The organism is Kitasatospora sp. NPDC089509 (genome assembly GCF_044749365.1).
In the GTDB taxonomy this organism is placed as follows: domain Bacteria; phylum Actinomycetota; class Actinomycetes; order Streptomycetales; family Streptomycetaceae; genus Kitasatospora.
The window spans coordinates 54,964-138,174 of sequence record NZ_JBIVHS010000010.1 but is presented as its reverse complement, the minus strand read 5'-3'; the positions used below and the strand labels follow the sequence as shown (position 1 = coordinate 138,174).

Genomic DNA, 83,211 nt, shown 5'->3' with positions numbered 1-83,211 from the left:
TGCAGCGAACCTCGAAGGGCTCGTTACTGTGCGCGATACTGGGATTGAACCAGTGACCCCTACCGTGTCAAGGTAGTGCTCTCCCGCTGAGCTAATCGCGCCTGGTGAGGCGTTCCTGCAGCGGACCCCGGAAGGTCCGACGTGCGCGATACTGGGATTGAACCAGTGACCCCTACCGTGTCAAGGTAGTGCTCTCCCGCTGAGCTAATCGCGCGGGGAGGCCCCCGGCCGGAGCCGGGGGAACCTCTTGGAGGTGGAGACGGGATTTGAACCCGTGTACACGGCTTTGCAGGCCGTTGCCTCGCCTCTCGGCCACTCCACCAGGCAACACATGAAGAACGATCTTACACTGTTCTCCACCGAGCGGACGACGAGATTCGAACTCGCGACCCTCACCTTGGCAAGGTGATGCTCTACCAACTGAGCTACGTCCGCCTGTCTCCCTGGGACCTTCACCGCTTTTCCTCGGCTGCGCTCCCCGGCGACGTGTTGAACTCTAGCGGATTCCCGGGCCAGCTAAAAATCCGTTCCCGCAGCGTGCCGAGGGGATGCCCGCCGAGTGCCGTCCCGTCAGCGCTCCGACCTGCTCACCGACCACCACCTGCGGCGCTCCCGGACGATCATCCGCAGGTCACCCGGCGCACACCCGCGCGACGCCCGCGGCTGCCAGTCCGTCGGGGCGCGAGGGGCGGCGGGCCCGATCCGGTCCACGCCCCCCGACCTACACTTCAGGCACCGTCGCCCCAGCACCACCGCGCAGGAGAACCGTGTCCGGCCACCCCGACCCCCGCACCCCGCTCGCCCGCTTCGGCGGCCGCCTGGCCACCGGACTGCGCGACGTCACCTCGGACCCGGCCGCGCTCGACTCCTCCGGCTACTGGGCCGTCGCCTACGACTTCGAGGGCCGACTGACCTGCGCCCGCTTCGACGACGTCCGCCCCGCCCCCGCCCCGCCCTCCGGCGCCGGCTGGCGCGGCCCGGACGCCGGCAGCTGGCACAGCTCCCTGGACCGCGCCGCCTACACCGCAGGCGTACGCCGCATCCGCGAGCACATCGCGGCCGGCGAGGTCTACCAGGCGAACCTCTGCCGCGTGCTGTCCGCACCGCTGCCCGACCCCGACCGCAGCGACATCGACGCCCTCACCGGCCTGCTCGCCCACGGCAACCCCGCCCCCTATGCCGGCACCGTCCGGCTGCCCGAGCACGGCGTCGAGATCGCCACCGCCTCCCCCGAGCTCTATCTGCACCGCACCGGCCGCACCGTCTCCTCCGGCCCGATCAAGGGCACCGGGCGCACCGAGGACGACCTCCTGGAGAAGGACCACGCCGAGAACGTGATGATCGTCGACCTGGTCCGCAACGACCTCGGCCAGGTCTGCGGGACCGGCACCGTCACCGTCCCCGACCTCTGCGCGGTCGAGAAGCACCCCGGCCTGGTCCACCTGGTCTCCACCGTCGAGGGCACCCTGCGCGACGGTGCCGGCTGGCCCGAACTGCTCGCCGCCACCTTCCCGCCCGGCTCGGTCACCGGCGCCCCCAAGTCCAGCGCCCTGCGGATCATCGACGCCCTGGAGACCGCCCCCCGCGGCCCCTACTGCGGCGCCGTCGGCTGGGTCGACGCCGACCGCGGCGAAGGGGAACTCGCCGTCGGCATCCGCACCTTCTGGCTCGACCGGCAGGACCCGCGGGCACCCGTCCTGCGCTTCGGCACCGGCGCCGGCATCACCTGGGGCTCCGACCCCGAGCGCGAATGGGCGGAAACCGAGCTCAAGGCCGCCCGCCTGGTCGCGATAGCGTCGGGCGGCGAACCCGACCGCGACACCGACGCCGGCACCCCCACCGACGCCGGAACCGACCACCAGCCGCACCGCGCCTAGGAGTTGCCCTCGATGCACGACCGCACCACGAGCTGGGTCAACGGAACCCTCGTCGACTCCGCCGACGCCGCCGTCTCCGTCCTCGACCACGGCCTCACCACCGGCGACGGCGTCTTCGAGACCATGAAGGCCGTCGACGGCCGGGCCTTCGCGGTCACCCGCCACCTCGACCGGCTCACCCGCTCCGCCCGCGGCCTCGGCCTGCCCGACCCCGACCACGACCTGGTCCGCGAAGCCTGCGCCCGGGTCCTCGCCGCCAACCCGGCCCCGCTCGGCCGCCTGCGCGTCACCTACACCGGCGGCAACTCCCCGCTCGGCTCCGAGCGCGGCACCACCGGCCCCACCCTGGTCGTCGCCCTCGGCGCCATCAACCGCCGCCCCGACGAGACCGCCGTCGCCGTCGTCCCCTGGCGCCGCAACGAGCACAGCGCCGTCGCCGGCCTCAAGACCACCTCCTACGCCGAGAACGTCGTCGCCCTGGCCGCCGCCCACCGCGCCGGAGCCTCCGAGGCCCTGTTCGCCAACACCGCCGGCCGGCTCTGCGAGGGCACCGGCTCCAACGTCTTCGTGGTCCTCGGCGGCCGCCTGCTCACCCCCGTCCTCGCCTCCGGCTGCCTGGCCGGCATCACCCGGCGACTCGTCATCGACTGGTGCGGCGCCGAAGAGGCCGACCTCCCGCTCAGCGCCCTCCAGGACGCCGAGGAGATCTTCCTGACCTCCACCACCCGCGACGTCCAGGCCGTCACCCGCGTCGACGACCGCCGACTGCCCGGCACCGGCCCGGTCACCGCCAAGGCCATGGCCGTCTTCGCCGAACGCAGCGGTGACGACCTCGACCCCTGATCCCGGGCCCCGGAGGACGGGTGCGGAGAGCGGCGCGGGGGGCGGGCGCGGCGGGCGGCGCGGATAACCTTCCCGGCGAGGGGAAGGGACCACCACATGACCACCACGCTGCGCCCCGAGGGCCCCGAGACACCCACCGCGGCCGGCGGCCGCACCAGACGCTGGCGGATCCTCGCGAACGGCCACCAGGTCGGCGCACTGCGCACCACCTCGGCCCGGCACGGCAACCAACTCTGGGGCGAGATATCGGAGTTGGAGATCACCGAGGGCCGCGGCCGGGGACGCGGCACCTTCGGCGCGCTGGCCGCGGAGGAGGTGCTGCGGCACTGGGACTGCACCCGGGTGGACGTCGTCGTCCCCGAGACCGCCCGGATCGCCCGGGGCCTCGCCGCCACCCTCGGCTACACCGAGCGGATGCGGAACCTGAGCAAGACCCTGACCGCACCCCCGGCCCTGCCCGCCGGCCTCACCGCCCACCCGATCGGCGCCGCGGAGTTCCCGGCCTGGATCGACCGGGCGGCCCGGGAGTACGTCCACTCCCTGATGGACTCCGGCCTCACCGAGGAACAGGCCCGGGCCAAGTCGAGCCTGGACCACCGCAACGTCCTCCAGCAGGGCGCCGACACCCCCGGCGTCGCCCTGCGCCGCCTCCACAACGGGGACGGTCGGGCCACGGGTGAACCGCTCGGCTCGCTCTGGGTGAACCTCCACCTGCGCGACCTGCCGGACGGCACCCCGCTGGCCTGGGTCATGGTGATCGAGGTGTCCCCGGCCCACCGGGGCCGGGGACACGGTCGCGCCCTGATGCTGCTCGCCGAACAGGAGTGCCTGGCCGCCGGGGTGCGCGAACTCGGCCTGAACGTCTTCGCCCGCAACGAGGTCGCCCTGCGGCTCTACACCTCGCTCGGCTACCGGATCGTCAACCGCTGCTACGGCAAGCCGCTGTGAGGAATTGACGGAACGTCAGAAGGCGGCGATCAGGAGGACTTCGCCGCCTCGACGATCTCGACGATCCGCTCGCGCAGCCCGTCCTGGCTCTGCCCGCCGTCCAACCGCCGGCCGCCGATCACGTACGTCGGCGTGCCCTTGACCCCGATCGCCTTCCCCTCGGCCTGGTCGGAGTCCACGGTCAGCATGTGCCGGCCGTCGATCAGCGCGGTGTCCACCTCCTCGGCGTCCACCCCGACCTCCCGGGCGACCTCCAGCAGCAGCTGCTGGCCCCGTGCGTCCAGCTCCTCGACCCGGGCCAGCAGGGCCTCCACGAACGGCCACCCCAGCCCCTGGGCGAACGCCTCCTCGGCCGCCTCGGCCGCGGCGTAGGCGTGCTTGTGCTTCTCCAGCGGGAAGTGCCGCAGCTCCACGGGCAGCGCGTCGCCGTACTGCGCGCGCAGCGCCCTTACGTCGTCCAGGGCGGTGCGGCAGTCCGGGCACTGGAGGTCGCACCAGAACTCGAGGCGGGGGAGGGAACCATCGATCATTCCCCCAGTGTTCCACTAGTGGGTGCCCGTTCCCGCCCGGCGGTGCGCCCGACGGCGGACCGACAGGGAGGCACCGATGACCAGGACGACCGGATACGAAGGGGCGCACTCGTGCTGACCGCGGCGATCAGTTTCCTCCTCACGGCCGGCGGGGTGGCGGTGGCGGGCCTGCGGGCCTGGCGACGGCGCTTCCGCTCGGCGACCCGCTGGTTCGCGGTGGCCCTGCTGCCCGCCGGGCTCTACCTGACCGGCCTGTTCCCACTGGCGACCAAGATCGGCCGGGCGTTCGGCGACTGGGCGGCCAAGCTGGTCTTCGACCCCCGGGTGTGGACCGGCATCGCGCTGCTCGGCGTCTCCGCCGCCCTGCTGCTCGCCACCCGCTGGATGGACCGGCGCGGGGCCGTGGAAGCCACCCCGGAGCGCCCGTCCGCGGCCGGCCCGGCCCCCGAGCGCCCGGCCGTGGCCCAGGCGCCGAAGGCACCCGGAAAGCCGCAGAAGCAGACGGGCAAGCGGGATGACGGCCTCGGCGACTTCTCCGACATCGAGGAGATCCTGCGCAAGCGCGGCATCTGAACCTGCCCGCGCGCGGGGGTCAGGCGGAGGCGACGGCCTCCGCCGACCGCTGTCGCGCCCGGTAGGCGGCGACGTGCAGCCGGTTGCCACAGGTCCGGCTGTCGCAGTAGCGCCGCGAGCGGTTCCGGGAGAGGTCCACGAAGACCCGGGCGCAGTCGGGCGCCTCGCACCGGCGCAGCCGCTCCCGCTCGCCGGCCATCAGGATGAAGGCCAGCGCCATGCCCAGCTCCGCCGCGAGGTGGGGGCCGAGCGCGGCGTGCGGCGCGAAGTAGTGGATGTGCCAGTCGTGGTGGTCGTGGTTGACCAGCCGGGGCGTCGTCCCGGCGGCCGCGACGATCGCGTTGACCAGCTCGGCGGCCGCTTCGGTGGACTCCGTCCCGAACACCTCGCGCAGCCGGGTGCGCAGGTCGTGCACCTGACGCAGGTCGTCCTCGGTCAGCGAGTCGATCTCGCTGATCTCCTGGCGGACCACGAAGGCGTCCAACGCGGCGACGTCCGGCAGCCGCTCGTCGCCGCACACCTCGGGAGCGGTGTTGAGCAGATCCACGAGGATGCTCAGCGCGCACTCGGTGTCATGGGTGATCAGCACTTGGGACTCCTCGCGCAGGGGGACTCCGGTACCCCGCGTCCACGGTTACCCCAGACCATACCGGCCCTTGCGGCATAAGGGCGGCGCGTTTGTTCGAAGGCCTGTACGGATTCCGTCAGAGCGTCCCAAAGCGGGCGTCGCGGCCCCCGCCGGGCCGGGCCGTCCCCCGGGGCGCGAACCGGCACGCGACCCGGGAGCCGCGCCACGACCGCCCGAAATGACGGCGGCGCCCGGCACCGGGGCCGACCACCCGTACGGATGGCCGGCCCCGGTGCCGGGCGCCTGCGGTGCTGCGGCCCCGCTCCGGTGGGAGCGGACCCCTCACCGGCCCCGAGACCGCGTCGTGCGCGGTTGAGTCCGCTGCCGTGCCCCCGAGTAGGACGGCAGCGATGACGGCAGGGGGTGCGGCCCCGCCGACAGCGGGGCTGGACCGCCTCCGGTCGGGGTCAGCTTTCGGCGAGGATGTGCGACAGCTCCCGGTCGAGGTCGAAGTGACGGTGTTCGGTGCCGGGGGGCACCGCGGCGTCCGTCCGCTTGAGGAACGACTCAAGCGCCCGGGCCGGGGCCTCCAGCAGGGCTTCTCCTTCCGGAGAGCTCAGGGCGATGCAGACCACGCCTTGCCCGTGGCTGCGCGACGGCCACACCCGGACGTCGCCGGTACCGGTGGGTCGGTGCAGCCCCTCCGCGAGGAGATCTCGGGCGAACACCCACTCCACGGTCTCGTCGGCGCCCGTGTGGAACGTGGCGTGCACGGCGTAGGGGTCGGCGGTGTCGTAGCGCAGGCCCGCGGGGACGGGCAGTGAGGACTCGCTGGACACGATGAGGCGCAGGTGCAGCTCGCAGCTGACCGTGGTGTTCATAAGCGCCATGGCCTTTCGCTCAGTGTGCGCTCGGGGAATCGCACGTCGGCGAACGGACCATCCCACCCCCAAGACCGATGTAAACCCCTCTGTCCCGATTCGGGCGCGAGTCGTACCCCTTACGGCGCATTGCGGAATCGTCACGGAGTACCCGCCCGGGGCATTACCGGCGGTTCTTCTCCGTCGGTTTCCCGGGCGGCCCGTGGCGGGCCGGTGCGAAGCACCGGGGCGGATCGGGAACAGGGGAGCGGGTGGTGCGTCCGGGCCCGACGAGTCGTGCGCACGGACGGGGGCGGGACGGGACGGACGGCGTGGCCGGGGCGGACCGGGCCGGGCGGGCGCGGTCCCGGTGGGCCGGGCCGGGGTCGTGGGCGGGCTGGGACGGCGGGCGGGGTGGTCGGAGCACCCGCCGGGATGCGGTAATGTTTTCTCTGCACCCGGGCGATTAGCTCAGCGGGAGAGCACTTCGTTCACACCGAAGGGGTCACTGGTTCGATCCCAGTATCGCCCACCGGAATGCATTGTGATATGTGAGGCCCAGTCGATTATCGACTGGGCCTCACATGTATTTCCGGAATCCACTCGGAGGGCGGGCGCCAAATCCGGCTGAGGCCCAGTCATCTTCCGCGCGGAGCGCGAGTTCTGTGGATGTGTCGGCCGTACTCCGGAAGAACGAGTTGTACGACGGCCTCCGAATGGTGCTAGAGTTCATCTCGTTGCCCGGGCGATTAGCTCAGCGGGAGAGCACTTCGTTCACACCGAAGGGGTCACTGGTTCGATCCCAGTATCGCCCACCGGACAGCACGCAGGCCCTGACCAGGAAACCGGTCAGGGCCTGCGGCGCGTTCCGGGCCCGGCTACGCGGCCGCCTCGCAACCGTGTTCGGGCTCCAGCCGGCGACCGCAGACACACCGGGCCGGCCGCAGCGGCCAGGACAGGTCCACCCGCTCCGGCGTCCCCGACCGGTCGAACCAGGCCTGCAGCCCGCGCGCCTGCGCCGCGTGCCAGATCGCCTGCCGCAGGTGCAGCTCCGCCGCCGACAGCCCGCCCAGCGCCGCCGGGTAGCGGGCGCCTATTCGCCGGATCAGCGACAGGGCCGCCGTCGCGTCCGCCGCCGCGTCGTGCGCCCCGGCCAGGTCCACGCCGTAGTGGACGCACAGGTCGGTCAGCGTCCGGCGGCCCCGGCGGTAGCGGTCCACGTGCTTGTCCAGCACCCGCGGATCCAGCACCACCAGCCCGGCGCCGTCCAGCCCCGTGCTCAGCGCCAGCCCGTGGTGCCGGCGCAACTCCCGGTCCAGCAGCGTCAGATCGTAGGGCGCGTTCATCACCACCACCGGGCGACCGGCCCGCGCCTGGGCCGCCAGCGCGCGGGTGACCTCCGCCACCACCGCCCGGGCCGGCCGGCCGTGCGTCCGGACCTGCTCGTCGGTGATGCCGTGCACCGCCCGGGCGCCGTCCGGGATCGGCACGCCCGGATCGGCGAGCCAGGTGGTGGTCTGCGCCGGTGCGTCCGGGGCGAGTTGGACGACCAGGGCGGCGGAGACGATCCGATCGGTCTCCACGTCCACGCCGGTGGTCTCGGTGTCGAAGGAAGCGAGTGGGCCGGTGTACCAGTGCTGCTGCATGACTGCCCCTCAGGCGTGCGTTCCGCGCCCTGGTGATACCCGGTTCTGACGCCCGCTCAACCCGTTTGGCCCAGCCAGGACCGGGGATCCTGCCACTGGGCCGGTCGGCCCGGACGGGCCCGGAGCCGGGGGAGGCGCACGGGACGATGGCACTGACACAGCCGCCGCCCGACGGCGCGGCGGCCACCCTCAGAGGGAACCTCGCGGTCACCGCCTGCATGGAGACCCTGCAGGTCGGCTACCTGCACGCGGTCGCCGCCGCGGCCGGCTGCTCGCTCTCCCAACCCTTCCCGGACAACGGCATCGACTGGCAGGTCAGCCACGGCTCCCGGGAGCACGAGGTGGACGACGAGGTCACCATCAAGATCCAGCTCAAGGCGACCCAGCAGATCGCGCCCGACCCGACCGGGCCGTTCTTCAGCTTCACCCTGGACAACGACCACCTGCGCAAGCTCGCCCGCGCCCGGGTCGCCGTCCCCCGGATCCTGGTCGTGATGCTGCTGCCGCGCCGGGTCGACCAGTGGCTCCGGGCTCGCCCGGACGCCCTCGAACTGCGGTACTGCTGCTACTGGGTCAACCTGGCCGGCCACCCCGTCACCGGACAGCGGCGCACCAACGTCCGGGTGCCCACCGACAAGGTCTTCGACGACCGCGCGCTCTGCGACATCATGGCCCGGGTCGGCGCGGGCGACAGCCCGTGACCGCCCGGCCCCGGCAGCGAGGAACCACACCCATGACCCTGCCGCACGGACCGGAGGACCCGACCCGGGCCCTGCCCGATCCCGCCACCGTCGACCCCGCCGTGCTCGCCACCCTGCTCGCCCGGCACGGCTGGGTCCGGCGCGGCGGCCCCGCCGCCCGCTACGGCCGCTGGACCCCGCCGGACGGCGAACCCGGCACCAGCCTCCTGATCCCCACCGCGGACGGCTTCGACGACGCCGTCGAACTCCTCACCGACGCCGTCACCGCACTCGCCCGCTCCCGCACCCCCTCCGCCCGCGCGATCCTGCTCGCCCTCGCCGTCCCCGGCGACGAGCTGACCTGGCGCCGCGAACTGCCCGGCCCCGCCGACACCACCCCCTGGGACGACGCCGAACGGCTCCAGCGCACGGCACGCGCGATGCTCGCCGCCGGGGCCAAGGCCGGCCGGACCACGGCCGCCTACTTCGGCGCCCGGCTGGACACCCTCGCCGGGGACTTCCTGGACCGCGTCCTGCTCGTCGAGCAGGGCGTCGCCGACCAGGGCGCCGCCCTCACCGCCCACACCCCCGCCCCCGAGGGCCGCACCGCCGTCACCACCCTGGTCCGCGCCCTGGAGGCACTGCGCGAAGCGGTCGACTACCGCCGGGTCAGCGGCGGGCCCGAGGCCTTCGAGAACGCCGTCCGCTCCGGCGTCAGCCGGGAACTCGTCCAGTCCGTCGAGGACCTGGTGCGCGGCACGACCGCCGCCCGGCTCACCGTCGCCTGGTCACCCGCCGCCGGGACCCCCGGCGGCTTCGGCGACCGCCGGATCGACCTCGAGTACTCACCCGGCGACCTGCCCGCCCTCGCCGAGGCCGCCGAACTGCTGGAACGGATCGAGCCCGCCGTCGACGTCACCGTGGTCGGCGTGGTGGTCCGGCTCAAGCGCGCCGACCCGACCGGACCGGGCTCCGTCCGACTGCGGGTGCTCGGCGGCGCCGAGGTCCGCGAACTCAAGCTGCGCCTGCCCGACCCCGACTACCGGCTCGCCGCCGAGGCCCACCTCTCCGGCGTCCCGGTCCGGGTCTCCGGCCGACTGGACCGCCGCGACGGCTTCCGCCGACTGAGCCGGGCCCACGGCCTGGAGCTCTGCGGTTGGGGGGAGGGCGACCACGAGCGACTGCTCAAGGGGCTCCAGGACGGGGGAGAGAGGTCCTGAGTGCGCGGTGCGGTTGGTGCTCTCGGTACCATCGTCACGCGCAGCGCAGTGTTGCGTCCTCTGAATCCAGCACGTCAGGAGAGACCGGTGACGGACGTCCGGGTAATCATCAGCCGCGAACCCGATCGGGAAGAGCGCGTGGTGACCACGGGCACTACGGCCGCCGAGCTCTTCGCCGACGACCGCTCGATCATCGCCGCCCGCGTCGGCGGCCAGCTCAAGGACCTCGCCTACGTCCTTCAGGACGGCGAGGAGGTCGAGCCGGTCGCGATCGACAGCAAGGACGGCCTCGACATCCTGCGCCACTCCACCGCGCACGTCATGGCCCAGGCCGTGCAGCAGCTCTACCCCGAGGCCAAGCTCGGCATCGGCCCGCCGGTCAAGGACGGCTTCTACTACGACTTCGACGTCGAGAAGCCCTTCCACCCCGATGACCTCAAGGCCATCGAGAAGCGCATGCAGGAGATCATCAAGCGCGGGCAGAAGTTCTCCCGCCGCGTGGTCACCGACGAGGACGCCCGCGAGGAGCTGGCCGCCGAGCCGTACAAGCTCGAACTGATCGGCCTCAAGGGCTCCGCCGCCACGGCCGGCGAGGGCGCCGACGTCGAGGTCGGCGCCGGCGAGCTCACCATCTACGACAACCTGGACGCCAAGAGCGGCGAGCAGTGCTGGGGCGACCTCTGCCGCGGCCCGCACCTGCCCAGCACCCGCCACATCCCGGCGTTCAAGCTGATGCGCAACGCGGCCGCCTACTGGCGCGGCAGCGAGAAGAATCCGATGTTGCAGCGCATCTACGGCACCGCCTGGCCGACCAAGGACGAGCTCAAGGCCCACCTGGACTTCCTGGTCGAGGCCGAGAAGCGCGACCACCGCAAGCTCGGCAACGAGCTCGACCTCTTCTCCATCCCCGAGGAGATCGGCTCCGGCCTCGCCGTCTTCCACCCCAAGGGCGGCATCATCCGCCGGGCGATGGAGGACTACTCGCGCAAGCGGCACGAGGAAGAGGGCTACGAGTTCGTCTACACCCCGCACGCCACCAAGGGGAAGCTCTTCGAGAAGAGCGGCCACCTCGACTGGTACGCGGACGGTATGTACCCGCCCATGCAGCTCGACGAGGGCGTGGACTACTACCTCAAGCCGATGAACTGCCCGATGCACAACCTGATCTTCGACGCGCGCGGCCGCTCGTACCGTGAACTGCCGCTGCGCCTCTTCGAGTTCGGGACGGTGTACCGCTACGAGAAGTCCGGCGTGGTGCACGGCCTGACCCGGGCCCGCGGCTTCACCCAGGACGACGCCCACATCTACTGCACCCGCGAGCAGATGGCGGAGGAGCTCGACTCCACCCTGACCTTCGTGCTCAACCTCCTTCGTGACTACGGTCTGACCGACTTCTACCTGGAGCTGTCGACCAAGGACGAGGAGAAGTTCGTCGGCAGCGACGAGACCTGGGAGGAGGCCACCCGCGTCCTGGCGAGCGTGGCCGAGAAGCAGGGTCTCCCGCTGGTTCCGGACCCGGGCGGCGCGGCCTTCTACGGCCCGAAGATCTCGGTGCAGGCGAAGGACGCCATCGGCCGGACCTGGCAGATGAGCACCATCCAGCTGGACTTCAACCTGCCCGACCGCTTCGATCTTGAGTACACCGCTGCGGACGGCTCGCGCCAGCGGCCGGTCATGATCCACCGTGCGCTCTTCGGCAGTATCGAGCGGTTCTTCGCGGTGCTGCTGGAGCACTACGCCGGCGCCATGCCGCCGTGGCTCGCCCCCGTCACCGTGACCGGCATCCCGATCACCGACGAGCACGTGCCGTACCTGCTGGACGTCGCGGCCGAGCTCAAGAAGCACGGGATCCGGGTCGACGTGGACACCTCGGACGACCGGATGCAGAAGAAGATCCGCAACGCCCAGAAGACCAAGGTCCCGTTCATGCTGATCGCCGGCAACGACGACGTCGAGGCGGGCGCAGTCTCCTTCCGCTACCGCAACGGCGAGCAGAAGAACGGTGTCCCGATGGCCGAGGCCGTCCAGGAGATCGTGGACGCGGTGAAGAACCGCATCCAGGTGTGACGCGGTAGTCCGGACCACCACGTGCGGGGCAGGCTCTTCAAGAGTCTGCCCCGCGCGGCTTTGCAAGCACCATCGGGCGAATATGCTGATCAGCATGACGACTGAGCCGGAACTGCAGCGGGGTGTCGGTGAGCCGGACGGCTTCCGCCGCCTGTGGACCCCCCATCGGATGGCGTACATCCAGGGTGAGAACAAGCCCACCGGCCCGGCTCCGGACGACGGTTGTCCGTTCTGCTCGATCCCGTCGCTGAGCGACGAGGAGGGGCTGGTCATCGCCCGGGGGAGCGCCGTGTTCGCGGTGCTGAACCTGTACCCGTACAACGGCGGGCACCTGATGGTGGTCCCGTACCGGCACGTGGCCGACTACACCGACCTGGACGAGGCGGAGACGGCCGAGCTGGCGGACTTCACCAAGAAGGCGATGACCGCGCTGCGCGCGGCCTCCGGGGCGCACGGGTTCAACATCGGGATGAACCAGGGCGCGGCGGCCGGGGCCGGGATCGCGGCGCACCTGCACCAGCACGTGGTGCCGCGCTGGGGCGGGGACACCAACTTCATGCCGGTGGTCGGCCACACCAAGGTGCTGCCGCAGCTGCTGGCGGACACCCGCAAGATGCTGGCCGAGGTCTGGCCGCAGGGCTGAGCCGGTAGGAACGCGCGAAGAGGGGCCCGCCACCGGGGAGTTCGGTGACGGGCCCCTCTTCGTACGGTGCTAGTCGGCGTTGAACTCGTCGACCTTGTACGGGCGCGGGCTCTGGGCCTCGGCCTTGATGATCGAGGTGCGGGTCTTGAAGAAGCGGTCCGCGTCGAGGTCGTGCTCCTGGAGGAACTCCAGGGTGGCGGTGTGCACCGCGTTGAGCACCGGCACGGAGGCGTTGAGCGCGTTGTCGACCATGGAGCGGTTGTTCCAGGCGGTGCCGACCCAGGAGTGCCGCAGTCCGAAGGGCTCGGGCAGGCCGAGGCCGCCGCCGAGCCAGCCGAGCAGGCTGGGCATCTTGTGGAAGGGGGCGCGGACGGCCTGGCGGACCACCTCGTCGTTGTCGATCAGGGGGAGCTTGATCGTGCGCTCCTCCCAGAACTTCATCGACTTGGGGATCGACTTCTCCTTGTCCTTGGGCTTGTCGAAGAAGACGCCCTTGATCGGGCCGAGCGCGTAGCCCGCCACCGCGATGCTCAGCACATTGGCCAGCAGGGTCACCGTGACGGTGAAGGTGATGATCAACTTGCCGTCGTGGGTGATGAACTGGGTGGCCATGTAGTGCCGGGGGCCGCCGGGGAAGGTCTGCTTGTCGGCGAGGCTCTGCACGGCGAAGTCGCGCATCCGCTCGCCGTCCATGTCGGCGCCGCTGGGGCGGCTGATCTCGTCGGCGCCCTCGCTGACGTCGAAGACCGCCCACTGCTTGATGGCGACGTTGGGGATGCCGCTGTTGGCGACGTGGCTGACCCCGAGGCCCTTGAGGTGGGCGGAGATCCGGCGGACCAGGTCCCAGGGGTGGAACGCGCGGAAGTCGGCGTGGCCCTCGGCGGGGTGCAGGGTGTCGGCCAGGCGCCATTCGCCCCAGCGGCGGCCGGCGCCCAGGATGCCCTTGGGGCCGGCGTAGTGGTGGATGTTGGTCTCCTGCTCGGCGTCCAGCCGGCCGAGCTTGTCGCGCAGGTCGTTGGCCTTCTTGTCGAGGTCGTCGCGGGGGACGGCCTTGGCGACGGTGGCGGCGACGGCGCTGCCCTCGACCAGGGCCTGCCAGCTGGAGCGGAGGTCCTTGGCGGTGCGTTCGACGATCCGGCGGGCGAGGTACCAGCCGAGCACCGGGGCGAGCATGGTGATCCGCAGGTAGACGCCGAGGACGCCGGCCGCCGGGGGGAACAGCGCGAGGTAGCCGGCCAGGACGGCGACCGCGATGAGGGTGAGGGCGCCGTAGGTGTCGGCGCCGCGGGAGTTGTCCCGCTTGAGCCAGGCGCGGAGCTGGAAGGCGCCGAGCCAGATCAGGGTGCCGGGGAGGAAGAGCAGGCCGGTGACGACGGTGATGCCGCTGAGCTGCCGGTCGCGGGCGTGCCGCAGTTCCTCGGCCGCCAGGCAGTGTTCGACGACCTGGCGGGTGTCGACACCGAAGGACGGGACGAGTGGTTTGCGGTCGCCGCCGAGGGCGCGGGAGATCAGGGCCTTGCTGAAGGCCTCGCCGAGGTTGGGGCGGAAGAGCGCGAAGCGGCCCTTCTTCTCCTTGGCGTCGGCGACGTCCGTGACGAACTTGCCGATCTCGCCGTCGCGGTAGGCGGCCGAGGAGAGTGCCTGGGTGACGGCGGTCTGCGGGCCGGCGTCGGTCCGGGGTATCTGCGCACCCGGGGTCATGTCGAGTGTGGCCACGGTGGCGTCTGCTCCTCCCCTTGTCAGCGGCAGGTTACCGTGCCGTGGCACCCCTGCGCGGATGATCGTCTGAACTACCGTCACGAACCGTCACGTTCCGGCCGCGCCGGGCTTGACAGGCATGATGCCCAGCTTCGGACGGGTCGATACCCGCGCGAACCGATGCCGTGGGGGTGGAGCAGGATGGACGGTGAACACGATGAAGGGGGTTGCCATGAAGGATCCGGTGCTGGTCTTCGACGGGGACTGCGCGTTCTGCTCGTCCTGCGTGCGCTGGGGGGAGCGGTACCTGCGGCAGACCCTGGCCTCGGGGGGCTGGGAGGCGGTGCCGTTCCAGTTCGCGGAGCTGCCGGAGCTGGACGCGGTGGCGGGCGGCCGGGGCGAGGTGTCGGCGGAGCGGGCCGAGCGCGAGGTGCTCTGGGTGACGCCGGCGGGCCGGGTGTACGGGGGTGCGCAGGCGGTGGCGCGGCTGCTGATGCGCACGGGCGGCGCGTGGGCGTACCTGGGGGCGGTGCTGACCCTGCCGCCGGTGCGTCCGGTGGCGGCCGTGGTGTACCGCTGGGTGTCGCGGAACCGGCACCGGATGCCGGGGGGTACGGCGGCGTGCGCGCTGCCGAACCGCAAGCCCGTCGGGTCGGCGTAGCGGTCAGTCGCCGTAGCGGTCAGTCCGTGTAGCGGTCGGCCACGGCGGCGGGCATGGGTTCGTGGCGCAGGTAGGCGCGGGAGAACTCGGCGGTGCCGTGGGTGAGGGCGCGCAGGTCGACCGGGTAGCGGACGAGTTCGAGTTCGGGGACCTCGGCGCGCAGCAGGGTGAGGCCCTGGCCGCCGGTCTCGGTGCCGAGGACGCGGCCGCGGCGGGCGGAGAGGTCGCCGAGCACGGCGCCGAGGTACTCGTCGGGGAGCAGCACGCTGACCGCGGCGACGGGTTCGAGCAGCCGGATGACGGCGTGCTCGGCGGCGTCGCGCAGGGCGAGGGCGGCGGCGTTCTGGAAGGAGGCGTCGGAGGAGTCGACGGAGTGGGCCTTGCCGTCGGTGAGGGTGACCCGGACGTCGACGAGCGGGTGTCCGGTGGCGACGCCCTTGGCGAGTTGGGCGCGGACGCCCTTCTCGACGGAGGGGATGAAGTGCTTGGGGACGGCGCCGCCGACGACGTGTTCCTGGAACTCGAAGCCGGCGCCGGCCGGGAGGGGTTCGACCTCCAGGTCGCAGATGGCGTACTGGCCGTGGCCGCCGGACTGTTTGACGAGTCGGCCGTGGCCGGCGGCGGCGGTGCCGAAGGTCTCGCGCAGGGCGACCTTGGGTTCGACGGTGTCGACGTGGACGCCGTGGCGGGTGCGCAGTCGGTCGAGGACGACCTCGGCGTGGGCCTCGCCGGTGCACCAGAGGACGAGCTGGTGGGTGTCGGGGTTCTGTTCGAGGCGTAGGGCCGGGTCTTCGGCGGTGAGCCGGGTGAGGGCTTGGGAGAGCTTGTCGTCGTCGGCCTTGCTGTGGGCTTCGACGGCGATCGGCAGCAGGGGTTCGGGCAGTGTCCAGCCGTCGAGTTCGACGGGGTGGCCGGGGTCGTGGACGGTGTCGCCGGCCCGGGCGCTGGTGAGTTTTGCGGCGCAGACGAGGTCGCCGGCGACGGCGTGCGGGACGGGTCGCTGGAGTTTGCCGAAGGGGCTGGTGAGGCCGGTGACGCGTTCGTCGCCGTTCTGGTCGGCGGTGTGGGCGGGGCCGGTGAGGTGGATCCGGCTGTCGGGGCGCAGGGTGCCGGCGTAGAGGCGCAGCAGGCTGATCCGGCCGACGTAGGCGTCGCCGGTGACGCGGATGACCTGGGCGGCGAGCGGGGCGTCGGGGTCGCAGTCGGGGGCGGGGCGGGTGCGTTCGGTGGGGTTCGGGAAGGTGTGGGCGATCAGGTCGAGGAGTTCGGCGGCGCCGAGGCCGTTGTCGCTGGTGGGGACGGCGGGGTGGAGGGTGCAGGCGAGGACTTCGCGGCGCAGGCCGGCTTCGAGGGAGTCGGTGTCGAGGGGGTCGCCGGAGAGGTAGCGCTCCATGAGGGTGTCGTCCTGGCCGGAGATGGCTTCGACGAGGCTGTCGTGGGCGGGGCCGGTGTCGGGGAGCGGGGTGGTGTCGCCGTAGGTGTCGCCGGTGAGGAGGTCGACGCTGCCGTCGGGGCGTCCGTCGTGGAGGACGGGCAGGAAGAGCGGGCGCAGGGTGTCCGGGCCGAGGTCGAAGGCGTCGTGGCAGGCGGTGAGGATGTCGTCGAAGCCGGTGCGGGCGAGGTCGAGTTTGGCGACGGCGACGGCGCGCGGGATGCCTTCGGCGGCGCACTCGCGCCAGAGGGCGCGGGTGGGGGCGGTGACCGGGTCGGTGGCGGAGACGACGAAGACGGCGGCGTCGGCGGCGTGCAGGGCGGCGCGCAGGTCGGCGGCGAAGTCGGGGTGGCCGGGCGGGTCGATCAGGTTGATCTTGACGCCCTTCCATTCGAGCGGGAGCAGCGCGAGCTGGACGGAGCGCTGCTGCTGGTGCTCGATCTCCTCGTGGTCGGAGACGGTGGTGCCGTCGGTGACGCGGCCGGCCCGGCCGGTGGCGCCGGCGGCGAGGGCGAGGGATTCGGCGAGGGTGGTCTTGCCCACACCGCTGGAGCCGACGAGGACGACGTTGCGCAGGTCCTGCGGGCCGGTGACGGTGGGCGCCTGGCCGGCTCGTGCGGTGCTGCGGTCGGGCATCGGGGTCTCCTCCCGTGGCGCCGAGGCTGTCCTTGGCAGTCTAGGGTCGGGTCCGGTCGGGCGCTCGTGCGATTGACCGCACGTGTGTGCGGCCGGTCGGCCGGTGTGCCGTCCGGCGGTGCGTGCGACGGAGGGTGTCCCGGGCGTGGCTACGATGGGTGCTCCGGGCGGGCCCATTCGTCCGGTCGTCTGCTGCGCGTACCGCGCCAGGCGGGTACCACGGAGATCGGAGCGGCTGGGAAGGCCATGCTCAACAAATACGCGCGTGCCTTCTTCACACGTGTTCTGACCCCGTTCGCCGCGTTCCTGATCCGGCTGGGCGTGAGCCCGGACGCCGTGACGCTGATCGGTACGGCCGGTTCGGTGGCCGGTGCGCTGGTGTTCTTCCCGCGCGGGGAGTTCTTCTGGGGCACCATCACGATCACGCTGTTCATCTTCTCGGACCTGGTGGACGGGAACATGGCCCGGCAGCTGGGCCGGACCAGCAAGTGGGGGGCGTTCCTGGACTCCACGCTGGACCGGGTCGCGGATGCGGCGATCTTCGGCGGCCTGGCGATGTGGTACGCGGGCAAGGGTGACGACAACCTGCTGTGCGCGGTGGCGATCTTCTGCCTGGCCAGCGGTCTGGTGGTGTCGTACACCAAGGCGCGGGCGGAGAGCCAGGGCCTGCCGTGCGACGTGTCGGGGCTGGTGGAGCGGGCCGAGCGACTGGTGATCAGCCTGGTGGCGGCCGGGGTCGCGGGTCTGCACACGTTCGGGGTGCCGTACGTGGAGTGGCTGCTGCCGGTGGCGCTGTGGCTGGTGGCGGTGGGCAGCCTGGTGACGGTGGTCCAGCGGATGGTGACCGTGCGCCGGGAGGCGTTCGAGGCCGACCGAGCCGACCGAGCGGCGGCCGGGAGTTGACGGGGAGCGGGCTGCGGTGACGGACCGACTGGTGTACTGGGCGTACGCGTTGGGGTGGGCGGTGCTGAAGCACCTGCCGGAGCCGGTGGCGCGGTGGGTGTTCGACCGGCTGGCGGACTACGCCTGGCGGCGCCGCGGGCCGCGGGTGCTCCAGTTGGAGGCGAACCTGCGCCGGGTCCGTCCGGGGCTGCACGAGGCGGCGCTGCGGCGGCTGTCGCGGGCCGGGATGCGGTCGTACCTGCGGTACTGGCTGGAGTCCTTCCGGCTGCCGGTGTGGAGCCGGGGCAGGGTCGCCCGGGACGTGCAGATCGAGGGTGCCGAGCACCTGACGGACACGCTGGCGTCCGGCCGGGGCGTGCTGGCGGCGCTGCCGCACATGGGCAACTGGGACCTGGCGGGCACCTGGATCGCCCAGCAGGGCCACCCGTTCACCACGGTCGCCGAGCGGCTGAAGCCGGAGCGGCTGTTCGAGCGCTTCGTCGAGTTCCGGGAGGGCCAGGGCATGGAGGTCCTGGCGTTGACCGGCGGCGGGGTGAACGTGATCGGCACGCTGGCGCGGCGGCTGCGCGAGGGCCGGCTGGTCTGCCTGGTGGGGGACCGGGACCTCTCCGAGGCGGGCATCGAGGTGTCCTTCTTCGGTGAGCCGACCCGGATGCCGGCCGGGCCGGCGGCGCTGTGCCAGCGCACCGGGGCGGCGCTGCTGCCGGTGACGCTCTGGTACGACGGTCCGGTGCTGCGCGGGCGGATCCACCCCGAGGTGCCGGTGCCCGAGGAGGGCGACCGCAAGGAGCGGACCCGGGCGATGACCCAGGCGATGGCGGACGTGTGGGAGCGCGGGATCGCCGAGCACCCGCAGGACTGGCACATGCTGCAGAAGTTCTGGCTCGCCGACCTGCCGTCCCGTGAGACGGTGGGGGGTGCCTCCGCGGTGGCGCGCCCGGCCGCGGAGCCGGTGCCGGCCGCGGAGCCGGTGGCCGAGCCCGCCGCCGAGGCCCCGGGGGTCTGAGCCCCGGCCGGTACGCCCGTCCGTCTGCCCGAAGGAGCTTGAGGAACCCGTGAAGATCGGCATCGTCTGCCCGTACGACTGGGACGTCCCCGGTGGGGTGCAGTTCCACATCCGGGACCTCGCCGAGCACCTGATCGGTCTGGGGCACCAGGTGTCGGTGCTGGCGCCGGCCGAGGACGACGAGGCGCTGCCGCCGTACGTGGTCTCGGCCGGGCGGGCGGTGGCGGTGCCGTACAACGGGTCGGTGGCGCGGCTGAGCTTCGGCATCCTGTCGGCGGCCCGGGTGCGGCGGTGGCTGCGTGAGGGGCGCTTCGACATCCTGCACGTGCACGAGCCGTCCTCGCCGAGCCTGTCGATGCTGGCCGCCTGGTCGGCCACCGGGCCGATGGTGGGCACCTTCCACACCTCCAACCCGCGGTCCCGGGCGATGATCGCGGCCTCGCCGATCCTGCAGCCGGGGCTGGAGAAGATGCGGGCCCGGATCGCGGTGTCGGAGTACGCCCGGCGGACCCTGGTGGAGCACCTGGGCGGGGACGCGGTGGTGATCCCGAACGGCGTGGACGTCGGCTTCTTCGCGGAGGCCGAGCCGGACGAGCGGTGGACCGGCGGTGCGGCGGCGGGGGAGCCGGGCACGATCGGCTTCATCGGCCGGATCAACGAGCCGCGCAAGGGCCTGCCGACGCTGCTGGCGGCGCTGCCGCGGATCCTGGCGGAGCGGCCGGGGGTGCGGCTGCTGGTCGCGGGCAAGGGCGACGAGGAGGAGGCGGTGGCCGGCCTGGCGCCCGAGGTCCGCGAGCGGGTGGAGTTCCTCGGCATGGTCTCGGACCGGGAGAAGGCCCGGCTGCTGCGCAGCGTGGACCTGTACGTGGCGCCGAACACGGGCGGGGAGAGCTTCGGGATCATCCTGGTCGAGGCGATGTCGGCGGGCGCCCCGGTGCTGGCCAGCGACCTGGACGCGTTCAAGCAGGTGCTGGACGGCGGGGACGCCGGCGAGCTGTTCCCGGTGGAGGACGCGGACGCGCTGGCGCGGACGGCGCTGCGGCTGCTGGCGGACCCGGCGCGGCTGGAGGAGCTGCGCAAGGCGGCCTCGCGGCACGTGCGGCGGTTCGACTGGTCGACGGTCGGGGCGGACATCCTGGCGGTGTACGAGACGGTGACGGCCGGGGCGGCGGCGGTGGTCGAGGAGGACGAGCGCAGCGGGCGGCGCGGGCGGTTCGGTCTCGCCAGGGACTGACCGCGGGGACCGACGGGAGTGGGGTTAGGGTCGGGCCGACCGCACCACTGTGACCCATGGGGGAAACGATGCCGCAGATCTCCGTCGACTACTCGTCCGACCTGGCCGGGACCTTCGACCGCCGGGCGTTGGGCCTGGCGATCAACCGGCTGGCGGAGGAGACGATCGACGCGAAGCCGGAGTCCTGCAAGACGCTGTTCCGGCGGAGCGAGGAGCTGGTGGTCGGCAGCACCGGGGCGGAGGGCGACTCCCAGGTGTACGTCGAGTTCCAGATGTTCCCGGGCCGGACGCCGGAGGCGAAGGCGGCTTTGGGCGAGGGGGTGGTCGCGCTGCTGCGGGAGCACGTCAAGCCGCTGCCGGGGACCAGGCTGTTCACCGCGGTGAACATCGCGGACATCGACCGGGCGACCTACCACCACGGGACCGTCCGGGGCTGATGCCGGGCGCCGCCCGGGGCTGACGCCGGGCCGGGCGGCCGGTGACACCCGGTAACGTAGCGGCCCGTGACTACCTGGATCTGGGCCGGCGTGGCCGTGGTGCTGTTCGGCATGTACCTGAGTTGGACGGCCGGCCGCTTGGACCGGCTGCACGCCCGGATCGACGCCGCGCGGGCGGCGCTGGACGCGCAGCTGGTCCGTCGGGCCTCGGTGGCGATGGAGCTGGCGACGTCCTCGTTGCTGGACCCGGCGGCCTCGCTGCTCCTGCTGGACGCGGCGCACGCGGCCCGGGCGGCCGAGGACGAGCACCGCGAGGTGGCGGAGAGCCAGTTGAGTCTGGCGCTGCGGGCGGTGTTCGAGGAGCCGGAGCAGGTGGCGGCGCTGGTGGCCGAGCCGGGCGGCGAGGAGGCGGTTCGTGATCTGACGGCCGCGGTGCGCCGGGTGCCGATGGCCCGCCGGTTCCACAACGACGCGGTGCGGGCGGCGCGGGCGGTGCGGGAGCACCGGTTGGTGCGCTACTTCCGGCTGGCGGGGAAGGCGCCGTTCCCGTTGGCCTTCGAGATGGACGATGCCCCGCCGCCCGCCCTCACGCCGGAAGGGGCGCCTGCTTAGGCTGTCCCCGGATACGGCCCGTTTGTCGCATCCCTTCGTCCGGGCTGGACTTGGTGGCGCATGGTTGGGTCACCCATTCCGCCTACCATAGGGCGATAGCACTGGTTCATCTTCGAGTGAGGTCTCACGTGTCCACCACCCCCACCACCGCAGACCAGCCGCAGATCGGTACCGCCCGGGTCAAGCGCGGCATGGCCGAGCAGCTCAAGGGCGGTGTGATCATGGACGTGGTCAACGCCGAGCAGGCGAAGATCGCCGAGGACGCCGGCGCGGTGGCCGTCATGGCTCTGGAGCGGGTTCCGGCCGACATCCGCAAGGACGGCGGCGTGGCCCGCATGTCCGACCCGAACATGATCGAGGAGATCATCGAGGCGGTCTCCATCCCGGTGATGGCCAAGTCCCGCATCGGTCACTTCGTCGAGGCCCAGGTCCTGCAGTCGCTCGGGGTCGACTACATCGACGAGTCCGAGGTGCTGACCCCGGCCGACGAGGTCAACCACTCCGACAAGTGGGCCTTCACCACCCCCTTCGTCTGCGGCGCCACCAACCTGGGCGAGGCCCTGCGCCGGATCGCCGAGGGTGCGGCCATGATCCGCTCGAAGGGCGAGGCCGGCACCGGCAACGTCGTCGAGGCCGTCCGCCACCTGCGCCAGATCAAGAACGAGATCGGCCACCTGCGGGCGCTGGACCACAACGAGCTGTTCGCCGCCGCCAAGGAGCTGCGCGCCCCGTACGAGCTGGTCAAGGAGGTCGCCGAGCTCGGCAAGCTGCCGGTCGTGCTGTTCTCCGCCGGTGGCGTGGCCACCCCGGCCGACGCCGCGCTGATGCGCCAGCTGGGCGCCGAGGGCGTCTTCGTCGGCTCCGGCATCTTCAAGTCGGGCGACCCGGCCAAGCGTGCCGCCGCCATCGTGAAGGCCACCACGTTCTTCGACGACCCGAAGGTCATCGCGGACGCCTCCCGCAACCTGGGCGAGGCCATGGTCGGCATCAACTGCGACACCCTGCCCGAGACCGAGCGCTACGCCAACCGCGGCTGGTAGTCGTTCCCGCTCGTCCGTGCCGGCCCGCCGCAGCGCCTCGGTGTGCGGCGGGCCGCGCCGCGTCCTTCCGTAGTAGACGATCGATTGAGGTTGAAGACCGTGAGCACTCCAGTCATCGGTGTCCTCGCCCTGCAGGGTGACGTCCGTGAGCACCTGGTGGCGCTGGCCGAGGCCGACGCGCTCGCCCGTCCGGTGCGCCGTGCCGAGGAGCTGGCCGGGGTCGACGCGCTGGTGATCCCCGGCGGGGAGTCCACCACCATGTCCAAGCTGGCGCTGCTGTTCGGCGTGATGGACCCGGTGCGCGAGCGGGTCGCCGCCGGCATGCCGGTGTACGGCACCTGCGCGGGCATGATCATGCTGGCCGACAAGATCCTGGACGGCCGGGAGGACCAGGAGAGCGTCGGCGGCATCGACATGACGGTGCGCCGCAACGCCTTCGGCCGGCAGAACGAGTCCTTCGAGTCGGGCCTCGCCTTCAAGGGCCTGGACGACGCGCCGGTGCACGGCGTCTTCATCCGCGCCCCCTGGGTCGAGGCGGTCGGCACGGGCGTCGAGGTACTGGCCGAGCTGCCCGGCGCGGACGGCCCGGAGAGCCGGATCGTGGCCGTGCGCCAGGGCAATCTGCTGGCCACCTCGTTCCACCCGGAGCTCACTGGGGACCACCGGGTGCACGCCTACTTCGTGCGGATGGTCGAGGAGTACCTCGCCGCTCGGTAGGGCGTCGGTGGCCGTGTGCGCCTTTCCGGTGACGACACCGGTAAGATCTCTTCTGTTTCATTTCCATTGGCGACGTAAAGGAGCTGGCGATGTCCGGCCACTCTAAGTGGGCTACCACCAAGCACAAGAAGGCCGTGATCGACGCCAAGCGCGGCAAGCTCTTCGCCAAGATGATCAAGAACATCGAGGTGGCGGCGCGCACCGGCGGTCCCGACCCGGCGGGTAACCCGACCCTCTACGACGCCATCCAGAAGGCGAAGAAGAACTCGGTCCCGATCGACAACATCAACCGCGCCGTCAAGCGCGGTGGCGGTCTGGAGGCCGGCGGCGCCGACTACCAGACCATCATGTACGAGGGCTACGGCCCGAACGGTGTCGCCGTCCTGATCGAGTGCCTCACCGACAACCGCAACCGCGCGGCCTCCGACGTGCGCGTCGCGATGACCCGCAACGGCGGCTCGATGGCCGACCCGGGCTCGGTGTCGTACCTGTTCAACCGCAAGGGCGTGGTGATCGTCCCCAAGGCTGACGGCGTGGACGAGGACAAGCTGTTCGAGGTCGTCCTCGACCAGGAGCCCGAGGAGATCAACGACCTCGGCGAGTCCTTCGAGATCGTCTCCGAGGCCTCCAAGATGGTCGCCGTGCGCACCGCGCTGGTCGACGCCGGCGTCGACTACGACTCGGCCGAGGCCAACTTCCTCCCCAGCATGCAGGTCGAGCTGGACGTCGACGGCGCCCGCAAGATCTTCAAGCTGATCGACGCGCTGGAGGACAGCGACGACGTGCAGAACGTCTTCGCCAACTTCGACATCTCCGACGAGGTCGGTGCGCAGCTCGACGCCGAGTGATTCGGCTCCGGTCGACGGCGGGTGACCGCCCGTACTGCCCGGCCCGGTGGTCCCAGGACCGCCGGGCCGGTGTCGTCGGCGGGGTTGTCGGACCCGGACGGTAGCCTTCGCAGGTCGGAGGCGATCGGTGGCAACGAGGGGCGGGGAGTGACGTGCGGGTGCTGGGTGTGGACCCGGGGCTGACCAGGTGCGGGGTCGGCGTGGTCGAGGGCACGCCGGGCCGGCCGCTGCGGATGGTCGGGGTGGGCGTGGTGCGGACCTCGCCCGAGGCCGAGATCGGGCAGCGGCTGCTGGAGGTCGAGCAGGGCCTGGAGGGCTGGCTGGACGAGCACCGGCCGGACTTGGTCGCCGTCGAGCGGGTCTTCGCCCAGCACAACGTCCGTACCGTGATGGGCACCGCCCAGGCGAGCGCGGTCGCGATGCTCTGTGCCACCCGGCGCGGCATCCCCGTCACACTCCACACCCCCAGCGAGGTCAAGGCCGCCGTCACGGGCTCCGGCCGGGCGGACAAGGCCCAGGTCACGGCCATGGTGCAGCGGCTGCTGCGGCTGGACGCCCCGCCCAAGCCGGCCGACGCCGCCGATGCGCTGGCGCTGGCCATTTGCCACATCTGGCGCGGCGGGACGACCAACCGGCTGCAGGCCGCCACCCAGGCGGCGGCCCAGGCCGCCCGCAGCGCCCCGCGCAGCAAGCTCCTGCAATCCCGCTCCCACTCCTAGAAAGGCAGTCGTCGGTGATCGCCTTCGTGCAAGGACCTGTGGCGGCCATCGCCTCCGGCGTCGCGGTGGTCGAGGTCGGCGGGGTCGGCATGGCCGTCCAGTGCACCCCGAACACCCTGGCCGGGCTGCGGCTCGGCGAGCCGGCCCGGCTGGCGACCTCCCTGGTGGTCCGGGAGGACTCGCTGACCCTGTTCGGCTTCGCCGACGACGACGAGCGGGCCGTGTTCGAGATCCTCCAGGCCGCGCCGGGGGTCGGTCCCAAGCTGGCCCAGGCCATCCTCGGGGTGCACAGCCCCGACGCGCTGCGCGCCGCGGTGGCCGGCGGGGACGAGAAGGCGCTGGTCGCGGTGCCCGGCATCGGCAAGGCGAAGGCGGCCAAGCTGCTGCTGGAGTACAAGGACAAGCTGGGCGCCCCGCACGGCGCGGTGCCCGCCCAGAAGCCGATCGCCTCCGGCCCGGCGCCGTGGAGCGAGCAGCTGCACTCCGCGCTGACCGGCCTCGGCTACGCCCCGCGCGAGGCGGACGAGGCGGTCGCCGCCGTCACCCCGGAGGCGGAGGCGCAGCAGACCACGGACGTCGGCGCGCTGCTGCGGCTCGCCCTGCGCGGCCTCAACCGCACCCGCTGAGTCCACCTGACGACCTGTCCGTTTGTCGACACCGTCGAGTGAGACCGTCGACCGGCGGTCCCGACACCGGAGATTCTGGAGCCCGCGAGGATGTACGACTCGGAACCCGCCGACCGGCTGGTCACGGCCGCCGCCGACGGCGAGGACCAGGCGGTGGAGGCCGCGCTGCGCCCCAAGCTGCTGGACGAGTTCATCGGCCAGGAGCGGGTGCGGGAGCAGTTGTCCCTGGTGCTCCAGGCGGCCCGGCAGCGCGGCAGCGCGCCGGACCACGTCCTGCTGAGCGGGCCGCCCGGGCTGGGCAAGACCACCCTGTCCATGATCATCGCGGCCGAGCTCGGTGCGCCGATCCGGATCACCTCCGGCCCGGCGATCCAGCACGCGGGGGACCTCGCGGCGATCCTCTCCTCGCTCACCGAGGGTGAGGTGCTCTTCCTCGACGAGATCCACCGGATGTCCCGGCCGGCCGAGGAGATGCTCTACATGGCGATGGAGGACTTCCGGGTCGACGTGATCGTCGGCAAGGGGCCGGGCGCCACCGCCATCCCGCTGGAGCTGCCGCCCTTCACCCTGGTCGGCGCCACCACCCGGGCCGGCCTGCTGCCGCCGCCGCTGCGGGACCGCTTCGGCTTCACCGGGCACATGGAGTTCTACGCCCCGGCCGAGCTGCAGCGGGTGGTGCACCGCTCGGCCTCGCTGCTGGACGTGGAGATAGACCCGGCGGGTGCGGCCGAGATCGCCGGCCGCTCGCGGGGCACCCCGCGGATCGCCAACCGGCTGCTGCGCCGGGTCCGCGACTACGCGCAGGTCCGGCACGACGGGGTGGTCACCGTCGGGATCGCCGCCCAGGCGCTGGACGTCTACGAGGTGGACGCCCGGGGGCTGGACCGGCTGGACCGCGCGGTGCTGAACGCCCTGCTGCGGCTGTTCGGCGGCGGACCGGTCGGTTTGTCGACACTCGCGGTCGCGGTGGGGGAGGAGGCCGAGACCGTCGAGGAGGTGGCCGAGCCCTTCCTGGTCCGCGAGGGCCTGCTGGCCCGCACCCCGCGCGGTCGGATCGCCACCGCCGCGGCCTGGCAGCACCTCGGTCTGACCCCGCCGGTCCAGACCACCCGTGGCGCCGTACCGCCCCAGCCGGAGCTGTTCCGGCCGGACGGAAGTTGACCCGGCTGCACCGAACGGGTGAGAGAACGGGTGACGGGCGGCCGTCGGTTCCCGGCCCGGCCCGGCGCCCCGCCCGAGGAGGGGCCGGGGAGGAAGTCCCGGGAAACTGTGCAGGCGGAGGGTCGCCACTTTCGGCGGCAGGATGCGATGCTTGGCGTTGTCCGATCAGTTCGGGGTCGCCTAGACTCCGCCGGACCGCCCCTCTCACCCGACGGGCCGACCCATACCACACAGGCCGCCGGCCGGCGGCCCGTAAAGGACCCTGGCTGCAGTGAACCTCATCATCCTTCTCCTCCCGATCATCGCGATCGTGCTCATGTTCCGGTCGCAGAAGAAGCGCCAGCAGCAGACGCAGCAGATGCAGAGCTCGCTGGAGCCCGGGGCGGGAGTGCGCACCATCGGCGGCCTGTACGCCGAGGTGAAGGCGATCCACGACGAGACCGTCGAGCTGGAGATCGCGCCCGGCGTGTTCACCCACTTCACCAAGAGCGCCATCGCGGCCGTCCTGGACCGCCAGGAGTACGACGCGATCATCAACGGTCGCCCCGCCGACGACGAGCTGTCCGAGCCGGAGGCCGAGGACGCCGACGCCGCGCCGGTCGAGGACAAGCCGCTGACGCTCACCAAGGACAGCGCCGAGAAGGGCGATGCCAAGGGCGAGGTCGAGGGCGGGGCTCCCGCGAGCAAGTAGTACGGCCGGGCAACCCGCCCGACCGCGCGGCGCAGTGCCGCGAGCCCACAGGACCTCAGGGCCGCAGAGCCGCCATGCCCCCGTTCCGCCACGAGCCGGACGGGGGTCCGGTCGGCGAAGTGGCATGGACAGGGAGAAACGAGCAAGGTGGCAACACCCAAGTCGCGCCCGCGCGACGGCTACCCAGGGCGGGCGCTGGCCCTCATCCTGGTCGTCACCGTCGGACTGGTCGCCCTCATGTTCGGGACGGGCAACACCAAGCCCCGGCTCGGTATCGACCTCGCAGGCGGCACCAGCATCACGCTGACCGCGAAGTCGAAGGACCCCAAGGCGATCAACAAGTCCAGCATGGACATCGCCGTCGGGATCATCGAGCGCCGGGTCAACGGAATGGGTGTCTCCGAGGCGGAGGTCCAGACCCAGGGCTCGGACACGATCATCGTGAACATCCCCAAGGGCGGCGACAAGCAGAACGCGGCGGACCAGGTCGGTACCACCGCGAAGCTGTTCTTCCGTCCGGTCCTGGCCGTGGCGCCCAGCGGGTTCACCCCGCCCGCGCCCTCCGGTTCCCCGTCCGCCGCCCCGTCGGGCACCCCGAGCACCGCCCCGTCGGGCAGCCCCTCGGCCGGTGCCTCGGCCTCGGCCGGCGCGAGCTCGTCCGCGAGCCACGCCCCCACCGCCGGCGGCAGCCCGAGCGCCACCAAGCAGGGCCGCTCCGTCGGTGAGGCGCTGGCCGCCGACGCCAGCCCGAGCGCCGCCGCCACGGGCGTGTCCGCCACCCCGTCGGCCGGTGCCACCGGCTCGGCCCCGGCCGCCCCGAGCGCCCCGGCCACCCCGCCGAGCGCCGCCGACCTGAGCGCCGCGATGACCCAGGGCACCGTCCCGCCGGAGCTCCAGAAGGCCTTCGCCGACCTGGACTGCACCAAGCCCGACGTGCGCTCGGCCCAGACCGGCGCCGACGACAAGGCCATGGTCGCCTGCTCCCAGAAGCCCGGGCAGGGCGGCTACTACGAGAAGCTCGCCCTCGGCCCCGTCGCGGTGAAGGGCTCGGACGTCTCCAAGGCCCAGCCCGGCCTCGACACCCAGACCGGTGGCGGCTGGCAGGTCCAGCTGCAGTTCAACGGCGCCGGCACCGACGCCTTCACCAAGGTCACCACCATGCTGGCCAGCCAGACCTCGCCGAGCAACCAGTTCGCGATCGTGCTGGACAACCAGGTCGTCTCGCACCCGCAGGTCACCAATGTGATCCCCGGCGGCAGCGCGGTCATCACCGGCCAGTTCACCCAGCCCGAGGCGCAGGACCTGTCCAACGTGCTGAGCTACGGCGCCCTGCCGCTGGAGTTCCAGAAGGGCGACGTCACCACCGTCTCCCCGGCGCTGGGCAGCGACCAGCTGAAGGCCGGCCTGATCGCCGGTCTGATCGGCATGGTGCTGGTGGTCCTCTACTCGGTGATCTACTACCGCGGCCTGGGCCTGGTCTCGATCGCCGGTCTGCTCGTCTCGGCGGCCCTGACCTACTCGATCATGAGCCTGCTCGGCGGCGGGATCGGCTTCGCGCTGAACCTGCCGGCGGTCTGCGGTGCGATCGTCGCGATCGGCATCACCGCCGACTCCTTCATCGTGTACTTCGAGCGCATCCGCGACGAGGTCCGCGAGGGCGCCCCGCTGCGCCCGGCGGTCCAGCGCGCCTGGCCGCGCGCCCGGCGCACCATCCTGGTCTCGGACTTCGTGTCCTTCCTCTGTGCCGCCGTGCTCTACGTCGTCTCGGTCGGCAAGGTGCAGGGCTTCGCGTTCACCCTGGGTCTGACCACCGCGCTCGACGTGGTGGTGATCTTCCTCTTCACCAAGCCGATGATCACGCTGCTGGCCCGGCGGAAGTTCTTCTCCGACGGTCACCCGTGGTCCGGCCTGGACCCGAAGCGGCTGGGCGCCCGTCCGCCGCTGCGCAGCACCCGTCGTCGTAACTCCTCCTCTGCCGCCGTGAAGGAGGCCTGACACCGTGTCGCGCTTCTCCAATCTGGGTCACCGGCTCTACCAGGGCGAGGTCAGCTTCGACTTCGTCGGGCGCCGCAAGCTCTGGTACTCGATCTCCGGCGTGATCGTGCTGGTCGCGGCGATCGGCCTGGCCATGGGCCTGCACCTGGGCATCGAGTTCAAGGGCGGCTCGGTCTACACCGTCACCAAGCCGGGTCTGACGGTCTCCCAGGCCCAGGACACCGCCGACGGGATCGTCTCCTCGCACCCGCTGGTGCAGTCGACGGACAACAACAAGATCCGCATCCAGGTCAGCACCGACGAGACGAAGAGCTCGGACGACATCCGTTCCGAGCTCTCGAAGAAGCTCGACGTGCCGCTGGACACCGTCGAGGCCCAGGTGATCGGCCCCAGCTGGGGCAAGCAGATCTCCAACAAGGCGCTCACCGGTCTGGTCGTCTTCATGGTCCTGGTGACGGTCTACCTGGCGATCGCCTTCGAGTGGCGGATGGCGCTGGCCGCCCTGGTCGCGCTGATCCACGACCTCCTGATCACCATCGGGGTCTACGCCCTGGTGGGCTTCGAGGTCACCCCCGGTACGGTGATCGGCTTCCTGACCATCCTCGGGTACTCGCTCTACGACACGGTCGTCGTCTTCGACACCGTGAAGGAGAACGCCAAGGGGATCACCAAGCAGAACAAGCTCACCTACAGCGAGGCGGCCAACGCGGGCCTCAACCAGACCCTGGTGCGCTCGCTCAACACCACCGTGGTGGCGCTGCTGCCGGTCGCCGCGCTGCTGTTCATCGGTGGCGGCCTGCTGGGTGCCGGCACCCTGAACGACATCTCGCTCGCGCTGTTCATCGGTCTCGCGGCCGGTGCCTACTCCTCGATCTGCGTCGCCACCCCGCTGCTGGCGCAGCTCAAGGAGGAGCAGCCGGAGATGAAGGCGCTGCGCAAGCGGGTCCTGCAGCACCGGGCCTCGGCGGCCGCCAAGGCGGAGGCCGCGGACGCGGCGGCGACGGACGAGGGCGCGGACGAGGGCCAGCCTGCGGGTATGGTCGGTCAGCGCGACCGCGCGGCCGGCACCCCGCGTGCCAAGGGCCGTCCGTCCACCAAGCGCTGAACCGCACCCGACCCTGAGGACAGAACCGTGACCACCGCCGACACCGCACTGGCCGAGCTGCTGAACAGCCGGATCCGGGACGTCCCGGACTACCCGAAGCCGGGTGTGCTGTTCAAGGACATCGCGCCGCTGCTCGCCGACGCCGAGGCCTTCGGAGCCCTCACCCAGGCGCTGGCGGACCGGGCGAAGGAGCTCGGGGCGACCAAGGTGGTGGGCCTGGAGGCGCGCGGTTTCGTGCTGGCGGCTCCGGCGGCCTTCGCGGCCGGGCTGGGCTTCGTGCCGATCCGCAAGGCGGGCAAGCTGCCCGGCGAGGTGTTCCGGCGCTCGTACGAGCTGGAGTACGGCTCGGCGACGCTGGAGGTGCAGTGCGACGCCTTCGCGCCCGGTGAGCGGGTGCTGGTGGTGGACGACGTGCTGGCCACCGGTGGCACCATCGGTGCCTCGCTGGACCTGGTGAAGGAGGCCGGCGCCGAGCTGGTGGGCGTCGTGGTGCTGATGGAGCTGGGCTTCCTGGACGGCCGCGAGCGGCTGTCCGGGCACCTGGGCGGCGCTCCGCTGGAGACGCTGGTCACGGTCTGACGGGCATGACGGAAGGGCGGCGGTCGGATCATCCGACCGCCGCCCTTCCGTTTCCGGGCCCGGCCGGATGAACGGCGGGCCGCCCGGCTCGGTACCATGAAGATTCATCCCCTCCTGGTTGTGCCCGGACCGTACGGGCCCTCGGCAGGGGTCGGCCCCGGTGCCCCGAGGAGTGTCCTTGCCCGACGAGGTTGTGCCCACGGCCGCAGCGGCCGCCCCCGAAGACCGTCCCACGCCCTCGGGGGCCACCCCGGCACGCCCGACGCCGACCTCCTCGCGCCAGCTCGCCCCGGTCGGCCGCGGCTCCGGCACCGGCGGCGGGATGCGGGCCAGGCTGGCCCGCCTCGGCGGCCAGCGCTCCAGCGTCCTCAACCCCGTCCTGGAGCCGCTGTTCCGCTCGATCCGGGCGAACGACCCCAAGGCCGACCCGGCGCTGCTGCGCGACATCGAGCGCGCCTACGCCGTCGCCGAGAAGTGGCACCGCGGCCAGAAGCGCAAGAGCGGCGACCCGTACATCACCCACCCGCTGGCCGTCGCGACCATCCTGGCCGAGCTCGGCATGGACGCCCCGACGCTGATGGCCGGGCTGCTGCACGACACCGTCGAGGACACCGACTACGGCCTGGAGACCCTGCGCAAGGACTTCGGCGACTCGGTGGCCCTGCTGGTCGACGGCGTCACCAAGCTGGACCGGGTCAAGTTCGGCGAGGCCGCGCAGGCCGAGACCGTCCGCAAGATGGTCGTCGCGATGGCCAAGGACCCCCGGGTCCTGGTGATCAAGCTGGCCGACCGCCTGCACAACATGCGCACGATGCGCTACCTGAAGCGGGAGAAGCAGGAGAAGAAGGCCCGCGAGACGCTGGAGATCTACGCCCCGCTGGCGCACCGGCTGGGCATGAACACCATCAAGTGGGAGCTGGAGGACCTCGCCTTCGCGATCCTCTACCCCAAGATGTACGACGAGATCGTCCGGCTGGTCGCCGAGCGCGCCCCCAAGCGGGACGAGTACCTGGCGACCGTGATCGACCAGGTCCAGGCGGACCTGCGCGGCGCCCGGATCACCGCCTCCGTCACCGGCCGGCCGAAGCACTACTACTCGGTCTACCAGAAGATGATCGTCCGGGGCCGGGACTTCGCCGAGATCTACGACCTGGTGGGCATCCGGGTCCTGGTCGACACCGTCCGCGACTGCTACGCGGCACTGGGCACCATCCACGCGCGGTGGAACCCGGTACCGGGGCGGTTCAAGGACTACATCGCGATGCCCAAGTTCAACATGTACCAGTCGCTGCACACCACGGTGATCGGTCCCGGCGGCAAGCCGGTCGAACTCCAGATCCGCACCTTCGACATGCACCGGCGGGCCGAGTACGGCATCGCCGCGCACTGGAAGTACAAGCAGCGCGCGGTCGCCGGGGCCTCCAAGGTCCGCACCGACACCCCGACCCAGGTCCGCAAGGACGACAAGGCCGGCGCCGTCAACGAGATGGCCTGGCTGCGGCAGCTGCTGGACTGGCAGAAGGAGACCGCCGACCCGGGCGAGTTCCTGGAGTCGCTGCGCTTCGACCTGGCCAGCAACGAGGTCTTCGTCTTCACCCCCAAGGGTGACGTGATAGCCCTGCCGGCCGGCGCCACCCCGGTCGACTTCGCCTTCGCGGTGCACACCGAGGTCGGCTACCGGACCATAGGGGCCCGGGTCAACGGCCGCCTGGTGCCGCTGGAGTCGACCCTGGAGAACGGCGACACCGTCGAGGTGTTCACCTCCAAGGCGGAGAACGCCGGCCCGTCCCGGGACTGGCTGGGCTTCGTCAAGTCCCCGCGCGCCCGCAACAAGATCCGCGCCTGGTTCTCCAAGGAGCGCCGCGAGGAGGCGATCGAGCAGGGCAAGGAGGCGATCGTCCGGGCGATGCGCAAGCAGGGCCTGCCGATCCAGCGGATCCTGACCGGCGACTCGCTGGTCACCCTGGCCCACGAGATGCGCTACCCCGACATCTCCTCGCTCTACGCCGCCATCGGCGAGGGGCACGTCGCCGCGCAGAACATCGTCCAGAAGCTGGTCCAGGCGCTCGGCGGCGAGGAGGGCGCCACCGAGGACCTCGCCGAGACGGCCACCCCGACCCACGACAACCGCCGGGCCGTGCGCCGCCGGGCCAAGGGCGACCCGGGCGTGATCGTCAAGGGCGTCGAGGACGTCTGGGTCAAGCTGTCCCGCTGCTGCACCCCGGTGCCGGGCGACCCGATCGTCGGTTTCGTCACCCGCGGCAACGGCGTCTCGGTGCACCGCGCCGACTGCGTCAACGTGGACTCGCTGAGCCAGCAGCCCGAGCGGATCATCGACGTCGAGTGGGCGGCCACCCAGTCCTCGGTCTTCCTGGTGGCCATCCAGGTCGAGGCGCTGGACCGCTCCCGGCTGCTCTCGGACGTCACCCGGGTGCTCTCCGACCAGCACGTCAACATCCTGTCGGCGGCGGTCCAGACCTCCCGGGACCGGGTGGCGATGAGCCGCTTCACCTTCGAGATGGGCGACCCCAAGCACCTGGGCCACGTGCTCAAGGCGGTGCGCGGCGTCGAGGGCGTCTACGACGTCTACCGGGTCACCTCGGCCCGGAAGTGAGGCCCGGCGCATGAGGAAGGCCCCCGGGGAGCACCCCGGGGGCCTTCGTCGTCCAGCGGGCCGGATCAGCCGCTGAACTCCTCCTGGCTCTTGTGCGCCTGCTCCAGCAGGGTCTGCACACCGGAGAGCTCGGCCTCCAGCTTGGCGGTCCGGGAGGCGTTGCCGGCCGCCCGGGCCTTGTCCAGGTCGGCCTGGATCTTGTCGGCCTTCGCCTGGAACAGGCCCACCATGCCGGCCGCCCGGGCCTTGGCCTCCGGGTTGGAGCGCTTCCACTCGGTGTCCTCGGCCTCGCGGATGGCCCGCTCGACCGCGTTCAGCCGGCCGTCCAGCTTCGGGCGGACGTCGCGCGGCACGTGGCCGATGGCCTCCCAGCGCTCGTTGACCTCGCGCAGCGCGGCCTTGGCGGCCTTGAGGTCGGTGATCGGCAGGATCGCCTCGGCCTCGGTGGCCAGCGCCTCCTTGAGCTTCTGGTTCTCCACCTGCTCGGCGTCGCGCTCGCTGAACACCGCGGAACGGGCCTGGAAGAACACGTCCTGGGCGCCGCGGAACCGCGCCCACAGCTCGTCCTCGACGTCCCGCTGCGCCCGGCCGGCCGCCTTCCAGCGCGCCATCAGGTCGCGGTAGGCGGCGGCGGTGCTGCCCCAGTCGTCGGACGAGGACAGCGCCTCGGCCTCGGAGACCAGCGCCTCCTTGACCTGCCGGGCCTGCTCGCGCTCGGCGTCCAGGGTCGCGAAGTGCGCCTTGCGGTGCTTGGAGAAGACCGAGCGGGCGTGCGAGAAGCGGTGCCACAGCTCGTCGTCGCTCTTGCGGTCCAGCCGCGGCAGGCCCTTCCAGGTGTCCACCAGGGCGCGCAGCCGGTCGCCGGCCTCCCGCCACTGGGTGGACTCGGCGAGCTGCTCGGCCTCGGAGACCAGGGCCTCCTTGGCGGAGCGGGTCTCGTCCTGGGCCTTGGCACGGGCGGCCTTGCGCTCCTCCCGTCGGCTCTCGATCTCGCCGGAGAGCGTCTCCAGCCGCTTGGCCAGCGCGTCCAGGTCACCCACCGCGTGCCCCTCGGTCACCTGGGCGCGGAGGTGCTCCAGCGCGGTCTGGGCGTCCTTGGCGGCCAGGTCGGTGGTGCGCACCCGCTTCTCCAGCAGGCCGATCTCCACCTCGATGCCCTGGTACTTGCGCTCGAAGTAGGCGAGGGCCTCCTCGGGCGAGCCGGCCTGCCAGGAACCCACGACGCGTTCGCCGTCGGCGGTCCTGACGTACACCGTGCCCTGCTCGTCCACACGGCCCCACGGGTCGCTGCTCATAGCGCGTCCTCCACATGACGTCGCGCCCGCGCCGGGGCGGCGCGCGACCGTCGTCCACAGTTAGATGTGCGGCGGACCGATGAGTCCGCCGTCCCCGTCCGCCGTGCCTTGCTGCCGAGGGTGACGGCTAGGCGGGTCCGGGCACCCTATACAACGCCAACATAGGCGACCAGGACCGGTGCTGTCCGCATCCGGGCCGGGCGATTTCGGTCCGGGGCCGGGCGGAGGCGCTTTCCGCGCCTGCCGCCGGCGGCCCCGGGGTCGGTCAACCCTTGGACACGGTAACCGAGTTGAAGGTGACGTCGGCCATCGGGTGGCCGTCGCCGGAGCCCTCCAGGGTGCCCGCGGCGGCGATCTTCTGGACCACGTCCAGGCCGCCGGTGATCTTGCCGAACGGGGTGTAGTTCGGCGGCAGCTGGGTGTCCTTGTAGACCAGGAAGAACTGGCTGCCGTTGGTGCCCGGGCCGGAGTTGGCCATCGCCACCGTGCCGGCCGGGTAGGTCGCGCCGCTCAGGTTCTCGTCCGCGAACTTGTAGCCGGGGCTGCCCGAGCCGGTGGCGGTCGGGTCGCCGCACTGGAGCACGAAGATGCCGTCGGTGGTGAGCCGGTGGCACTTGGTGTGGTCGAAGTACTGCTCGCCGGCCAGGAAGTTGAACGAGTTCACGGTGTGCGGGGCCTTGGCCGCGTCCATCGCGACGGTGACCTTGCCGCAGTTGGTGTCCAGCGTCATGGTGTACGAGCCGTGGTCGTCGATCGACATGGCCGGCTCGGCCTTGAACTGCTTCTTGTTGGGCGAGCCCGGCGCCGGCGCCGCGCAGCCCTCGACCGGCTTGCGGGTCGGCGTCGAGGCCGGGTCGGCCTGGGTCGGCGCGGGCTGGGCGCTGGAGGCGGCCGAGGTGTTCTTGTCCTTGTCGTCGGAGCTGAACGCGCCGGTGGCGAACAGGGTTCCGCCGCCGGCCAGCACCACCACGGCGAGCGAGGCGCCCAGGATCGTGTTGCGCCGCCTGCGGGCGGACGCCGCCTCGGCGCGGCGCTCCATCTGGCGCTCGTACTTCTCGCGGGCGAGCTGCCGCCGCCGCTGTTCGCTGCTGACCACCGGCCGTGTCTCCTGAGCATGTGCGGGAAAAGTGGATGGGTTTCCGGAGCGGATCATCGCACCCATCGGCGGCCAAGTGTAGGGACCGGGCCCGTAAGGGCGCGGTGAACCTGTCAGGCGTCCGGGGCGGGCCCGGCCCCGCCACCGCGTATCTGGTTCGCAACCGGACCCGGACCGCCGGTAGGCTTCCCTTACGCCATCACTACTGGTAGCCACCGCAGCTCACCACCGCACCCGCCCGTAGCCGCACCCACCCGAAGGACTCGCGTGTTCATCGCCGGATTCCCCGCTGGAGCCTGGGGCACCAACTGCTACCTGGTCGCGCCGGCGGCGGGCGAGGAGTGCGTGATCGTCGATCCCGGGCACCAGGCCGCGCGCGGCGTCGAGGAGATGGTCCGGGAGCACCGGCTCAAGCCCGTCGCCGTGCTGCTCACCCACGGCCACATCGACCACGTCGCCTCGGTGGTCCCGGTCTGCGGCGCCCGCGGCGTCCCGGCCTGGATCCACCCCGAGGACCGGTACATGATGTCCGACCCGGAGAAGGCGCTCGGCCGCTCCCTGGGCACCCAGCTGATGGGCGAGCTCACCGTCGGCGAGCCGGACGACGTGCGCGAGCTCACCGACGGCAGCGTGCTGGAACTGGCCGGCCTGCGGCTCACCGTGGACCACGCCCCGGGCCATACCGGGGGGTCGGTGACCTTCCGGACGCCCGGTGCCGAGGACCTCCCCCCGGTGCTGTTCTCGGGCGACCTGCTGTTCGCCGGCTCCATCGGGCGCACGGACCTCCCGGGCGGGGACAGCGAGGCGATCATGAACTCGCTGGCCCGGGTGTGCCTGCCCCTCGACGACTCCACCGTGGTCCTCTCCGGCCACGGCGGTCAGACCACCATCGGCCGCGAGCGCGCCACCAACCCCTACCTCCGAGAGGCAGCGGGGGCGGCAGGCGCCCCGGCTTTCCCGCGACGAGGAATGTGACGGAAGAGAAGTTGAGCACCTTCACCGCCCCCAAGGGCACCTACGACCTGCTGCCCCCCAGCTCCGCGACCTTCCTGGCGATCCGCGAGCGCATCGCCGCGCCCGCCCGCCGGGCCGGTTACGGCTACGTCGAGACCCCGGTCTTCGAGGACGTGAAGCTGTTCTCCCGCGGAGTCGGCGAGTCCACCGACATCGTCTCCAAGGAGATGTACACCCTCACCACCAAGGGCGGCGACGACCTCGCGCTGCGCCCGGAGGGCACCGCCTCGGTGCTGCGCGCCGCGCTCCAGGCCAACCTGCACAAGCAGGGCAACCTGCCGGTCAAGCTCTGGTACTCGGGCTCGTACTACCGCTACGAGCGCGCCCAGAAGGGCCGCTACCGCCAGTTCTCCCAGGTCGGCGCGGAGGCGATCGGCGCCGAGGATCCGGCGCTGGACGCCGAGCTGATCATCCTGGCCGACGACGCCTTCCGCTCGCTGGGCCTGAGCAACTACTCGCTGCTGCTCAACAGCCTCGGCGACAAGCAGTGCCGCCCGGTCTACCGCGCCGCCCTGATCGACTTCCTCTCCGGGCTGGACCTGGACGAGGAGACCCGCCGCCGGGCGGAGATCAACCCGCTGCGGGTGCTGGACGACAAGCGCGAGTCGGTGCAGGAGCAGCTGGTCGGCGCCCCGATGCTGCGCGACTTCCTGTGCGAGGAGTGCAAGGCGTACGACGAGAAGGTGCGCGAGCTGCTCACCGCCAACGGCGTCGCCTTCGTCGACGACCCGAAGCTGGTCCGCGGCCTGGACTACTACACCCGCACCACCTTCGAGTTCGTGCACAACGGCCTCGGCGCCCAGTCCGCGATCGGCGGCGGCGGCCGCTACGACGGCCTGTCCGAGATGATCGGCGGCCCCGCGCTGCCGTCCGTCGGCTGGGCCCTCGGCGTGGACCGCACCTACCTGGCGCTGGAGGCCGAGGGCGTCACCCTCGACCTGCCGCCCGCCACCTCCGTCTACGCCGTCGCGCTCGGCGAGGAGGCCAAGAACCTGCTCTTCGCCAAGGTGGTCGAGCTGCGCCGGGCCGGCGTGGCCACCGACCTCGCCTTCGGCGTCAAGACCATCAAGAACGCCATGAAGTCCGCCGACCGGTCCGGCGCCCGCTTCGCCCTGATCGCCGGGGACCGGGACCTCGCCGAGGGCGTCGTCCAGCTCAAGGACCTGAGCACCGGCGAGCAGACCCCCGTCGCCCTCGACGCACTCGTCACCACCCTGAAGGAGAAGCAGCTGTGATCCGCACGCACGACGCGGGCACGCTCCGCCCGGAGCACGCAGGCACCACCGTCACCCTGGCCGGCTGGGTCGCCCGCCGCCGCGACCACGGCGGCGTCGCCTTCATCGACCTGCGCGACGCCTCCGGCACCGTGCAGATCGTGGTCCGCGACCTCGACTCGGTGCACGGCCTGCGCGCCGAGTACTGCGTCAAGGTCGTCGGCGACGTCCGGGTCCGCCCCGAGGGCAACGAGAACCCGGACATCCCGACCGGCGCGGTCGAGGTCGTCGTCAGCGACATCGAGGTGCTCTCCGAGGCCGCCCCGCTGCCGTTCCCGGTCGCCGAGTACGAGCCGGGCACGGTCAACGAGGAGGTCCGGCTGCGCTACCGCTACCTGGACCTGCGCCGCGAGGGCCCGGCCAAGGGCCTGCGGCTGCGCTCCAAGGTCAACAACATCATCCGCCGGGTGATGGAGGAGAACGACTTCCTCGACATCGAGACGCCGTACCTCACCCGCTCCACCCCCGAGGGCGCCCGAGACTTCCTCGTCCCGGTCCGCCTGCAGCCCGGCCACTGGTACGCCCTGCCGCAGTCGCCCCAGCTGTTCAAGCAGCTGCTGATGGTGGCCGGCATGGAGCGCTACTACCAGATCGCCCGCTGCTTCCGCGACGAGGACTTCCGCGCCGACCGGCAGCCGGAGTTCACCCAGCTGGACATCGAGGCCTCCTTCGTCGACCAGGAGGACATCCTGGCCCTCGGCGAGAAGATCGTCGGCGCGATCTGGCGCGAGGTGCACGGCTACGAGATCCCGAACCCGCTGCCGCGGATGACCTACGCGGACGCCATGGGCCGCTACGGCTCGGACAAGCCGGACGTCCGCTTCGGCCAGGAACTCACCGACCTCACCGAGTACTTCAAGGGCACCGAGTTCCGCGTGTTCCAGGCCCCGTACGTCGGTGCCGTGGTCATGCCGGGCGGCGCCTCCCAGCCGCGCAAGCAGCTGGACGCCTGGCAGGACTGGGCCAAGGCGCGCGGCGCCAAGGGCCTGGCCTACGTGCTGATCGACGCCGAGACCGGCGAGCTGCGCGGCCCGGTCGCCAAGAACCTCTCGGCGGAGCACCTGGCCGGCCTCGCCGCCGCGGCCGGCGCCAAGAACGGCGACGCGGTCTTCTTCGCGGCCGGCAAGGAGCGCCCCTCGCAGGAGCTGCTCGGCGCCGCCCGCCTGGAGATCGGCAAGCGCTGCGAGCTGATCGACGCGTCCAAGTGGGCCTTCCTCTGGGTCGTCGACTTCCCGATGTTCGAGCCGATCGAGGACGACAAGGGCCAGTTCCAGGGCTGGCACGCGGTGCACCACCCGTTCACCGCCCCCACCGCGGAGTCGCTGGACAGCTTCGACACCGACCCGGGTACGGCCCTGTCCAACGCCTACGACCTGGTCCTGAACGGCTCGGAGCTGGGCGGCGGTTCGATCCGTATCCACCAGCGGGACGTGCAGAAGCGGGCGTTCGACGCGATCGGCCTGTCCGAGGAGGAGGCGGCCTCGCAGTTCGGCTTCCTGCTGGACGCCTTCAACTACGGCCCGCCGCCGCACGGCGGGGTCGCCTTCGGCCTCGACCGGATCGTCACGCTGCTCGGCGGGTACGACACCATCCGCGACGTCATCGCCTTCCCGAAGACGTCCACCGGTGGTGACCCGCTGACCGGTGCCCCGACCCCGATCACCCCGGCGCAGCGCCGCGAGGCCGGCGTGGACGCCCAGCCGAAGGTCCGCGAGGACGCCAAGTCGGAGGCGCAGCCGAAGAGCTGACGCCGCGTCATTCCGCTAACCTGCAACGGCCCCGGACGGTCCACCCACCGTCCGGGGCCGGTCCACAACGTCGTGCGACACAGGGAGGGTTGACTCATGCAGGTCACCACGAGAGTCGAATGTCCGCAGGATGCCCCGGCCACCAGACGCGTGCACATGGCCGCGTTCCCCGGGCCCGACGAGGCGGACCTGGTGGACGCGCTGCGCCGCGATCCCGCCTGGCTGCCCGGGCTGTCGGTGGTCGCGGTGGACGACAGCGGGCTGGTCGTCGGGCACGCCCTGCTGACCCGGCTGCGGGTCGGCGGCAACGGCGGCGGTGGCGGCGGTGGCGACGCGCTGGCGCTCGCCCCGGTCGCGGTCGCGCCCGAGTGGCAGCGCCGGGGAGTCGGCGAACTCGTCGTCCGGGCCGCGCTGTCGGCCGCCGAGGAGGCGGGCGAGAAGCTGGTGGTGGTGCTCGGGGATCCGGACTACTACGGGCGGTTCGGCTTCACCCCGGCCGGGCGGCACGAGGTCACCGGCCCGTTCGAGGTGCCGGAGGCGTACTTCCAGGCGCTGCCGCTGGCGGCGTACGACGGCGGTCCGCGCGGGCTCTGCCGCTACCCGGAACCCTTCGTCGGGGTCTGATGGCCCTCCCGACCTGCGGATCCGCCGTTCTGCGCCTACGGTGAAGGGTCATCAGCAGCAGTCGGACGGAGGACCGAGGGTGACCGAGCAGCGGCGGACCGCGAAGCCGGAACGATTGGCGAGGAAGCCGTACGAGCGGGAGCTGCTGCGGCTGCAGCAGGAGCTGGTGAAGCTCCAGGAGTGGGTGCGGGTCGAGGGCGCCCGCGTGGTGGTGGTCTTCGAGGGACGGGACGCGGCCGGCAAGGGCGGCGCGATCAAGCGGGTGACGGAGTACCTGAACCCGCGCATCGCCCGGGTCGCGGCGCTGCCCACCCCGACCGAGCGGCAGAAGACCCAGTGGTACTTCCAGCGGTACGTCGAACACCTGCCGGCGGCCGGGGAGATCGTGCTGTTCGACCGCAGCTGGTACAACCGCGCCGGGGTCGAGCGGGTGATGGGCTTCTGCAGCGACGAGGAGTACTGGCAGTTCCTGCACCAGTGCCCGACCTTCGAGCAGATGCTGATCGAGGCCGGGATCCTGCTGCGCAAGTACTGGTTCTCGGTCAGCGACACCGAGCAGGAGCGGCGCTTCCGGGACCGGCTGGAGGACCCGATGAAGCGCTGGAAGCTCTCCCCGATGGACGTCGAGTCGATCGCCCACTGGGAGGACTACTCGCGGGCCAAGGACGAGATGTTCGTCTACACCGACGTCCCGCAGTCGCCCTGGCACGTGGTGGAGAGCGACGACAAGCGGCGGGCCCGGATCAACATGATCGCCCACCTGCTCTCCTCGGTGCCGTACCACGAGGTCGCCCCGCCGCGGATCCAGCTGCCGCCCCGCCCGGCCCCGCGCGGCTACCAGCGGCCCCCGCGCGACCTGCAGAAGTACGTTCCGGACCACGCCGCCGGACTCGGGTAGCCGGGGCCCGGGCGGTCCGGCACTGTCGGTGGCCTCAACTAGGCTTCCGGTGTGGACGAACCGGACCTCTTCACCGCCGCCGCCGAGGATCGCCAGGCCAGGGAGCCCGGCCGGGCCCCGCTGGCCGTACGGATGCGTCCGCGCACCCTGGACGAGGTGGCCGGGCAGCGGCAGCTGCTGAAGCCCGGCTCGCCGCTGCGCCGGCTGGTCGCGGGCTCCCGCGGCCCGGCGGCCACCAGCTCGGTGATCCTCTGGGGGCCGCCCGGCACCGGCAAGACCACCCTCGCGCACGTGATCAGCCAGGCCGTGGAGGGCCGCTTCGTCGAGCTGTCCGCGATCACCGCCGGGGTCAAGGAGGTCCGGGCGGTGATCGACGGCGCCCGCCGGGCGGTCGGCATGTCCGGCCGGGAGACGGTGCTGTTCCTGGACGAGATCCACCGCTTCTCCAAGGCCCAGCAGGACTCGCTGCTGCCGGCCGTGGAGAACCGCTGGGTCACCCTGATCGCGGCGACCACCGAGAACCCGTACTTCTCGGTGATCTCCCCGCTGCTGTCCCGCTCGCTGCTGCTCACCCTGGAGTCGCTGACCGACGAGGACATCCGCGCGCTGCTGCGCCGCGCGGTGGGCGACGAGCGCGGCCTGGAGGGCGCGCTGGAGCTGACCGCGGAGGCCGAGGACCACCTGGTGCGGCTGGCCGGCGGGGACGCCCGGCGGGCGCTCACCACGCTGGAGGCGGCGGCCGGTGCGGCGCTGGAGAAGGGGGAGCCGAGCATCTCGCTGGCCACCACCGAGACGGCCGTCAACCAGGCGGCGGTGCGCTACGACAAGGACGGCGACCAGCACTACGACGTGGCCAGCGCGCTGATCAAGTCGATCCGCGGCAGCGACGTGGACGCCACCCTGCATTACCTGGCCCGGATGATCGAGGCGGGGGAGGACCCGCGGTTCATCGCCCGGCGGCTGATGATCTCGGCCAGCGAGGACGTCGGCCTGGCCGATCCGACGGCGCTGCAGACGGCGGTGGCGGCGGCCCAGGCGGTGGCCCTGATCGGCTTCCCGGAGGCCCGGATCATCCTCTCCCAGGCGGCGATCGCGCTGGCCCTGGCGCCCAAGTCCAACTCGGCCTACCTGGCGATCGACGCGGCGCTGGCGGACGTCCGGCAGGGGCTGGCCGGGGCCGTCCCGCCGCACCTGCGGGACGCCCACTACGGCGGCGCGGGCAAGCTCGGCCACGGCCGGGGCTACCAGTACCCGCACGACCTGCCGGAGGGCATCGCCGCCCAGCAGTACGCGCCGGACCAGGTGCACGGCCGGGAGTACTACCAGCCGAACCGGCGCGGCGGCGAGGTCCGGTACGCGGACACCGTGGAGTGGACCCGCGGGCGGCTGCGCGGGGAGCGCCGGGGGGAGAAGAAGGCGGACGCGAAGGCGGACGGGAAGACGGACGGGAAGACGGAGCAGCAGCCCGCGCCGACGGCCGAGGGGCGGCCCGGGGAAAAGGGCGAGTGATCGACGGGTATACTTCGTCGGAGTGCCATGTCCCGGGACGGCGGCGGGGGAGACCCCACCGACCGGCCGCACCAGCGGGGCATCGGCGGTAGGCCTCCTCCGGGAGGCCCGCACCAGGAGCGTCGCGCACCGTTTCGGTGTCGCGGAAGGCCCGGTTCCCGGGCCCTTCGTGTGACCAGCACATCTCGTGCCCGGCTCCGGAGAGCGGCTGATCCCTTCGCGCAGGCGTCGGGGTTTTCTCCGGGTCGCGACATGCGACCTCCGTCAACACCTGGTGAAAGCCGTATTCGTAAGCAAGGAAGGTTTGGTTCATGGCGAACCAGAAGCGTCCCAAGGTCAAGATCGCGCGTGCGCTCGGCGTGCCGCTGACCCCGAAGTCCGTCAAGTACTTCGAGGCCCGCCCGTACCCGCCCGGCCAGCACGGCCGTGGTCGCAAGCAGAACTCGGACTACAAGGTCCGTCTGCTCGAGAAGCAGCGTCTGCGCGCCCAGTACGACCTGAGCGAGAAGCAGATGGCCCGCGCGTTCGACCGCGCCAAGAAGGCCGAGGGCAAGACCGGTGAGGCGCTCGTCGCCGAGCTGGAGACCCGTCTGGACTCCCTGGTCCTGCGTTCGGGCATCGCCCGCACCATCTACCAGGCCCGCCAGATGGTCGTCCACGGCCACATCGAGGTCAACGGCGGCAAGGTCAACAAGCCGTCGTACCAGATGAAGCCGGGCTTCGTGGTCACCGTCCGCGAGCGCTCCAAGGAGAAGGTCCCCTTCCAGGTCGCCCGTGAGGGTGGCTACGCGGGTGAGGGCCAGACCCCGAAGTACCTCGAGGTCAACCTGAAGGCCCTGGCCTTCCGCCTGGACCGTGCGCCGCAGCGCAAGGAGGTCCCGGTGATCTGTGACGAGCAGCTGGTCGTCGAGTACTACTCGCGCTGACCCGCGCTCGGTTCGCACTTCGCGGAACCGCAGCAGCGAGCCCCCGTCGCCTTTCGAGGCGGCGGGGGCTCGCCGTTTTCCCGGTGCGTTGCCGGTGCTTCGGCCGGTCAGAGCTGCTCGCCGGTCATCGCGGCGGCCAGCCGCAGGTGCGGGCGGGCCTCCTCGGCGCGGCCCCGGCGCTCCAGGGTGCGGCCGAGCATCAGCCGGGCGTAGTCCTCGGCCGGGTCGAGGTCGAGGATCCGGCGCAGTTCGGCCTCGGCGCGGCCGAGCTGGGCGGAGTGGAAGTAGCTGCGGGCCAGCAGCAGCCGGACCGAGAGGTTGGCCGGCTCCTCGGCCAGCACGCCTTCCAGCATGCGGGCGGCGTCGCTGTACGCCTTGGACTCGAAGTAGAAGTTCGCGAGGCGGTACTCGTCGTGGATGGCCATGGTGCTCCTTCCGGATGGATCCTTGCCTGCTCAAGCAATCGGCAAGCTTCAGCTATTCCGGACCGGCGCGGGCGTCGGTGAGGGCGGCACCGGACCGGGTCCGGGGCCCGGACCCGGGCCGTCCGGGGAGCCGCCGCCGAGCGCCCGGGAGACGGCCGCGTCCAGGTCCAGCCGGGTGCCGACCCGGTAGCAGTCGTCGTACTGCTGCTCGGTCAGCCCGGCCCGGGCCCGCTCGGCGCACTCCTGGTGCGGGCCGAAGAAGGACCGGGAGCCCAGGAAGGGGTTGCCGACCGCGCGCCAGATCCGGTGCGCGGCGCCCTGCAGCACCCGGGCCTCGCACAGGTTGCCGGGCCCGCCCAGGCCGTCCGGCTCGGTCTCCAGCAGCGCCAGCAGGTCGATCCCCAGCACGATGCCCAGCAGGTCGTGGAAGTGGTGGTTCAGCCGGACGCACTCGCGGGCCAGGGCCCGGGCCGGCTCGACCGCGCCGTCCAGGTAGTGCGAGTACGCCATCGCGTACAGCACGTAGGCGTACGCCCACTGCTCGCCGTGCTCCTCGCAGACCGTGCGGGCCTGGCCGAACCAGAGCTCGCCGCTGTCCGGGTCGCCCTGGAACAGGTAGGCGAGGCCGAGCTCGAACATGGCCATCACCACGTTGCTGTTGAGCTCGCCGATGGTCCGGTAGTGCCAGAGCGCCTCCTCGAACAGCTCGGCGGCGCGCTCCGGTTCGTCGCCGATCAGGGCGGCGCAGCCCTGGCGGTGGACGGCGTAGGCGAGCGCCCGGTCGTCGCCGGTGTCCAGGGCCTGGCGGCGGCACTCCTCCAGCGCGGGCCGGGCCGCGTCGAGGTCGCCCTGGAGGGTGGCCATGTAGCCGGTCACCCACAGGGCCTTGGCCCGGGCCTCGGTCGGTTCGCGGTCCAGGGCGAGCGCCCGGTCCAGCCAGTGCCGGCCCTCGCCGAGGTGGCCGCAGCCGACCCAGTAGAACCAGAGGGTGCCGGCCAGCAGCAGGGCGATCTGCTCCTCGCCGGGCTCGGCCAGGCAGAACTCCAGCGCGGCGCGCAGGTTGGTGTGGGCCAGCCGGGTGCGTTCGGCGGTCTCGGCCTGCCGGGGGCCGAACCACTCGACCTCGCCCCAGGTGGCGACGCCCAGGTACCAGTCCCGGTGGCGGCGCAGCAGCCGCTGCTCCTCGCCGGCGGCGCGCAGCCAGTGGCCGCCGTACTCGCGCAGGGTGTCCAGCAGCCGGAAGCGGACGCCGAAGGGGCTGTCCTCGCGCAGCGCCACGGACTTGGCGACGAGTTCGTCCAGCAGGTCGAGCACGTCCTCGGGCTCGATGCCGTCGCCGCCGCAGACGTACTCGGCGGCCTCCAGGTCGAAACTGCCGACGAAGACCGACAGGCGGGCCCAGAGTAAACGTTCCTGCACTGTGCACAGCTCATGGCTCCAGCCGATCGTCGTGCGCAGCGTCTGGTGCCTCGGCAGGGCCGTCCGGGAGCCGCCGGTGAGCAGCCGGAAGCGGTCGTCCAGCCGGGCGGTGATCTGCTCCACCGACAGCGCCCGCAGCCGCCCGGCGGCCAGCTCCACGGCCAGCGGGATGCCGTCCAGCCGACGGCAGAGCAGGCCGACCGCCTCCGCGTTCGCCTCGGTCACCGCGAAGGACGGCAGGACCGCCCGGGCCCGGTCGGCGAACAGCCGCACCGCGTCCGGCAGCACCTCCGGGCCCACCCGCTGCTGCGGCAGCGGGGCCAGCGTCAGCAGGTGCTCGCCCGAGGCCCGCAGCGCGGCGCGGCTGGTGGCCAGCACCCGCAGGCCGGGCAGGGCGCGCAGCAGCGCGTCGGCCAGTTCGGCGCAGGCCTCCACCAGGTGCTCGCAGCCGTCCAGCACCAGCAGCAGCCGCCGCCCCGCCAGGTGCTCGCCCAGCACGTCCAACGGCGGCCGGGCGGTGCCGTCGGTCAGCCGCAGGGCCTCCAGGACGGCGTGGCCGAGCAGCAGCGGGTCCTGCACCGGGGCGACGTCCACCAGCCAGGCGCCGTCCGGGAAGGCCCCGGCCGCCCGGGCCGCCGCCCGCACCGCCAGCCGACTCTTGCCCACCCCGCCGGGCCCGGTCACCGTCACCAGCCGGGCGCCGGCCAGCAGACCCGCCAGCTCGGCCAGCTCCTGCCGCCGTCCGACGAAGCCGGTCACCTCGGCCGGCAGCCGCCCCGGCTCCGGCCCGCGCGGCCACGCCGCGGGCTCTGCTCTCCACTCGCCGGCCACGCGCTGCTCCCCGTCGTTCCTGGCCCGGACCGCAGCGATCCGGGACCTGCGTCGGGCCGTACGGGCGACGGCCCGCCTGGCAGAACGAGGTGACCGGCCGGTAGGTTACGCGCGCGGTTCGCACACCCGGACGAGGTCACCGGCGGGATCCCGGTCCGGAAACCGGGCGTCGGCGCGATAGGGTTCCGTCTGGAGAGCGACAAGGCGAGGGAGCGCGCAAGGTGTCCGTGGGAGAGCTGGCCGGATTGCTCGTCGCCGTGTTCTGGGCGGTCCTGGTCACCCTGCTCGCCGTCGTGCTGGTCCGCCTCTCCAAGGTGCTGAAGGAGGCCACCGTCCTGGTCGCCGCGGTCACCGAGCAGGCCGTCCCCCTGCTGTCCGACGCGGGCGCCGCCGTGCGCAGCGCCAACGAGCAGCTGGACCGGGTGGACGAGATCACCGCCAACGTCCAGGACGCCGCCGCCAACGCCAAGGCGCTCTCCTCCACCGCGGCCGCCACCCTGGGCGGACCGCTGATGAAGGTCGCGGCCTTCAGCTACGGCGTCCGCAAGGCCGTCGCCAAGCAGCAGGGCGCGCTGCCCACCGGGCCGCTGCCGGCCGGCGAGCGCGAGGAGCTGGCCCGGCTGATCCGGGCCGAGGTGCGCGCCGCGACCGCGCCCAGGAACGGCTTCCTCTCCCGGGTCCGGCGCGCGGTGAGGAGCTGACGGCATGGCACGGATCTTCTGGATGGCGGTCGGCGCCGGCGCCGCCGTGTGGGCCATGAACAAGGCCAACGACGCGGTGCAGCGGCTCACCCCGGACAGCCTCTCCGGCACCGCCGCGCGCGGTGCGCTGCACCTGGGCGACCTGGCCAAGCAGTTCGCCCAGGACGTGCGCTCCGGCATGGCCGAGCGCGAGGAGCAGCTGAAGGACGACCTCGGGCTGCACGGCACCGCGGTGGTCGAGCCCAGGAGCACCCGCCGCGTCCTGCGTGGAGAGCCGCAGTACCGAGCTATCTCGGCGGCGCCCGGTCGCCCGGCCGCCGCCCTGCCTCCCGCCCGCACCACCTCCCAGACCATTGAAGAAACGCCCCGCCGAGCCCTGCCGCGGGGCGGAACGAACCGGAAGGACCACTAATGGAGTCGGCTGAGATCCGCCGCCGCTGGCTGCGCTTCTTCGAGGAGCGCGGCCACACCGTCGTTCCGTCGGCGTCCCTGGTCGCCGACGACCCCACCCTGCTGCTCATCAACGCCGGCATGGTGCCCTTCAAGCCCTACTTCCTGGGCGAGGTCAAGCCGCAGTTCTCGCGCGCCACCAGCGTCCAGAAGTGCGTGCGCACCCTGGACATCGAGGAGGTCGGGAAGACCACCCGGCACGGCTCCTTCTTCCAGATGTGCGGCAACTTCTCCTTCGGCGACTACTTCAAGGAAGGCGCCATCAAGTTCGCGTGGGAGCTGCTCACCAGCTCCGTCGCGGACGGCGGCTACGGCCTGGAGCCGGAGAAGCTCTGGATCACCGTCTACAAGGACGACGACGAGGCCGAGCAGATCTGGCGCGACGTCATCGGCGTGCCCGCCGAGCGCATCCAGCGCCTCGGCATGAAGGACAACTTCTGGTCGATGGGCGTGCCCGGCCCGTGCGGCCCGTGCTCGGAGATCAACTACGACCGCGGTCCCGCGTACGGCGAGGAGGGCGGCCCGGCGGTCAACGGCGAGCGCTACCTGGAGATCTGGAACCTGGTCTTCATGCAGTACGAGCGCGGCCACGGCGACGGCAAGGACGGCTTCGAGATCCTCGGCGACCTGCCGAGCAAGAACATCGACACCGGTCTGGGCCTGGAGCGCCTCGCCGCCATCCTCCAGGGCGTCGACAACCTCTTCGAGATCGACACCAGCCGGATGATCCTCGACCGCGCCGCCGAGCTCACCGGCCACACCTACGGCGCCGACCACAAGTCGGACGTCTCGCTGCGCGTGGTCACCGACCACATCCGCACCGCGCTGATGCTGGTCGGCGACGGCGTCACCCCCGGCAACGAGGGCCGCGGCTACGTGCTGCGCCGCATCCTGCGCCGCGCCATCCGCAACATGCGGCTGCTGGGCGCCACCGGGCAGGTCGCCAAGGAGCTCACCGACATCGCGATCAAGGCGATGGCCCCGCAGTACCCGGAGCTGGAGAGCGACCGCAAGCGCATCGAGACGGTCGTGGTCGCCGAGGAGGCGGCCTTCCTGCAGACCCTGAAGGCCGGCACCAGCCTGCTGGACGCCGCGGTCACCGAGACCAAGCAGTCCGGTGGCGCGGTGCTCTCCGGCGACCAGGCGTTCAAGCTGCACGACACCTACGGCTTCCCGATCGACCTCACCCTGGAGATGGCCGAGGAGCAGGGCCTCCAGGTGGACGAGGCCGGCTTCCGCCGCCTGATGCAGGAGCAGCGGGACCGCGCCAAGGCGGACGCCAGGGCCAAGAAGATGGGCCACGCCGACGTCGCCGCGTACCGCGAGGTCGCCGACAAGTCCGGCGCGAGCGTCTTCACCGGCTACAGCCTGACCGAGGGCGAGGCCACCGTGGTCGGCCTGCTGGTGGACGGCGTTCCGGCGCCGGCCGCCTCCGAGGGCGACGAGGTCGAGCTGATCCTCGACCGCACCCCGTTCTACGCCGAGGGCGGCGGCCAGCTCGCCGACCACGGCCGGATCCGGCTGGAGTCCGGTGCGGTCGTCGAGATCCGCGACGTGCAGCAGCCCGTCCCGGGCGTCATCGTGCACTCGGGCGGCGTGCTGTTCGGCGAGGTCGTGCTCGGCGCCTCGGCGTACGCCACGATCGACACCGACCGCCGCCGGGCGATCGCCCGCGCCCACTCGGCCACCCACCTGACCCACCAGGCGCTGCGCGACGCGCTCGGCCCGACGGCCGCCCAGGCCGGCTCCGAGAACGCCCCGGGTCGCTTCCGCTTCGACTTCGGCTCGCCCGCCGCCGTTCCGGGCAGCGTGCTGGTCGACGTCGAGCAGAAGATCAACGACGTGCTGGGCCGCGAGCTGGAGGTCACCGCCGAGGTCATGACGATGGACCAGGCCCGCAAGGCCGGCGCCATCGCGATGTTCGGCGAGAAGTACGGCGACGAGGTGCGGGTCGTCTCCATCGGCGACTTCTCCAAGGAGCTGTGCGGTGGCACCCACGTCGGCAACACCGCCCAGCTGGGCCTGGTGAAGCTGCTCGGCGAGGCCTCGATCGGCTCGGGCGTGCGTCGCGTGGAGGCGCTGGTCGGCGTCGACGCGTACAAGTTCCTGGCCCGCGAGCACACCGTGGTGGCCCAGCTGACCGAGCTGGTCAAGGGCCGTCCGGAGGAGCTGCCGGAGAAGATCTCGGGCATGCTCGGCAAGCTCAAGGACGCCGAGAAGGAGATCGAGCGGTTCCGCGCCGAGAAGGTGCTGGCCGCCGCGGCGGGCCTGGCCGACTCGGCCGAGGACGTGCACGGCATCGCCGTGGTCGCCGCCCAGGTCGCCGACGGCGTGGGCGCGGACGAGCTGCGCAAGCTGGTCCTGGACGTGCGGGCCCGCCTCGGCGCCCGTCCGGCCGTGGTCGCCGCGTTCACCGTGGCCAACGACCGCCCGCTGACCGTGATCGCCACCAACGAGGACGCCCGCGGCCGCGGCATCAAGGCCGGCGAGCTGGTCCGCACCGCGGCCAAGACCCTCGGCGGCGGCGGTGGCGGCAAGGACGACGTCGCCCAGGGCGGCGGCTCCAACCCGGCCGCGGTCGGAGAGGCCATCGCCGCGGTGCGCGGCCTGGTCGCGGAGCGCGCCAGCTGATGGAGCATGAGGAGAGGCCCTTCAGGCGTGGACGGCGGATCGCCGTCGACGTCGGTGACGCCCGGATCGGGGTCGCGTCCTGCGACCCCGACGGGGTGCTCGCCACGCCGGTGGAGACCGTCCCGGCCGGGGTGAAGTCGCAGGCCAGGCTCGCCGCGATCGTCGAGGAGTACGACGCGATCGAGGTGGTCGTCGGGCTGCCGCGCTCGCTCAGCGGCAAGGAGGGCCCGGCGGCGGAGAAGGTCCGGGCCTACGCGGTGCGGCTGGCCAACCGGCTCTACCCGGTGCCGGTGCGGCTGGTGGACGAGCGGATGACGACCGTCACCGCGACCCACGGGCTGCGTGCCTCGGGCGTCAAGGCGAAGAAGGGCCGCTCGGTGGTCGACCAGGCCGCCGCGGTGGTGATCCTCCAGACCGCCCTTGAGTCCGAACGGGTGAGCGGACGCCCGCCCGGTGAGAGCGTCGAGGCGGTCGGCTGATCGGCCTGATCTAACGTCCCGGAAGGGGTCCGTGCGGACGCGTCCGCACGGACCCCTTTCTCGTTCGTCCCGGGTCCGTTTCGGACCGTTCCGGAGTGCTCCGGACCGGTTCGGGCCGGTCCCGGACGATCCGCAGCGATCCGGGACCGCCGAGGGGGCCGCGCGCCATGACCGACCAGGACTTCCACCCGGGGCTCACGCCGGGGCACCTGGGTGCGCCGGTACTGGAGCCGGAGGGCCGCCCTCCGGGTGCGCCCCGGCCGCACTCCGATGCACCGGATCCGCACCGACGGCGTAACGGACTGGCCTGTGCGCTCACCGCACTCTCGCTGATCGCGGTCTTCGGCGGGATCGGGCTCACCGGCTACACCTGGTTCCAGCAGCAGCGCAAACCTCCGGCCGCCGCCGACTACAACGGGCAGGGCAACGGCAGCGTCCAGGTCTCGGTGCCGGAGGGCGCGGGCCTGTCCCAGATCGCCTCGGCGCTGGTCCGCAACGGGGTGGTGGCCAGCTCGCTCGCCTTCACCCGGGCGGCGAAGGGCAGCGCGGCCGCCGCCGGGCGGATCCAGCCCGGGACGTACACGCTGAAGCTGAAGATGTCGGCCGCCGCCGCGCTGGCCGTCCTGGTCGACCCGGCCAACGCCAACGGTCTGACCATCCCCGAGGGGTGGCGCGGCTACCAGATCTTCACCGCGATCGACAAGAAGCTGAACCTGCCGGCCGGCACCACCCAGAAGACCGCCCAGGACCAGGCCGCCGAACTCGGGCTGCCGGACTTCGCCAACGGCAGCCCGGAGGGCTACCTCTTCCCCGCGCGGTACGCCATCACCGACGGGACCACCGCGCTGGACCTGCTCAAGCAGATGGTCGAGCGGGCGGGCAAGGAGTTCAGCCGGGACGACGCCAACGTGGTCGCGCAGAACCTCGGGCAGAGCCTGTACGGGCTGGTCACCGTGGCCAGCATGGTCCAGGGCGAGGCCGACAACAACGAGGACATGGGCAAGGTGGCCCGGGTCATCTACAACCGGCTGGCCAAGGGGATGCCGCTGCAGCTGGACTCCACCATCAACTACGCGCTCGGCCGCTCGACCCTGAACACCACGGTCACCGACACCAAGCTGGACTCCCCGTACAACACCTACCTGCACCCGGGGCTGCCGCCGTCGCCGATCTCCAACCCCGGACGGCAGGCGATCATGGCCGCGCTGGACCCGACGCCGGGCGACTGGGTCTACTTCGTGACCGTGAAGCCCGGGGACACCCGGTTCACCGACAGCTTCGACGTGCAGCAGCGCAACGTGGCGGAGTTCAACGCCGTCCGGGCGGCCAAGCCGAGCGACGCGGCGTCCGGATCGGCCCCCGCCACGCCCTCGGCGGCGGCTCCGACCGCGGCCGGAACGGCGCCGTGACGGCCCCGTGTGCTGAGCGTGAGGTCGCTCACTGACCGTGCGTCCGCCCGGGCGGGGGTACGACTGCGGTACGGTAACGTCTCCTCCCAGGCGCTGCGCTAGCACGCCGGTTCGAGAATCAGCCGGGACCGCGTCGTCCCGGACGGCCGGTCCGATCCTCCGGTCGTCACCGTCGGTTAAGGGGATCAATGACCGATCTGGGTCGGGGCTACGGCCCCCAGGGCGAGCCGTGGCACCCCGGTGATCCCGGGTACGGCGGCCAGCAGCCGGTCCCCGGCCAGCAGGACGGCCAGTGGCAGCAGCAGTACTCGCAGCAGCAGGGCCAGCAGGGGCAGCAGCCCTACGGCGACGTGCAGCAGGCCCACCTCCAGCAGATGGGGGGCGCGCAGCAGCAGATGCCGCAGGGCATGCAGCCCGGCATGGCCCAGGGCATGCAGCAGGGATACCCGGAGGGGTACCAGCAGCAGGGCATGCCCCAGCAGGGTTTCGAGCAGGGCTACCAGCAGCAGCAGATGCCGCAGCAGGGTTTCGAGCAGGGGTATCCGCAACAGCAGGGGATGCCCCAGCAGGGCTACCACCAGCAGCAGATGCCGATGCAGCAGGGCATGCCCCAGCAGGGGATGCCGCACCAGGGCATGCCCCAGCAGGGGTATCCGCAGCAGCAGTTGCCGCAGCAGGGCATGCCTCAGCAGCAGATGCCGCAGCAGGTCCAGCAACCCCTTCCGCAGCAGGCGGCTCCGCAGGCTCCGCACCCCCAGGCGCCCGCGCCCGCCGGTCCCGGCCCGGACGGGATCGACTGGGAGGCCGAGGCCGCCGCACTGGAGTCCGGCGTCGACCCGGTCGGCGGGGCGCCCGAGCCCGAGGCCGAGGAGTGGGACGGTCAGCACGACGGCCTCCACGAGGACGGGCCGCACGGCGAGGACGGCTACCTCGACGAGCACGCCGAGGTGGAGGCCGTCGGCTTCCTCGGCGAGCAGGACGACTCCCGCGAGGCGAAGAAGAAGCGCAAGGAGAGCGGCAAGAAGGCGGGCCGCCGCAACGGCGGCGCCTGTCTGGTGGTCGCGGTGGTGCTGCTCGGCCTGCTCGGCGGCGCGGGCTGGTGGGGCTACGGCTTCTGGAAGTCCCACTTCGGCCCGCCGCCGGACTTCACCGGCGAGGGCACCGGCTCCGTCCAGATCGAGGTCAAGCAGGGCGCGGTCGGCGGGCAGATCGGTCTCGCGCTGAAGACCGCCGGTGTGGTGAAGAGCGTCGACGCCTTCACCAAGGCCTGTGACGCCGAGCCCAAGTGCAACACCATCCAGTACGGCTTCTACACCCTGAAGAAGGAGATGTCGGCGGCGGCCGCGGTCAAGGAGCTCCTGGACCAGGCGGGCGGCGCGGCGATCGTGGTCCCGGAGGGCAAGAACTCCTCCGAGATCTACACCATGATCGACGGCAAGCTGAAGCTGCAGAAGGGCACCACGGCGGGCGTCGCCAAGGACCAGCTCAACAACCTCGGCCTGCCGGCGTACGCGAACGGCAACATCGAGGGCTTCCTCTGGCCGACCCGCTACAACATCGCCGACGGCATGAAGCCCGAGGACCTGCTCAAGGCGATGGTGAAGAACGCCACCGACAAGTACGCGAACCTGGACGGCCAGGCCGCCTCGGTGGGGCTGAAGAACGGCTACGAGGTGCTCATCGAGGCGAGCATCCTGCAGCGCGAGGGCAACAACCCCGCGGACTTCGCCAAGATGGCCAAGACCATCCAGAACCGCCTGGCCAACGAGCCGGAGACGCACCACCGCCTCGGCATGGACACCACGCTGCAGTACTCGCTGGGCCGCAAGGACCTCAACAAGAAGGACATGGACGACGCGTCCAACAAGTACAACACCTACCTGAACCCGGGCCTGCCGCCCGGTCCGATCTCCAACCCGGGCGACGACGCGATCAACGCGGTGCTGCACCCGGCGGACGGCAAGTGGCTGTACTTCATCGCGATGTCCCCGACCGAGACGCGGTTCGCCGAGACCAGCAAGGAGCACTACGCCAACGTCAAGGAGTACTGCACCAACGCCGGGCAGGGCTTCGACGAGGCGCGTGGCCACTGCACCACCAAGTAGCCGCGGGCAATCCGCTGACGGAGAGACAGAGTTGACCAGCAAGCACCGGGCGGCCGTCCTCGGCTCGCCGATCGCCCACTCGCTCTCGCCGGACCTGCACCGGGCCGCCTTCGCGGCGCTCGGGCTGGACGGCTGGCGCTACGACCGCTTCGAGGTCGAGGAGGCCGGCCTGCCCGGCTTCCTCGCCGGGCTGGCCGAGGCCGAGTGGGCGGGGCTGTCGCTGACCATGCCGCTGAAGCGGGCGGTCATCCCGCTGCTGGACGAGGTCAGCGCGGCGGCCCGCGCGGTGGACGCGGTGAACACCGTGGTGTTCACCGCCGACGGCCGCCGCACCGGGGACAACACCGACGTCCCCGGGCTGGTCAACGCGCTGCGCGAGCGCGGCATCACCGAGGTGTCGGCCGCCGCCGTGCTGGGCGCGGGGGCCACCGCCTCCTCGGCGCTGGCCGCGCTCGCCCAGATCTGCACCGGTGAGGTGACCGTTTACGTGCGCAGCGCCGGGCGGGCCCGGGAGATGGCCGAGCTGGGCGAGCGGCTCGGCGTCGCGGTGCGGACCGCGGACTGGGAGCGCGGCGCCGAGGCGCTGGAGCGGCCGCTGACCGTCTCCACCACACCGGTCGGTGCGACCGACGCCTTCGCCGGGGCGCTGCCCGCGGTGCCGGGGGCGCTGTTCGACGTGCTGTACCACCCGTGGCCGACGGCGCTGGCCGCCGCCTGCGCCGAGCGCGGCGCGACCGTCCTCGGCGGCCTGGACCTGCTGGTCCACCAGGCGGTGCTGCAGAGCGAGGCCTTCACCGGGTGCACCCCCGGTCCGCTGGCGGCGATGCGCGTGGCGGGGGAGCGGGCGCTGGCCGGGCGCTGAGCCCGTCCGTCCCCCGGCCTGGGCGTTTCACCGACCGACCGGTTGCCGTCCGTCACGCGGACTCTGCCACCGGGTGCCTCCGGGTCATGAAAGGATTCGGACAGAAGGCACGCTCGGGCGGGCCGCGGCGGTGCCGTGGTCGGCCCGCTGATGAAGGAGCTTCGTTGGGTACGTTGCGCTGGCTGACGGCGGGGGAGTCGCACGGCCCCGCACTCGTCGCGACTCTGGAAGGCCTGCCCGCCGGTGTCCCGGTCACCACCGCGGTGGTGGCCGACGCGCTGGCGCGCCGCCGGCTCGGTTACGGCCGCGGGGCGCGGATGAAGTTCGAGCAGGACGAGGTGACCTTCCTCGGCGGCGTCCGGCACGGCCTGACCATGGGCAGCCCGGTCGCGATCATGGTGGGCAACACCGAGTGGCCGAAGTGGGAGCAGGTCATGTCGGCCGACCCGGTCGACCCCGAGGTGCTGGCGGGCCTGGCCCGCAACGAGGCGCTGACCCGCCCCCGGCCCGGCCACGCCGACCTGGCCGGCATGCAGAAGTACTCGATCGACGAGGCTCGCCCGATCCTGGAGCGCGCCAGCGCCCGGGAGACGGCCGCCCGGGTCGCGCTGGGCGCGGTCGCCCGGGCGTACCTGCGCGAGGCGGCCGGGATCGAGATCGTCAGCCACGTGGTCGAGCTGGCCGCCGCCAAGGCGCCGGCCGGCGTGGTGCCGCTGCCCTCGGACGAGGCCCGGCTGGACGCCGACCCGGTGCGCTGCCTGGACGCGGACGCCTCGAAGGCGATGGTCGCCGAGATCGACCAGGCCCACAAGGACGGCGACACCCTCGGTGGCGTGGTCGAGGTGCTGGCCTACGGCGTGCCGGTGGGCCTCGGCTCGCACGTGCACTGGGACCGCCGGCTGGACGCCCGGCTGGCCGCCGCGCTGATGGGCATCCAGGCGATCAAGGGCGTCGAGGTCGGCGACGGCTTCGAGCTGGCCCGGGTGCCGGGCTCGAAGGCGCACGACGAGATCGTCCCGACCCCCGAGGGCGTCAAGCGCACCTCCGGCCGCTCCGGCGGCACCGAGGGCGGCCTGTCCACCGGCGAGGTGCTGCGGGTGCGGGCCGCGATGAAGCCGATCGCCACCGTGCCGCGGGCGCTGCAGACCCTGGACGTGCGCACCGGTGAGCCCGCCAAGGCGCACCACCAGCGTTCGGACGTCTGCGCGGTGCCGGCCGCCGGCATCGTCGCCGAGGCGATGGTCGCGCTGGTGCTGGCGGACGCGGTGAGCGAGAAGTTCGGTGGCGACAACGTCTCGGAGACCCGGCGCAACGTGCAGGGCTACCTCGACAACCTGATCATCCGATGACCAATCCGGTCGTTGTGCTGGTCGGCCCGCCCGGCAGTGGCAAGTCCACCGTCGGGCGGGCCCTGGCCGAGCGGCTGGGCGTCGGCTTCCGGGACACCGACGCCGACATCGAGGCGCTGGCCGGCAAGCCCATCCCGGAGATCTTCATCGACGAGGGCGAGCCGCACTTCCGCGCGCTGGAGGTCCGCGCCGTGCGCGCGGCCGCCGAGGGACACGACGGAGTACTGGCGCTCGGCGGCGGCGCGGTGATGGCCGAGGCCACCCGCGCGCTGCTGCGCGAGCTGCCGGTGGTCTTCCTGGAGGTCCCGCTGGGCGACGCGGTCAAGCGGGTCGGCCTGGACGCCCCGCGCCCGCTGCTGGCCGTCAATCCGCGGGCCCGCTGGCGCGAGCTGATGGAGGCCCGCCGCCCCCTCTACCTGGAGGTGGCCACCGCCGTCGTCGACACCGCCGACCGCACCCCCGAGCAGGTCGCGGACGCCGTACTGGAAGCACTGGAGCTGAAGACCCCCCATGACTGACACCACCGTCAGGATTCACGTCGGCGGCAGCGCCGGCCACGACCCGTACGACGTGCTGATCGGGCACCAGCTGCTCGGCGAGCTGGCGCCGCTGATCGGCACCCGCGCGAAGCGGGTCGCGATCATCCACCCGGAGGCGCTGGCCGCCACCGCCGACGCCATTCGCGAGGACCTGGCCGGCGAGGGGTACGAGGCGATCGGGCTGCAGGTGCCGAACGCCGAGGAGGCGAAGAGCGCCGAGGTCGCCGCCTACTGCTGGTCGGTGCTCGGGCAGACCGGGTTCACCCGCAGTGACGTCGTGGTCGGTCTCGGCGGCGGTGCCACCACCGACCTGGCCGGCTTCGTCGCGGCCACCTGGCTGCGCGGGGTGCGCTGGATCTCGATGCCCACCACGCTGCTCGGCATGGTCGACGCAGCCGTCGGCGGCAAGACCGGCATCAACATCGCCGAGGGCAAGAACATGGTCGGCGCCTTCCACCCGCCGGTGGGCGTGCTGGCCGACCTCGGCACCCTGGAGACCGTGCCCAGGCACGACTACGTCTCCGGCCTCGCCGAGGTCATCAAGTGCGGCTTCATCGCCGACCCGGCCATCCTCGACCTGATCGAGGCCGACCCGGAGGGCGCGAAGACCCCGGCCGGCCCGCACACCGTCGAGCTGATCCGCCGGGCCATCCAGGTCAAGGCCGACGTGGTCTCCGGGGACCTCAAGGAGTCCGGCCGCCGGGAGATCCTCAACTACGGCCACACCCTGGGCCACGCCATCGAGCGCAATGAGCGCTACAAGTGGCGGCACGGCGCGGCGATCTCCATCGGCATGGTGTTCGCCGCCGAACTCGGCCGCCTGGCGGGCCGGTTGGACGACGAGACGGCCGACCGGCACCGCACCGTGCTGGCCTCGGTGGGCCTGCCGCTGAGCTACCGGGCGGACGCCTGGCCGAAGCTGCTGGACGCGATGAAGATCGACAAGAAGTCGCGCGGCGACCTGATCCGCTTCATCGTCCTGGACGGCCTCGGCAAGACCTCCGTGCTGGAGGGCCCCGACCCGTCCCTGCTGGTCGCCGCGTACGCGGAGGTCTCGGCGTGACCCGGGTGATGGTGCTCAACGGCCCCAACCTCGGTCGGCTGGGCAGCCGGGAGCCGGACGTCTACGGCGCCACCTCGTACACCGGGCTGGTCGAGCGCTGCACCGCGCTGGGCGCGGAGTTCGGCTTCGAGGTCGAGGTGCACGAGACCAACTCCGAGCAGCAGATGGTGGAGTGGCTGCACGAGGCGGCCGACGGGAAGGTGCCCGTGGTGATCAACCCGGGCGCGTTCACCCACTACTCGTACGCGATGCGGGACGCCGCGGCGCAGCGCACCGCGCCGCTGATCGAGGTGCACATCTCCAACCCGTACGCGCGGGAGACCTTCCGGCACACCTCGGTGATCGCGGCGGTGGCCTCGGGCACCATCGCGGGCTTCGGGATCGGGTCGTACGAGCTGGCGCTGCGGGCGCTGGCGGAGCAGCTCGCCGCGCGCTGACTGCTGGTCAGTGGCCCGGCGGCGGACTGTGCCCGCCGCCGGGCGGCCGTGTAGTGTCCCCGCTGAGAGGTGTCGGGAGGTGTCGTGACGCAGTACGACGGAGGCGGGCAGGTCCCGCCGCGTCCCGCCGCTCCGCCGGTGCCGCCGGGGGGCGGTGCGGGGGTGGCTCCGTCGGGGGCTCCGGTTCCGCCGTCCGCCCCGCCCGCTCCTTCGGCCCCGCCGGCCGCTCCGTCCCCGGTCCGTACGTCGGTTCCGGGCGCGGCTCCCGGCCCGGTTCCGGTCACCGCCACCGCCCCGCCGTCGGCGCCCGCGCCCGTCGCCGCTCCGGTGCCCGTACCCGCGCCGGTCGCGCCCGTGCCGGCCGGGGGCACCGGGCACTTCGTGCTGCCCGCCGGCACCCCCGTCCAGCTCCCCGCCCACCCGTCGCAGCGGCACGCGCCCGCCGGTCCGATCGCCGTGCTGCTGATCGGCCCGGCCGGGGCGGGCAAGACCACCGTGGCCCGCCACTGGGCCGAGCGCCGGGGCACCCCGACCGCGCACATCAGCCTGGACGACGTCCGCGAGTGGGTGCAGTCCGGCTTCGCCAACCCGCAGTCCGGCTGGAACAACGCCTCCGAGGCCCAGTACCGGCTGGCCCGGCGCACCTGCGGCTTCGCCTGCCGCAACTACCTGGCCAACGGCATCTCCTGCATCATCGACGACGCCGTCTTCCCGGACCGCCCGGCGATCGGCCTCGGCGGCTGGAAGCGGCACATCGGCCCCGGGATGATCCCGGTCGTGCTGCTGCCCAGCCTGGACTCGGTGCTGCGCCGCAACGCCCGCCGCAGCGGGACCCGCCGGCTCGGCGACGAGGAGGTGGCCCGCATCCACGGGCGGATGGCGGGCTGGTACAACTCCGGGCTGCCGATCATCGACAACTCCTACCTGGACGTCGCCGGTACGGCCGCCGAGCTGGACCGGGTCATCCTGGCCCGGCTGATGGGCATGCCGGTCCGCTGAACCGCCGGCCGGGTGTGTCGGCGGCGGCTGCGATGATGGAGCGGTCCCGCCAGAACCACCCGGGGAGCTGACGCCCGTGCCGGAAGGCCACATCATCCACCGCCTTGCCGGCCAGAACCGGACGGCCTTCGGCGGCCGCCCGGTGCGGGTCTCCAGCCCGCAGGGCCGCTTCGCCGACGAGGCCAAGGCGATCGACGGGCAGCTGCTCACCGGCGCCGAGGCCTTCGGCAAGCACCTCTTCCTCGGCTTCGAGGAGGGCGGCTGGGTGCACGTCCACCTCGGCCTCTACGGCGGCTTCACCTTCGGCACCGGCCCGGCGCCCGAGCCGGTCGGCCTGATCCGGCTGCGGCTGGCCAACGACGAGGGCTACGCCGACCTGCGCGGTCCCAACACCTGCGCGCTGGTCACCGACGCCGAGAAGGCCGCCGTCGCCGCCCGCCTCGGCCCCGACCCGCTGCGTGCCGACGCCGACCCGGAGGCCGCCTGGCGCCGGATATCGGGCAGCCGCACGACCGTCGCCGCGCTGCTGATGGACCAGAAGGTGCTGGCCGGGGTCGGCAACGTCTACCGCGCCGAGGTGCTGTTCCGCCACCACGTCGACCCGCACCGGGCCGGCCGCGACCTCACCCGCCGGGAGTGGGACGCGATCTGGGCCGACCTGGTCGCCCTGATGAACGAGGGCGCCGCCGTCGGCCGGATCGACACCGTCCGCCCCGAGCACACCCCCGAGGCGATGGGCCGCCCGCCCCGGGTGGACGACCACGGTGGCGAGGTGTACGTCTACCGCCGCGCCGCGATGCCCTGCCTGGTCTGCGGCACGGAGGTGCGGACGGAGGAGCACGCGGCGCGCAACCTGTTCTGGTGTCCGACCTGCCAGGCGGCCTGAGCCGGATTCAGCCCCGGGGACTGCCCGACGCCGTAGGCTGGGGGCCGGTCGGAGGGAGCGGACGGGTGGACGGCTACGAGGTGACCAACAGCGTGACGGGCACCACGGTGCACGGCAGCGTGGTCCAGGGGCGGAACGTCACGGTCCAGCTGCCGCCGAAGCACCGGACCCCGTATCAGGTCCGGCCGCCGCGCGACAGCTTCGTCAACCGGGAGCGCGAACTCGCCGCGCTCACCGCCGCCTTGGGCCGGGCCGAGCGGGGCGGTCCGGCGATCGTGGCGTTCACCGGCCTGGGCGGCGTCGGCAAGACCGAGCTGGTGGCCAAGTTCGCCAACGAGCAGGCGGGGCACTTCCCGGGCGGCGTGCTGTACGCGGACCTCAAGGCCTACCGGCACCGGTCCGCGGTGGACCTCGCCGGGGTGCTGGAGGGTTTCCTGCGCGCCCTCGGGGTCCGGCCGCCGGACGTGGAGGCGGAACGGTTCGGGGAGTTCCGGACGGTGACCGCCGAGCAGCGGTGCCTGGTGTTCCTCGACAACGTCGAGCACGCCGCCGAGGTCCGCGCGCTGTTGCCGTCGAGCGGCCTGCTGGTGGCGGCGGGCCGGCGGCGGTTGGACGCGCTGCGGATGGACGGTGCCGAGGTGCGGCAGTTGGACCGGCTGAGCGGGTCGGCCGCCGCCGCCCTGGTGCGGGGTTGGCTGAGTGCCGGGCGGGGCACCGACGACGAGGTCGCGGCCCTGGTGGAGCGCTGCGAGGGGCTGCCGATCGCCCTGAACGCGGTCGGCAGCCAGCTGTTGCGGCGGGCTCGGCTGTCGGTGGGGCAGGTGGTGGCCGAACTGTCCCACCGGGAGGGCAGGTTGGCCGTGCTGGACAACGAGGAGGGCAAGCTCCGGGAGACCTACGACCCGGTGTACGAGCGGCTCTCGCCGCCGGGGCGGGCGCTGTACCACCTGGTCGGGACGCACCCGGGCCCGTTCGTGTCGGCCGAGCTGGCGGAGGCGGTGGGCGTCGAACGGGCCGAGGACGCCCTGGACGAGCTGTGCGCCGTGCACCTCCTGGACGTGGTCGTCGACCAGGGGGCGGACGAGCGCTTCCAGGCCCATGACGTGGTGCGCACCCACGCCTACGCCTGCGCCCGTGAACTGCCCGACCGGATCGATCTGCTGGCCCGGGTGGTGGCCTACTACCGGGGTCGGGCGTCGGTGGCGGACCGGGCGATGGGGCGGCGGCTCCGGCTGCAGCAGCCGACCGGTGACGGGCTGCCCGGCTTCCCGTCCGGTGCCGCCGCGCTGGAGTGGCTGCACGCCGAACGGGCCAACCTGCGGGCGGTGGTGGAGGCGGCCGCCGAGCGGCGGTGGCACGACGAGGTGTGGTGGCTGTGCGAGTCGCTGTGGCCGCTCTACCACGGCCGGAAGCTCTACGAGGACTGGATCGCCGTCCACGAGATCGGCGTCGAGTCGGCCCGGTGGGCCAACAATCCGGATGCGGTGGTCCGGATGCACAACCAGCTCGCCCGTGCGCACCACGAGCGGGGTGAACTCCGGCTCGCCGCCGAGCAGTTGGCGCTGGCGGCGGAGCAGCTGCCGTTGGTGGCCAACCGGCAGGTGGTGGGTGTGCTGTACGAGACGGACGGCCTGTTGTGCCTGGCCGACGGCCGCCCGGCGGACGCGGTCGGGAAGTTCGCCCTGGCCCGCGAGGCCAACGCGGGCGACGACCACGGTGTGGTCGTGCAGAGCTACAACCTGGCGCAGGCGCTGATCGCCGACGGCCGTCCGGGCGAGGCGCTGACCGTCCTGGCCGAGGCCGTCGCGCTGGCGGACGCGACCGACGACCGGGACATGCTGATGAAGCTGCCACTGGTCCGGGCCCGGGCCCACCGGGCGCTGGGGCAGCTGGACCTCGCCGTCGCGGACGCCGAGGAGTGTGCCCGGCGGGCGCAGGAGCGCAGCCAGTACGCGAAGGAGGCCCAGGCGCACACCCTGCTGGTCGAGCTCGCCGAGGAGTCGGACGACCCGGAGCTCGCCGAGCGCAGCCGGGCGCGGCTGCGGGAGCTGGCGGGCTGAGGGCCAGGGGTCGAGGGCCGGCGGGCTGAGGGCCGGCGGGCTGAGGGCCGGCGGGTTGGGGGCCGGCGCCTACGGCTCGGCGAGGAAGGACACCCGGGTGCGGTGCCGGCCGGTGTGGATGGTGAGGCCGTGCTCGGGCAGGCCGGCCGGGTCGCCGCCGTCGGCGAGCCAGCAGGCGACGGCGGAGCCGAGCAGCAGCGGGTCGAGGACGGGGTCGGGGTCGCCGAAGGCCGGTTCGGCGCGGGCCTCCAACAGCAGGCCGGTGCGCAGCCGGAGCACATGGCGGGCCGGGCCGAGGGCGGCCACCGCGACGGCGAGGCCGGGCAGTTCGAGGGCGGTGTCGGCGAGCCAGTGGACGGCGGGGCGTTCGGCGTGGGCCTCGGTGCGGGCGAGGACCTCGGCGGTGTAGCGCAGTGCGTCGCCGGGGTGGTCGTCGGTGAGTGCGTGGAAGCCGCGCGGGGTGTGGTCGGCGGGGTGGAAGGGGTAGCGCTGCAGGCTGACGTCGGTGCCCTCGCTCTTGCCCTCGACGTCGTACGCGGTGGGGCCGTCGCCGCTGCCGTCGCCGCTGCCGGGGTGGGGTGCGGGCCTGGGGTAGGGCGGCAGGACGGGTTCACCGGCGGGTTCGTCGAGGCCGTCGAGGAAGGAGTAGAGCAGCGGGCGCAGCACCCGGGCGGATTCGCCGCGGTGGGCGAGCGAGCGTTCGGTGATGGCGGCGAGGTCGTCCGGGGTGTCCGTCGAGTCCGGGTCCCGGGCGAGGGCGCGTCCGACCTGGGCGGCGAGGTCGCCGTCGGGGTCGAGCACGGGTGCGGCCTGGCCGAAGGCGTAGCTGGGGGAGCGCGGGTCGAGTTCGGCGGCGCCGGTGGTGACGAGCATCGTGCGGCGGTGCAGGGCGGCGCCGTAGAAGGAGACCGAGCCGTGGTCGCCGATCATGCAGTCGGCGGCGATTAGTGCGGCCTGCCAGCCCTGGTGGGGCGGGACGAGGCGCAGGCCCATCCGTCGGGCGTCGTCGAGCAGGGCGGCCGGGTCGTGCCGGCTCCAGATGTTGGGGTGCAGCACGACGGCCACCGTGTACTCGTCGGCGGGCAGTTGGCGGACCAGCCGCTGGGGCAGGTCGGGGTGGCGGCCGAATAACGAGTGCTCGCTCCAGGTGGAGTCGACCACGACGAGGCGGCGGCCGCGGACGGCGCCGAGCGCGGCGCGGTAGCCGTCGCGGGAGCGTTCGCTGCGCAGTATCCGGTCGAAGCAGGGGTCGCCGACGACCCGGGCGACGTCCAGCGCCTCGGGGCAGGAGGCGCGCAGCCGGTCCAGCTGTTCGGGGTGGGAGAGGCCGAGGACGTCCACGAACACCCGGCCGTGGTGGGTGAGTTCGTTGCGGGAGAGGCCGGCGGCGCTGACCGTGTCGCCGGTGGACTCGGTGACCAGGCGGTTGTAGCCGGCGCCGTGCGGGAGGACGACCAGGCGGGCGTCCAGGCGGTGCATGGAGGCGTGCACGGCGCAGGCGACGGCCAGGTCGAAGCGGTGTCGGACGGCGTCCTCCCAGTCCAGCACGGTGTAGCCGGGCAGGCCGTGCAGGTACTCGTCCAGGGCGCGGTCGGCGAAGGCGGAGCCGGGGTTGACGGTGAAGTAGCGCTCGATGCCGTCCGGGGCGAGCAGGGTGAGGACGTCCAGGACCCGGGTCGCCGAGGTGAGGGTGCGGGCGACCGCCAGCACGCGGGCCTTGACCGGGCGGGTGTTCCAGCGGTCGGCGGGCCAGACGTGGGGGTGGGACGGCACATCGTGATCGTACTCATCCGGCCGTGTTCCGGCGCCGCTTCACCGGGGCGGCGGGTTTCGAGTGTCGCCCCCGGGCCCGGTGACGGTCCCTCAACCGGCAGGCCGAAGCGGGGCCTCCCCGGCCGGGGAGGCGCCGCTTCGGCCTGCGGCGTCAGTGCCGGTCGCCGTAGCGCCGGCGGAACCGCTCGACCCGGCCCGCGGTGTCGAGCACCCGGGACTGGCCGGTGTAGAAGGGGTGGCTCGCCGAGGAGATCTCGACGTCGATCACCGGGTAGGTGTTGCCGTCCTCCCACTCGATCGTGCGGTCGCTGGTGACGGTCGAGCGGGTGAGGAAGGCCAGGCCGCCGACCTTGTCGCGGAAGACGACCGGACGGTAGCTGGGGTGGATTCCGGACTTCATGGGTGGGCTCCTCCTGGTGGGCGGGTCAGCGTTCTTCGCGGAAGTCGACGTGCCGGCGGACGACCGGGTCGTACTTGCGCAGCACCACCCGGTCCGGGTCGTTGCGGCGGTTCTTGCGGGTCACGTACGTGTAGCCGGTGCCGGCGGTGGAGCGGAGCTTGATCACCGGGCGCAGTTCGCTGCGGGCCATCGGGCGTCCTCCTGGGGTGGCTCGGGTGCTGGGTCGGAACCGTACACCGAAATGGAAGTCATTTTCATCTGGTGTAACGTGAGCTCCGTCCTGCCCATTCCCGGACGCCAGGGAGCACCCATGTCCGCCCACTGCCAGCTCACCGGCCGCCGGCCCGGTTTCGGCAACGCGATCTCGCACTCGCACCGCCGCACCCCGCGCCGCTTCGACCCCAACATCCAGCGCAAGCGCTACTGGCTGCCCAGTGAGGGCCGCTACGTCCGGCTCGTGCTGAGCACCAAGGGCATCCGCACCGTCGACACGATCGGGATCGAGGCCGCCGTGGTCCGCATCCGCGCCCGGGGGGAGAAGGTCTGATGGCCAAGCAGAGCAAGATCGCCAAGAACGAGCGGCGCCGCGCCGTCGTCGCCCGCTACGCCGAGCGCCGGGCCGAGCTCAAGCGGATCATCGCCCACCCCGGTACGACCTCCGCCGACCGCGCCGCCGCCCAGGCCGAACTGGCCCGCCAGCCGCGCGACGCGAGCGCCACCAGGGTCCGCAACCGCGACGCGGTGGACGGCCGGCCGCGCGGCTACCTGCGCGCCTTCGGCCTCTCCCGGGTCAACCTCCGGGTGCACGCCCACGCCGGCCACCTGCCGGGCGTCCGCAAGGCGAGCTGGTGAGCGGCCCGGACGGGACCAGGCTCCCGGTCGTCGTGGTCGCGGGCCTGCACGCCGAGGAACGCCTGGCCGCCGTCGAGGAGTTGACGGCCGGCGCGGTGGACGCGGTGGTGCTGCGGCACGACCTGCGGGACGCCTCGCTCGGCCTGGTCCACCGTGAACTGCGGGACGCGGAAGGGGCGTTCGACACCGACTCGGTGCCACTGGTGAACGACTGCGCCTGCTGCGCCCTGCGCGAGGACCTGCTGCCCCGGCTGCTGGAGATCGCCGACGAGGGCCGGTACGGGCTCGCGGTGGTCGAACTCTGGGGCGGCAGTGACCCGCACCCCGCCGTCGAACTGATCGCCGGGGGAGAGGTGGCGGGTCGCCCCCTGGAGGAGGCGGTCGAACTCGCGGGCGTGGTCACCGCGGTCGAACCGGAGCGGCTGATCGACGAACTCTCCGTGCCCGACGACCTGGCGGAGCACGGCGAACACACCGCCGCCGGCGACCAGCGCACCCGCGCCGAGGCGCTCGCCCACCAGGTCGAGTACGCCACCACCCTCGCCGTGCCGCGGACCGCGGCGCACACGCCGGGGCTCGCACTGCTGCGCCAGCTCCACCCGACCGCCCGGGTGGTCCGGCTCGGCACCGGCGGGCTCACCCGGGCCGCCCTCGGCGGCTTCGACGTCGCCGCCGCCCGCGACCGGGTCAACCCGGCGATCGCGCTGCTCCCCCAGGAGTGCGACGAGGCCGGGGTCACCACGCTGGTCTGGGAACGCCGCCACCCGCTCCACCCGGAGCGGCTGCACCGGGCCCTGGAACTGCTCGTACCGGCGGCCCAGCGCAGCCGCGGCCGGTTCTGGCTGGCCAACCGGCCCGACCTGATGCTCGCCTGGGACGCGGCCGGGGCCAACCTCGCGGTCGAGGAGTGCGGGCCGTGGCTCACCTCGCTGCCCGACGCGGCCTGGGACCTCTACCCGCCGGCCCGCCGTGCGGCCGCCGCCCTCGACTGGCACCCGCTGCACGGCGACCGGGTGCAGCAGCTCAGCTTCACGGCGGAGGGGCTGGACGTCGACGGCATCACCGAACTGCTCGACTCCTGCCTGCTCACCGACGCCGAGCTCGCGGCCGGCGAACCCGGCTGGAAGGCCCTTCCGGACGCCTTCCAGGACCTGCTCGACCCCGTCCACCTCTGAACCCGACCCCGTCCACCTCCGAAGGAGCCCCGTGCGCAAACGAACCGCCCCGCCGAAGCCGCGCCCCAACCCGCTGCTCGCGGCCGGCATCGAGTACATCGACTACAAGGACACCGACCTGCTGCGGCGCTTCATCTCCGACCGCGGCAAGATCCGCAGCCGCCGGGTCACCCGGCTCACCGTCCAGCAGCAGCGGGGGATGGCCCGGGCGATCAAGAACGCCCGCGAGATGGCCCTCCTCCCGTACGCCTCCGGCACCACCCGATAAGGAGCCCCCGATGGCCGTGCCCAAGCGCAAGACCTCCCGCAGCAACACCCGCCACCGTCGCGCCCGGTGGAAGGCGACGGCGCCGAAGCTCGTCCCGATCACGGTCGACGGCCGGGAGGTGCTCGTCCCGAAGAACCTCGTCCCGGCCTACCGCCGCGGCCTGATCGACCCGCAGGCGCGGTAGCGGAGGGGAACAGGGGGCGGAAGGGAGTCGGGAAGGGGAGGCGGCGGACCCGTCGGGGGTGCTCGGCGGGCGGAGCGGGCCGGGGCTTCGTAGGCTCGACGCATGGCGGATGCGTACGCGGGGCGGCGGGAGCGGGTGCGGGAGCACTGCGGTGCGGTCGGGGCCGATGCGGCGCTGATCACCCGGGCGGCGAACGTGCGGTACCTGACGGGCTGCGCGCCCTGCGGGGCGACCCTGCTGCTGACCCGGGAGCGGGCGCTGCTGGCGGTGCCGGACGACCTGCCGCCGGACGACTCGGGGGAGCACCTGATCGCCGCGGACGTCACCCAGGTGCCGGTGTCGGCCGGGGCGGACACCGCGCTGGCGGCCGCGGCCGCGGCCGGGCGGCTGGGGGTGCGGGGCCTGGCGGTGGAGGAGCACGACCTGACCGTCACCCGGCACCGGGCGGTGGCGGGCCTGGCGGAGGGGGCCCGGCTGGCGGACCTCGGCCAGGCGGTGGAGCGGTTGCGGGTGGTCAAGGACGAGCACGAGATCGCCGATCTGCGGATCGCCGCCGAGATCGCCGACCAGGCGCTCGGCGAGCTGCTGGAGTCGATCCTGGTCGGCCGCACCGAGCGGCACCTGGCGATGGAGCTGGAGCGCCGGATGATCGACCACGGCGCGGACCGGGCCGCCTTCCCGGTCTCGGTCGGCACCGGCAGCCACTCCGGCCAGCCCGCCCACCAGCCGACCGACCGCCGGGTGGAGGAGGGCGACTTCCTCACCGTGGTGATGGGCGCCCAGTACCGCGGCTACCGGGTCTCGACCGCCCGGACCTTCGTGATCGGCGCCGCTCCCGCGCCCTGGCAGGTCGAGCTGCACCGGCTGGTCTTCCGCGCCCAGCGGGCGGGCCGGGAGGCGCTCGGACCAGGGGTGGAGCAGTGCGTACCCGACCGGGCCGCCCGGCAGGTCCTGGAGGCGGCCGGCCACACCGAGACCTCTCCGCACCCGGTGGGCCACGGCATCGGGTTGGAGATCAGGGAGGCGCCGCGCCTCGGTCCGTCGGACATGGGTAAACTGGACAGCCGCGTGCCGGTCACCGTCGGTCCGGGAGTCCACCTCCCGGGCAAGGGCGGGGTCCGGATCGAGGACACGCTCGTGGTACGCCCCCTCGAGGAGGGCGGGCCCGAGCTGCTCACCATCACCACCAAGGAGCTCCTCGCCCTCTGACGCCGGCCCCCCGGGGCCGTCGGCGGCAGGACGCGAACCCTTGGTTCCTTGACAGCTATATCCAGGAGTAAGTGCGCCCGTGGCTTCCACGAACGATCTCAAGAACGGCATGGTCCTCAAGCTGGAGGGCGGCAAGCTCTGGTCCGTCGTCGAGTTCCAGCACGTCAAGCCCGGCAAGGGCCCGGCCTTCGTGCGTACGAAGCTCAAGGAGGTCCTGACGGGCAAGGTCGTCGACAAGACCTTCAACGCCGGCACCAAGGTCGAGACCGCCAACGTCGACAAGCGCGGCATGCAGTTCTCGTACAAGGACGGCGAGAACTTCGTGTTCATGGACATGGACACCTACGACCAGCTCACCATCGAGCCGGCCGTGGTCGGTGACGCCGCCAACTACCTGCTGGAGGGCTTCGAGGCCCTGGTCGCCACCAACGAGGGCGCCGTCCTCTACATCGAGCTCCCGACCTCGGTCGAGCTGCTGATCTCGCACACCGAGCCGGGCGTCCAGGGCGACCGCTCCACCGGTGGCACCAAGCCGGCCACCCTGGAGACCGGTGCCGAGATCCAGGTCCCGCTCTTCGTCGTCACCGGCGAGAAGGTCAAGGTCGACACCCGCGACGGCAGCTACCTCGGCCGGGTGAAGTAAGTCCGTGTCGGCCGCACGTAGCAAGGCCCGTACCAGGGCCTTCCAGATCCTCTTCGAGGCCGACCACCGCGGGGTCGACCCGCAGCAGGTCCTCGCCGACTGGGTGGCCCGCGCTCGCGAGCCGAAGCCCGACGAGGGCACCCCGCAGGTCGGTGAGTACACCATGGAGCTGATCGAGGGGTACGTCCAGCACGCCCGTCGCATCGACGACCTGATCGAGCAGTACGCGGTGGGTTGGACCCTCGACCGGATGCCGATCGTGGACCGCAACGTCCTGCGGCTCGGTGCGTACGAGCTGATCTGGGAGGACGGCGTCCCGGACGCGGTCGTCCTGGACGAGGCCGTCGAGATCGCCAAGGAGTTCTCCACGGACGACTCCCCGGCCTTCGTCAACGGCATGCTCGCCCGCTTCCTGGAGCTGAAGCCGAGCATCCGCCGGTAACGGTCATGCCCCGCGAACGGCCGTCGGATCCGATCTCTTCCGGATCCGACGGCCGTTCCGCGTTCCGTCCGGCAGGCGTAGGGTGGGGGCCTACTCGTCAGTAACTTCCTTTGTGACGTGAAGGGCAGGCCATCCCCATGACCACCGCGACCCGCAGCGAGTTCGACCAGGGCATCGCCCTGACCAGACACCCCGACGAGGCCGGCCGCTACGACGCCGAGCTCGGCACCGGCTGGCAGATCGGCGGCGGCGTCAACGGCGGGCTGCTGCTCGCCGTGGCCGGGCACGCGCTGTCGCTGGAGCACGAGCAGCACCCGGACCCGGTGTCGATCAGCGGTTACTACCTGTCCGCCTCCACCCCCGGCCCGGCCACCGTCCGCACCGAGGTGTTGCGCGCCGGCCGCGGCCTGTCCACCGGCACCGCCTCGCTCAGCCAGGACGGCGTCGAACGGCTGCGCGTGGTGGCCAGCCACGGCGACCTGGCCGCCGCCGACGGCGAGGTGCGCACCAGCGCCACCCCGCCGCAGCTGCCCCCGCCGGACCAGTGCATCGGCGTCGAGCACGCGCCCAAGCAGCTGATCGAGCAGGCCGCCCTGCTGGAGCGCTTCGACCTGCGGCTCGACCCGGCCACCGTCGGCTGGGCGCTCGGGCAGCCCTCCGGCCAGGGCCGGATCCAGGGCTGGTTCCGGCTCCGGGACGGCCGCGAGCCCGACCCGCTGCTGCTCCTGCTGGTCGCCGACGCGCTGCCGCCGGTCACCTTCGACCTCGGCATGCCCGGCTGGGCCCCGACCGTCGAGCTGACCGTCCACCTGCGCGCCAAGCCGGCCCCGGGCTGGCTGCGGGTCGTCCACGCGACCCGCAACCTGGCCGGCGGCTACTTCGAGGAGGACGCCGAGATCTGGGACGAGGCCGGCCGTCTGGTCGCCCAGTCCCGGCAGCTCGCCCGGGTGCCGCGGGCCGACTGAGGCGACTATTACCGGTGGTTACATTCCTGTGACACGCCGTACGTGTGTGGCGCGCGGAACTGGGGAGTAACACGGTCAGCGGCGAGCTCCGCCGCTGACCGTCACCGCTCGACGGCCGCCCGCCGACGCCAGGAGCCTCCGATGACCAGCCGCAAGGGCCGCGCCCGCCGCAACTCCGACTGCACCGCGGGCGGTCTGCGCCCTGCGCTGCGGGCACCCCACCGGCAGCGGCGGGCGGAGGGGGCCGAGCAGGCCTTCGTCATCGGGGTGCTCACCAGCGCCGCGGACTTCGCGCGGGCCCGCGCCCACGGGGTCTGCGACGCCCCCGACTACGAGCACTACCTGGCCGACACCGCCGAGCTGCTGGCCGACGCGCTGGAGCGGTTCGAGACCGTCCGGGCCCGGATGTTCCACCCGCAGGACTTCGAGGAGTTCTGCCTGCTGCACGGCCTGGACCCGGCCGAGCCGGCCGCCCGCGACCGCTACCTGGTCAACCCGCCGCTGCAGACCCAGCTGCTGGCCTACCAGGGCGAGGAGCTGGCCGGGGACTTCCTGCCCCGGCTGGTCCGGGCCCGGGAGAACGGGTTGACGCTCTGCCACGCCGACCTGCTGCTCGACGGCGGCCTCTACGGCGGCGGACTGCACGGTGGCGGAGCGGACGGTGGCGGAGCGGACGGCGGCGCGGCGCCGGAGGAGACGGACGAGGAGCACGCCCGCTGGGTGCGCGCCGCCTACCAGCGGGGGAGCGAGGTGTTCCGCCGGATGCTGGTCGGCGCGGGCGCCGGGGTGTACGAGCTGCGGCTGCAGGTGGACGCGCCGGGCGGGAAGCTGACCGCGGCGGCCAGGGTGCTCCAGTGGGAGGACGGCGTGGTGCGGATCAACGACGAGGACCTGGAGCTGGTCTGCGCGGTGCTCTGCGCGGGGCTGGCGCTGGAGCTGCCCGCGGTCGCCGTGCTGCACGGTTCGCAGGGCTCGCACGGCTCGGCGGCGGCCGCCGACGGGCACTTCCGGCCGGCCGCCTGGGCCTGGTCGAGCGGCGGACCGGACTGGGCGCCGGCCGCCCGCCCGGTGCGACTGGACGGCGTCTCGGCCCAGCCGGGCTACAGCCTCGGGACGGTCTGCTGAGCGGACCGGCCCGGAACGCGCCGCGGCGCGGCCCTGGAACCCCGGGGTCGCGCCGTGACGTTTCTGCTTGGTATTGCTGGCCGGTATTGCTCGGCGCAGGTAGGCCTACCGATCGCTGGCGGCGAGCGTCAGCCCGCGTCCTCCTCGCGCACCGCGCGGCGGGCGTCGGGGTTGAGCACGCCCCACGAGATCAGCTGCTCGGTGAGGATCGACGGCGACTGGTCGTAGATGACGGCCAGCGTGCGCAGGTCGTCCTGGCGGATCGACAGCACCTTGCCGTTGTAGTCGCCGCGCTGGCTCTGGATGGTCGCCGCGTAGCGCTGCAGCGGTCCGGCCTTCTCGGACGGGACCTGGGTCAGTCTTTCCAGGTCGAGGACCAGGCGGGGCGGCGGCTCGGCCGCGCCGCCGGGGGTGCCGCCGGGCAGCAGTTCCTGCACCGGCACGCCGTAGAACTCGGCGAGCTCGGCCAGCCGCTGCACGGTGACCGCACGGTCGCCGCGCTCGTACGAGCCGACGACGACTGCCTTCCAGCGCCCCTGGGACTTCTCCTCGACACCGTGCAGGGAGAGCCCCTGCTGAGTGCGGATCGCTCGGAGCTTGCCTCCGAGCTGCTTCGCGTAGTCGCTGGACATTGATCTCCCCGGACGAGATTGCTTCGCGTTCAGTGGTGGGTCACGGGCGACTGCCGACGCCGTTACCGGTGGGTTCGACGCCTGTCTCGTAACTCACTGTGAGGTTACGTAGAGTAAGGTAGTTGCGTCAAGCCGAATGGGGCAGTCGTGCGAATAGCCCGCATCCTCGGCGCGTCCGGTGCGTGAACCCGGTGAAGCGGAATGATGGAGGTCCGTTGGCCGTCCGGCGCGCTGATAGGATGACCCGAAGCCCACGCCCGGTCGGCGGGGGCTGATTCCCAGACATCCTTTAAGGCCCGTCCAGTGAGGCGGGGAAGGAGGTCCGCTTCGGCATGACCACACACCACGAACCGACGCCGCGCGCACCGCACCAGGTGCTGGACGGCACGGACATCGCCCGGGTCGTCACCCGGATAGCGCACGAGATCGTCGAGCGCGCCAAGGGCGCGGAGGACGTCGTGCTGCTCGGCATCCACACCAGGGGCGTCCACCTCGCCCGCCGCCTGCACGGCCGGCTGGCCCAGATCACCGGGCGCGAGATCCCGCTGGGCACCCTGGACATCACCATGTACCGGGACGACCTGCGGCTGAAGCCCGCCCGGGCGCTGGAGCACACCGAGATCCCGCCCGGCGGGATCGACGGCAAGCTGGTCATCCTCGTCGACGACGTGCTGTTCTCCGGTCGCACCATCCGGGCCGCCCTCGACGCGCTGAGCGACATCGGCCGCCCGCGCGCCGTGCAGCTCGCCGTCCTGGTCGACCGCGGCCACCGTGAGCTGCCGATCCGGGCCGACTACGTGGGCAAGAACCTCCCCACCTCGCTGCGCGAGGCCGTGCAGGTCCGCCTGGCCGACACCGACGGTGTGGACGCCGTCCTGGTCGGCGACCGCGACTACACCGCCCGCAGCTCGCAGGCCCTGGCCCCCCAGCCCACCGAACCGCACCTCCCGGAGTAGCCCGCGTGAAGCGCCACCTCGTCTCCGCCGCCGATCTCAGCCGCGACGACGCGCTGCTGATCCTGGACACCGCCGAGGAGCTGGCCCAGCTCTCCGGCCGGGCCGTCAAGAAGCTGCCCACGCTGCGCGGCCGCACCGTCGTCAACCTCTTCTTCGAGGACTCCACCCGGACCAAGACCTCCTTCGAGGCCGCCGAGAAGCGACTGTCCGCGGACGTCATCAACTTCTCCGCCAAGGGCTCGTCCGTCTCCAAGGGCGAGAGCCTCAAGGACACCGCACTGACCCTCCAGGCGATGGGGGCCGACGCGGTCGTCATCCGCCACCACGCCTCGGGCGCGCCGGCCCGGCTGGCCCAGTCCGACTGGCTGCACGGCAGCGTGATCAACGCCGGTGACGGCACCCACGAGCACCCCACCCAGGCGCTGCTCGACGCCTTCACCATGCGCCGCCACCTCAACGCCGGCCTCGGGAACGACCTGGCGGGCCGCCGGGTCACCATCGTCGGCGACATCCTGCACAGCCGGGTCGCCCGCTCCAACGTGCACCTGCTGACCACGCTCGGTGCCCAGGTGACCTTCGTCGCCCCGCCGACGCTGGTCCCGATCGGGATCGAGAACTGGCCCTGCGAGGTCAGTTACAGCCTGGACGCCGTGCTGCCCAAGACCGACGCGCTGATGATGCTGCGGGTGCAGCGCGAGCGGATGAACGCCGCGTTCTTCCCGACCGAGCGCGAGTACAGCCGCCGCTACGGCATGAACGGCCTCCGGATGGCCCAGCTGCCCGAGCACGCCATCGTGATGCACCCCGGCCCGATGGTCCGCGGCATGGAGATCACCGCCGAGGTCGCCGACTCGCCGCGCTGCACCGTGGTCGAGCAGGTCGCCAACGGCGTCTCGATCCGGATGGCCGTCCTTTACCTCTTGCTCGGCGGCGCTGTTTTCACCGATGGTCCCGCCGAGCCCGCCCGCACCGAATCCGTGGAGACCGCTCAGTGACCAGCTACCTGATCCGCAACGCCAAGATCCTGGGCGGCGCCCCGCAGGACCTCCACCTCGCCGACGGCGTGATCAAGGAGATCGGCACCGGCCTGGCCGTCGAGGCCGACATCGAGATCGACGCCACCGGCATGATCGTGCTGCCCGGCCTGGTCGACCTGCACACCCACCTGCGCGAGCCCGGCCGCGAGGACGCCGAGACCGTCCTCACCGGTACCCAGGCCGCCGCGATGGGCGGCTTCACCGCCGTGCACGCGATGGCCAACACCACCCCGGTGGCCGACACCGCCGGTGTGGTCGAGCAGGTCTGGCGGCTCGGCCAGGAGGCCGGCTACTGCGACGTGCAGCCGGTCGGCGCCGTCACCGTCGGCCTGGAGGGCAAGAAGCTCGCCGAGCTCGGCGCGATGCACGAGTCCGCGGCCGGCGTCCGGGTCTTCTCCGACGACGGCAAGTGCGTGGACGACGCGGTGCTGATGCGCCGCGCCCTGGAGTACGTCAAGGCCTTCGACGGCGTCGTGGCCCAGCACGCCCAGGAGCCGCGGCTGACCGAGGGCGCCCAGATGAACGAGGGCCAGGTCTCCGGCGAGCTCGGGCTGGGCGGCTGGCCGGCCGTCGCCGAGGAGTCGATCATCGCCCGCGACGTGCTGCTCGCCGCGCACGTCGGCTCCCGGCTGCACGTCTGCCACCTCTCCACGGCCGGCTCGGTGGAGATCGTCCGCTGGGCCAAGTCCAAGGGCTGGGACGTCACCGCCGAGGTCACCCCGCACCACCTGCTGCTCACCGACGAGCTGGTCCGCTCCTACGACCCGGTGTACAAGGTGAACCCGCCGCTGCGCACCGCCGAGGACGTCCAGGCGCTGCGCAAGGCGCTCGCCGACGGCACCATCGACGCCGTCGCCACCGACCACGCGCCGCACCCGGCCGAGGACAAGGACTGCGAGTGGGCCGTCGCCGCGATGGGCATGGTCGGCCTGGAGACCGCGCTGTCGGTCGTGCAGCAGACCATGGTCGACACCGGCCTGCTGAACTGGGAGGGCGTCGCGGACCGGATGTCGCGCCGCCCGGCCCGGATCGGCCGTCTCACCGGGCACGGCCGGCCGGTCTCGGCTGGTGAGCCCGCCAACCTGGTGCTCTTCGATCCCGCGTACCGTGGTGCCGTGAACCCCGAGAGCTTCGCCACCCGCAGCCGCAACACGCCCTACAAGGGCATGGACCTGCCCGGACGGGTGCACGCCACCTTCCTGCGCGGTCGCGCCACGGTACTGGCCGGAGAGCTGGCCGAGCAGGGCGGTCAGGAGTGATGGACCACGCCACGCTCGCCAAGGAGCAGGCGAGGGTCACGGACTGGCCGGGCTACATCGGCTGGTCGATCGGCCTGCTGATCGTCATCGGCCTGATCTACTGGCTGATGCGCCAGGGCTGGAACTGGCGGCGCACCCTGCAGTCCGGGATCCCGCCGCTGCCCGCCGTGCCGGCCCGCGCCGGCCGGACCATCCTGGAGACCAGCGGCCGGTACCACGGCACCACCACCGCCGGGAACTGGCTCGACCGGGTCGTCGCGCACGGCCTGGGCACCCGCAGCCGGGCCGACCTCACCCTCGGCGAGGACGGCCTGCTGGTGCAGCGCCCCGGTGACGTGGACTTCTGGATCCCGGCCGAGCACCTGACCGGTGCCCGGACCGACTCCGGGATCGCCGGCAAGGTCGTCCCCTCCGGACTGCTGGTGGTCGGCTGGGCCCACGAGGGCGCCGAGCTGGACTCCGGCTTCCGGGCCGACCACCCCGACGAGCACGCCGCCTGGGTCGAGGCGATCAACGAGCTCGCCACACGTACTACGAAGACGAAGAAGACGGAAGAGGCCGCGCAATGACCGCACCTGCCCCCACCACGCAGCGCCAACGGCGGGAGCGTGTCCCCGCCGTGCTCGTCCTGGAGGACGGCCGGACCTTCCGCGGCCAGGCCTACGGCGCGACCGGCGAGACCTTCGGCGAGGCGGTCTTCAACACCGGCATGTCCGGCTACCAGGAGACCCTGACCGACCCGTCGTACCACCGCCAGGTGGTCGTGATGACCGCCCCGCAGATCGGCAACACCGGCTGGAACGACGAGGACGACGAGTCCAAGCAGATCTGGGTCGCCGGGTACGTCGTGCGCGACCCCGCCCGGGTGGCGTCCAACTGGCGCTCCCGCCGCTCGCTGGACGAGGAGCTCGACCGCCAGGGCGTCGTCGGCATCAGCGGCATCGACACCCGCGCGCTGACCCGCCACCTGCGCGAGCGCGGCGCGATGCGCTGCGGCATCTTCTCCGGCGAGGCGCTGGCCGACCCGGCCGCGCTGCTCGCCCGGGTGCAGCAGTCGCCCGAGATGAAGGGCGCCGACCTGTGCGCCGAGGTGGCCACCACCGAGGCGTACGTCGTCCCCGCGATCGGTGAGAAGAAGTTCACCGTCGCCGCGCTGGACCTCGGCATCAAGGCGATGACCCCGCAGCGGATGGCCGAGCGCGGCATCGAGGTGCACGTGCTGCCGGCCAACTCCACCCTGGAGGACGTCTACGCCGTCAACCCGGACGGCGTGTTCTTCTCCAACGGCCCGGGCGACCCGGCCACCGCCGACCACCAGGTCGCCGTCGCGCAGGGCGTGCTGGAGCGGAAGACCCCGTTCTTCGGGATCTGCTTCGGCAACCAGATCCTCGGCCGCGCGCTGGGCTTCGGCACCTACAAGCTCAAGTACGGCCACCGCGGCATCAACCAGCCGGTGCAGGACCGCACCACCGGCAAGGTCGAGGTGACCGCCCACAACCACGGCTTCGCCGTGAACGCGCCGCTGGACAAGGTGAGCGACACCCCCTACGGGCGGGTCGAGGTCTCCCACGTCTGCCTCAACGACGACGTGGTCGAGGGCCTGCAGGCGCTCGACGTCCCCGCCTTCAGCGTGCAGTACCACCCCGAAGCGGCCGCCGGCCCGCACGACGCCGCCTACCTGTTCGACCGCTTCGTGAAGCTCATGGAGGGCCAGCGTGCCTAAGCGCACTGACATCAAGTCCGTCCTGGTGATCGGCTCCGGCCCGATCGTCATCGGCCAGGCCGCCGAGTTCGACTACTCGGGCACCCAGGCCTGCCGCGTCCTCAAGGCCGAGGGCCTGCGGGTCGTGCTGGTCAACTCCAACCCGGCCACGATCATGACCGACCCGGAGATCGCCGACGCCACCTACGTCGAGCCGATCACCCCGGAGTTCGTCGAGAAGATCATCGCCAAGGAGCGCCCCGACGCGCTGCTGCCGACCCTGGGCGGCCAGACCGCGCTGAACACCGCGATCTCGCTGCACGCGGCGGGCACGCTGGAGAAGTACGGCGTCGAGCTGATCGGCGCCGACGTGGTGGCGATCAACAAGGGCGAGGACCGCGAGCTCTTCAAGGGCGTCGTCGAGGCCGTCAAGGCCAAGATCGGCTACGGCGAGTCCGCCCGCTCGGTCATCTGCCACTCCATGGACGACGTGCTGGCCGGCGTCGACACGCTCGGCGGCTACCCGGTCGTGGTGCGCCCCTCCTTCACCATGGGCGGCGCCGGCTCCGGCTTCGCCCACAACGAGGAGGACCTGCGCCGGATCGCCGGCCAGGGCCTGGCCCTCTCGCCGACCACCGAGGTGCTCCTGGAGGAGTCCATCCTCGGCTGGAAGGAGTACGAGCTGGAGCTGATGCGCGACAAGAACGACAACGTCGTGGTCGTCTGCTCCATCGAGAACTTCGACCCGATGGGCGTGCACACCGGTGACTCGATCACCGTCGCCCCGGCGATGACCCTCACCGACCGCGAGTACCAGATCCTGCGCGACATCGGCATCGCCGTGATCCGCGAGGTCGGCGTCGACACCGGCGGCTGCAACATCCAGTTCGCCGTCAACCCCGACGACGGCCGGGTCATCGTGATCGAGATGAACCCGCGCGTCTCCCGCTCCTCGGCCCTCGCCTCCAAGGCCACCGGCTTCCCGATCGCCAAGATCGCCGCCAAGCTGGCCGTCGGCTACACCCTGGACGAGATCCCCAACGACATCACCGAGCAGACCCCGGCCTCCTTCGAGCCGACCCTCGACTACGTCGTGGTCAAGGTGCCGCGGTTCGCGTTCGAGAAGTTCCCGAGCGCCGACGCCACCCTCACCACCACCATGAAGTCGGTCGGCGAGGCCATGGCCATGGGCCGCAACTTCCCCGAGGCACTGCAGAAGGCGCTGCGCTCGCTGGAGAAGAAGGGCTCCCAGTTCGGCTGGACCGGCCCCCTCGGCGACAAGGCGGAGCTGCTGACCAAGGCGGTCGTGCCGACCGACGGCCGGATCAACACCGTGATGGACGCCGTCCGGGCCGGTGCCACCCCGGAGGAGGTGTTCGAGGCCACCAAGATCGACCCGTGGTTCGTCGACCAGCTCTTCCTGCTGGACGAGATCGCCGGCGAGCTGGCCGAGGCCGCCGAGCTCACCCCCGAGCTGCTGCGCCACGCCAAGCGGCACGGCTTCTCCGACCAGCAGATCGGCGAGATCCGCGGCCTGAAGCCGGACGTGGTCCGCGAGGTGCGGCACGCGCTCGGCATCCGCCCGGTGTACAAGACCGTCGACACCTGCGCCGCCGAGTTCGCCGCCAAGACCCCGTACTTCTACTCCTCGTACGACGAGGAGAGCGAGGTCGCCCCGCGCACCAAGCCGGCCGTGATCATTCTCGGCTCGGGCCCGAACCGGATCGGCCAGGGCATCGAGTTCGACTACTCCTGCGTGCACGCCTCCTTCGCGCTCGCCGAGGCCGGGTACGAGACCGTGATGGTCAACTGCAACCCGGAGACCGTCTCCACCGACTACGACACCTCCGACCGGCTCTACTTCGAGCCGCTCACCCTGGAGGACGTGCTGGAGATCGTCCACGCCGAGCAGCAGGCCGGCCCGCTGGCCGGTGTGATCGTCCAGCTCGGCGGCCAGACCCCGCTGGGCCTGGCCCAGGCGCTCAAGGACAACGGCGTGCCGATCGTCGGCACCCAGCCCGAGGCGATCGACCTCGCCGAGGAGCGCGGCGCCTTCGGCCGGGTGCTGCGCGACGCCGGGCTGCCCGCGCCCAAGCACGGCACCGCCTTCTCCTTCGCGGAGGCCAAGGCGATCGCCGACGAGATCGGCTACCCCGTGCTGGCCCGCCCGTCCTACGTGCTCGGCGGCCGCGGCATGGAGATCGTCTACGACGAGGCCTCGCTCGCCTCCTACCTGGAGCGGCACGCCGGTCTGATCTCCGAGCACCCGGTGCTGATCGACCGCTTCCTGGACGACGCGGTGGAGATCGACGTCGACGCGCTCTACGACGGCACCGAGCTCTACCTCGGCGGCGTCATGGAGCACATCGAGGAGGCCGGCATCCACTCCGGCGACTCCGCCTGCGCGCTGCCCCCGATCACCCTCGGCGGCTACGACATCAAGCGCCTGCGCACCTCCACCGAGGCCATCGCGCGCGGTGTCGGCGTCCGCGGCCTGATCAACATCCAGTTCGCGCTGGCCGGGGACATCCTCTACGTGCTGGAGGCCAACCCGCGCGCCTCCCGCACCGTCCCGTTCACCTCCAAGGCGACCGCGGTGCCGCTGGCCAAGGCCGCCGCCCGGATCTCGCTCGGCGCCACCATCGCCGAGCTGCGCGCCGAGGGCCTGCTGCCGGCCGAGGGCGACGGCGGCACGCTGCCCGCCGACGCGCCGATCGCGGTCAAGGAGGCCGTGATGCCGTGGAGCCGCTTCCGCGACATCCACGGCCGCGGCGTGGACACCGTGCTCGGCCCCGAGATGCGCTCCACCGGCGAGGTCATGGGCATCGACCGGGTCTTCGGCACCGCGTACGCCAAGGCCCAGTCCGGTGCGTACGGCGCGCTGCCGACCAAGGGCAAGGTCTTCGTCTCGGTCGCCAACCGGGACAAGCGCAACCTGGTCTTCCCGGCCCGGGCGTTGGTCGGCCTCGGCTTCGAGGTGCTCGCCACCGCCGGCACCGCCGAGGTGCTGCACCGCGGCGGCATCCCGTCCACGCTGGTGCGCAAGCACAGCGAGGGCGAGGGCCCGAACGGTGAGCGGACCATCGTCCAGCTGATCCACGACGGCGAGGTCGACCTGATCATCAACACGCCGTACGGCACCGGCGGGCGCCTCGACGGCTACGAGATCCGCACCGCCGCGGTCTCCCGCGGGGTGCCGTGCCTCACCACCGTCCAGGCGATGGGGGCCGCGGTCCAGGGCATGGACGCGCTGCTGCGTGACGAGGTCGGAGTGATGTCGCTCCAGGAGCACGCCGCGCTGATCAACGCCGGCCGCAAGTAGCACCACCGCAGTGGGGGGCACCGGAGCCAGTCGGGTGCCCCCCACTTCCATGACCAAGTACGGTCATCGATCCGGGAGTTGACCCCCCTTGTACAAGTTCCTGTTCGACCTCGTGTTCAAGAAGATGGACCCGGAGAAGGCCCACCACCTCGCCTTCTTCTGGATCCGGCTCGCCTCCTCCGTGCCCGGCCTGCGCACCCTGGTGCGGCTGGTGCTCGCCCCGCGCGACCGGGCGCTGCGCACCCGGGCCCTCGGCCTGGACCTGCCCGGCCCGTTCGGGCTCGCGGCCGGCTTCGACAAGAACGGCGTCGGCATCGACGGCCTGGCGATGCTCGGCTTCGACTACGTCGAGATCGGCACCATCACCGGCGAGCCCCAGCCCGGCAACCCGGCGCCCCGGCTGTTCCGGCTGGTCGAGGACCGCGCGCTGATCAACCGGATGGGCTTCAACAACCAGGGCTCGGCCCGGGTCGCCGCCCGGCTGGCCGCCCGCCCGCACACCAGCTCCACCCCGGTGATCGGCGTCAACATCGGCAAGACCAAGGTGGTCGAGGAGGCCGACGCGGTCGCCGACTACGTCAAGTCGACCGAGCGGCTGGCCAAGTACGCCGACTACCTGGTGGTCAACGTCAGCTCGCCGAACACCCCCGGGCTGCGCAACCTCCAGGCCGTCGACCACCTGCGCCCGCTGCTCGCCGCGGTGCGCGAGGCCGCCGACCGCACCACCGCGCACCACGTGCCGCTGCTGGTCAAGATCGCCCCCGACCTGGCCGACGAGGACGTCGACGCGGTCGCCGACCTCGCCCTGGAACTGGGCCTGGACGGCATCATCGCCACCAACACCACGATCGGCCGGGAGGGCCTGCGGGCCGACCCGAAGCGGGTCGAGGAGATCGGCATGGGCGGCCTGTCCGGCGCCCCGCTGAAGGCCCGCGCCCTGGAGGTGCTGCAGCGGCTGCGCGCCCGCACCGGCGGCCGGCTGACCCTGGTCTCGGTCGGCGGCGTGGAGACCGCCGAGGACGCCTGGCAGCGGATCATCCACGGCGCAGACCTGGTGCAGGGCTACAGCGCCTTCATCTACGAGGGGCCGTTCTGGTGCCGCCGGGTCCACAAGGGCCTGTCCGCCCGGATCCGCGCCGCGGGCTTCCGCGACCTGGCGGCGGCCGTCGGCAGCGCCGTGCGCGACCCCAAGAACGCCTCCTGAACCCCCGTACGACCTTCGGAGTGGACGACATGACCCTCGCCCCGTTCGGCGCCCGGCTGCGCCAGGCCCTCGACACCCGCGGCCAGCTCTGCGTCGGGATCGACCCGCACGCCTCCCTGCTCTCCGCCTGGGGGCTCGGCGACGACCTCGCCGGGCTGGAGACCTTCAGCCGCACCGTGGTGGAGGCGCTGGCCGACCGGGTGGCCGTGCTCAAGCCGCAGGCCGCCTTCTTCGAGCGCTTCGGCAGCAAGGGCGTCGCGGTGCTGGAGAAGAGCGTCGAGGAGGCCCGGGCGGCCGGCGCGCTGGTGCTGATGGACGCCAAGCGCGGCGACATCGGCTCCACCATGGCCGCCTACGCGGAGGCCTTCCTGTCGCCCGGCAGCCCGCTGTTCTCGGACGCCGTCACGGTCAGCCCGTACCTGGGCTTCGGCTCGCTGCGCCCGGCCCTGGACCTGGCCCGTGAGCAGGGCTGCGGGGTGTTCGCGCTGGCCCTCACCTCCAACCCGGAGGGCGCCGAGGTGCAGCGCGCGGTCGGGGCGGACGGCGAGCCGGTCGCGGCCTCGGTGCTGCGGCAGCTGGCGGCGGAGAACGCGGACGCCGCGCCGCTGGGCTCCTTCGGCGCGGTGGTCGGCGCGACGCTGGCCGACGCGGGCGTGGACCTGGCCATCAACGGCCCGCTGCTGGCCCCCGGGATCGGCGCCCAGGGCGCGACCATGGCGGACCTGCCGCGGGTGTTCGGCGCCTCGGTGCTGAACGTGGTGCCGAGCGTCAGCCGGGACGTGCTCAAGCACGGGCCGTCGGTGCCGGCGCTGCGGGCGGCGGCGGAGCGCTTCGTCGGCGAGTTCGCGGACGCCGTCAAGTAGCCGGGAGGGCGTCGCCGGAGGGCGGCGCGGGTGTCCGCCGGGTAGCGGAGGGGAACCTCTCACATGACCCGGCGGACGCCGTCAAGTAGCGGAGCGGGCCCGGCCGGTAGCCGTCCGGTGACCGTGCGCAGTGTCCGCAGGACGGCGGGGCGGCACCGGAGTCGACGTGAGCGCCGTCACATCGAGCCCGTCAAAGTTTCGCAATCACGGTCATTTTGCCCTGGAAAGTCCTGGTCGGCCCTGGCTGACCAGGACTTTTCGTGTTCTTTTCCTGACGCGGCGCCGCAATCCGGGTAGTGTCCGGCGATAGGTCATCGGCGAGCCGCGAAACCCGTAGCTCCCGCAGGTCAGGGCCCTGTGGTTCCCCATTGGGCTCCCCTTGCGGACGGTGTGCCCGGTACCAAACCAGTCATAGCTCAATCCCTTCCTTCCACACCCTGAGGTGAACGGCGTGGCTCTTCCGCCCCTTACCCCTGAACAGCGCACCGCCGCGCTCGCCAAGGCCGCCGAGGCTCGCCGGGAGCGCGCCGAGGTCAAGAACCGGCTCAAGCACTCCGGTGCCTCCCTGCACGATGTGATCAAGGCCGGCAAGAACGACAACGACGTCATCGGCAAGATGAAGGTGTCCGCCCTGCTGGAGTCCCTTCCGGGCGTCGGCAAGGTTCGTGCCAAGCAGATCATGGAGCGCCTCGGCATCAGCGAGAGCCGCCGTGTCCGCGGTCTCGGAACGAACCAGATCGCTTCCCTGGAGCGGGAGTTCGGCGGTGGCGCCGCCTGACCGTGCCCCCGTGGTCCCGGGATCGTCCGCGATCCGGGATAATCGGTGCATGAGTGAGCGTCCGCGGCTGACCGTGCTCTCCGGCCCCTCGGGGGTCGGCAAGAGCACGGTCGTCGCTCATATGAGGAAGATGTACCCCGAGGTCTGGCTCTCGGTGTCGGCCACCACCCGGCACCCGAGGCCCGGCGAGAAGAACGGGGTCCAGTACCACTTCGTCGACAACG

80 protein-coding genes and 6 tRNA genes (1 of these 86 only partly in view) are annotated in these 83,211 nt (G+C 72.4%); 68 read left to right on the top strand and 18 right to left on the bottom strand.

What is annotated here, in order from left to right; translation table 11 throughout:
- Positions 1-29 precede the first annotated feature (29 nt).
- The 4 genes from ACIP4P_RS22225 to ACIP4P_RS22210 form a co-directional block, all read right to left on the bottom strand.
- Positions 30-101, bottom strand: a tRNA-Val gene (locus ACIP4P_RS22225).
- Between the two features lie 41 nt (positions 102-142).
- Positions 143-214 (bottom strand) — tRNA-Val (locus ACIP4P_RS22220).
- 34 nt (positions 215-248) lie between these two features.
- Positions 249-322 (bottom strand) — tRNA-Cys (locus ACIP4P_RS22215).
- Positions 323-362: 40 nt separating this feature from the next.
- Positions 363-435 (bottom strand) — tRNA-Gly (locus ACIP4P_RS22210).
- A gap of 332 nt (positions 436-767) precedes the next feature.
- On the opposite strand from ACIP4P_RS22210, the gene ACIP4P_RS22205 reads away from it, so the two are divergent.
- The 3 genes from ACIP4P_RS22205 to ACIP4P_RS22195 all read left to right on the top strand — a co-directional run bounded on the left by ACIP4P_RS22205 (position 768) and on the right by ACIP4P_RS22195 (position 3,668).
- Positions 768-1,877, top strand: a complete 1,110-nt coding sequence (locus ACIP4P_RS22205; protein ID WP_400920913.1) for a chorismate-binding protein — start codon at positions 768-770, stop codon at positions 1,875-1,877.
- 12 nt (positions 1,878-1,889) lie between these two features.
- The gene (locus ACIP4P_RS22200; protein ID WP_400920911.1) at positions 1,890-2,720 is read left to right on the top strand and encodes an aminotransferase class IV; all 831 of its coding nucleotides are present in this window, start codon (positions 1,890-1,892) and stop codon (positions 2,718-2,720) included.
- Between the two features lie 96 nt (positions 2,721-2,816).
- Positions 2,817-3,668, top strand: coding sequence for a GNAT family N-acetyltransferase (locus ACIP4P_RS22195; RefSeq protein WP_400920909.1), 852 nt, complete (start codon positions 2,817-2,819; stop codon positions 3,666-3,668).
- 29 nt (positions 3,669-3,697) lie between these two features.
- Here the strand turns inward: ACIP4P_RS22195 and ACIP4P_RS22190 are convergent, their stop codons facing one another.
- Positions 3,698-4,198 (bottom strand): DsbA family protein, encoded by a 501-nt coding sequence (locus ACIP4P_RS22190; protein WP_400920907.1) that lies wholly within the window; start codon positions 4,196-4,198, stop codon positions 3,698-3,700.
- Between the two features lie 111 nt (positions 4,199-4,309).
- On the opposite strand from ACIP4P_RS22190, the gene ACIP4P_RS22185 reads away from it, so the two are divergent.
- Complete coding sequence (locus tag ACIP4P_RS22185) at positions 4,310-4,771, top strand: hypothetical protein (protein ID WP_400920905.1); 462 nt, start codon at positions 4,310-4,312, stop codon at positions 4,769-4,771.
- Positions 4,772-4,790: 19 nt separating this feature from the next.
- Here the strand turns inward: ACIP4P_RS22185 and ACIP4P_RS22180 are convergent, their stop codons facing one another.
- Positions 4,791-5,360: a CGNR zinc finger domain-containing protein gene (locus ACIP4P_RS22180; protein ID WP_350512924.1), complete on the bottom strand. Its 570-nt coding sequence runs from the start codon at positions 5,358-5,360 to the stop codon at positions 4,791-4,793.
- A 446-nt stretch (positions 5,361-5,806) separates the two neighbouring features.
- Positions 5,807-6,220: an SsgA family sporulation/cell division regulator gene (locus ACIP4P_RS22175; protein WP_030056266.1), complete on the bottom strand. Its 414-nt coding sequence runs from the start codon at positions 6,218-6,220 to the stop codon at positions 5,807-5,809.
- Between the two features lie 439 nt (positions 6,221-6,659).
- On the opposite strand from ACIP4P_RS22175, the gene ACIP4P_RS22170 reads away from it, so the two are divergent.
- Positions 6,660-6,731, top strand: a tRNA-Val gene (locus tag ACIP4P_RS22170).
- Positions 6,732-6,942: 211 nt separating this feature from the next.
- Positions 6,943-7,014, top strand: a tRNA-Val gene (locus ACIP4P_RS22165).
- Positions 7,015-7,077: 63 nt separating this feature from the next.
- Here the strand turns inward: ACIP4P_RS22165 and ACIP4P_RS22160 are convergent.
- Entirely contained in the window at positions 7,078-7,845 is a 768-nt protein-coding gene (locus ACIP4P_RS22160) for an exonuclease domain-containing protein (protein ID WP_350512923.1), read from the bottom strand.
- A 146-nt stretch (positions 7,846-7,991) separates the two neighbouring features.
- Here ACIP4P_RS22160 and ACIP4P_RS22155 point away from each other — a divergent pair, with 146 nt between their 5' ends.
- From ACIP4P_RS22155 to ACIP4P_RS22140, 4 genes are all read left to right on the top strand, one after another.
- Positions 7,992-8,546, top strand: a complete 555-nt coding sequence (locus ACIP4P_RS22155; RefSeq protein WP_400920902.1) for a DUF4365 domain-containing protein — start codon at positions 7,992-7,994, stop codon at positions 8,544-8,546.
- A 32-nt stretch (positions 8,547-8,578) separates the two neighbouring features.
- On the top strand, positions 8,579-9,745 hold the full coding sequence (locus tag ACIP4P_RS22150) for a hypothetical protein (RefSeq protein WP_400920899.1): 1,167 nt from the start codon (positions 8,579-8,581) through the stop codon (positions 9,743-9,745).
- Positions 9,746-9,832: 87 nt separating this feature from the next.
- Positions 9,833-11,812 (top strand): threonine--tRNA ligase, encoded by a 1,980-nt coding sequence (gene thrS, locus ACIP4P_RS22145; protein ID WP_400920897.1) that lies wholly within the window; start codon positions 9,833-9,835, stop codon positions 11,810-11,812.
- Between the two features lie 82 nt (positions 11,813-11,894).
- Entirely contained in the window at positions 11,895-12,455 is a 561-nt protein-coding gene (locus ACIP4P_RS22140) for an HIT domain-containing protein (RefSeq protein ID WP_049651438.1), read from the top strand.
- Between the two features lie 69 nt (positions 12,456-12,524).
- Here ACIP4P_RS22140 and ACIP4P_RS22135 read toward each other — a convergent pair whose 3' ends face one another.
- Positions 12,525-14,171 (bottom strand): hypothetical protein, encoded by a 1,647-nt coding sequence (locus ACIP4P_RS22135; protein ID WP_400920894.1) that lies wholly within the window; start codon positions 14,169-14,171, stop codon positions 12,525-12,527.
- Between the two features lie 214 nt (positions 14,172-14,385).
- On the opposite strand from ACIP4P_RS22135, the gene ACIP4P_RS22130 reads away from it, so the two are divergent.
- Positions 14,386-14,814 carry a DUF393 domain-containing protein gene (locus ACIP4P_RS22130; protein WP_350512918.1) on the top strand — a complete coding sequence of 143 codons (429 nt, stop codon included), beginning with the start codon at positions 14,386-14,388 and terminating at the stop codon, positions 14,812-14,814.
- Positions 14,815-14,833: 19 nt separating this feature from the next.
- Here ACIP4P_RS22130 and ACIP4P_RS22125 read toward each other — a convergent pair whose 3' ends face one another.
- Positions 14,834-16,882, bottom strand: coding sequence for an elongation factor G-like protein EF-G2 (locus ACIP4P_RS22125; protein WP_400920891.1), 2,049 nt, complete (start codon positions 16,880-16,882; stop codon positions 14,834-14,836).
- 246 nt (positions 16,883-17,128) lie between these two features.
- On the opposite strand from ACIP4P_RS22125, the gene pgsA reads away from it, so the two are divergent.
- From pgsA to ACIP4P_RS22045, 16 genes are all read left to right on the top strand, one after another.
- Positions 17,129-17,785: a phosphatidylinositol phosphate synthase gene (gene pgsA, locus ACIP4P_RS22120; RefSeq protein WP_350512916.1), complete on the top strand. Its 657-nt coding sequence runs from the start codon at positions 17,129-17,131 to the stop codon at positions 17,783-17,785.
- Between the two features lie 16 nt (positions 17,786-17,801).
- Positions 17,802-18,791 (top strand): phosphatidylinositol mannoside acyltransferase, encoded by a 990-nt coding sequence (locus ACIP4P_RS22115; RefSeq protein ID WP_400920888.1) that lies wholly within the window; start codon positions 17,802-17,804, stop codon positions 18,789-18,791.
- A 49-nt stretch (positions 18,792-18,840) separates the two neighbouring features.
- Entirely contained in the window at positions 18,841-20,025 is a 1,185-nt protein-coding gene (locus ACIP4P_RS22110) for a glycosyltransferase family 4 protein (protein WP_400920886.1), read from the top strand.
- Positions 20,026-20,093: 68 nt separating this feature from the next.
- The gene (locus ACIP4P_RS22105) at positions 20,094-20,462 is read left to right on the top strand and encodes a 5-carboxymethyl-2-hydroxymuconate Delta-isomerase (protein ID WP_400920884.1); all 369 of its coding nucleotides are present in this window, start codon (positions 20,094-20,096) and stop codon (positions 20,460-20,462) included.
- Positions 20,463-20,573: 111 nt separating this feature from the next.
- Entirely contained in the window at positions 20,574-21,074 is a 501-nt protein-coding gene (locus ACIP4P_RS22100) for a hypothetical protein (RefSeq protein WP_350513011.1), read from the top strand.
- Between the two features lie 128 nt (positions 21,075-21,202).
- A complete protein-coding gene (gene pdxS / locus ACIP4P_RS22095; protein ID WP_350512912.1) occupies positions 21,203-22,114 on the top strand; it encodes a pyridoxal 5'-phosphate synthase lyase subunit PdxS in 912 nt (303 codons plus the stop codon).
- Positions 22,115-22,213: 99 nt separating this feature from the next.
- Positions 22,214-22,831: a pyridoxal 5'-phosphate synthase glutaminase subunit PdxT gene (gene pdxT / locus ACIP4P_RS22090; protein ID WP_400920882.1), complete on the top strand. Its 618-nt coding sequence runs from the start codon at positions 22,214-22,216 to the stop codon at positions 22,829-22,831.
- 89 nt (positions 22,832-22,920) lie between these two features.
- Positions 22,921-23,679 carry a YebC/PmpR family DNA-binding transcriptional regulator gene (locus ACIP4P_RS22085; RefSeq protein ID WP_350512910.1) on the top strand — a complete coding sequence of 253 codons (759 nt, stop codon included), beginning with the start codon at positions 22,921-22,923 and terminating at the stop codon, positions 23,677-23,679.
- A gap of 152 nt (positions 23,680-23,831) precedes the next feature.
- Positions 23,832-24,398 carry a crossover junction endodeoxyribonuclease RuvC gene (gene ruvC, locus ACIP4P_RS22080; protein ID WP_350512909.1) on the top strand — a complete coding sequence of 189 codons (567 nt, stop codon included), beginning with the start codon at positions 23,832-23,834 and terminating at the stop codon, positions 24,396-24,398.
- Positions 24,399-24,412: 14 nt separating this feature from the next.
- On the top strand, positions 24,413-25,024 hold the full coding sequence (ruvA, locus tag ACIP4P_RS22075) for a Holliday junction branch migration protein RuvA (RefSeq protein ID WP_400920879.1): 612 nt from the start codon (positions 24,413-24,415) through the stop codon (positions 25,022-25,024).
- 90 nt (positions 25,025-25,114) lie between these two features.
- Entirely contained in the window at positions 25,115-26,185 is a 1,071-nt protein-coding gene (ruvB, locus tag ACIP4P_RS22070; protein ID WP_350512907.1) for a Holliday junction branch migration DNA helicase RuvB, read from the top strand.
- Between the two features lie 271 nt (positions 26,186-26,456).
- A complete protein-coding gene (yajC, locus tag ACIP4P_RS22065) occupies positions 26,457-26,876 on the top strand; it encodes a preprotein translocase subunit YajC (protein WP_350512906.1) in 420 nt (139 codons plus the stop codon).
- A gap of 147 nt (positions 26,877-27,023) precedes the next feature.
- Positions 27,024-28,871 carry a protein translocase subunit SecD gene (gene secD / locus ACIP4P_RS22060; protein WP_400920876.1) on the top strand — a complete coding sequence of 616 codons (1,848 nt, stop codon included), beginning with the start codon at positions 27,024-27,026 and terminating at the stop codon, positions 28,869-28,871.
- Positions 28,872-28,875: 4 nt separating this feature from the next.
- Positions 28,876-29,976: a protein translocase subunit SecF gene (secF, locus tag ACIP4P_RS22055; protein WP_400920874.1), complete on the top strand. Its 1,101-nt coding sequence runs from the start codon at positions 28,876-28,878 to the stop codon at positions 29,974-29,976.
- Between the two features lie 27 nt (positions 29,977-30,003).
- Positions 30,004-30,555: an adenine phosphoribosyltransferase gene (locus ACIP4P_RS22050; protein ID WP_350512904.1), complete on the top strand. Its 552-nt coding sequence runs from the start codon at positions 30,004-30,006 to the stop codon at positions 30,553-30,555.
- Between the two features lie 178 nt (positions 30,556-30,733).
- On the top strand, positions 30,734-33,169 hold the full coding sequence (locus ACIP4P_RS22045; protein WP_400920871.1) for a RelA/SpoT family protein: 2,436 nt from the start codon (positions 30,734-30,736) through the stop codon (positions 33,167-33,169).
- Between the two features lie 65 nt (positions 33,170-33,234).
- Here ACIP4P_RS22045 and ACIP4P_RS22040 read toward each other — a convergent pair whose 3' ends face one another.
- Both ACIP4P_RS22040 and ACIP4P_RS22035 read right to left on the bottom strand, forming a co-directional pair.
- A complete protein-coding gene (locus ACIP4P_RS22040; protein WP_400920869.1) occupies positions 33,235-34,464 on the bottom strand; it encodes a DUF349 domain-containing protein in 1,230 nt (409 codons plus the stop codon).
- Between the two features lie 265 nt (positions 34,465-34,729).
- A complete protein-coding gene (locus tag ACIP4P_RS22035) occupies positions 34,730-35,560 on the bottom strand; it encodes a peptidylprolyl isomerase (RefSeq protein ID WP_350512901.1) in 831 nt (276 codons plus the stop codon).
- Between the two features lie 267 nt (positions 35,561-35,827).
- Between ACIP4P_RS22035 and ACIP4P_RS22030 the strand changes: the two genes are divergently transcribed.
- The 7 genes from ACIP4P_RS22030 (at position 35,828) to rpsD (ending at position 43,553) form a co-directional block, all read left to right on the top strand.
- Positions 35,828-36,535, top strand: a complete 708-nt coding sequence (locus ACIP4P_RS22030) for an MBL fold metallo-hydrolase (RefSeq protein ID WP_400920867.1) — start codon at positions 35,828-35,830, stop codon at positions 36,533-36,535.
- A gap of 11 nt (positions 36,536-36,546) precedes the next feature.
- The gene (gene hisS, locus ACIP4P_RS22025) at positions 36,547-37,809 is read left to right on the top strand and encodes a histidine--tRNA ligase (protein WP_400920865.1); all 1,263 of its coding nucleotides are present in this window, start codon (positions 36,547-36,549) and stop codon (positions 37,807-37,809) included.
- A complete protein-coding gene (gene aspS / locus ACIP4P_RS22020) occupies positions 37,806-39,596 on the top strand; it encodes an aspartate--tRNA ligase (protein ID WP_350512898.1) in 1,791 nt (596 codons plus the stop codon). Before hisS ends, aspS begins: the two co-directional genes overlap by 4 nt.
- Before the next feature lie 96 nt (positions 39,597-39,692).
- Complete coding sequence (locus ACIP4P_RS22015; RefSeq protein ID WP_400920862.1) at positions 39,693-40,220, top strand: GNAT family N-acetyltransferase; 528 nt, start codon at positions 39,693-39,695, stop codon at positions 40,218-40,220.
- Between the two features lie 79 nt (positions 40,221-40,299).
- A complete protein-coding gene (ppk2, locus tag ACIP4P_RS22010) occupies positions 40,300-41,118 on the top strand; it encodes a polyphosphate kinase 2 (protein ID WP_400920860.1) in 819 nt (272 codons plus the stop codon).
- A gap of 51 nt (positions 41,119-41,169) precedes the next feature.
- Entirely contained in the window at positions 41,170-42,627 is a 1,458-nt protein-coding gene (locus tag ACIP4P_RS22005) for a replication-associated recombination protein A (RefSeq protein ID WP_400920858.1), read from the top strand.
- Between the two features lie 311 nt (positions 42,628-42,938).
- Positions 42,939-43,553, top strand: a complete 615-nt coding sequence (rpsD, locus tag ACIP4P_RS22000; RefSeq protein WP_063346792.1) for a 30S ribosomal protein S4 — start codon at positions 42,939-42,941, stop codon at positions 43,551-43,553.
- Between the two features lie 107 nt (positions 43,554-43,660).
- On the opposite strand, the gene ACIP4P_RS21995 is transcribed toward rpsD, so the two are convergent.
- Both ACIP4P_RS21995 and ACIP4P_RS21990 read right to left on the bottom strand, forming a co-directional pair.
- Entirely contained in the window at positions 43,661-43,978 is a 318-nt protein-coding gene (locus tag ACIP4P_RS21995; RefSeq protein ID WP_350512894.1) for a tetratricopeptide repeat protein, read from the bottom strand.
- A gap of 48 nt (positions 43,979-44,026) precedes the next feature.
- Complete coding sequence (locus ACIP4P_RS21990) at positions 44,027-46,228, bottom strand: ATP-binding protein (protein ID WP_400920856.1); 2,202 nt, start codon at positions 46,226-46,228, stop codon at positions 44,027-44,029.
- 221 nt (positions 46,229-46,449) lie between these two features.
- On the opposite strand from ACIP4P_RS21990, the gene ACIP4P_RS21985 reads away from it, so the two are divergent.
- From ACIP4P_RS21985 to ACIP4P_RS21920, 14 genes are all read left to right on the top strand, one after another.
- Complete coding sequence (locus ACIP4P_RS21985) at positions 46,450-46,929, top strand: DUF948 domain-containing protein (protein ID WP_400920854.1); 480 nt, start codon at positions 46,450-46,452, stop codon at positions 46,927-46,929.
- A gap of 4 nt (positions 46,930-46,933) precedes the next feature.
- Complete coding sequence (locus ACIP4P_RS21980; protein ID WP_400920852.1) at positions 46,934-47,341, top strand: DUF6167 family protein; 408 nt, start codon at positions 46,934-46,936, stop codon at positions 47,339-47,341.
- On the top strand, positions 47,341-50,010 hold the full coding sequence (gene alaS, locus ACIP4P_RS21975; protein WP_400920850.1) for an alanine--tRNA ligase: 2,670 nt from the start codon (positions 47,341-47,343) through the stop codon (positions 50,008-50,010). The genes ACIP4P_RS21980 and alaS overlap by 1 nt, the downstream gene beginning before the upstream one ends.
- The gene (gene ruvX, locus ACIP4P_RS21970; RefSeq protein WP_350512889.1) at positions 50,010-50,489 is read left to right on the top strand and encodes a Holliday junction resolvase RuvX; all 480 of its coding nucleotides are present in this window, start codon (positions 50,010-50,012) and stop codon (positions 50,487-50,489) included. Before alaS ends, ruvX begins: the two co-directional genes overlap by 1 nt.
- 167 nt (positions 50,490-50,656) lie before the next feature.
- The gene (gene mltG, locus ACIP4P_RS21965) at positions 50,657-51,898 is read left to right on the top strand and encodes an endolytic transglycosylase MltG (protein ID WP_350512888.1); all 1,242 of its coding nucleotides are present in this window, start codon (positions 50,657-50,659) and stop codon (positions 51,896-51,898) included.
- Positions 51,899-52,086: 188 nt separating this feature from the next.
- A complete protein-coding gene (gene mltG, locus ACIP4P_RS21960; protein WP_400920847.1) occupies positions 52,087-54,003 on the top strand; it encodes an endolytic transglycosylase MltG in 1,917 nt (638 codons plus the stop codon).
- Between the two features lie 31 nt (positions 54,004-54,034).
- Positions 54,035-54,865 carry a shikimate dehydrogenase gene (locus tag ACIP4P_RS21955; RefSeq protein WP_400920845.1) on the top strand — a complete coding sequence of 277 codons (831 nt, stop codon included), beginning with the start codon at positions 54,035-54,037 and terminating at the stop codon, positions 54,863-54,865.
- Positions 54,866-55,029: 164 nt separating this feature from the next.
- Complete coding sequence (gene aroC / locus ACIP4P_RS21950; RefSeq protein ID WP_350512885.1) at positions 55,030-56,214, top strand: chorismate synthase; 1,185 nt, start codon at positions 55,030-55,032, stop codon at positions 56,212-56,214.
- Positions 56,211-56,732, top strand: coding sequence for a shikimate kinase (locus ACIP4P_RS21945; RefSeq protein WP_350512884.1), 522 nt, complete (start codon positions 56,211-56,213; stop codon positions 56,730-56,732). The genes aroC and ACIP4P_RS21945 overlap by 4 nt, the downstream gene beginning before the upstream one ends.
- Positions 56,725-57,816 (top strand): 3-dehydroquinate synthase, encoded by a 1,092-nt coding sequence (aroB, locus tag ACIP4P_RS21940; RefSeq protein WP_350512883.1) that lies wholly within the window; start codon positions 56,725-56,727, stop codon positions 57,814-57,816. The genes ACIP4P_RS21945 and aroB overlap by 8 nt, the downstream gene beginning before the upstream one ends.
- 8 nt (positions 57,817-57,824) lie before the next feature.
- Positions 57,825-58,253, top strand: a complete 429-nt coding sequence (gene aroQ / locus ACIP4P_RS21935; protein ID WP_350513009.1) for a type II 3-dehydroquinate dehydratase — start codon at positions 57,825-57,827, stop codon at positions 58,251-58,253.
- 84 nt (positions 58,254-58,337) lie between these two features.
- Positions 58,338-59,252, top strand: a complete 915-nt coding sequence (locus tag ACIP4P_RS21930) for an AAA family ATPase (protein WP_400920842.1) — start codon at positions 58,338-58,340, stop codon at positions 59,250-59,252.
- A gap of 76 nt (positions 59,253-59,328) precedes the next feature.
- Positions 59,329-60,138: an Fpg/Nei family DNA glycosylase gene (locus tag ACIP4P_RS21925; protein ID WP_400920840.1), complete on the top strand. Its 810-nt coding sequence runs from the start codon at positions 59,329-59,331 to the stop codon at positions 60,136-60,138.
- Positions 60,139-60,203: 65 nt separating this feature from the next.
- The gene (locus ACIP4P_RS21920) at positions 60,204-62,198 is read left to right on the top strand and encodes an AAA family ATPase (protein WP_400920838.1); all 1,995 of its coding nucleotides are present in this window, start codon (positions 60,204-60,206) and stop codon (positions 62,196-62,198) included.
- A 69-nt stretch (positions 62,199-62,267) separates the two neighbouring features.
- Here ACIP4P_RS21920 and ACIP4P_RS21915 read toward each other — a convergent pair whose 3' ends face one another.
- The 3 genes from ACIP4P_RS21915 to rpmG all read right to left on the bottom strand — a co-directional run bounded on the left by ACIP4P_RS21915 (position 62,268) and on the right by rpmG (position 64,561).
- Complete coding sequence (locus ACIP4P_RS21915) at positions 62,268-63,971, bottom strand: hypothetical protein (protein ID WP_400920836.1); 1,704 nt, start codon at positions 63,969-63,971, stop codon at positions 62,268-62,270.
- Positions 63,972-64,122: 151 nt separating this feature from the next.
- Positions 64,123-64,371 (bottom strand): type B 50S ribosomal protein L31, encoded by a 249-nt coding sequence (locus tag ACIP4P_RS21910; protein WP_350512879.1) that lies wholly within the window; start codon positions 64,369-64,371, stop codon positions 64,123-64,125.
- Between the two features lie 25 nt (positions 64,372-64,396).
- The gene (rpmG, locus tag ACIP4P_RS21905; protein WP_400920834.1) at positions 64,397-64,561 is read right to left on the bottom strand and encodes a 50S ribosomal protein L33; all 165 of its coding nucleotides are present in this window, start codon (positions 64,559-64,561) and stop codon (positions 64,397-64,399) included.
- A 120-nt stretch (positions 64,562-64,681) separates the two neighbouring features.
- Here rpmG and rpmB point away from each other — a divergent pair, with 120 nt between their 5' ends.
- From rpmB to ACIP4P_RS21855, 10 genes are all read left to right on the top strand, one after another.
- The gene (rpmB, locus tag ACIP4P_RS21900) at positions 64,682-64,918 is read left to right on the top strand and encodes a 50S ribosomal protein L28 (protein WP_350512878.1); all 237 of its coding nucleotides are present in this window, start codon (positions 64,682-64,684) and stop codon (positions 64,916-64,918) included.
- On the top strand, positions 64,918-65,223 hold the full coding sequence (rpsN, locus tag ACIP4P_RS21895) for a 30S ribosomal protein S14 (RefSeq protein ID WP_350512877.1): 306 nt from the start codon (positions 64,918-64,920) through the stop codon (positions 65,221-65,223). The genes rpmB and rpsN overlap by 1 nt, the downstream gene beginning before the upstream one ends.
- On the top strand, positions 65,217-66,398 hold the full coding sequence (locus ACIP4P_RS21890) for a CobW family GTP-binding protein (RefSeq protein ID WP_400921076.1): 1,182 nt from the start codon (positions 65,217-65,219) through the stop codon (positions 66,396-66,398). The genes rpsN and ACIP4P_RS21890 overlap by 7 nt, the downstream gene beginning before the upstream one ends.
- Positions 66,399-66,429: 31 nt before the next feature.
- On the top strand, positions 66,430-66,666 hold the full coding sequence (gene rpsR / locus ACIP4P_RS21885) for a 30S ribosomal protein S18 (RefSeq protein WP_400920831.1): 237 nt from the start codon (positions 66,430-66,432) through the stop codon (positions 66,664-66,666).
- A 10-nt stretch (positions 66,667-66,676) separates the two neighbouring features.
- Entirely contained in the window at positions 66,677-66,850 is a 174-nt protein-coding gene (gene rpmF, locus ACIP4P_RS21880) for a 50S ribosomal protein L32 (protein ID WP_400920829.1), read from the top strand.
- Positions 66,851-66,952: 102 nt separating this feature from the next.
- Positions 66,953-68,059: an aminopeptidase P family protein gene (locus tag ACIP4P_RS21875; RefSeq protein ID WP_350512873.1), complete on the top strand. Its 1,107-nt coding sequence runs from the start codon at positions 66,953-66,955 to the stop codon at positions 68,057-68,059.
- A gap of 79 nt (positions 68,060-68,138) precedes the next feature.
- Complete coding sequence (efp, locus tag ACIP4P_RS21870; protein WP_350512872.1) at positions 68,139-68,702, top strand: elongation factor P; 564 nt, start codon at positions 68,139-68,141, stop codon at positions 68,700-68,702.
- A gap of 4 nt (positions 68,703-68,706) precedes the next feature.
- Complete coding sequence (gene nusB, locus ACIP4P_RS21865) at positions 68,707-69,144, top strand: transcription antitermination factor NusB (RefSeq protein ID WP_030290257.1); 438 nt, start codon at positions 68,707-68,709, stop codon at positions 69,142-69,144.
- Positions 69,145-69,281: 137 nt separating this feature from the next.
- Positions 69,282-70,109, top strand: a complete 828-nt coding sequence (locus ACIP4P_RS21860; RefSeq protein WP_400920826.1) for a thioesterase family protein — start codon at positions 69,282-69,284, stop codon at positions 70,107-70,109.
- A gap of 141 nt (positions 70,110-70,250) precedes the next feature.
- Positions 70,251-71,234, top strand: coding sequence for a hypothetical protein (locus ACIP4P_RS21855; protein WP_400920824.1), 984 nt, complete (start codon positions 70,251-70,253; stop codon positions 71,232-71,234).
- 128 nt (positions 71,235-71,362) lie between these two features.
- Here ACIP4P_RS21855 and ACIP4P_RS21850 read toward each other — a convergent pair whose 3' ends face one another.
- On the bottom strand, positions 71,363-71,866 hold the full coding sequence (locus ACIP4P_RS21850; RefSeq protein WP_030240641.1) for a transcriptional regulator: 504 nt from the start codon (positions 71,864-71,866) through the stop codon (positions 71,363-71,365).
- A gap of 332 nt (positions 71,867-72,198) precedes the next feature.
- Here ACIP4P_RS21850 and pyrR point away from each other — a divergent pair, with 332 nt between their 5' ends.
- The 10 genes from pyrR to gmk form a co-directional block, all read left to right on the top strand.
- Complete coding sequence (gene pyrR / locus ACIP4P_RS21845; RefSeq protein ID WP_350512869.1) at positions 72,199-72,822, top strand: bifunctional pyr operon transcriptional regulator/uracil phosphoribosyltransferase PyrR; 624 nt, start codon at positions 72,199-72,201, stop codon at positions 72,820-72,822.
- A 5-nt stretch (positions 72,823-72,827) separates the two neighbouring features.
- Positions 72,828-73,817: an aspartate carbamoyltransferase catalytic subunit gene (locus tag ACIP4P_RS21840; RefSeq protein ID WP_400920821.1), complete on the top strand. Its 990-nt coding sequence runs from the start codon at positions 72,828-72,830 to the stop codon at positions 73,815-73,817.
- Positions 73,814-75,118, top strand: a complete 1,305-nt coding sequence (locus ACIP4P_RS21835; RefSeq protein WP_350512867.1) for a dihydroorotase — start codon at positions 73,814-73,816, stop codon at positions 75,116-75,118. Before ACIP4P_RS21840 ends, ACIP4P_RS21835 begins: the two co-directional genes overlap by 4 nt.
- Positions 75,118-75,687, top strand: coding sequence for a hypothetical protein (locus tag ACIP4P_RS21830; RefSeq protein WP_350512866.1), 570 nt, complete (start codon positions 75,118-75,120; stop codon positions 75,685-75,687). The genes ACIP4P_RS21835 and ACIP4P_RS21830 overlap by 1 nt, the downstream gene beginning before the upstream one ends.
- Positions 75,684-76,841 (top strand): glutamine-hydrolyzing carbamoyl-phosphate synthase small subunit, encoded by a 1,158-nt coding sequence (gene carA, locus ACIP4P_RS21825; protein WP_400920818.1) that lies wholly within the window; start codon positions 75,684-75,686, stop codon positions 76,839-76,841. Before ACIP4P_RS21830 ends, carA begins: the two co-directional genes overlap by 4 nt.
- Entirely contained in the window at positions 76,834-80,142 is a 3,309-nt protein-coding gene (gene carB / locus ACIP4P_RS21820; protein WP_400920816.1) for a carbamoyl-phosphate synthase large subunit, read from the top strand. The genes carA and carB overlap by 8 nt, the downstream gene beginning before the upstream one ends.
- Positions 80,143-80,230: 88 nt before the next feature.
- Positions 80,231-81,346, top strand: coding sequence for a quinone-dependent dihydroorotate dehydrogenase (locus ACIP4P_RS21815; RefSeq protein WP_400920814.1), 1,116 nt, complete (start codon positions 80,231-80,233; stop codon positions 81,344-81,346).
- A gap of 29 nt (positions 81,347-81,375) precedes the next feature.
- On the top strand, positions 81,376-82,209 hold the full coding sequence (gene pyrF / locus ACIP4P_RS21810) for an orotidine-5'-phosphate decarboxylase (RefSeq protein ID WP_400921074.1): 834 nt from the start codon (positions 81,376-81,378) through the stop codon (positions 82,207-82,209).
- Positions 82,210-82,660: 451 nt separating this feature from the next.
- Positions 82,661-82,987: an integration host factor, actinobacterial type gene (gene mihF, locus ACIP4P_RS21805; RefSeq protein WP_350512862.1), complete on the top strand. Its 327-nt coding sequence runs from the start codon at positions 82,661-82,663 to the stop codon at positions 82,985-82,987.
- Between the two features lie 49 nt (positions 82,988-83,036).
- Positions 83,037-83,211, top strand: partial view of a guanylate kinase gene (gmk, locus tag ACIP4P_RS21800; RefSeq protein ID WP_350512861.1) — the beginning only. It continues 383 nt past the right edge of the window; 175 of the gene's 558 nt are visible here — the first part of the coding sequence; its start codon is at positions 83,037-83,039; its stop codon lies beyond the right edge, outside the window.

Excerpts from the sequence above, each read along its gene's own strand:
- ACIP4P_RS22200 (WP_400920911.1), top strand. The coding sequence starts at position 1,890 with ATGCACGACCGCACCACGAGCTGGGTCAACGGAACCCTCGTCGACTCC.
- ACIP4P_RS22195 (WP_400920909.1), top strand. The coding sequence starts at position 2,817 with ATGACCACCACGCTGCGCCCCGAGGGCCCCGAGACACCCACCGCGGCC.
- ACIP4P_RS22190 (WP_400920907.1), bottom strand. The coding sequence starts at position 4,198 with ATGATCGATGGTTCCCTCCCCCGCCTCGAGTTCTGGTGCGACCTCCAG.
- ACIP4P_RS22175 (WP_030056266.1), bottom strand. The coding sequence starts at position 6,220 with ATGAACACCACGGTCAGCTGCGAGCTGCACCTGCGCCTCATCGTGTCC.
- ACIP4P_RS22160 (WP_350512923.1), bottom strand. The coding sequence starts at position 7,845 with ATGCAGCAGCACTGGTACACCGGCCCACTCGCTTCCTTCGACACCGAG.
- ACIP4P_RS22155 (WP_400920902.1), top strand. The coding sequence starts at position 7,992 with ATGGCACTGACACAGCCGCCGCCCGACGGCGCGGCGGCCACCCTCAGA.
- ACIP4P_RS22150 (WP_400920899.1), top strand. The coding sequence starts at position 8,579 with ATGACCCTGCCGCACGGACCGGAGGACCCGACCCGGGCCCTGCCCGAT.
- ACIP4P_RS22140 (WP_049651438.1), top strand. The coding sequence starts at position 11,895 with ATGCTGATCAGCATGACGACTGAGCCGGAACTGCAGCGGGGTGTCGGT.
- ACIP4P_RS22130 (WP_350512918.1), top strand. The coding sequence starts at position 14,386 with ATGAAGGATCCGGTGCTGGTCTTCGACGGGGACTGCGCGTTCTGCTCG.
- ACIP4P_RS22125 (WP_400920891.1), bottom strand. The coding sequence starts at position 16,882 with ATGCCCGACCGCAGCACCGCACGAGCCGGCCAGGCGCCCACCGTCACC.
- pgsA (WP_350512916.1), top strand. The coding sequence starts at position 17,129 with ATGCTCAACAAATACGCGCGTGCCTTCTTCACACGTGTTCTGACCCCG.
- ACIP4P_RS22105 (WP_400920884.1), top strand. The coding sequence starts at position 20,094 with ATGCCGCAGATCTCCGTCGACTACTCGTCCGACCTGGCCGGGACCTTC.
- ACIP4P_RS22100 (WP_350513011.1), top strand. The coding sequence starts at position 20,574 with ATGTACCTGAGTTGGACGGCCGGCCGCTTGGACCGGCTGCACGCCCGG.
- ACIP4P_RS22085 (WP_350512910.1), top strand. The coding sequence starts at position 22,921 with ATGTCCGGCCACTCTAAGTGGGCTACCACCAAGCACAAGAAGGCCGTG.
- ruvB (WP_350512907.1), top strand. The coding sequence starts at position 25,115 with ATGTACGACTCGGAACCCGCCGACCGGCTGGTCACGGCCGCCGCCGAC.
- ACIP4P_RS22040 (WP_400920869.1), bottom strand. The coding sequence starts at position 34,464 with ATGAGCAGCGACCCGTGGGGCCGTGTGGACGAGCAGGGCACGGTGTAC.
- ACIP4P_RS22015 (WP_400920862.1), top strand. The coding sequence starts at position 39,693 with ATGCAGGTCACCACGAGAGTCGAATGTCCGCAGGATGCCCCGGCCACC.
- rpsD (WP_063346792.1), top strand. The coding sequence starts at position 42,939 with ATGGCGAACCAGAAGCGTCCCAAGGTCAAGATCGCGCGTGCGCTCGGC.
- ACIP4P_RS21995 (WP_350512894.1), bottom strand. The coding sequence starts at position 43,978 with ATGGCCATCCACGACGAGTACCGCCTCGCGAACTTCTACTTCGAGTCC.
- ACIP4P_RS21980 (WP_400920852.1), top strand. The coding sequence starts at position 46,934 with ATGGCACGGATCTTCTGGATGGCGGTCGGCGCCGGCGCCGCCGTGTGG.
- alaS (WP_400920850.1), top strand. The coding sequence starts at position 47,341 with ATGGAGTCGGCTGAGATCCGCCGCCGCTGGCTGCGCTTCTTCGAGGAG.
- ruvX (WP_350512889.1), top strand. The coding sequence starts at position 50,010 with ATGGAGCATGAGGAGAGGCCCTTCAGGCGTGGACGGCGGATCGCCGTC.
- mltG (WP_350512888.1), top strand. The coding sequence starts at position 50,657 with ATGACCGACCAGGACTTCCACCCGGGGCTCACGCCGGGGCACCTGGGT.
- mltG (WP_400920847.1), top strand. The coding sequence starts at position 52,087 with ATGACCGATCTGGGTCGGGGCTACGGCCCCCAGGGCGAGCCGTGGCAC.
- ACIP4P_RS21945 (WP_350512884.1), top strand. The coding sequence starts at position 56,211 with ATGACCAATCCGGTCGTTGTGCTGGTCGGCCCGCCCGGCAGTGGCAAG.
- aroB (WP_350512883.1), top strand. The coding sequence starts at position 56,725 with ATGACTGACACCACCGTCAGGATTCACGTCGGCGGCAGCGCCGGCCAC.
- aroQ (WP_350513009.1), top strand. The coding sequence starts at position 57,825 with ATGGTGCTCAACGGCCCCAACCTCGGTCGGCTGGGCAGCCGGGAGCCG.
- ACIP4P_RS21910 (WP_350512879.1), bottom strand. The coding sequence starts at position 64,371 with ATGAAGTCCGGAATCCACCCCAGCTACCGTCCGGTCGTCTTCCGCGAC.
- rpmG (WP_400920834.1), bottom strand. The coding sequence starts at position 64,561 with ATGGCCCGCAGCGAACTGCGCCCGGTGATCAAGCTCCGCTCCACCGCC.
- rpmB (WP_350512878.1), top strand. The coding sequence starts at position 64,682 with ATGTCCGCCCACTGCCAGCTCACCGGCCGCCGGCCCGGTTTCGGCAAC.
- rpsN (WP_350512877.1), top strand. The coding sequence starts at position 64,918 with ATGGCCAAGCAGAGCAAGATCGCCAAGAACGAGCGGCGCCGCGCCGTC.
- rpmF (WP_400920829.1), top strand. The coding sequence starts at position 66,677 with ATGGCCGTGCCCAAGCGCAAGACCTCCCGCAGCAACACCCGCCACCGT.
- ACIP4P_RS21875 (WP_350512873.1), top strand. The coding sequence starts at position 66,953 with ATGGCGGATGCGTACGCGGGGCGGCGGGAGCGGGTGCGGGAGCACTGC.
- ACIP4P_RS21860 (WP_400920826.1), top strand. The coding sequence starts at position 69,282 with ATGACCACCGCGACCCGCAGCGAGTTCGACCAGGGCATCGCCCTGACC.
- ACIP4P_RS21855 (WP_400920824.1), top strand. The coding sequence starts at position 70,251 with ATGACCAGCCGCAAGGGCCGCGCCCGCCGCAACTCCGACTGCACCGCG.
- ACIP4P_RS21850 (WP_030240641.1), bottom strand. The coding sequence starts at position 71,866 with ATGTCCAGCGACTACGCGAAGCAGCTCGGAGGCAAGCTCCGAGCGATC.
- pyrR (WP_350512869.1), top strand. The coding sequence starts at position 72,199 with ATGACCACACACCACGAACCGACGCCGCGCGCACCGCACCAGGTGCTG.
- ACIP4P_RS21830 (WP_350512866.1), top strand. The coding sequence starts at position 75,118 with ATGGACCACGCCACGCTCGCCAAGGAGCAGGCGAGGGTCACGGACTGG.
- carA (WP_400920818.1), top strand. The coding sequence starts at position 75,684 with ATGACCGCACCTGCCCCCACCACGCAGCGCCAACGGCGGGAGCGTGTC.
- pyrF (WP_400921074.1), top strand. The coding sequence starts at position 81,376 with ATGACCCTCGCCCCGTTCGGCGCCCGGCTGCGCCAGGCCCTCGACACC.